The organism is Bifidobacterium sp. UTBIF-68 (assembly GCF_006408855.1).
GTDB classification, from domain to species: Bacteria; Actinomycetota; Actinomycetes; order Actinomycetales; family Bifidobacteriaceae; genus Bifidobacterium; species Bifidobacterium reuteri.
On sequence record NZ_JFAN01000022.1, the window covers coordinates 1 to 92,417 of the forward strand.

Consider the following 92,417-nt stretch of genomic DNA (forward strand, 5'->3'; position numbering starts at 1 on the left):
AGATACCCGAGCCACTGCGTTCGAGATGACGCTGCCGTTGAGATTCCGGTACGTGGCGAGTTTCACGCGCGCGTCATCATCGTTGCCTTCGATGGTGAAGCTGACACCCTTGCCGAGACGCTTCTGCAAGTCCTCGGCCCGGACCATCTTCTCACGCGCGTTGTCGATGCAATCGAGAATCCACTGAATCTCCTTGTCACTGAGATTCAGCCAGCTCAACGACTCCCTGACAGCATCGAACCGTTCCTCGGCGGAACCCTCCCCGTTGAGCAGCCACCTGTAGGTCTTCGGCTCCATGCCCAACGCTTCAAGGTTTCCCTGAACATCTAAGATCTCCCATTTCGCGTTGCCCTCGGCATTGAGCAGAAGCATGATCTGCTTCCTGTCCAAACCGCTGAGCTCCAGCAGGTTCGTGAGGTCTTCGATCTTCCCGGACGCGAGATCGTCCGCATCCAACGTGGATGTGTACGTGCCTTGCGCGTTCTCCTTCGCATACTGCTTCGCCCAGTCGATGGTCACAATGGCCGGGTCGCCGTCCGCATCCAATACGATGGTGTGCTTGCCGTCCGACAGTTGCTGGACCATCGAAGACAACTGGTCTACATCGATTTTCCCGTTGACCACAGCCTGCATCAGCATGGTGCGGATCTGCGAGCGTTGACCGTCCGGGAACAGGACCTGCACCAAGTCGATATACTCCAGCAGGTCGGCTTGGGCCTGCTGTTTCTCCAACTCGATCTTCGTCCTCACCGTGTCCGGGGTCATCAGCAGGCTTCGAGCGTAATCGGCGGCACCGGCTGCATTGTTGGACAACTGGTTGGCCGTGTCACCGAGTTGGCTGCCTAACTCGGATTGCTTGCGGTTCACCTCGTCCACGCTCGCGCCGCTCTCGATCATCGCGTCGAGATACGAGTTCGCGTTCGTCACCAACGTGGTCATCGCGTCGGACGCGGTACGTCCCGCTTCGGTCGACATGTCGAAGCCGGTAGCCATGTCCACCCATACGCGCTGACCTTGGGCGGCGAGCTGGTTCACCTGTTGGATGGTGGACTGCATGCCTTCCAATATGCGAGCGTAACTGGAGGACGCGGACGCTAGACTGATTCTCGCGCTGCGTTCCTTGTCCAGCATGGACGTGAGCTTCTGGGAAGCCTGCGCCTGCAACTGGGTTTTCTCGGATGCGTCGGCCAACGCGAGGGAAACGCTTTGGATGGACTGGCCCTGATTCAACAGGCTGTCCACCCAATCGTCGCCCTTGCCTTGCGCTTGCGCGGTGGTCTTCAACAGGTCGATCTGCTGTTGACGGTATTCCTCGAGCTTCTGCGATGCGACTGAAGCTGCGGAACCGTTCTTGCCCATGACCTGACTGGTGTCAAGCGTGACCGTGTCGGTGCTGGCGATCTTGTCGAGCCGGTTCTTCATCTGCTCGTACTGTTTGTTCGTGCCAGACGCGGCGGTCGCGGCATCCTCGGAGCTGATGCCCAAGGTCTGCAAAGCGTCCGACGCGGACTTGAAATTGTTCACCACGCCGATCGGGAGCGTGAATTTCTCCCACGAATCCCAATCCTCGCCCAACAGGTCTTTCACGGTGGCCGAGAAATTATCCAATCCCTCGGACGCCTTGCCTATCGCGCCCGGCGTGGCCTTCAACGCCTTGTTGAACGACTCCTGCCGTGCTTCCGCTTTCGCGATATGCTCCGAATAGGATGCGACACCGACCGAGATCGCGGACACGGCGGCGGTGATAGCCAAACCTTGAGGCCCGCCGAACGCATCCAATATGAGGGTTCCGGCGTCCTTGGCGAGACCGCCGAGATTTTTCAGCCTGCCGCCCACAGCGGAAACCATGGACCCCGTTTTTTCGGCGGAATCACCCGCGTTCCGCATGGCCTGCCCCCAACCGGACATGCCGGCGGTCACGACCACGGCGGAATCCGCTATCTCACTGGTCGCGTTCGTGAACGTGCGCAGTTTGGCTGCTGCCTGCTGTGCGCCCGCACCCGTCTGGGTGACGCTCGTGGTGACACCGCTCAACACGCCAGCCACCTGACCATTCCGCAATTGGGCCATCGCGGCCACCAGCTCGCGGATGCTCATGCTCGTGCCTTCGGTGGCGACACCCAACTGTTGCATCGTGGAACGGTATTGCAACGTCTGCTGGATGTTCTGCAACATGCCCATTTTCAGACTGTCTATCGCGGACTTGCCCGCACGGCCGAACGTGACCCACAATGCCGCAGCGGCCTTCACGGGTTCCGGCAACCGGTCGAACGCGTCGGCGACCGTACCGGTCACGGTGGCGATGGCCTGAAGCATGGGGGTGGCCGCACGCAAACCGGAAGCCAACGTGCCGCCGAACGTGTTCGACAGTTTGCCGACCATAGCCAGCAGGTCGGAGAACGCGGGTCCACTGTCGCCCACCGCGTCCATGAACTTCTGCCAGCCGGACGCCACATTGTCGGTGAACACGCTCATGCCGTCGCCGCTCGTGGCGAGCAGATGGCTGATGTTCTCCAACGTGGAGCCGACGATGACGCCCGCGTCCATGAACGCGCGGCGCACGTTCTCACGAAGCGAGTTCGCGTCCGCGCCGATATGCGAGAACGAGTCACGGACTATCGTCTGCGCCTCCTGAGCGCCGGTAATCCAAGCGCTGATGGTCGTCTGGAAGCTGACGCTGTTCACCGCCTTGTCGGCTTTGGCGACCGCTTCGGAGAATCCCTGCAACCCGTTCTCATACTGGGAGAACGCGCCGAACACGCCGGTTACGACGCCCTTGAGCGAACCAATGCTGCTACCCAAGTAGCCGGCCTGCTCCTTGACCTTGCCCATCGCCGCTTCGACACGAGTGTTGTCGGATTCGACAGTACGCGCCCACTCCGCGAACAAGGCCATGTTGTTGCTGATCCAGTTCGTCAACTGGGGTACGTACTGTCCGCCGACACGACCCAGCGAGGTGAGCGCATCCACTGCGGATTCGACGCCCGGCGTGAGATTACGCACGCTCATGGCCGCATGGTCGAGCATCGCGTTGATACGACCCGCCTCGTCCGCCTGCGAGACGATGTCCGCCATGCCAGCGGCCATACGACCCTCTTCGGCGGACACCTCACGCATGTTGCGGATGAAATCAGCGCCCAACGCGTTCGACATGCCGGTGATGGAGTCCGCAGCTTCATCCCAGAACGCGTTGCCCACGGACTCCTGCAAGTCCTTCAATTCGGTGTTCGCGAGCTTGAACCGGTCGGACGCGACCTTCGCCGCCGCATAAATGCCGTAGAATCCGGCGGCGACCGTACCCAACGCGGCGGGAGCCGCATACGCGGCCTTCGCTAGGGAAACGAGACTGGAGCCGGCACCGCCGACAGAACCGGCCAGATTCACCGCGCCCGCGCCGATGGCCGTGAACACACTGCCCAGCATGGTGAGCTTCGGCACCGTCGTATCCAACGAGTCCATGAGGTTCACAAGACGTTGGAACTGGTTCTCCACGCCCTTCAAACCGGTAGCGCCGGAGATCATGCCGTTGATGATCTTGCCCGCGTCCGTGCCCTTGAAGTTCGCGAAGATGTCAATGGTGCGGGGACGGGTGAAGTAGGCGAGGTGGGCTCGGGCCAGAGCGGTCTCCAAGTCCAAGTCCATCTTGAGCTCGTCGTTCTTGCGTTGGAACTCCTTCAACCGTTCCTCGGCATGTTTCATGTCGAGTTCGAGGTTCGCTTCGAGTTCGGGCGCAAGCTCCGGGTTCGCCTTGATCTGGGCTGCGACCTCACGCATACGGCTGATGATGTTCCGCTCGTCCAGTTTGAAATCAGCCGGAATATCCACCCGCGCGTGTTCCAAGTCGAACAGGCGTTCCTCAAGCCGGTCGGCATCATCCTGCCAGCGGGTGACACGCACCTCTATCTCATGTTGGCGGTCGAGTTTGCGGGCGAGCTCTTGGGCGTCCGCTAGGATCTCGCCGAACGACTTCTCCCATTCGGTGCGGTCGAGCTTCGCTTCCGCCTTGACCGGGTGTTTGGCCGCGTAATCACGGAAGTTGCGGAGCGTACGCATCGCATTGTTGATGCTTTTGCCCATGTCATCGAACTCGTCATCCAAGCCGATGCCGTATTTCTTGGCGCGGGTGAACTGGGTGACGAGTGCTTTGAGCTGGTCTTCCTGCTCGTTGAACAGGCGGGTAAGGTCGGCCACCTTGGTTTGGTGTTCGGTGATCGCTGAAGATGCAAACGCATGGTCGATACTCTTCTGCGCCTTGTTTACAGCACCGTATTGTTCGAGACTTGCCCCCATGGCTTTAGCGAGCATGTCGTGCGTGCGAGCGGTCTCGGACTCCGCTTCGCGCAGCTTGTCCAGTTCGGCGGCGGCTTGAGCGGAATCCGTTTGGAGGTTGCGTAGGAACGTGAACGGCCCCGACGATTCAAACGTCTGGCGGGATTGTTCGGCGGTCTGCTTCAACCCTTCGACCATCTGCCGTGTCGCGGCGGCGAACATGCTCTGGTTCTTCTCAAGGGTTTTGGCGACGCTATCATTGAGCGGCTTCAACGCCTTCTGCACGCTTTTCGCGGTCTTGTCCGCAGATTTGTCGAGTTGCGACAACTGCCGGTCGATGGACTGCGACAGCTTATCCGACTCGCGTTGGAGCCTCTGCAACGCCTTGACAGCAGCATTCGTGTTCCGCTCGTACTGGCGGATACGCTGGGACTCCACTTTGATGCGTTCGCGCGCAGACTTCGCCGCCTCCTTATCGCCGGAAGACTGCGCGGCGGCAAGGTCGGCTTGTGCCTTGGCGAGACGCTTCTGCGCCTGAACGGATTGCGCCGCACACGCGCCACGCTGCTTGTTCGTCCGGGTCACGGCCTCGGCAAGACGCTGTTCGTTCGCGATCTGCTCGTCGGTGAGCCGCTTCTGCTCGGCTTCGGTCTTCTCCTCTTCCGCACGGAGCTTAGCCCACTGTTCGGCCTGCTTGCCGGTCAGATTGTCAAGAACCTTCTGATAATCCTCATGCTTCTCGACAAGAGCCGCAGTCTTGTAGGCTGCGGCTTCCATCTCCGCCCCAAGCTTGCTCGTGGGAAGCGGCACATCAAGCGCGTCATGGGTTTTCGTCCACTCCTCGCGCACCCGCTTGTTGGCCGTGCCCCAATTGTTGCGCATCGTGTTCAAGCCGGCGAGGAACTTCGTGCGGCTCTCCTGCATGTCGGCCATGGTCTGCCGTTGCATGGCGCGCGACTGGCGTTCGATGGCGTCCATCTGCTGTGAGAGCTGATGCAACCCGGAATAGTCGCCGTCGATCCTGATGCTGTTGGTCAGGGTGCGCCCGTCCGTACGGGACGCCCACGCCTGATACCCCGCATCATTGACCTCCACGCCCACGCCCACCTGCGGGTTGCGCGTGTGCAGTTCGGCGTTGAGGATAGCCCAGAACCGGCTGGTGTCCGGGACGACATCGACACCGACCTTGCCGGCTGAATACAAACCTTCGGCCATGTTGACCTCCTGTGGGATGCCGCCTCCGTGCGGTCACAAATGCTTCATCATGTCAACGAACCCGTTGAAACTCGACGGTTTGAACGTGCGTCTGCCATTCGGATTCCCATCGACATGGCCGGGCGGTTCAATAAGATGCGGCTTCGTTTTGCCGTCGCCCAAGAACCGGGCCAGCAGGAACCGTATGATCTCCAACGTGTTCGACTGGTTCAACAGGAGCATCTGCAATTGCCCGTAACCTACAGGCGACAATCGCATGTTCCCGGCCTGCTCGTCGGAACCGTGGGGGAGTGGGTGATGCACGCTCACCCACGCCCGGTACAGGCTCCCCTCATACCCTTCCAGACCGTCCATCAACGCGCACAGCCATGACGGCTCATACTCGTTGAGGACGGTAGGCAGGTCGGGGAACGGGAGATTGTAGAACCGTTGGAAATCAGCCTGTACTTCTATTCGGCACTCGCGGAGGGTGTTTTCGAGTCGCTTGATTTTCCCAGTGCGTCCGCATAGAAGAACAGGAGCTGCGAGAACGTCACATACAGGTTGAACAGGGTACGGCCCTTCACCCACTCGTCCCACGTGTCCTCCGAGGGTGCGAGCGTACGGAAATACAGGTCCGAATATTCCACGATCTCAGCGAGAAGCAGCGTCGCCTCCCCTTCGTCCCACTCGTCGCCACGTTCGCCGGGCTTCTTGAAGAACCCGATACGTTCGAGTTTCGTGGACCGTTCCGCCACACGCTGACGGGTCACCTCGAACGCCGCCGACTGGGCTACGGTCATGTCCTTCGGCTCCACAAGCTGCGGAATACCCGTGAACCATTCCTGCCGGGCCAGTTCAGCCCACGTCTGAGGGGTCTTCGATTCCGTGGTTTCGGCCATGATAATTCTCCTATCGAAAAAGTCTGAAAAACTCCTATCTGAAAAACCATTGGAAGATCCCGGCCCGCGCGGATAGGAGGACACGCGGGCCGGGAGGAATGACATGGGGTCAGGCTACGGCCACGAACGACTCCGGGAAGAACCGGCGAATATAGTTCGCGGTGCCGTCCGCATTACGGTTCAACGCGGCGGACGTCTTCATGGTCACGTTGATGTCGTACTGGTTGAACGAATTCTGATTCAAAGTCGGCAGCGAGTCGAACGTGACATCCGTGTTCGGCAGCAGCATGCCGGTACGCTGGTTCGTGTCCGTGTCGGAGACGAGCACGAACAGGCTCTTGTTGGTGGGCTTCTTCAGAATCGAGAAGTCCACGCCACCGGAAGCCGCATCATCGACCGCATTGTAGGCGAGCTTGAACAGGTCCTTGTCGCCCTGCACGGAATGCAGCACGACAGTGCCCTTGGTCTCACCGTAACGGGTACGGAACGTGGGGTTAGCCCACGTCGCCATCACCGTCGAGTCACCGCCATCGATGTTGAACTCGGGCAGATTGTCCACGCTCATATGGCCGATGTTGAAGAACTGCGAGTCGCCGGAACCGAACGACTCCGTATCAACGGTGATGGTCGGCAGCAGAGCCTTGTCGATGAGCTTGTCGGGGTTGCCGATGAACACCGCGCCACGCGCAGCGGTCATCACATCATTGTCGTGGAAACCAAGTGCCATGACATTGTCCTTTCACTATGAGAAAACCCCGCCAATCGGCGGGGTTCGGAATATTGAAGTTGAGCCGTCAGCGTGGGCTGGCCGCTTGGATATGCTTCGTGGAACGCCATGCGACCACGCTCTTGGAAGAGGTCATGTCACCGGTGGACACGACCTCGAAACCGGGATTATCGACCAGACGGCCGATCTTCCCCAATATGGTGCCCTCCACATGAGGCCACATGGCGATGCACCGGTTCAGGTACGCGCACGTGCGGAACACCCGAGCCGGGTCACGACCCAACACGGTCAACGACAGCGAATAACGCCATATCCAAGCCTTCACATTCCAGTCCGGCTGTTCGGGCGCACCGCAATGGTAGAGAATCACGTCATGCGCGAGCAGGAGCGAATCGGTGACCGGGGTGACCTCCGGTTGGATGACCGGATTCAAATCACGTATCTTCCAGTCGATGCGGTCAAGCATGATACGGGTCAAGCCGACAGCATCCAACTGGTCGCGCACAGCCAGGTCACGCACATCAGACATATTTCGCCTCCGACATGATGAACAATCCCGGCATCCATGCCATGGGGGAGTGGATGCCGTACTTGTGTTCAAGCCACCTGTTGAAATAGCCGAACTCCAAGTGGGAGGCGATCTCCGGCACGTCACGCCCCTTCACGCTCATGACCACGGCGGTATGCGCGCCCCGGGCATGATGCGTGATGTCGATACGGTCCGCCACACTATTGTGCTTCGCGCGAGCGTCCGCCAGAGCCTTGGCCCTCGCTTCGATCTTCGCGCCCACCGGCATGGTGGCTTCCGCTCCGAACATGCGGGCGATGTCGATGTTCAACCGTTTCGGGTTTTTCAGTCTCACGTACCCCATATGCGGCTCCCCTCCGGGGGTGTGGGCGGCGTCACGACTGCGGGTCCGGCATGGCCGATGCAACGGGCGGTGATGTTCCAATGCTCCGCATCCTTCGAGGAATGCGCCATATGCATGGGCGGGCCATCCACCTCATAGCAGTCGTCGCCATGCCAGAACATCGTGTGGATGTCGCCATGCCATTCGGGGGCCAAGACGATAGCCAGCGAATCCTCACGCAGACCGCCATAACTTTGCGGTGTCGTGTCCTGAGCCCAGTTCTTCGAGAACGTGCTGTTCTTGTTGATACGCGGCTCGAACGAACAGTACGCATAGGATGTTTCCCCTGTCGGGACGGTGCCGGAACCATAAGGCGTGTCATACAGTTCCATCGGCTGCACCACGATCAGGTCACGATGCAACAGGTCGTCCGTGACACGCGGCTCCACATCCGAACCGTCGTACAGGTGGCCGCCGCCCATGTCGTCAACGTCCACATCGTCGTACAGGTGGCCTAAGTCCAGTGTTTCACCGGCCATACGCCACCTCACAATCCGTAGATGCGCTGAACTCCCACGCCTATAGTCCCTATGGGGCCCCGCCCGTCCGCATACCCGTCAAGCAACTGTTTTTCACGTTTGCTCACATACAGGTTCGGACTCGCGTCATAGCCGGGAGGGTTCGGCTGGGGGTCATGCTCCGTGTACGAGTAGTTGCCGTTCGATTCGGTTTTCAACCGGTGCCATCGCATGACGCGAATCACCATCGAACACACCACGTAGGCGAACGTCTCCTCGCTCAAATCACCCGACCGTAAGCGTGGCTCCGTGTTGCTGGACTCCGTGACCGCCATTTCGGCGGCGATACGGCATCGCGACAGAATCCACTCGTTCGGATACGAGCCGGCGAGACCGGGTTCGTCCAGCAGGTTGACACGCATCCATTTCAGCCAGTCGATTCCGGAGATGTCCGCCATGACGGCTCCTTACAGAACGTTGGCCTTGAACGTGCTGACTGCATCCTGAAGGATCGGCAGTGCGGTGCCGTTCACCCAGATGTCGTAGTTCGACGGGGCCTGATGGGAGACGAGAGCGCCGATAAGACCCTCGTTGACGGTCTTGTTGATCTCGTATTCCGCGTCCTGCGCTTCGGCGGTCGGCCCGTCGGCAGTGAAACCGAGTGTCGCGTCATTGTAGGAGGGGAACATGATGAACGTCTTATCCGGGATGAGCGCGGTCGTATCCACGTCCATCTTGAATCCGCCGTCCAGTTCCAGATCCTCATACATGAGGTCGATCATGCGCACGTCCGTGAGCCCGAGCTGCACGGCGAGCACGCTAATCACCTCGTCGCGGGAAAGACGCGTCTTGGAATGCTCGATGTCCATGCCGGAGATTTCGGTACGGAAGCTTTCATTCGTACGCAGCGCGTCGATGACCTTGGAGGTGGTGAGCACGGCATGCGGCACACGGCCCTTGTTCTTGCGCATGGTCTCAATCCATGCCTGAACGTCGGAAACCGGGTCGGATGTCGCATCATTCCACAGTTTGGCCGGAACCTGATTCTGCTGGCCGGCTGGACGTCCGAACGAGTAGGTGACGTTCAGACCGTACTCCTGAACGGTGATCTTCGCGTCCATCATCGCCTTGATACGTTCCAATTCGATGGTCACGCCAGCGGTCTGGCCGAGATGTTCGGTCTTCAGTTCGGCTGTGTCGTGGATGTACTGGGTGTCGTTCGCGTGCTTCGCCATGTCACGTTCGGTGATATGGTCCATGCCGGAGAGTGCGATGAGACCGGTGTGCTGTTCGGCGGTCTGCGACTTCATGGACTGGTGGCCGATCTCCGCGTCAAGCGCACGACGATGCATGGCCTTAGTCGCTAGGGTCGGCAGGTTCGGGGTCCATGATGCCACCCATTCGCCGTCGTTCGACTTCATGGGGAACACCTTGGAGAACGGGAGCATCCCATTCGCGTAGTCGAAGCCGGACTGGGCGATCTCGGTCGCTTCGCTCGGCGGGAAGATGTTCTTGTCTAATGCCATTGGATGTTTCCTTTCACATATGTGAAAGCCCGCCATATAGGCGGGCTTGTTGGATTAGGATGCCGTTACTTGGTGAGCAGTCCGGCGGAACGCAGGATGGCGAGAACCGAGTTCAGCTTCGCGGCGTTCGGGCACACGTTGTCACCAGTGGTCGGCGCGTCCGCCACGGCGGCGGCGGCAGCGGGCTTGCCGGAAATGTTCGCCCAAGTCGGAGCGGCGGGAACGGTCGGAATCACACCGTCCGCGATCTTGTCCTTGGTGACCGCCTTGGCCGCGATTTTCGCGGTCGTGACGGAACCGTCCGCGATGCCCGGTGCCGGAGCTGGCTCGGTGGACGCCTTGGCGGAGAGCGGGGTGACCACGTCTTCATCCACGTCGTAGAAGTCGCCCTGCCACACGGCATCGTCTGCCGGGACGACCGGCAGCTTCGACTTGATGATGTCGCCACGGTAGCGGAGCCCCACATACACGTCATCCACATCCCACCCCTGATAGGTGATGTTCACGGCGACGGTGGACTCGAGCAGGCCGGCGATGGCGGTCTGACGGCCATCGGTCGCATTCGGATCATACGGGCCATATGCGCCCTTGTTGTCACCTGACGTGATGAGGGCGAGCGGGATGCCGGAACGAATGTAAATGGTCGTGGCGTTCGGGCCGAGACCTGTCAGATACTTGTTCTTGAGTGCTTCGTCATCGACGTTGAACAGTTCCGGCACGAGGGTGACGGACACGACTCCGCCATCCTGTTCGCCGAAACGCCACTCGTTGTTCTCTTCAACGGTGGTGATGCCGGTGCCGTGCACCATTTCGTAGGGAATCGCCATGTCGGCTCCTTTCAGTTGGTCTTGTTGCGGTTGCGACGGCGCGCGTTCTGGCGTTCCTGGGAGCGTTTGTACGCGTCGCCGCGCTTTGGCTTAGGATTGAACTCACCCTGAGGGTTCTCAGCGAGGTCGAGCGTCTTGCGGGCGAGTGGGTCGCTTTTAGGCTTCGGAGCCGGCACGCCTGCGTTGATCGGGTTGAGTTTCGCGTATTGTTCCGCCCAAGCCGCGATCTCGTCAGGGTCGGTCTTGTCGCACAGGGTCAGGGCCTCGTCGGAAATCTGCGGGTACTTGTTCTTCGCGGTGAGACGCGCGTTGTCGGCGCGCGCCTGAGCGAGTTCGGCCTGAACCTGCTGCACCTGCTTGAGGTTAGCCTCGGCCTGCTTCTCGTTCTTACGGCTCATCGCCTTCCATTTGGCGAGCTCGTCGTCGGCTGTTCTGCCGGTGTCGGTCTTGTCTTCGGTCTGCGGCGAGTCCTGAGCGGGAAGCTTGTTCTCGCCCGTTTCGGGCTTAGCCTCTTCGGCCTTTGCGGTGTCGGCGGCGTTCTTCGGTTCTTCATTCAGGGTCATGCGCCCTGTCCTTTCGGTCAGGCGGCGAGCCCGAGGCTCGACCGCAGATAGTTGAGCCATGCCGTCTGATACGACATGGCCTGTTTCAGATGGGGGGACGGTCTGAACCTGTAGGCTCGTCCTTCGAAGTGGAATACGTCCTCTTCTCCGGTGTCCATCACGTTCCGGTAGTGGGTCAGGAACACGTTGGCACGCTCGTACATTCGGGTGAAGGCCGTGCGCGTCATGTTCAGGTCGGGGATGTTCCATTTCGGTGCCGGGGTGCCGTCATCGTATTCCCTGCGCCACTGCGATTGGGTGAGTATGGGGCCGATCTCACTGTGGTTGACGACCTCCACTCGCACGCTTTTCAGCCCGCTTGCGTTGGTCGTGCCACCTGCCTTCTTGTATATCCTGTCCAAATCCTCACGGTTCAGCCTGAGTCCGGGGTCATGTGATGCGGTGATCGGCATGACGGTGCATTTGCATAGGTTGTGCATGGGCAGGAGGTCTGCGGTGCCGTACACGTTGTTCGCGGCTACGACGCATAATCCGCATGTGCCAGTCTTGGACAGTTCCGGGTGGATGATTCTCCGGTATTTGCGGATGCCTGAACCTTGGAACCGTTTTGTGGCGGCACTGTTCATGGCGATCTGTCCGTCCGTGTTCGCGTTGTCGGTCAGCCGGTTCAACGCTGTGTCCAGCCAGATGTTCACAGCGTTGCCTGCGGCCTCGTCCAATCTGCCCCACGCTTCAGGCCTGATATCGGGGTTGCGGACTGCGATATGCCGATATTCGTCGGAAGGTCGGACGCTGACCGCCCATGGGTCGGTGTTGGCCCTCGTGACGATGTATTCAGGCACTTGGCCTTCCGCGTTCACTCCGGCCATTCCCAAGGCGATATCGGCGTAGGTGACGCCCAACCGGCGCATGGCCTTCACGAACGCGATCTGGTTCTGCGTTATCCATGCGCCGACCCCTTGGGTGATGGCGTCATTCCACCAGTCGGCGGGGTCCAACGACTTCCACATGTTCCATGCGCGTCGTATGAACTCGTCCACCAGCAGTTGCCGTTGCTGTTCCAGCACGGTCAACGCCTGTGTCGGGTCCGCCGCCATCACAAGCCTCCTGCCGTCAGAGTCTCATCGGGGAGCGTAAGCGAAGATCCCAACGCGTCATCCAAAGCGGGGGACGACTGTTGCGAGGTCTTGCTGCTGACCAGCGTGTTCTCCCGGCTCAACGCGGTGGCGAACGCCGTATCCTGCAAGTCCTGCATAGCCTCGGCTATATCCATCTCGCTCATGTTCAGGAACCGTCGCATGATCGTCTTGACCGGCAACAGGCCCTTCACGTAGCTCGCCGCCTGCGCCTGATCCAAGTCTGATGGTGTCTCGACCGGCTCCCACATCGTCTCGAAACGTTCTGAATATGCGTCGCCGTCCGCGTTGGATGCGGTCAACGCCATCTTCAGCAGAAGCACGAACGCATCGTTCGCGCGCGCGTTCATGTCCTGAACTTTGAGCCGCAACATACGCGTGGTGAGCTTCGCACCTTCCGCGCTACCGGACACGTCAGGGCTGAGAATCGACAGCGGTGTGCCGGAAGCTCCGGCCAACTGTTTGATGTCCGTGTTCGCGGCGGATATTATCGGCGTGATGTCAGTGGCTGAGCTTTCGCCCATCTTCGCATCTTTCGGCATCAGCCAGAGCGCTGCGGGGCCAAGCTCGAACATGGTGGAATAGTCGATCTTGTCGCCTGCTCGCGCACGCCCCGCTTTGACGGCGGGGTCCTGCTTCGTGTAGTACTCGGGCAGGTCGCCGGACACCCAGCGTTGCTTGAACGCCTGCATCTCCTGTATGCAGAACCGTTGGAATCTCTGTTGGTCGATGGCGCTCAACGTGCGTATATGCGGCTCGAATTGGCCTCTGCCGGTGGGTGTCTTCAATTGGACGACCGGCAAGCACTGGCATTTCGCCGCGAAGTCGTATCCGTCCGAGGAAGCCGCTCCAGTCCATTCGAACGTGGGTTCCAGTCTGGGTCGTTTCTGGCTGTCGTTGTTCGCCATCTCGTAGATGGCATCTTCATAGTCGGGGGAGTCTGTCGGCAGCGAGCGTGATTCCGATTCGCGTCGCGCCACACGGGAATACACGTTTGCGACCGTGCCATCGTCATTGCGGGTCAGACGGTAGAGCGTGATGTACTCCATGCCCTCGTCCGCATTGTACGAATAGAAGATGGCAGCGTTCTTGTCGTCGGACACGACCGTATCCCACGGGCTGAGCCGTTTGATGTAAGCCGGGTTCGGCACGTCGGTCACCGCAGCGTAGGCGGCTCCATACAGGGATGCGTCGCGCAGCATGTTCAATGATTTCAGGTTCATGCCGGATGACTGCCACATGTCGTCCGCGTCAGTGGAGCGCATCGTCTTGTCCGCCACCAGTCGGAAACCCGTGGGCTTCTGCGATGTGATGACCGCGTTCGCGATTGTGCTCGCCAAGTTCATCGGGCAGATGTCCACGAACCTGCGGTAAATCTGCGAACTGGTCACGTCCATGTTGCGCGGCACCGCTTTCGTCGGCACCGTCTCCTTGCCGTCGTAGAACGTTTTCAAAGTGCACAGCATGGGGATACGGTTGACGAGCCGGTTGGCGAGGCGTGTCAGTACAACGCCGTCGCCGCCCGGCTCCGTGTCGTCCGGTATCAGCGATTCCAATTGCGCCATGTCTCACCAACCTCTCTGATAGTCAACACGAGTGACGTGCGTGCGTGTGCCGATATCCCTGCGATTGCTTGACAGGTAGCGGGTGCGAGCCATGTAGGCGAGCACGCCCGCTATGCAAGCGTCGATCTTCAGCGGACTGTTCGGGGTCTCCTTGTACACCATGTACTGGGGTGAGCCGTCCGGGTTCGTCCTGCGGAAGTCCCTGCGTCGCGCGTTGCGCCAATGCGCCACGAAACGCGGGTCGGCCAGTAATGCGATATCGCCGATGACGGGTTCGTCATCATCGTCGGACGGCTCCCACTCCTTCGAGAACGCGGTATGCACATCCACGTATGCGGGCATCATCTGGTTCCGCTGATTCGTGTTCACCATCATCGGGTCCATGGGATTGCCCACAAGGTCGAGATGCGCGTAGTCACGTTCCCATCCGATGATCACGTCACGCCAATACGGCGGGTCCGCGAAGAAGCCGACCACGTTATAGTCGTCCAGCATCTCACGGGCGGCACGGTCGAACGCATCCACGTCCACACGCCAGTCGGCGGCTTCCGGGCCTTCGGGCTTCTGCTCCAATCTGATAAGGAACAGGAGGCCGTCACGCACCCGGCATCCGACAAGAGCTGTGGAATCATCGGACAGGGAGCCGTCGAAGCCAAGCGTGATCTCATCGTCCTCGCTGATGACCTCCCGCCATACGGCGGCATCATCCAGATCGGTGCCCTCCGGCAATCCGGCGAACAGGTTCACGGCGGCGAGATGCGAGGCGATCAACGGTTCCGCTATCCACGCATCCGAGACACTGGTCAACGAGTTCAGATAGTAGCGGACCGAATTGCCCACGTCGGATGCGGGGTCGAGGATATCCGCGATAGGACCGCGAATATCGAACCAGCCGTTTCTGGACGGGCCGGGCTCCACGCCGGGGGAGCGGAGCGTATACCCCTCGTCACTGCGCCCATGCTCGTCAACCGGCACGATACGGCCATCGGGCAGGATGATGTGATTCAACCCGTCAGGGCTTTTAGCCGCAGAACCATACGCCTCATACAAGGCATGTTTCAACTTGTCCGGCTTCGCCAGATCCTCGATGGGCAGATTGGAATACCTGTGGTCGAACAATGTTCGGGCGTCATGCTTCAACCGGCCTTCCAGCTCGTCATGCGCCGTCCGATACGTCTCTTCAGCCACCGAGTTCTCACCCGGCCTGTACATGGTCGTCGTCTCAAGAATCCACGGTTCCGCATCAGCCTTGCGTTTGGCGAGATTGCGTTTCACCGTATGATACATGGCCTTGAGCTTCGGCAGGGTCATCAGATGGGATTCGTCCACAGGGGCGAACGTCTGCTTGCCGCCATCCTTGGAGGCGGCACCCGACGTACCCGGTTTGATCGAACCACCCTCCGGCAGGAGGATGCGGGTCTCGCCCACATCCAGCCCATAGCCGCGAAGAGAGGCCAGCGGACCGTTCTCGCAATTGTATTTGATGACCTGATAGATGTTGTCCGTCTGGTCTTCCGCATTCGCAAGGCACAGGATGTTCGGGCCTTGGATGGGACGGCCCATAGGCTCACCCGGACGATACCTGTACGTCTGGCCGAGAAACGTGTACGTCTCCCCACCTTTCGCCCAGCCAAGAAAACGACACGGGCCAAGAGCCTCGAACAAGCTGATCAACGCGGCAAGACCGCTTTTGTTGCATCCCTTCGGACGACTCAAAAACACGTGGTCGAACCGACGCTCCCCATATCTGTCCAACGCATAGCAATATTGGATGAACTCCAAATATTCGGGACTGAAACGGTAGGGCACGTCATACGCGGGCTCGGAGCCTACAAGACAGAAAGATTGTATCCACCAACAGGCGATACGGCCAAGCGAGCGACGCAGATCATCCGACCCGAGACGGGGGATGATGTCGTGCATCAGTCACCGCCCATCACCGAATCGTATTGGTCCCAATATTCGTCCATGTCCATGGCCTGACCGGAATTACCCGAACCGGGGCCCACAGACAGATCATCCGGGGCTGGAGCGTCGAACTTCAACGCGGCACGATCTGCCGGCGAATATCCGATCTTCGCCATCCACTGGCGAACCTCAGACAGCATCTCCCACCGGTGCGTCTCGAAAAAGATGTTCAACGCGACCATCATCATCTCCGCGTAATCCCAATCCAAGTCAGTGCCCATACGCTGCGCCTGCGGGCTACGCCGCAGATTGTCCCACATAAGAAGCACCCTAGGATTCCACTGCTTGCTCACACCGTTACGATCCAAGCCAAGCAGATACGCGGGGTCACCGAGCTCGCGGCCACGAATCTTCCCGTCCGAACGCAATACCGGTATCTGGGATTTACTGGCCTTCCTTCCCTGACCTGCCATGAGCCACGCTCGCCTTCCGCCCGTTTCGGGCATCCTCATCCCCGTACGCCTTCCGGCTCCAACAGGAACGGTGAACGATAATACGATTCTTCAAAGTCAGTTCGCCGCCATCCTCCGGCGACACAATCCAATCGGGTACGCCGGCCATCCGATCCCAAGCAGGCAACGTCCTATCCAACAGTTCACCGCACAGGATGCACGTCTCAGGGCTTTTCGCCCACACATCATCCAGGGTGAACTGCTCCACAGGAACGCTCGGCATCTCCCGAGGCCGCTCCAGATGATAACTGCTGCGCTTCAACGGGGTAGGCTTCCGCTCCATAGGGAACTCGCTCCGCCGGCGCTTCCGGCACCATCTGACACGGCATCGAGCCGAACAGAACAGACGATCTTTGCGATCAGTCTCAAAGAACACGCCACACGCCAGACAAGCACGACTCATACGGTCACGAACCGGCCTGCCCGAATAACGACGGCAATCATAATGAGACCTGCACAAGCCCTTGGCATGTACAGGCTCGCAACAACCGGGAATCAAGCACTCGTCCGATAGGCCGGATGGGAATACCATGACTCCACCTCCCGGCGACGACGCTTCTTGATTCGCGCATCACCGCTCTCACGCGCGGTCTTCTGCTTATGGTGATACGAACACAACGCCTCAAGGTTCTCCGGAGAATCATCGTCAGGCTCACCATTCTCGGCACGATGAATATGATCGACCTCATTGGCGGGTAGCCAACATTTACGCCTGCCTCCTGTACGCCAATCGGTAACCCACCGCTGACAACGATGACTGTCACGCTCCAAGATCATCTTGCGCGTCCGCTCCCAACCGGGATTGAACCGTGCGCCACGACTCGAATTGAACCATCTCGACTCAGGCATGGCGCACACTCCTTATATATAAGGTGCCAGTGGGGATACGCGGCAATCACGCGAGCCAAAGGGATTGAAGCCAAAACAAGGCAGACACCCGCGACCCACCGACACCAAGGGGCAAAGGCCGGACTCGAACCGGCGACCGCACCCCGAAGGGCGACCATGCTCTAGCCAACTGAGCTACAATGCCCACGACCATGCTCACCGGACCAAGAAAACACACCCACATAACCGGTTACTGCTCTAAACCAATAATGCGGACAAAACAACAAGGAGCACGGCCACGGAATCGAACACGAAAAAAGGCCGGCAACCAAGCCAGCCCCTAAATCAATATTCAAAACCACCGGTATCATAACACACTCCGCGTTGCAATGCACGGTGCACGGCGTTGCACCCCTTCCAGGTCACCTCGTCGCACACGATGTAACGTTTCGTCCACTCACCAACCAGAAGAACATTCACAGGCAGAACCATTGGCCCAGCGGCCCCCACGCACACCTGGGGCGGGGCTTCCCCACGGGGGGTGATGTTGGTATTCGTTCTCATTTTTGTTTTGTGTTTTGGCGTGTCGTGTGGTACGCGCGTGTGGGCGTGCGCGGCTGTAGCGTCGTGGGCGCACGTGTTCGTACGTTTGTTCGTTAGTACGTTTGTTCGTGTGTACGTTTGTTCTATCGAATGTTTGTTCGATTGCAATTCTTATTGATAATTTTCTCATTAAGCCTTTTATTTATATATATAGAGTGGTGTGGTTTTTCGTGTGGTTTGCCGTGGGTGCGACACGCCGATAAAACCCAGTGTTTCCAACGATTTTGGAGTGGGGGGTAAATATCTCGATTTGCTATACGAACGTATACCGTGTATAGTCATAGTCAACAACAAAAACGAACACAGGAAACGAGGAAACAAATGAGCACCGAGACTAAGCGGAACACCGAGATACTGACAGTCGGACGCTGGACGCTGAACCTTATGGACGGCGAAAAATACTGGGCGTCATGCCGCGGGTCAGCTTGCGCAATCGCACTAGTCAGAGTCGTCCCAATCAACGGGCAACTCCATGTGCGAGTCATACCGCGCACGATCGATTACATCGATGGCCCGATGATTGATAACTGGGCCCGCGAAGTCGCGGAACTCACGGCATTCGTGCACGCGGCAGAGGGGTACCTCTCCGCACAATAATCCGACACCGACACAGCGCGGCCATAGTGGCCTGATTGGGTGCGAGTCCCATACCGCGTACTTAGTCCCCACTATCCAAACCTCATTGTGAGCGGCGGGTAGAGGCGTGGACATGATGATTGATAATTGAATAGTGCTGCCGAACGTCGGTCTATCCAGCGTAGCGAGTAAACCCAAGACATGAATTTGTCGGGCGGGATGAAAACACGTAAGACATGGATAGTAAAGGTACCGGCATTAGCCGAGCTTGGTGTGAGAGCTTGACTATGAGGATAGGTGAGCGGCTTACCGCCATGGAATTGGTGCCGCTAGTGACGTAAGCCATAGGATAGTGGAGCGATTGACGTGTCTCGCGTGGAAGCATCCTATGGGATAGCCCTGAGAGAAAACAGGGGACTGGGATAAAACCCTACGTTGCGATAGTAGAATTGGGCTCACATCAGCACAAAGCGAGGTGAGCCAAATGGGTTTAAGGGAGTTAAGACAGAAAAGAGGATTGACACAGCGCGAGTTAGCCGAAAAATCTGGCGTTCCCCATACGAGGATAGCCGCGACGGAAACTGGCGCTAGACCCATTGAGAATATGAGTCTCGGCACTGCTATCAAGCTATGTGACGCGCTGCGTGTGTCTAATCCTCGGAAACTGTTGGAGGCTGACATGCCGAAAGAAAACAGCGCCGGATAGGCGCGTGTGTGCCCTTTTACAAGGTTTTCGAATTGAGCCTGACGCGGCAAACTTGGATGATAGTGTAGCTCGTTGTGCACAGTTGGTGAGTTTCGAGCATCGTGACATTCTTGGATACTATGGGCACTTGGATAACGCTGACATTAACTCGCTTGTTAGCGAGTTGTCTAAGCTGAATGAATCAGATTTCATCCATCTACGTATTCACTGGTTAGGTGTGATTGCTGTTGTGACACGCCGATTTGCATACCCACGAATGACACGTTATGCTATCAATTATCAAGTTCAATCGAACGCGATACCCTCGCAAACATGAATCACGGTGGTGTTTCGTACATGCGGGTGATACATTAACGTGTCATAATGGTGTAGCCGAACAACCAAGCGAGGTGAACCATTGGGACTCAAACAACTACGCGAACGCGCCGGCTTGACGCAAGTCAAACTCTCGCAACAAACCGGGATAGCAAGGACGGTAATCAGCAGTTATGAAACCGGACGGCGAGACGAACGGAACATGACACTGGAAAACGCTTTGCGATTATCCCGTGCCCTTGGGTGCCGGCCTGATGAACTGACGGACGGGTATCCCGAATAAAAGAAATGCGGTTAAGAGACTGGACCTCTCTTAACCGCGTGCCAACAAAAGTAATCAGACATTTGAGGCATTGCTATTCTAGCACGTGCCTCACAAACGAAGTGAGGTAATCATGGAAAACTATGAGATCCGCGTATGGGTAGGCAACCTCGGGCGATACACCGAGGGCGATCTAGTTGGCGGCTGGATAACATTGCCGCAACCGGCCGAAGCGATCACAAAGTTCTTGCGAGATGTCGTCCAGGTGGACCCGGCGCATGAAGAGTACGCCATTTTCGACACGGAAAACGACGGCGCTTTAGCCGCTCTCGACTTGGAGATTGGCGACTATACGGACGTGTGGGAGCTGAACGTGCTAGCCGCCGCGCTGAAGTATGCCGGCGACATGCACCCGTATGAGGATGTGTGTGACGCGGTGTCGTTGGCGGCTGAACAGTGCGGAGCGGGGTGGCCGATCGACTACGCGAACTTGGCTATGCAAGTGGACGACATCGACTATACGCCGTTCCCCGACGCGGATGATTATACGCTGGACCAGCGGGGGAAGCTCGCATGGTCGTTGGTTGAATCGGGCGCGCTGCCCGAAATCAAGTCCATCCTCGATTCCCCATTGAGCGCATGCATTGACATGGAGATTCTGGGGCGTGACCTGCAACAGGATTACTATACGTCCGATCACGGGTACATGTCCATCTTCTCAAACATTCCATTGACTGACCGGTATACGATTCGCGAGATTGAGAGCATCATCACGCCCGATGATTGGGCCGGTACTTTGATCCCGACACGCGAACTCGCTGCCGCCTGACCTGACTCTCACAGCGTTGCGCGGCGCTGATAATACCGCGCGCCCATATCGGGCAATTCCCAAATTCATTCAACAGCACTAATGGAGGTGCATCATGTCTTACATTTACAGTATTTCCACGCCCGACGACGACGTGATGGACGACTTGCGCCGCGCCTATGAGGCGTTCGGCAGCGGGTTCGACTACGAACGTCTTGTTTCATGGGCGCGCGACAACAGCGACGGCGACGGTTGGGGCACGTTCTTCAACATCATTTCCCCCAACGTCATCGACGTTTCAAACAGCGCCTACTGTCTCGAGCAGCTCCGCACCATACATGCGCGCGTATCCACACACACGTGGGTGCCTACCGAGACGGGCTTCATGCTGGAGCTGTTCGACGACGACAGCACCGTCACCGAGGGCGCTGCGTTCATGCTCGGCGTGGAAGAGTTCATAGAACTTAGTTACCCGATCTTGGACGACGACGACTATTTTGAGCGCGAGGACAAATACCTACGCGACTATTTCACGGACGAACTGGCCGACAGGGAGCTTCCCGACGACGTGACCGTGGGGGAGCTTTACAACGCTTGGTATGACGCGACATGGCCTAACGACGAAGACTGTTACCTCGATCTGAATAAGGTCCCCGAGTACATCGCGGCGGTGCGAGCCGGAAAGCTTCAGGCGGTGGCGTGATGTATCTCATTGATATTCAGCGTCACATCGAAGATTACATCACGAACTGCGGCTTCCCGGTATCCGATTGGGATATCGATTCGTGGACGGGCGCGGCACGCGACTACATGGACGCGGCTGGCATCGATTCATGCGAGGGTATCCCCGAGGATATCTGGACCGAGATGGCGATTCGTTTCGACGTGAGCGAGGCCAAATGACGCGCGCGCGTACCTGGCTGAGGTCTATCCCGCTGTTGGCGTCTGTCATCCTGTTGGCGGTTTTGCTGATCGTGGACATGACGCCGGATATCCCACCGTGCGCGAATGAGGACGGCAGCGGTCAAACCGGCTGGTGCTACTGGGATTCTAGCGCCCACGGGAACAAGTGGGGGACCGGCATCTACATCTATCGTGACGGCGAGCTTATCGACCAACGGTGAGCCAACCAAACGAATTCACATCACATCAATTCAATTCAATTCACGTTTGGGCGCGCATGGACGCGCGCCCACATCAACCAAAAGTGAGGAAACATCATGAAGAAAAAGATGATTCGAGTCAGTGACCCAACGCGCAAGCTCACAGCCGTCACAGGCTTATGGGTGCGTTTGCGCGGAGACATGCGCACCTACGATATCCGCTTCGTGAACCATTCCACGAAACGTATCTGGCGATTGGGGCAGACTTCCACCCATACATGCTGGTCAGTGACGGCGCGAGGCAAGGATTACGAGCCTATGTTGGCCCATATGCGCGAGACTTCCACGGATCTCGAGCATGGCTGGATGCTGGTCCCGGACAGCGAATGGGAGAACTTCGGCTTCCACGTGCCGATACCGTTCGGCTTGACCGCTAAAAAAGTGGCGGATATCAAGCTTTGCGACTTGGATAGGGGATGGACGCAAGTGGGCGAAAAATTCACGGCAAACACCCTCTACCCGCTGCCGGTTGACACAAGGTATGCCGATTTGCCGGAGCTTGACGAAGATTCTTTCGACGCCGTGGCGGAAGATTACGGGCCTACCGCCGAGGAATGGGCCGAGTATCTCGCGGACGTGTACGCGGACGCTGAACCGGTTGAACCGGTTGAACCGGCCCCGGTGACCACGGAGATACCCGAGATACCCCCAAAGGTCAATTCCAAGGCTGTGTCCTACGCGACATTGCCGGATCTCATGCCGGCCAAGGATTGCCCAGAACTGCAAGGTTTGGGACGTGCGCGAGTGTTCCGCACGGCCAATGGGCGTAAGGCGGCTTACGTGGCCTCAGCGGACGGCAAGTGTGTCGTCGCCTACCGTGCCCGGTATGAGCGTGGCAGCGACAAAAAGCTGGAGAAAGAGCTTGCCGACTACGCGCGCAGGCTCGGTTTCGAGGTCGCAGCCTAACAGCTTGCAAAAGTTTTCGGCCACGGCAGTCTAGCACCTTGCCGTGGCCTGTACCCCTAATCAACCAACAGATAAATCAATCAATCAATCAATCAAGGAGATAATCATCATGCGCATGGACGTCACGAAATCGCAGATCGCCGAAGCCTTGGAACGTACCGGGCACGCGACTACAGAGGACAATATCGACGCCGTATGCGACGCGCTTCGGAACACGTCACCATTGCTGAAAATGGTGATAGCCGGATTGGAACTGCCCAACAAGTTCACGGCTGACCCGCTTTTCTAGCCTATTTCATGCCGCCCACAACACCGTGGGCGGCACATATCAACCATCTAAAAACAAGGAGCCACTGAAATGGAATACACGTATTACCTGTTGAACCGTCCACCAATGCCGGGTGCGTACCCGACTGACAATCTGATCAACGTCGTCGATGAATACAATGACAGATGGGTGATTGATGGACGGCGCACTTTTGGGTATGTCACGTATCGTAAGAGTCTGACGCGCAAACTGATAGACGCCTATGAGCTGATCGAATGGCCGCTGCTGGTTTTTGAGCAGAACATGACCGCCGACTGGCTGAATGTTGATAAGCTGCGCGGCGAGAACGTTCGTTACGAGGTGAACAATTTCCGTGATGTCTTGTGGCAGTACGAATGGTACTGCGATTGGCGTGAAGGCTTCGTGACCATCCTTGACGTGCAAGGCAAGCCCGATGCTCGAAAAGCTGAGGCGCTGCGCCGAGGTCTGGACATGCTGCCGGAGTGGTCCAGATGGATGATTCAATTTGTGCTGCAAGGTTGCCCGGCTGACCGGTTCGACGGCATGACACCATATGAAGTCATCGATGAATGCGTGCGTATCGAGGACAGCGGCGAGTATCGTCTGCTAGTCGATTGACGTTCCCCAAAGGGCGTTGGCGCGCCGCCTACCGTGCGCCGCATCAGTCAACAAACAAACCTATTGAAAGGATATTTCATCATGGAAACTTACACCACCCTCGCCCAGATTGACGTCATTTGCGACGACGGGAAACGCAAGACCGTATTACACTCGCTTCATACCAAGTGGCCGGCTGCCGATATCGCGTGGATGTTCATGCATGCGTTCGTGCTTCAGGCCACGGATTACATTCGAGATCATCCCGACGACTTCCCCGATGGAGCGGACCCCGCCGAACACGTGTATGAGGTGACGGACATGGCCGACGAATGCGAGGAACTCGCGATGCTTTGGTACGACGCCGATATAGACGACTTCCTGGAGGAAATCTGCGGTTTGGAGCATGTCACGTCGGCTCGCATGACGGTGGAAGCCCATAGGACGGACGACACGGCAACCGTAGCCTGACTATGGGTTGAAAACGTTGAAAACGGATGATAGCGGCGGTGCTACTTCGCCGCTATCGTCCCAAACACTCGAAAAAGGACAATTGACATGGAATACATAATCTACCAGCACACTGACATGACCGAGGTACGCAAGCTCGTGGACGTGCCCGACGATTTGCAGCCCGCTGAACTGCCGGAATACGTGGACTCTCACGGAGCCGGTGACCTGTTGGACATCTGCGACGACATAACCGAACTCGTCCATGTTGAAACTAAGGACGGCAAAACCGTGTGGGATAGGCCGCGAGTCCAGCCGGTATCCGCCACGCTAGCCGAGGAACGTCAGCGTATCGCCCGGCATATCGACGACTAACGGGGGAATGTCACGAATGATGTTCTCGCCCAGCATATGCGCGCAGAAGGCCATACCGGCTGGACTGGTGCCACGGTGCGTGACATCCTCGACCTGAAACGTGACGTCACGTTGAGCGAGGCGCAAACCTTGAGCGTCCTGTTGGGCGTGACAATCGACATGCTGTTGAACGGAGGTCAAAGTCTTCACGGCGTCGGCAAACCTGTTCACGGCGTGCTCAACGCGGATGGCACACTCACTATCCGCGTGGCCTAGCGCCACACGTCAACAGATATCCCCGCAAGTGTTGCATAGGCGGGGATGCCCTAACGGCTTATAATCAGAGGCGACTGTAAAAGATAGTCGCCTCTGCTGAGGATTAGCAAACAAACCGGGGGTACGCCAAGTACCCCATCTCACAAGGAGGATTATCATGACATACACACGTAAACAGTACGCCGAACTCGGCGGGCTTCTCAGCGGCACGATGCTATCCGATTACTCTGCCAACACTCGCGCGACAGGCATCGAACGCGATGTTTTCGACCGGCTCACCCGCCTCTACATGCAAGACCCGGCTGGCTTCAAGGCCAACGCGTTGGAAGCTTGCCATCACGCAGGTCTCACTGAACGCGACATGCGAAGCATGACCGACTGGGTGAACACTCGACTGCTTTACACGGACGGTTCTCTGAACACATCGTTTCTATGGACGCTGTGCGTTGACTCGATTGACAACTACGGCAATGACGTGCCGTTGCCGACTGGCCTGTGACTGACTGATTGACATTATGTGAGCCTGATTCTACCGTCCCGCAACACGTAAACCCGTGTGAAACATGTCAAATATCGCGTTCCACACGGGTTTAATACTATGCTTTGAGGTCCAGGACGAACGCGGCGATATCACCATACAAGGGCGGCTTCACATATTCGAGCATACCGCCTACAATCCCGCCTACGGTGATCGGCTTGAATCTCACCCAATGAATCTCACCGTCACCGTACACGCACGGATATGTGATGTCGCGGGGCTCCGAATGCGCGCGCCCGCGTAGAAACTCACTGTAGGGGACTCGCGGCCAATCTTCCATGTCGGGGAACATGCGCCTGATACTCATACGCGCTCCCTGCGCCGGTTGCGTTCCAAGCATTGGGCCATCGCCATTGTAATCTCCGTGTCGGTGAAGTCGAACGCCGTGGCCGTGTTGACTAAAGTCTGCATTACGTCCGCCCACTCGCTGAGCATGCCGTCGCGGGCCATGTCACGGCGGGCTGTCGTGTCGGCTTTCAGGTAGGTTTTGCCGGCTTCCACGAGTTCCGCCGCCTCTTCCAGCGTTTTGAGCAGAAGCCACTTATCTTCCTGCAATCGTCCGAACGATTGGACGGGCGGGAGTATCACGATACGCGAATAATGCTCCGGCTTGGCGGGCGTGTTCGGCGTAGGCTTCCAGTCACTCATGCGAGTATCCTTTCAATGCCGATTCTTGGATGACGATGGTTCCCGCGTTCGGCGCGTCTTCGCACGGGATGAACGTGAAACCGTCCCCGGCGTCTTCCAGACGACATGCCACGTCACGTTTCACGTGCCCGTCCGCGTCGGTGACGATTACACGGTACACGCGCGGCCTGATGGTCGTCTCGACATTGAAGGCCTGCTCGAACGCCGCAGAATCCACTAGAATCGTGTCACCGCCGATGGACGGCGGTTCCGATGCTGATACGCCTAACGGTTTCATGTTTTCCAGACTGGGCGGGTTGAAAGAGCCGATGAAAATGTCACTCATGCTCGCATATTCCTTCCTGTGCCTAATGTTTCCGCGTGCACTCGATAAGGATGATGACGCCCAACATCAGGGCGAACAAGGCTATGGGTATGGCCTCTTCCATCATTAGATTTCCCCTTTGACCTTGCGCGTGTAATACTCTTCGGCGGTCAGCAAGATTGACGGTTTGGCCGCTTTCAGCACGCCACCCCATGTCGTATACCAGTAGCCGGCATAATGGAAGTACTTGCCGCCGCCGAACGTATACATCACAAACAGCTTCCTCCAGTCGCACCTTACGCGCAACCAATATTCCCCGCATGAAGTCGGTTCATGCAGTTTCGGTTTTCTCGGCGCGTGGCGCGTCGCATAATCGAACACGATTCGTGAAACCGCGATATGAGAGATTCCCGGTACGCTCACCACGAAAGTATCATCAGCATGATTGCCTATATCGGGTTTACGTATGAACTCATACACGTTATGCGAGCCGTGCAGATGCACCTTGTCGCCGGGCTTGAGATCATCCCATGCGACGCGAATATTCTTAGTCATGTGTCACTTCCTCGATGATGTACGGGTTGTTCGTATAGTCGGTGAGATGGAGCGTGCTGCCGTGTTTCTGCTGGTAGCCTTTGCAAGAGTCCATGTCCCGATAGTCGGCTTGACCGAGCTCGTACGCGTAGGCGGCTATCTCCAGTTCTTCCACTGTCATATCCTCGATGGGCTTCGGTGTCGGGAGTATGGAATCTTCTCTCTCGATTGGCATCAGTTGGGTCACTTCCTTCTCCGTTTCCTCGTGTTCTTCAACCCGCTGACTTGGATACTCGGATACTTGCGTTTCACCGCGCGCCGCACCTGCGACTTCTCTGCGGAAGTGCCATGCTGTGCGACTCTCGCCAACGCGTTGCGAGCGTGCGTCAGGTCGTTGATAGGGTATTTGCGTTCGCTGGGAATGGCGAAGCTCGTTGACCTCATGCGGCTGCGTTTCTTCGAGGTGAGTTTTGCCATGGCTTATTCCTCCTGCCGGGTCAATTCCGAGTTCAGAACCTGATCGAACGCTTCAGCCGCCTTGTTGAATGCGTCTATGAGCCTGCCCGTGTTCCACATTTCCGTCATGGGCGTGATATCCGTGAATGATTCGCTGATATGCCCGTCTGTCAAGGTGGGGATATCCAAGGTGAGGATACCCGCCTTACTGCCCCACTTGGGGGCCAGCTCCGGGGGAAGGCTGCTCGGACGCGGGTTAACCGGCACGTTGACCGTAGCTTTCAATTCCATGATTATTCCTCCGTTCCGTCGTCGGCTTCCAACGGCACATGGCAGGTGTCCTGCGCCAACGCCAGTAGGCCACACGTGGTTATGGGCGACTGGTATTCGGGCGTGTACACGCCGAGCCGCCATGAATCATCCTTCAGATCATCCAACGTGGTACGGTCCACGATCACCACATACGATTTCGCGGCCAACACAGTGGACAGGGCTTCTCGCACACGCTGCTCAAGTTCGCTGCTCTCCCGCTCGTCGGACGGTTTATCATCAAACGTCGCACTCATTTCATTCCTCCACTTCCAGCACGTGCGGTGTTTTCTCGCGGAAACTTGCGGTCACGACGCCCGACGAAAACGTGATGGTCGCTTCCGACAGGTAGCCGCCGTTTTCAACGGTGATTGTCGAAATCACACCCTCGATGACAGTCTTTTTGTTGCCGTCGATGGTGAGACGCGCTTTTTTGCCGGCGACATGGCCTGGAATGTCCGGCAGCTTATACGCGGTCATATGGTTTTCTCCCATGATCATTGTCCTTTCTTGTCCGTGAGGAACTTCTGGATGAAAAATGTTTGGCCTTTTCCTGTGATTTTCGGGGTTTTGCTGATGCTCGTATGCCCGTCGCTGTGCACCACGGTTGTCTCCTTGATCTTGAACAAGCCGAGTTCCATGGCCTTCTGAGTGGGCATGTTGCGGGAACTGCCCGTTTTCATCAGCCAACCGTTGTCCCTCAGCCATGCGAACAGTCGCGTCTGCCCGATGTCGATGCCGTTGCCGCGCAGGATCTTCGCCAGTTCGCCCACGAGAATCGTGGTATGCGACGTTTCCACCGCGTCAGCGAACAACGCTTTCGGCTGCAATGCCGCCACCTGTTGTTGTGCCTTCTCCTTTTCGGCGCGCTCCTGCTTCAACTGCGTGGCGAGCCGGATAAGGAAATCAGGCGAGGTCAACGCCTTCTCAACGGTCCGTTCGGTCATGTATGCGCCATGCCTGCGAATCGACGGCAGCACTTCGCCTGTCACCCATTTGCGGAACCGCTTGGCATCAGGCTTGTCGCTGCGAAGAATAACCTCATACAATCCCGGTTCGTTGATGATGGTGGTGTTCTGCGCTCAGCCAAGGGTGTCTATTGGATGGACGCCCTTGTAATCATCATCCAATCGCGCTGCCACATTGCGCGCGTTGGCGACTCCTAACGCCTTGCACACGTCCGAAAGCACCCACCATGTCTCACCCTCGGATGTGGTCAGGGTGCGCACCTGCGTACCCTCGAAATCGAACGGTCGGATATCACTGCTCATTGCCTGCTCCTTTGGTGATCGATTGGATGATCTGCCAGATGTCCATTCCCGAGTCCAAACCGGTTGCCAGCCGGTAGAAGTCGCTGAACCGGTACACCGGCTCCGACTGCTGGTTTTCACCCGCTTGGGGGAGTGTGCCGCGTCGTATCCACGACCTCAACGTGCTCTTGTTGACCTTCAAGCCAAGCTGACGCGCCTTCTCCAACAAGAGTGTGCGCGTGCACACGGTGGACGAAGCGAGCAATGATTGGACGAGCCTCGCGCGAATCACCGACACGGGGAGCCGCAAACCGCATTTCCGGCATTCCGCCGCCGCATCACATGTCGTACCGGTCATGGTGCCGTCGCAATCGGGGTTCTCGCACGCGCCCAACAGGATCACGTCGCCACCGGGTTCGAGGAACCGGCGCAGCTTGCGTACGAGCTGGTGTATGAGCTGCGCGTACACGGGCGTGGACGCCTGTTCCGTGAGATTCGGGTGACGGCGGATACGGTCAACCAGCTGGGGGAGCGGCGCATTCGCCGGCAGGTTGATCTTCAGCGTGCGCGCCCACTCGTACAGCGTGCCCTGCAAACCCGGATACCCTTGGTCGTCGTCCGCATACAGGAGGTCCGCCAACGATTCCCGCACCGGTGCGGGGGCGACACCGGAACCATTGTTGCCGCCCGTCTTATGCCCGTACGCACGGTTCAGCCGATAGTTCTCGAGATCATCCAAGTGGGCGTCAAGCCAAGCGAGATCATCCGCGAGCTGGCGTTCATGCCGCGCGCACAACAGGCTCGCGTCCGCCAGCCGTGACGCTTCCACCACCATGGTGGGCGCGTCCGTGACGATCTCACGCCAACACGACGGATACCGGCAGATATCAGCCTGTTTTTGAACGCAGTTAACCAACCTTCGACCTTTCCGGGTCTCGGGCTGGCTTTGCTGACATCAATCAAACCATGATCGCGCCACGGATTCCAGCACGGCGTGTCACCCGACCACATCACCCAATCCAAGCGAGCCGATGAAACCGCCACCCTCACGCCGACGTTTCGGCCTCGCCGGGGGCAACGCCAACGGGTCGCGAGCCCCGGCGGTCAACCGTGCAGCCTCGTCCGGCGCATGGCCCAGCATGCGGTTGCGCCGGTACAGCCAGGCGGCGTCACCCTCCAGACCGCGAGCCTCGCACTCCCGGCCAATCTGCGCCTCACTGGGCCGCATCTTGGCGCGATGGGCCCTCACCAGCGAATTGATGTCACCGGCCCCGCACCAGCGGTCACGCGCCGTCGAATAGTATTCGACTATCGCACGTCTCGCTTCATCCACCGTCAACGACGGCATCAGCTCCGCCGCGAACATGCGCACATCCGTCTCGCTGATCTGGGCATCCCCATGATGTGCGCGTATCGTCGCCAGCAGATTGCTCGCCTCATACAGGCTGATCATGCGCCACCTCCGTTACGCCGTACTTGCGTTTCTCCTCGTCCGTCATCAGACTCACCGCCACCTGCAAGTTATGTTGGCGGTTCAACATCTGCTTCGACGGTGGTGCTTGCTTGGGTTGCGCCGGCTTCCATGCGGTCGCGTAATCCTCAGCGCCAAGGAACCGGCTGAACTTCTTCACGAACCGTTCGTCATCCTGCGCGGCCACGTAGGCTCTGGCACGTTCGACGAACCAAGCCTCCACGTCGGCGGCTCCACCGGACGCTTTGACGATTTTCGGCCACTGGGCCTCAAGGTCGAATCTCACGCTTCCCTTGGCACCGTCGAAACGGTTGCTCGGATAGAAGCCTGCGACCTCCCGCATGACACGCTCCACGTCCGGCTTCGTCGCGACGGCCTGTGAGGGGGTAGGGGGAGAATAAAAATTATCTATATCTTTATCTATATCTATATCTATATCTACGTTGGCTTCCGTTGGGTCAACGTTGGTTGCGTCGTTCAACGTTCGTTCAACGGGTCGTTCAACGGGTCGTTCAACGGGTCGTTCAACGGGTCGTTCAACGGGTCGTTCAACGACCGTTGACGACTCGGATTGCGCCTGACGCGCCGCAGCAGACGCCAAACCGGCCTTACGAGCGGCCTCGCGCCTTTTCTGGGTGGCCTCGTCTATCTCTCTGCTGGACATCTGAGCATCGGAATAGTCGTGAATCATCCAACCGTTCTTGACACGTTCGATGAAACCATGCGCTTCCAACGCCTCAAGATCACCCTTGCATGCGCCGAGGAAATGCCTCGCCGCATAATCCCCGAAGAATCCGTCACTGCGTTTACGCACAGCGAAGGTTATCGCCTTCACCCACACGATCGCCGCACGCGCGTGACGTGCAGCGAACATGCAGAACTTCTCGTTGCACCACAGGTCCGCACTGAACTTCGCGAAGATTTCCATGTCGTTCGCCATGCTTCACCTCTCTGTAGAATCGGCATCATGGATGCATCGGACATCATCAGCATCATCCTCGGGATCATCGGCTTCGCGTTCAGCGTCGTAGCCTTGTTCCAGTCGCGCACGGCCAACCAGCATGCGGAGGATGCTAACCGTCTCTCGAACGCAGGCAATCGTCTCGCCTCGCATGCAAACGATATTGCTCAACGGGCCAACAAGCTCGCATTCGACGCGAACCAGATAGCTGAAGACGCGAACAAGGTCGCACACAGGACGTTCGATACAGGCCGTGACCAGACCGCGTACGGTTGGCGCGTCGAACGGTATGAACAAGGTCGGCTCACCGTTCTGAACGACAGTATCCGTGACGCATTCGATGTTTCCGTCGCTGTCCGCCTGGAAGGCGAAACCATAGCCAGCGGGCATGTCGGTCACCTGCCCGCGTTCCATGAGCTGCCGCTCGAAGGCGAGCTCGCGGGAGAGGAGTACACGAAACGCTCGGTCGGCGTGGGCTCTATCCAGAACTTGTATAGGCAGTCCGCTCGCAGCGTCGAGGTCGAACTGTTCGTCGGGTATACAACCGAACTGGGGGTAGTCCGTGACGACCATGTGACACAAGCGGTCAGCCAATGATAATGAGAATTCGTCAATCGTCATCATGAGCCTCACCCGTCAACTCATATGGTCGGGGAACACGAGCATGAGGAACACCACCAGCACGAGCACGCAGACAAGGAACACCAATACGCCGAGCAGCATGGACATGGCCGCGCAATAGAGACGCCAGTCGGGGTCATCGTCCGGACGGAACGTATGCCGTTCGAACCACTGGTAGACGATACGAGACGAACCGGCTATGACGATGGCACCGCCGATGAACACGGCCAATCCGATGATGCTCATGCAAGTCTCCTTAAATCCTTGAGCAGGTTGTGGCGGCTCCGCCAGTCCGAAGGCGTGCCCGACGTGACCGCCACCAACCGCTCGCCCTTGTAGATCTTCCAATGCTGGGTGCGTGCGGAACGCACCACCGAATACCCCTTGCGCGTAAGCCAGTCCATGAGCTTACGGTCATCCCCGCGTCCGGTCATCCTATTGTCCTCTGCATTCGCGTATGTACTCCTGTAATTCCGGTATGGTGATATCCACATGGAATGGTTCAAGGGCAAGCTCCTGCAACAGGGCCTTGTGTTCCAGGTAGCGTTCGCGGGCTTTCACCCGCTCCCGTTCCGCCGCCTGTGGATGCTGCTCGTACCAGCAGTGTCGGCAGAGTCCCGCTGTCGGCAGACGACGGGGCTTCACAGTGTCGCACGCCTTGCATTTGGTTGGCGTCGGGTCGTTGCCGCTCATGATTCCGCCACTATCCGCCAGTCGGGATGGTTCGTGCACACCATCACGAGCCTGCTCAACCCGTTCAGCATGATGTTCAGACGGCGCATACGGTCATCCCTATCCAACCATTTATGCTCATTGCCGTGCAGTGGCTGATAGTCGCGGAACTCCTTGGCGCGGGCGCGCAGTATCACACTATGCAATGTTTTCGCGACCTCGCCTGCTGTCTTGCCGTCCAGCCAGTCCGCATACAGTTCCGGATATTTCGCCTGTATGTCGTCGTCGTACAGGTAGGTGACATCCAAGCGGACGCCCCTGCTGTATTCGGTCTCGTATCCGATGTCGTCGCATACGTCGTACGCGCAGTCGGCGGGAATGTCCTTGCGTAGCACGTAATAGGCGATGCTCATTGCTTCTCCTTGACTTCCAATTCGGTGAACGGGGCGAGGTTCGCGCAGTCCGCGACGCGCTTGACCGCATCGGGTTTGCACCAGCCCAGTGAAACGTCGGACTGCGGGGCCACGATTCTCATGACCGCCAGACCTCCGCGAAAGTCCGTCTCGTTGCGGATGCACAGCCAGAAACGGCCGTCCTTGTCCTTCCACAAGCCCGGATGGTCAGGCAGCTTCTTCGGTTTCGGCGGGGTGAGATAATGGTCGATCTCACGTTCGCTCACCGTGCACGTGCCATTCTCGGACATCAGCACTTGGAATGCCGTGGGCAAGTTACCTCCGGCGGTCATCGTGACGATGCGGCCCTTGTTGCCGTTCTTCAACACGGCGATTAGTTCGCCGTCCCAAGCGGGGCGCGTCTTGTGGACCTCGTAATCCTCGTACATGTTAGGTTTCCTTTCACTCGTATTGGCAGGTATGGGAGTCGTCTATGATGGCGATTCCACCCGGGTTCACGTACAAGCCGGCCAGCTGCTGCTCACAGTCAGCCGGATAATCCTCGATGCAATGCTCGTGGATCCGATACCAGATGGTCTGCGCCTTCATGTTTCTGGGTAGCGGCCAGCGCATGAATTGCAGCTGGTAGAGTTTCACGTCCTTATCCGTGTTCTTGAACTTTTCCCGGCAGATGGGGCACTTGTCCAACACGCCCGGCTTATGCCCGATCATTCCTTGTCCTCCTTCTTGTCGGGGTCGTTCTCGTGTCCGGGCAGGAACGTCATGGCCTGTTTCACCGTGTCCTCCTCGGGCAGTGGTTTGAGTGTTTCCGGCTCGTACAGGTATTCGTCGCCCTTGTGGCAGGATGCGATGGCCCACAGCATTTCAGCCGCCGTCCGCGTGCGATGCTGGGGACGGTTGTAGTCGGCGTGCGCCCACCTGTGCAGGAGCCGCGTATGGTTCCGGTCGGGCACGAGTATGTGCACGCCTTCGGGAAGCATCCCATACCGGTGCAGGTAATCGGCCAGACCGTATTCGCATACCAGATAGTTCTCGTCGCCGTAGAAGCTCAACCCGTGGCCGGACTTGAAGTCCTCCAGGCAGGATTTCACCTCATAGCATTCGAACGTGCCCAGTTCCACGCTGTAGCACTCATACCGGTATTCCGGCGTGCACGGTTTGAACGCAACGTAGTCGATGCGCCGCTCATGGTCGGTGAACTTGTCGAACGTGACCTCCGCACTCCAATACATGCGGTTCGCGTTCAACCGCTTCTCCACCAAAGAACTGAGCATGCGCGTGGTGGCCGCGCGCGAATAATCCCGGCTCATTCCCAGTTCTCCAAATCGCATGTGTCGCCCACGGTTTTCGTCCATTCCTCGTAATCCTTTCCTCCTGCCTTCTTGTGGTGGAGTATCGGGTGAGTCGCGACGGCGTGGGCCAGCACGTTAATGCCGCGAATGTTGCCGATCCAATCAAGCTCGCCGATGGATTCCTTCAAGGCTATGAAAACCCGGTAGTCGTTCACTTGCACGTCTGCCATGACGTATCACTCCTTATATATAGGTGTGTTTGATAGGGGCCGCACCCCGGTAGTGGGGTGCGGCATGTAGAGGCGGGACGGTTATTCGCCCGCCTCCGTGATGGTCAACGTGACCATATGAGTGCCGTATCGGCTTTTCACGGGGTCACGCCGGTAGGTGACGGCCATGACATGCGCTGAATCGTCGTCAGGCCAGAAGCCCGCGTCCGTCAAACCGTCCAACAAGGGTTTCACCACCGGGGAAACGTTCGCCGGGTCGGCACGACCCTGACGCGGATACATGACAGACACGTCAACCACGCACCGGTCGAACACCGGTCCGGACAATCCACGCGCATTCATCACGGAACGACCCAGCATGAACGCATAACGGCGCAGCTTCGCGGTATGACGAGCCTTCTCGGACCAATGCAGACGACTGTTCGACGTCATCCACATGTCAGCAGTGACAGTGAACGGAAGACTAATCGACAACACCCGTATCCACCCCTTCCAGATCGAACAAAGTCGGCATGGTCACATCCTGTTGAGCCGCCTTGCAATAGGCGACACCATCACTCCAATACTGCGTGTTCAACTCCACGCCATACCCCTTACGGTCCATGCGCACCGCCACGGACGGCACCGTGCCGATGCCGCCGAACGGGTCATACACCAGTTCGCCCGGATTCGAGTAACGGCGGATAAGCCGCTCAACAAGATCTATCTGCAAAGGACAGTTCTTGACGACGCAACCTTCGGCCACATAAGAGTGGTCTTCCGCGACACGAAGGTTCCATGTTTCAGCAGTCCCGGCAGGTTCGACCGAACGAACCTTCTTCCATGCGCCATCGTCAAGAATGAACGGCTTCTTGCGGCGGGAACGAGAATTATCGTCAAACGAGACAACCCACTCCTGATGCGCATGAACCGTCCGGCCTTCGATAACGCAGTCACGTTCAGGCTTACCCGGATGGATGCTGGGAATCGTGCCGTACACGGTTTGAGCGATTACGGCGATCTCCATCACAAGCCTACGGCTGACGCTCGTAGCCATCCACGTGCCACGTTCCGCCACATAGAAGCCATCCCCGGACAGATACCCGGCGAGAAGCGCTTTCATCGACTCAAGGTCGAGGGAGAACGCCTGCGGCGGAAGATGCTTGTTCGACGCGCCATTCCCGCATTGCTCCACGATGTCCCTCAGAACATGGCCCTCGTCATGCAACTGCAATTGCAGGGCGCTACCCTCACTCGGAGTCGCACCGGCGAACCGTCCGAGATGGTTCTCGAAATCAGCCCACTTGTCTCGTCCGACGCTGATTATGGCCTGTCCACGCTTATCCATATGACCATCTGCAATCCAACGGCCAACCATCCACCACAATTCCGTATCGGGATTCTCCGCAACCGGAAGACCCGGCAGGTCTTTCATGTTCACATAGGAGCCTCCGCAGTCTTTGGCTTCCAGCCAATCCGGTTCGACGGAAGCCGCACGGTTGCCGATCTGGGAGACCATCGTCACCTGCTTGGCCCACAGCTTATGATCAGGGGTGAGGGTCAACCCCGGCACGCCCTGAGCCTTTACCTTGACCACTTCACGCACGCCGGTGCACTGCACCTGTTCGACCGGACGCCAACGATTCCTGTGGGTGAGCACCAGTTCGCCCACCTTCACCTGTTCAATGGGCTTGTATCCGGTCGCGGTCAACACAAGAGACCCCTTGGCGAGACAGACGTGGAGTGTTTGCGCACGTTTGGACTGTTCCAGGTTCAGGGTGCGCATGCGTACGATGTCGGTCCACACGTCGGGTGCCCATGAGCCGGGTGCCAATGCCATGAACGTGGCGGGCAAGCGGCCTTCACCGTCGATGGTTTCCGCGATCTTCACGTGGGACTCGTAGTCGTAGATTTTCCGCATGGTCTCTTCGGTGAACGTTTTCGACATGCGTTGCACGTCCATTTTCAGGTATTCGTCGGGGCTGATATGCCGGTTGCCGCTGGAACGCCAGAACGCGTGGGCGTCCACCTGCCAGCGTGCGCGAGAATAATCGTCCTTCGACTTGGCTACCGGAATGTCCGCATACCCTTTGGAACGGTCGGTTTGGGGCTTGTGGAACAGGAGCACGTATTCAGGGCATCCGACGCCCATCTTCGTGCCGTCCTTGCATTGCTCGCTCCAGCCGAGACGATATGTCTGATTGTTCTCCCGCACCACGTCGGTCACGACGGTGATCATGCCGATGAAATCGAAGCCATGCTTCAACCCGTGGGCTATCGCCTGCGCGTGGAACGGGTCCACCGTGGGCAAGCCGGTGCCTGTCGCGTTGCCGAACAGGATACGGTCCTTCACGTGACAGCAGTAGACGCGCCCCGGTTTCAGCACCCGGTACAGTTGCGGGGTGAGATAGTCCATCTGCTCCCAGAACTCACGGTTGCCCGCAGTGCTGCCGAAATCGTTGTAGTTCGGCGTGTACTCGTAATGATTGCTGAATGGGATGCTCGTGACGATCTCGTCAACGGAATCGTCATCCAACCGTTTCGTCTCCTCGACGCAATCATTGTTGACGAACGTCCACAGGCTCGACCCCGCTTCCACGCGTTCCACGCCAAGGTCCTTCTTCAAAGCGTCCGCGATCTCCACGCGGCTGAGCTTGTACTGTTTCATGACATCCTCCATGCCGTCCCTCAAAACCTCGTAATCCTTCCATTTGCGTTTCAACGTGTCCCTGACACCTCGTTCCGACTGCGCGGAAATCGCCCAGATATGACAGGTCCGCGTCTGGCCGAAACGTTGGATACGATGCACCGCCTGAATGAAATCGTTGAACTTGTAGGACAATCCGGCGAATATAGCCTTGTTGCACTGTTGCAGGTTCAATCCGGAGCCGAGCATGATCGGCTTGCCTATGAGAATCTGCCTATCCTTGTTCTTCCAGGCTTCCAGTTCGCGTTCCTGTACATCCTCCGATTGGGAGCCGCGCACCGACGAATACGACCATCCGTGCTGTTTGCACATGTTCTCCAGTTCGTCCTGCTCATAGTTCAAATCGCACCAGACGACGCACTGTGAGATGGGGGAGTGTCGGGTGATGATCTGCGCGACCTTCTCCACTCGTGCGGGCGTGCTGTCACGGCGCACGCGCGCTTCCGCGCTCAGGCTCACGGCGGCGTCCGCGTACAATGCGACGTTGCCCCGGTTGTCCGTGTCCACGGCGCGGGAATCATCCGCATTGACCTCTATCCAGTTCATGTCCAAGGGCGGCAGATCATAACCGGTGTCCTCATACCCGAGGTCGGAAGGCCGGGTGACGAACGCGGCCCACGAGTGCAGCCACAGGCGGAACTCCTGCTGCTTGTGCGGGTAGATGGTCAGATTGTTCGCCTTCGTGGAATCTCGTTTGAAGAAGCGGGTCAACGCTTCGCCCGTGTCCATGACGCCGAGGAACCCGGCGTAATGAATCAGCTCCTTGAACCTGTTCGGCGCCGGTGTCGCCGTAGCCACATACCGGTAGGGCACGGTTTTGAACATGCCAAGAAACGACTGGTAGGTTTTCGACCCGTAGGAGCGCAACACCGAAGCCTCATCCAATGAGACGACGGTGAAGCCGTCCACGTGGAGACGGCCATCACGCACGCTCTCATAGTTCGTGATGTAGATGCCATCCCCATCGAGTTCACTGTCACGGCGTACAGGCGTAACCGTCAAACCGTCCAACAGTGTTTCCGCGTCATGCTGGAACTCCTGACGCACACCCAACGGGCATACGATCAACGCCTTACCGCCCTTGTGCTTCAGAATGAGACGGCAGATCTCCAACGCCTGTATCGTCTTGCCCAGCCCAAAACTTTCGAACAGTGCGCGGCGTCCGCCCTTGACCGCCCACCGCACCAAATCTCGCTGATGCGGCAGCAGGGAGGGTGACAGTTCCGATTCGTCGATGTCGAAGCCGAAGTACTTCTCGTAATCGACCTTGCCTCTGACGAACGCCTCATAGGGGATATCATTGAGGGGACGTTGTTCGAGGATTTCCCCGAAGGTCATGTCCCGCATGGTTTTCTGAGTGTTCTTGTTCAATGTGAGTCCTCGTCTCTGTAGGATTCTGTGGGGTCGTCATGCTGACGCCAATCAATGCACCGGCCCCACACGTTCATGATTCCGCCGCACACCGGGCAATACCGGTATTCAGGCGGCGTCTCCGAATGATCGTCAACAATCGAGCCCACGATCAGCCTCCGTTTCGTAATGGTTCAACCATTCCAGCCGGGTGCGCATGTAGTCGATCTCCTCGTGCAACAGTCCGGTCACCGTCTGTATGGTGTCGGTGCTGACGTGCGGATTGTCCATGAGCATCTGCCATGCTTCGCTTTTCGCCTTGCTCACCTGTGTCTCCTCCTTTCCAACAGTCGCTTGTGGTGGCCGAGTGAGAAGTCCACGCCTCCCCACACGCCTTGCAACGGGTATCCGTCGATACGGTCATGTGTTTCAGCGAAGCTCAGACATTGTTCTTGTACCGGGCACCGTTCGCATATGTTCAATGCGAGGCGTCGTTCCAATGGGGTGGCGGGGAAGAACAGGTCCGTGTCCATGTCCCGGCATTCCGCCTTATGCCGCCAATCGGTCATGGTTCCCCGAACAATGGGGGTTCGATGAACTCCGGCGACTGGGATGCCGTCTTCTGGGTCCGGTTGAAGATGATGTTTATGACCTCTTCCTCCGGCATGTTCAGCAGTCTGCTGATATCAGGACTCCCATAGCCGCGATCATGCCATTTCAACACCATGCGCCGTTTCTCGTCACTGACCATGAGCGTCTCCGGTCATCGGGTCGATCAGATCACAGCTCAAAGCGTCCACGTGGTCGCCGGTCTTGTAGGCGAGGCACAGGCGTTGCACGTCGCCCTGCCGGTCCACCCAGTGGGTGACGGTCTGCTCGGGTTCGGTGGTGCCGGACTGCCAGATGGTGAGGCCTGTCAGCAGGAGAACCGCCATGATGGCGAACATTGCAAGAACCATATATACGAGTCCCGCGAGGCTTTCAAGGCTCCAATCCTGGAACAATCTGCGGATGCTCATTCCGTTTCCTCCGTGTGTCCGGGACAATACATGTGGACTCGTTGCACGCCTTCACTGCCTTCCTGCCAACCGTGCTGCACGGCGATGCGTAGGGCGTCCTGCTCCGACTCGCAGAAATAGCCTCTGAGATCGTCGCCCTCATAGTCGCCGTCAGCGTATTCGACGCAGCCGGTATCCCCGTCAAGGTCGATGTCGTAGTCGTCCGTATACCGTTCGACCGGTACGGCGAGCTCGAGATGCGCATTGCAGCCGACCGCATCGCAGTAGGCCGAGTAATACGTGTATCGTTCATGCACGGTGAAAGACATGTCGCGTGCTTTTCTTCTGGAGGTACTCACGAAACCCATGGCTCACTCCTCCCTCAAGGCTTGACTGCGGGCCGCTTCCAACACCTTCTGCGCAATCTCCCAGTACATGAACCGTTGATGCGGGGTGATGCCACCCCAGTCCGCGTTGTCCAGCTCCTTGGCGAGCGTGTGCGCCGCAGCCTCCACTTCCATTTGAGTGAATTCACGGTCCGCACCGTCCATGTAGCCGGAGCGCAGCGGCGCGGGGTCCATGCCGGGGACGCCGGTGGGGTATTTCAGTTCGGCCTCACGGCTGACGATGCTCATATGTCCTCCTTGATGAACTTGCACTTGTCGAAACACAGTTGTTCCGTGAGAGCGAGAAGGATACGTTGCAAGCCATCCCGCATGTGGACAACCTCGTAATCATCCGGTATGAAATCAGCTCCGATACGCCCGTCATCGTGCAATCGGAACGTGATCTGGTCGTTGTCAGCGAAACGGACGGTGACAACGACCAGATCACGGTCGATGCCATTGCCCATACCTGATACCTCTTTCGTGTTATGGTGTCCGGTTGACGGTGGACGCGACGCCGCCGCCAACAGTTGGAAATACATGGTCTCGTCGCTCTCATAAAGCGAGTGACGGAACGGTGCGGAACATGCGAAACAGTCCGCTAGTCGGTCAAGCGTTCCGCACACGGTTCGTCATCCTGACCATTTGCATGAGCCGGGGGAGTGGACCGCCTGTGTCTCAGCTTCCACCCCTGAACCAACAGTTTGAACGTGTGGGGTGGAAGCTGCTCCCACCAGATCGGATACGGTTCATCGGCTACTGCGCGCATGGCGTCCAACCTCCCTCGTCGTCCAACAGCACGCGACCATGCTGTTTCGTCAACACCGGCACTTTCAACGGGTCGGTCTCGTCTTTCGTCCCATGCACCAGCCAACCGTTCGCATACGCTTCCAAAGGATGCTGATGCACCCACGCATGACATCCGACAGAACCACTGCCACACAGCACGATCAGATTCGAAGGATTGTTCAAACCGGGGAACCTGTGTGAGCGTGGACGCCGATGGTGGATGCTCATGCCGGCCCAATGCCATGAGCCGCCGCATCTGACGCACTGGTGCATGTCACGGGACTCGACCAATAGCCGGGTTTCGGCTGGCGGGTCAGAAACTGTCCGGGCCACTGGCATAATATCCTCCCGCCCACGGGTCAGCCGGCTGTTGAGGCCAACCCGCTTGAGGTTGCTGAACCGTGGGCTGAGTCTGCTGAACCGGCTGCTGGGGTTGCGTATTGTACTGGGATTGCGCCGGCTGGCTGAAACCGTTCGGCAGCTGGCCGTTCGGCGCGGCTGTCTGGTTCTTCGGTTTGGCGCTCAACACCGCCAAGGTGCGTGCCGCCACGTCAAGATTCTCGTACCGTTTCCCGTCCTTCTCGGTGACACGCTTCGACAAGCTCCCGTTCACCAGCACCTTGACGCTCAACCCCTGCTGCCTGTACTGGCGTATCTGGTCGACGCAATCCTTCGCCTGATTCGACAGCGGGCTCACATCGAAATAGAGTGTGGGCTTGTCCTTCCACTGGCCGGACTGCTTGTCCTTGTACGAGGGGGTGACCATGACGGGGATGATGCAGCCGCCGTTGCGGAAATCCCTGATGTCACCGCAGTAGCCGGTGAACTCGATGCTCGGATCGTTCGCCATCAGCGGCGTCCCTTCCTTGTCTTATGGGATTGCTCCGATTTCCTGTTGCACATCAACGTGTGCGACAATGCGCGGGCGCATTCGCTGCTGTGACAGTCGGGGCATTCCCCGATACCACCGGCGCAACGGGCGCACGTGCAGCCCGCTATCCTGTTGAACGTCACTCGAACGTCACCTCCACGCGGGTGAACGGGAAACGATTCATCTTCACACTGGACTGTTTGAACTGCTTCGGTTTCCTTGTGGGAGCCGGATATGCGGGCGCTGGATTCCCCTCATGGTCGAGAATCGGCGTCCACAGTCTGCCGTCAAACTTCCACACGCTGCCCGTCCGAGCCTTGTAGAAGCCCGGCTCCGTAGGCAGTTCCTCCTCATGCTTCGGCCTGTAGCATGAACGCAGCTCATAACCGTTATCGCCGCCCAACAGATACGGGATGCCCAAGTCTTTGACTTTGACGAAATGACCGTCTCCCATATCCTTCACCACTGTTTCCACGACGCCTGTGACCGTGGCCAGATCGGAACCGAAGCTGACGTAATCGCCCGGCTGGATGTCCTCGATGCGAGCGTCCTTGCTGTTCGCAGGCTCCTCCGGTTCAACGGTATCCTCCGGTTTGTTGGGCTCCTGCTGGTAGACGTGCAGGTCGGTGACACGACCGTCCACCTTGATCTGGCCGTCCACATGGTAGAGGAACGGCCACACGTACCCCTCCTTATCCTTGATGCCCAAACTGGGCTCGTCGTAGGCGAGCGCGCTGAGGAAACCAGCCAAACTGTCTATCGCGGAATCATTGAATTCGATGCGCGCCAACCGGCCAACATGCACGCCCGGCTGGAATTGAACCACACCGTCATCATCCTTCACGGGTTCAGTGAGATTGAACTTCACCCACAGGCCGACACGAGCCTCGTCCAACGGGACCTCACGGCATTTCTCCGACGTTTTCATTGCTTGTCCTCCTTATGTTGTTTTTTGCTGGCTTCATATGATTCGATGACCTGTCGCGCGTCCGTCATGCTCAACGTGCCGTAGGCGACGGGACGTTGAAGCACGTTGCTCAACAGGTTGTTCTCCCTGCCGGGAGGCGTATTGGTTTCAGCGAGGATCCGGTCTATGGTGGCCTGCTGGTCGTCGGTCATACGCTCCACGTTGCGTCGCCGGTAGCCACTGGTCTGACCGTCGTCATCGGTGGTGGCGATGCCCAACGCGCCACACAGGCTGTAGCGTCGCGCATACGTCAACGCGGAACCCAACTGCTGCATGACCGTCAAACCATTGCCCGAACCGGTCTCCACAGGAATGGGACACAACGGCTCACTCCACTTGCCGTCCTGCTGGACCTGCGTCGCCTGATGCAACCGGTCACCCAGATACACCGTCGCCCAACGGACACGCACATGAAGCTCGTCGTTCGCATAGGCGACGAGCGAAGCCAGGTCAGCGTAATTGCCTCTCCCGCCTTTCACGGTCTTCTTCACTACCGCCATGATTCAACCTCCACCTCAAGTTCGAGCAGCTTCCAATCAGGGAAGGCAATAGGGCATGGGGTCTTGTCCAACCCGTATGAGCGCATCGCGTCCACCGGGTTGTCCTTGTTGTTCAGGAACCATGCGATGCCCTGCAACGCGTGGTCTATCTGCTGGTATGCCAACCCGATTTCCGGGCTCTGCTCGTCGAACCGCCATGCCATCCAGTCGTAGGGTTCCGTCTTCTCCTGCACGATGAACTCGAAACCCAACGGCCCATGCCAGTCGGTGACAAGCCTGTACAGTCGCATGTAGAACGCGGCCTGAATGTGATACCCGAACTGCCATGCGCTTTTCTCGAATTCGAGGGGAGAATGGCCCGTGGTCTTGTAGTCGCGTATCCGGTACACGCCGTCCTCGTCGGGCATGTCGGGAAGCCAATCGGCCTTGCCTTTCAGTTCGACGCCGGTATCAGGGTCGTCAGCGAACAACGCCATCTCCGGTTTGCCCGGCAAGGTGCTGAAATAATCGCATTCCTCGCGCATACGGCGCAATGCGGTCTTGTCGTCGGCGGACACCCAGCAGATGTCCCTACCCTCATTTTCGGAGAGAAGACTCTCATATTCTTCGCGGCCCTCCTTGGTACGCCGGTTCGGTTTCACCAGCACGATGGGCCCGGAGCCTAGAATCAGACTGTGCGCAGCCTTCCCGAACTCCAACACGGCATTCGGTTCACGCGCACCGGTCAGATACGCGGCGAAGCATTTCGGGCTCACCAAGTATTTCTTCAACGCGGTCTGGTCGATGGCATGACTGTCGAAATACTCACGGTCACTCATGCTCAACAGTTCACCCATTGGACAACTCCTTTCTCAACCGGGCCAACTCCAAACCCAATACGGTCAACGAGGTCTCCACCTCGTCCAAAAACATGTCAACCTCGTCGGCGTCATACGAGTCAGGCCGGAACAGGCCCGTGAACGAGGTGAACGTCTTGCGTCGCACGTCATCAGGCGTCAGCAACATTCGACATCTCCAATCGAAGCTGCTCCCTGCGCGCCAACAGTTCGCTCTGCCGGTACGTCTTGTAATGGCCCTGTTTCACACCGCAGTACGGCTTGTACCATTTGCGGAAGAACGTGTCTCCCACATGCAGGAACCGTGCGGCCTCCTCGTCGTTCGCATACACGGTGTCAAGACAGTCGATAAGCCTGTCCGCGAACTCCCGGAACTCAATCAACATGTCCTTCAACAGGCTCCGCCTCCTTCTCCTGCTCCTGCCACGTCTCCTCCATCAACGGACGGTCCGACTCGTAGTAGACGAACGCCCGCTGATACTTCTCCGGGTATCCGCCATGCAACGTCCTGTAGTTCTCCGCGAGCCTCGTACCGAACGCGAGCGCGTTCCTTTTCATCGGTTCGAAGCCTTTGGAGCGTAGGAAGTTGCTGATGGTCAGCCGGGGTTCCTTGCGTGCGGGGGGTTCGGGTTTGATTAGGCTCGTGTATTCGTCGAGGATGTGTCTTGCCCGCTGCTCCAACTCCGCTGTCGGCAGCAGGTTCTTCGCCTTGTCCAGTAATTCGAGCTGTTCGCCCGGGGGTAATGCGGTCATCGGAACCACTCCTTATATATATGTGTTTTCTTGGTTGTCCCGCCTCTCGGTCGCAAAGCCAGCCCGAAACCCCCTGTAAGGAGTGTTCCGGGAAGCATCCGATGACGGTATTCAGTTATGCAGTTATGGAGGTTCACGCTGGCCGTGTCACAGACCCGTAAATCACGCCGGGTCTCCCCGGCCATCGTTCCCGCGTCGGAAGCCAAGTGAGGAAAGAAACCTCCGCAGGTGGCGTTGACGTGAACCTCAGTGGACTGCGCCGGAATCGAACCGGGTCTCCAGACGTTTGCCACGCCATGACGAGAAGCGTGATCTGCGTACCTGGGGCAAGCCTGCCAGCCCATGCCCTCGCTTCCACCGGGGGTTGCGTTTGACGGCAATGGTGGTGGGGGCGAGGGGAAATCAGTATGGTCAAACACCGGTTTCCAATGGTTTGTTCGGTTATCACGTGGGTTTACGGTTTTCCTTCCGCTTGGCCCGTATGGTTTTCCACGCCATGCGGGAAGAATCAGATGTCCGTTTCGTCGTCCGTGCTGTAATCGTCAAGCATGGTGGCTAGTCGGAGTGGTGCGAGTATGAAGCCTGTGAGAGCCGCCACGCCGTTTTCCACTGGGTGTCGGCATGCTTCGTGTGTGAGCAACCATATGATGCAGAGGATGATGATGGTCAGCCAGAATATGGTTTTACGGGTCATGCGATGCTCCCAGTCGTCCGGCTGTGGGTGGATGTAGCCGGAATAGTGCCGGCCATATTGGTGGACGTTCATAGCGTCTCCTTGAATGCCTTCCGGGTTAGGCTTGTAATCGCCAAACCACACGCCAAACCCGGAAGGAAGAATGGTTCAATGCGACAGAATGATGAATATGCTGAACTGGTGAAGATGATGAAATCGCTGAGCGCTCTTTCCGCCAACTATTCAGCCCAGATCAGGATTCTCGAGAAGAGGATTTCAGCTCTTGAAGCTCTTGTGAGAGTACAGCGACCTGAGCTTGCAGACGCTTTGTATAATCCATCGACTGACCCAACGATTCAGTGAGTGCTGTGAGCAGTTCTGTTTTGGCGTTGCCGAGTGTTTCATGCTGTTCGAGGTCGGGGTTGTCTTCAACTGCGTCGGGCCAGTAGTGGTCGGCGAGCTTAGCTACGTCATCGAGGAATAGTTTGAGTTTTGCTACATTCGGTTTTATTTTGATCGTGTAGGTTGCGATGTTGTGTCCGGTAGGGTTGTTGCACATTATCGGCTCGATTCATAGGAAGGGAGGTGGATTATGAGGAAACTGTTTCTTGGTGACAAGTCGTTTGACTTGGCTGAAACGGTGGATGTGGAAACGTTGGAGTCGGAGCTTTCCGATGCCCTCGTGGGGGAGAAGCATGTCAGGGTTGATGTGGTAGTCGATCATGCTGACGTGTCTCTGACCGTGAACCCGCGTATTGTCCCGTACTGGTATGTGTTGGACAAGCCGCGGCAGGCTCCTGTTAGGGTTTACTGATGTTTGAGTAGTTCCCATGTCTTGTCCGGTTCGGCTTCATCGAGCCGGGCAAGCATTTTCAGGTAGGTGTAGAGTGAGGCTCCGAGTCCCACGGCGATGATGCCGTATCCCAGAAGACGGATACTCGTGGCATACAATGCCGTCAACGTTTTCCCGTTCATCACGCCACTGCTTCCAATCGACGCTCAGTCTCAGCTAGAGGATTAGTGTTATGCATTGTTAGCTCGATTCATAGGAGGGAGGTGATTGTTATGAGTTGGATGATTCACTTCAACGGTGAGGATTACGGTCCATTGACTGACGGTCAGTACAATGATTTCCGCGTCAGGTTGAACAAGGTCTCAGTCAGCGGTGGTGGTGTCGGTTTTCGTTTCCCGGTTGGTGACGGTGTAGATTCCGTTGGGACTGCCGTTGGTGTACGAGAGTTCTTCTGGACTCCGGGCGCTCCCATCAGCTTCACCCGCGTGGGCTGATTCAGGCCAGTACTTGTCAATGAGTGCCGTGAGGGCAAGCATGAAGCTTCTGAACTCGCGAAGGTCAGGTTCGATTTCCACAGTGACCTTTCCTTCTTCAAGCGAGGGAGCTTCTCTGTTTTCACCGCTCATGTCACGCCACCGCTTCCAAACGACGCTCAGTCTCAGCAAGCTCAAGTAGCTCCCATGCGCTAGGCAGCTTCAGTGCATGGGCCACCGTTTCAAGTTCCCCGATGTCCCATGCCTTCTTATCGTTAAGGCGGTAGTAGAGGGAGGACCTACTCATTCCAAGGGCTTCCGCGAGGGAAACCAGCTCTACATTGACGCGGGTTGCTTGAGTTTTGATTGCCGCTGAAATAGCTGGGTTCATCCTGCTCATATCAGCTCCTTTCTTAACTCATTTGCGTTAACTGACTACAAATGTATTAGAGAAATTGAGATACGTCAACTCAATAGAGCTAAGCGTGTCGCCAATGATTCCAAGGCGACCCGCCTTATTTAATACATATGTTGCAAAATAAACGCATTTGAGTTAGCTTTGTGTATATGGTTAGAAATTCTGATCTGCCGCAAACCAGCGGGATAACAAAAGTGATGGCTGATACCATCCGTGGGCTAATCGACAAGCGCGGACTATCCCAGACGCAAGTGGGAGACATCATAGGAAAATCTCAATCCTATGCGTCTCTCAGAATCAAGGGGCTAGCACCTTGGAACGTCGATGAAATAGACGCGCTGGCGAAGTACTTCGGATACTCGAACGGCTTCGCGCTTGTCGATTTGGCTCGCGGAATCTCTTCTAAGGAGGCTGATATAGACTAGTTCATGCTCTTATCCTTTCGTGATATGGGGCAATGCTGAGGGTTCGCCGGTTCTTGACAGGGAGTGGCGGACCCTCTCTCATTGTCTGCGCTCGTACAATTGTTCCATTGCCGTCGTCAACACGACCGGTCGGCGTCGCTCTGACTGGAACAAATGTTCGAGTACATGACTATGATTATGCACCCGATACGGGAAGCACGCAATCGAACAAACGACACAACCCACGCGGTTTGTCTCGCTTCACTGCCTATATTCACGCGAAAGAAAGGAGCCTGTCATGGATGATAAGAACGCCATCCTGCATCCGACCGCGCCGACAGGCCGCAACCTGACGCAGGACGAATACTGGAGATCGCTGGAACGCTCTTTCAACAAAGACTTCCTGAAGGTCGCGCGGGAGAAATATGAGCAGCACAACGGACTGCCGGTGGATTGAAGTCTCGCCGGACTATCGGAAAAGACTCCAGGGATTCAAATGCGCCGCCCCGTTACAGGGCGGCGATTCCATATACGCTGTGAAAAAGCACGGCACCTACTATGCGCCGTGGGAGCTGGAAGTGCAGACCACCATACGGGACTTCCGCAAATGCCGACACCCCGAATCCGAGTGGGCGCACATCTGCGTAAGCCCCGACATTTCAGGCGACGACAGGATATTCTCGTTCGTCTGGTTCGGAATCATCGGCGGAACCAAACACGACGCGAACGGATCGTATGTCATCGGATACATCGCCCGGTCGTTGGACGCCGAAGGATGCGGGTTCGGTGACTTCACTCTCAAACACGCGATGCATGTCCTCAAGGAAGACCATGAGCTGACAGGCCGGGAGGACGCGGTGGGCGCTCGTATCGACCCGATGAACTCCGCAAGCATGGCATTGTTCGAGCGCAACGGTTTCATGGACATGGGGGAGGACCCCGAAGCCACTGAATATCATCGTTGGATGCGATTCGGGTTCTCCGGCATCGACTGAAGGTCACTGCCATTCGATCTGTTTCAGGTCGAGCCTGTCCCCGATGGTCTCCATGCCGTGCATCAAATCTTCTATGGGCACGGTGCGGTAATGCTCGCTCATGGCAAGCGACGAATGTCCGACGATGCGTTGGATGATTCCCGCGTCCACGCCCATGGAGAACAGGAGGCTCACCACGGAATTACGGCATTCATGCACATACCGGTGCCCGTAGTCGGGGATGCCCGCCTTTTTCATCAGGTCACGGAACAGGGCCCTGTCATCCAAGGCGTCTATCGGCCTGCCGTCCGGTTCACGGAACACTAGCCCATACGGGTTCGGCATGTCTTTCACGGCTTCCAGATACCTGTGCAATACGACGCCCAGTTGGGGGATGATGGGCACGACCTTCCCCCTATGCGATTTCGGGGGAGTCAACGCGAACCGCTTGTACAGGTGAACCATGTCATAGCCTTCGGGCACCAGCCACATGGCGTGCGGACACCGGGACGGCATACGCTCCCCGCACGGATACACGCCCTTGTCGGGCTGGCCGCAGCCGTGCATACGGTTCAGCTCCTCCAGCTTCCAGTTGACCGTATACTTGCCCACCCACACTTCAGGACCACCGGCCTGCTCCAACGTCGGGTCGCGCCACAATTCCAGATCATCCAGCGTGGCACCCAGCATCTCACCCTGCCTCATGCCCGTCAACAGCCGCCACCATTGCCGCGCCCCGGTGACGATATCCTCAGAGGACGCTTCGAGCATGGCGCGCATCTGCTCCGGGGTGAACGCGTGACGATGCTGTTCGCCGCTCCGACCGTCCCGTGATTCGACCGCCACGACCGCGCCCATGCGAGTCTTCGGCCTTTTCGGACGGACATCCGACGTGACCGGGCTCGTCGGAATGAGCCGGTCGGCGACAGCCGCCTTGAACACCTGATTCAGCACGCCGTACACGCTCATGCGCCGCTCAAACGAGGCGGGGGTGCCGTCCACGTTCCTCAGGTTCGACAGCATGCGTTTCACCATGCTCGGCGTCACATCCGCCAATGGCATGTCCCCGTGGGGGCTGATATGCCGTCTGATGACGCTCTTGTACAAATCGATGCTGGCGGGTGCCAGCTCCGCCTGCTTCAGCTCGAACCATTGGCGCGCATAGTCGGCCAACGTGATGCGCTTGTCCGCGTTCATGCCCCATTGGCCGCGCTCCTCGAGCTTGGCCTTGATCTTCGCATCGCACTCCTTGTAGGTCTTCGCCGTGACCCACTTGCCGTTGACCTTGGCCTTCCACCGTTCGTATGTCCTGATGGTGCCGTCCTTGAGTCTGTGCTGGTAGGTCTGGCGTATCGGGTAGATGCTTCCGTTTCTTCTCTGTCTAGGCATGTCAGGCTCCTCTAATCCGGGGAAAAGTGTCAACAAGTGTCAACAAACATTTAACTGTTGACACTATATCATCAACATATTGGTAACCGATAATCGTTGGAATTCCGCCATTCCTGCGACGTCGTTCCAACGATTGTACCATATACAAGTGAACGTGGAAGGTATGCTAGCATAGCGTAGAACATCCGTTCTAAGACCCCTTGGAATCCCAATGGTTCCAAGGGGTCTCGCATATGCGGACAAGTGTTCAGAACCTGTTTTTGCGGCGAAGTGTCAACAAGGGGCAACAAACTGACGCCTCCGCACCTCCTGTTCGGCCATGTCGGGGCGTCAAATAACATTGTGTCCGAGCGATATTAGCAATTGTTAGCAACAAACTTGCTAACCGACATCGGAATCGGATACGAGAAAACCGCCAGACCCTCCCTCGAGGAAAGCGGAGGGACTGGGATTAAGCCCCACGTTGCGACTAGTAGAATCGGGCTCACATTGCCGGTTTGGATCGACGTCCATCATGGCGTGGCTGTTATGGCCATGTGCACATGCTACTTGTCACATTACGCTGGTCCGTCATGTGATGTCGTCGTCGCGGATTTGACTGCTGCGGTGCTTGTGCCCTATGGTGGGCATCGTTATGAATCACACTGATATGTTTGCATTCGCGACTGGGCTTGGTCGCATGTGGCGCCGACAGAATGTGCTGGCGACGCCGCTCAGGCATATCGAAAAACAGCTGTATCCGGTTCAGCAGAATCTGCGGCTGCGCCAATCGACTGCCTTGCATACTGCAGCATTGCGATCTTCAAGCGCTTTCGCCTGCTGACCGTAGCCAATCTGCCAAATCGTGGCATGAGCTATGCATCATAGGCTTCCGGCGTAGGTGATTGCAGGCAGCGGCTGGGAATCCAGCGCATCATCGAATGCGCAAAAGGATGACGCAGCATAGTCACACACTGCAGTCGCACTATAGTCACGTAACAGCCGATGAGAATCCGCAGCCCGATGTCTCAGCCTACCCCGCGATACACATAGCGACACCGATCAGGATCAGCGAATCGGCACACAGCGTTACGTGCGTCCGGCATAGGAACCAACGCCATCAAGGAAACATAACAGAGAGCCAACACGACAGAGCACAACACAAGGGAGCACAACATGAAGTATTTCACCACGGACACGCATTTCGGACACCCGCTTGTCACCGTATTGCGCGGATTCACCACGTTCGATCCGGGGCGCGAACAGTACGCGCGAATCCTTCGTGAGCAGGGACGCAAGGCCGCAGAGGGCTGGGCAAAGCAGATCGTCCTGGAGGATTCGCGGCTCAATTTCCGCAAGGCCGCTGATACGGATGCGCATGATGCTGCGGTCATCGCCAACATCAACGCGCTTGTCGGCGAGGATGACGAACTGTGGATCCTCGGCGACATCGGCTACCGCACATCCCTCAATCATCTCAAGGAATGCCTCCGCGAACTGCGATGCCGTCACCTGCATGCAATCATCGGTAATCACGACGACTGGTGGATGGGGGACAAGCCCGCGCTCAACCTGTTCGAAAGCATTGATCCGAACGGTGTGGTGAAGCTGGAGGGATTCGACGAGTCGCATCCGGACAACATGGAGACGGTCAACTTGTCGCATTTCCCGTACAGGGAGGACCTCGCATACGGCTGGCCCGACGATGAGGCGCGATTCCATGATCAGGCTCTGCCGTTCGATGGTCGGAAGCTGTTGTATGGGCACACGCATCAGCTTTCGCCTACGGGAGCCCGCCCGGAATCTGTGAACGTCGGGCTTGACGCATGGGATCTGTTTCCGGTTTCGCAGACGAAGGTCGTCGACTGGTTCCGCGAACCGCTGCGGAACACAGTGCCAGAGGACACTGTGCCGCAGAACACAGTATCAGCGTCAGCATCGGTAGATAGGGAGGGCTTATGACGAAGTTGATTATTCTGCGCGGGCTTCCGGCCTCCGGCAAGTCGACGTGGGCGCGGCAATGGGCGGAAGACCCGGCCAATACGTGGCCGCATTGTGTGGTTTCGCTCGATGCGATTCGACTGATGATCGCCGGGGCGGCCCAGAACCGTGAACGCATGCGCAGCAAGTATGGCAGGCGTTTCGAGGATCTGGTGGTGTCGATGGGCCGGCACATGATCGCCGATGCATTGGATGCCGGCTGGGATGTGGTGGCTGACGCCCAGCATGCGAATCCCGCATACGCGAACGAGCTGGCGCGCCTCGCGGTGCTGCACGGCGCTTTGTGGGAGACCCGGGACTTCGACGTGCCGCTGGAGGAGCTGTTACGGCGCAATGCCGAAAGGGACGAAGAGAACCGCGTGCCGGAGGATTATATTCGCGAGTCATGGAAGCGATTCCATGTGGTTATGTTCCGTCCTCTTACGCCTGGTGACCCGAATGGCAACCTGTTGGAGCGCATGCATGCCGACCCGTATGTTCGGGTCATGCATGTGCGTGGCGAGAGGGACGTGTTCGCCTGCAACTTCACGTCGGAAGCCTTCCGCAAGGGGCGGTGGAACGAGCGCACGATCAATGCGCGCGGCCTGTTCGTCGACGATGAGGGCCGCGTGGTGCAGCGCGGTTTCGAGAAGTTCTTCGCCGTGGACGAGACCGAGCAGACCGCGTTCGACAAGGTGGTCGCCTATGGTGACGAGCATCCCGGCGCTTTCCCGGTTCGGGTGGAGCGTAAGGAGAACGGTTTCCTTGGTCTGGTGGGCGCCGCAGGGGAGCGGGGACGGTTCCGGTTCTGGTCGAAGTCCGGTCAGACCGATTATTCGGCGCTGATCGAACGCCTGTTCCCGTCCGATCCGACTGTGCGCGAACGGCTGTGGCAACTGCTTCATGAGTGGAACGTCACCGCCGCTTTCGAGGTGATCGATGTGGAATCGGATCGTCATATCGTCGGATATGAGCGTTCGGGACTGCGGATGCTGCATCTGATTCGCAATCAGGAAACGTTCTCCATCGATTACGGCCATGAACCGGAGTTCGCCTCTGCTGGCGGCTTTGCGAAGCCTGAAGTGGTGGCGGTATGCAATACTTCGCAGGAGGTGGCGCAGGCGATCGATGATGCGCGACGAACCGACCGTGAGGGAGTCGTACTGTATTTCGCCGATGGTTGGATGGTCAAGGTGAAGTCCGAACGTTACCGGTTGGTCAAGTCGCTGCGTCCGCTGCTGCAGCGCGTCGTGCTGCGGGGCCGGCCGATCAACAAGAGCGGTGAGACCGCTGATCTGGTGCGAGCCGTAATCGACTATGCGCATGACCACGACATGGATCTGACCTATCGGCGCCAGATATTCGGCGAACGTGACGTCGACATGACCAAGGTCGGCGACATCCTGCGCCTGCTCGGACGAGGCTGACGGGGCGGAATCATTGCCCATGGCCCGGCAGGTGCGCGACGGGCCAATAATCATCGGCGCGCGCCCACCGTGATGCTCGCGACGTGGCGTTGACACTGTGGCATTCGCGACGCGGTGTTGCCTCCGGGGTGTTGCCTGTGCGGCCTCGCGCACTGCTGGGTGTACGCTCGTTACGGCCCTAGGCCGATGCGAGCGGTGGGGTATTCGGGCTATTCGCCCGGCTCGAAGCGGATGAGAAGGAGTGAGGCATGCACGTGGCATTGGAATCCAACATGGTGTTCGTCGGCATCGAGTACCTCGCCATCATGTGTTGGGGGCTATCCGGAGGCTTGTCCGCTATCCAGAAGGGCTATGACATCTTCTCCATCATGCTGTGCGGCTGGCTTACCGCGCTCGGCGGCGGTCTGTTCCGTGATGTGATGCTCGGCGCGTTGCCGCCTGTGGGCATCACCGATAAAGGCTATGTGCTGACTACGCTGTTCTCCGGCGTCATAGTGGTGTTCGCCCATCCGGAAGTCAAGAAATTCAAATGGACCATGACCGTCATCGACGCGTTGGGACTTGGGCTTTTCGCGGTCAATGGCACTGCGAAAGCCCTCGCATACGGCATGTCCGGCATGACCGCCGTGTTTCTCGGCATGTTCACCGCGCTTGCCGGCGGCCTTATTCGTGACATTTTCATCGGCGACGTGCCCATGATCATCCGTGACAAGCATCTGTATGCGGTGCCGTCCTTCATCGGCTGCCTCCTCACCGTGCTGGTGTGGAGGGGAGTGCGGTATGGCTGGTTCGACATGCGTTCGGAGATGATTCTCGATGTGCTCATCGTCATCATCGTGGTCACGATACGTCTGCTCTCCGTGGCATTCAATGTCACTATGCCGGGTGCGATGCCTCGGCAGCACGTCTATCTGCCGGGGGAGGACAAGTATCTGAAGCGCCCGGTGATTCACCCGCATGCCAGCGGCGACGATGAGCACGGCGAATCAGTCAAGTAATCACTATCCTTGTGCGGTGCAGTGTAGGTGCCGGCGCAGGTTGTGGCGTACGTTTTCTGAGGGTTGATGGCCCCTTATCTCATCATGCGTGCGCTGACAGCCAGTCAGCGCACGCATGATGAGGTTTTATCAGCAGGCTTGGTTGTGCCTTTCGCTCGGCGAAGCGGGACAGGCAAGGACAGGGCAATGGATATGCAACAGCCCTGCAATCCGATGGACTACAGGGCTGTCGATGAACCTTAATACAGGTTTATGCTCACAGGGCGTTAATCGCGACGGCGAGGCCGGACTTGCGGTTGGCGGCCTGGTTCTTGTGGATCACGCCAGCGCCAGCAGCCTTGTCGAGCTTCTGGGCAGCGACCTTGTAGGCGGCCTCGGCGGCAGCCTTGTCACCGGCGGCGATGGCTTCGCGAGTGGCGCGGATAGCGGTCTTCAGGCCGGACTTCACAGCCACGTTGCGAAGGTGACGCTTCTCATTGGTGAGCACGCGCTTCTTCTGCGACTTAATGTTTGCCACGTTTACTCCAAACGATGTGTTTTACAAGGACATACAAAAGTATGAGGATAGCATAGGCCCCGGAAAAACTTGCACAATGCCACGCCGAATACAGTCCTTCGGCTACACTAGGTGAAGTTTGAGTATATGCCAAGAGGAGGAATGCGTTGGTCGTCCAACACAATCAGCCGGGTTCCACCGATCAGTCCTTAATTCGTAACTTCTGCATCATTGCGCACATCGATCACGGCAAATCCACTGTGGCCGATCGTATCCTGCAGTTGAGCGGCATCGTGCCCGAACGTGAGATGCGCGACCGATTCCTCGACCGCATGGACATCGAGCAGGAGCGTGGCATCACCATCAAGTCCCAGGCTGTGCGTGTCCCTTGGACGTTCGACGGTACTGAATACACGCTCGGCATGATCGACACCCCAGGGCATGTGGACTTCACCTACGAGGTTTCCCGAGCGCTGGCCGCCTGCGAAGGCGCCGTGCTGCTCGTGGATGCCACCCAGGGCATCGAGGCACAGACCCTATCCAACCTGTATATGGCACTCGACCATGACCTGGCCATCATTCCGGTGCTGAACAAGATCGATCTGCCGTCCGCCGAACCGGACAAACACGCAGAGGAGATCGCCGGTCTGATCGGTTGTGAGCCGAGCGATGTGCTTCGCGTCTCCGGCAAGACCGGTGAAGGCGTGGCCGATCTGCTCGACCATATCGTCATGGAGATCCCCGCCCCGCACGGTGACCCGGGTGCGCCCGCCCGTGCGCTGATCTTCGATTCCGTGTACGACTCCTACCGTGGCATCGTCACCTACATCCGCATGGAGGATGGCGAACTGCACGACCGCGAGAAGGTGCACATGATGGGTATCGGCATGACCCACGATCCCATCGAAATCGGTGTGATCAGCCCCGACATGACGCGCACCAAGGCGCTGGGTGCGGGCGAGGTCGGCTACATCATCACCGGAGCGAAGGATGTGAGCCAATCCAAAGTCGGCGATACCCTGACCTCCGCAGTCCGCCCGGCGACAGAACCACTGCCCGGCTACCGCGACCCCAAGCCGATGGTGTATGCCGGTCTGTTCCCTATAGATAATGCCCAGTTCCCGGAGCTGCGCGACGCGCTTGACAAGCTCAAGCTCAACGATGCCGCCTTGGTGTACACCCCGGAAACCTCGGTGGCGCTGGGCTTCGGCTTCCGCTGCGGATTCCTGGGACTGCTGCACATGGAGATCGTCAACGAACGCCTGTCGCGCGAGTTCGGTTTGGATCTGATTCAGACCGCTCCCAACGTCACCTATGATGTGACCGCCGAAGACGGCAGCGAACACCATGTGACCAATCCGAGCGAGTTCCCGGACGGCAAGATCAAGAAGATCGTCGAGCCGATGGTGGCCGCCGACATCATCACGCCCAAGGAGTTCATCGGCTCGGTGATGGACCTGTGTCAGGACCACCGCGGCATCATGGGCACCATGGAATACCTCTCCACCGACCGCGTGGAGATGCACTACCGCATCCCGTTGGCCGAGATCGTGTTCGATTTCTTCGACCAGCTCAAGTCCCGCACCAAGGGATACGCTTCGCTTGACTACCACGAGGACGGCGAGCAGTCCGCCGATCTGGTCAAGGTGGACATCCTTATCCAGGGTGAGAAGGTGGACGCGTTCAGCGCCATCGTGCATCGCGACAAGGCATACAGCTATGGCGTGATGATGACCAAGAAGCTGCGTGGCCTGATTCCCCGCCAGCAGTTCGAGATTCCGATTCAGGCGGCCATCGGTTCGCGCATCATCGCCCGTGAGAACATCCGCGCTCTGCGCAAGGACGTGCTCGCCAAGTGCTACGGCGGCGACATCACCCGTAAGCGCAAGCTGCTCGAGAAGCAGAAGGCCGGCAAGAAGCGTATGAAGATGCTCGGCCATGTGGAGGTGCCACAGGAGGCGTTCATCGCCGCGCTGTCCACCGATGAGGACGCCAACGACCGCGACACCAAAGACAAGATCCGCGCCGCCCAGAAGACGGAAGGCTGATTGTGAGGAGCCCCCTCTGACGAGGGGACTCCCGGCGAAGCCTGAGTGAGGTGGTAGCCGAGCATTATTTCCTGGCTCTCCTCTCTGAGGGGAGCTGTCAGCGGAGCTGACTGAGGGGAGTAACACGTATATGACCTACGAAATATACATCCACGTGCCGTTCTGTCTGCGTCGTTGTGGGTATTGCGATTTCAACACGTACACGGCTGTGGATCTCGGCGCAGGTGCCTCGCGCGGCAACTATGCCAACATGGTCATCCGCGAGATGGAGCTGACGCGCGCATGGCAGCTCGAGCACGGCATTGACGAACCGTCGGCGTCGACCGTGTTCTTCGGAGGCGGCACGCCCACCATCCTCTCCGCAGATGATCTGGTGGCCATGCTCGAGGCGATTCGGCGCATCTGGGGTCTTGAGCCCGATGCCGAAATCACCACCGAAGCCAATCCGGACACCGTCAACGAGTACTACATCGGCAAGCTCGCCGAGGGCGGCTTCACCCGCATCTCCTTCGGCATGCAGTCGGCGGTGCCGCATGTGCTCAAGACTCTTGACCGCACGCACACGCCCGCCAGCGTGGAGGCCGGCGTGCGCGCCGCGAACAGGTTCGGTCTGCGCTCCAGCGTGGACCTCATCTACGGCGCGCCGGGGGAGAGCCTCGACGATTGGCGCACGTCGGTCAACACCGCCATCGACCTTGGCGTGAACCACATCTCCGCATACGCGCTTACTGTAGAACCCACCACCAAGATGGGGCGTCGCATCGCCGCCGGCGCGCTGTCGAAACCGGATGACGACGACGAGGCCGCCAAATACGAGATCGCTGACGACCTGTTCTCCGCAGCCGGTCTCGGATGGTACGAGGTCTCGAACTGGGCACGCCCCGGCTACGAAAGCCGCCATAATCTTGGTTACTGGCGCAACGTCGACTGGGCGGGCCTCGGGCCCGGCGCGCATTCGCACTACAATGCGCGCGCCGATGTGTCCGGTCGGCCTCCTCTGACAAGGGGGCTGTCAGCGAAGCTGACTGGGAGAGAGATGGAGTTCCCGACCGCCCAACCGAGGGAACAGACCGTGGTCATGAACGCCCTGCGGGCCTGGGACATTGCCCATCCACGACTGTGGGGCACCGCGCTCAACGAGGGTCACATACCATGGGGCGGCAGTGAGGCAATCACTCCCGAGGAAAACCTCGAAGAGCTCATCATGTTGGGACTGCGCATCCGTGACGGCCTCGACCTCGGCCGTATCAACCACGAAATCGAGGAATTCAACGCCACGAAACCGGTGGGGAAGACGTCGTCGATACTGCGATCCATAGTCGTGGACCAGTTGCATCCGTTGATTGACGAAGGGCTGATTGTCTGTGAGGGGCATAGGGTGATACCCACACGCAAAGGACGATTGCTCAACGATATGCTCATAGAGCGGTTCTTCGATCTGGCGGGTATGTGATCGATCAGCATGCAAAAAAGAAAAAGCGGACGCCTTTGTCCGATATTTCAATTATTCCGGTTCATAGCCGGATGTTGAATTATCGAGTCTTCTATTCGTATTGTCTTGTGCCCAGCTGAAGAATAGGTTTGTAGCTTATTCGCCAGCATGGGGGTTGACGTTCAGCGGGCGTTCTTCTCGACGTCCTTGAGCACGTCGGCCATGATCTTGCCATTGGCCATGCCGGACTGGGCCATGGAGCTGATGCCGTACAGAGCGAGACCACGCATCACGGAATCCTTGAAAGACATAATCGTTTCCTTTCGTCGGTCAAAGCCACAGGGCTTTGATGATTGTTGGCTTCTTTTGAAACCGGTTTCAGAATAGCGTAATAGCGGGCGCAAGGCAAGTGATGCATGACGCTACGGCGTTTCGCGCAGAATCCCGCTGTTCCTACTGCCGCCTCAATCTAACCGGTTCGATATTGATTTCAATTGTGCTGCTAAGAATGCGAACAAAAGCTGGGCTGTCATTGTGTCGATGACATTGTACTGTTGAACCAGTTGGCCATATGCAACAGTGCTAGAGAGAGGTGCAGTAGGAGATGGCGAGAAGTGCTGGGCGCAAACGGCCGGTGATCAAGGATGTCGCCAAGCTTGCCGGGGTCTCCGCCCCGACGGTGTCTCGTTTCCTCAACGGCACGGCGGGCATCACGGAGGAGAAGCGCAGGCGCATCGCCCGAGCCATCGAAGAGCTTGGCTATGAGCCGAGTGTCGCCGCCAGAGCTTTGTCGAACCGCGAGATGGATATCGTGACGGTGTTCGCGTCAAAGCCTGACGAGGTATCGACTTCGGCCACCAATCATGGTGTGGAGTCTGCCGCCCGCATGCAACGGTTCCTGCTCAACATCGTGTCCCTGGACGAGTCGGACATGGGGTCGGTCGAGGCTCGAGTGCGTATGGGCTTGTCAGTGCGGCCGGCGGGCGTCATCGTCTACGAGTATGGCTGGGCCGGTGTTGAGGCGCTGAAGCGGCTGCCGAAGGACATTCCCGCGGTGGTCGTCGGCGGAGGCTTCGGCGATGGCGACTATCAGGTGATTAACGCCGAGCGTGATGGTGGGCGATGGATGACCATGCATTTGCTCGACTTGGGGCATAAGACCGTATTCCATGTGGCCTGGGATCAGGATGCCGGTGACAATTCACGCTCGAACGGCTGGCGCGACGCGCTCGCCGAACGTGGTGTCGAGGTGCCTGATCCGGTACTGGTGCCATTCGCCGATCTTGACGCCGCCTTTACGGCCGGCAAGACATTGGGTTCCCGGGGAAGCGTGACTGCCGTCTTCGCCGCAACCGATGAAATCGCCATCGCAGTGATGAAGGGACTGCGCGAGGCGGGACGGAAGGTCCCCGATGATGTGAGCGTGGTCGGGTTCGATGATATGCGTTTCGATGCCATGTGGGAACCGGCGCTCACCAGCTACACCCAGAATTTCCATGAGATGGGGGAGCGGGCCTTCCGCATGCTGTATGGGCAGATCGAGGCGCAGCGCAACGGCCAGGAGCCGCCGCCCGCTCAGATCGAGGTGGTGCAGGGCCGTCCGTGCCTGCGTGCCTCCGAGCGCACGCCGTTGAATCCGTCGAAGAATACGAGCCATGGGTCACGGTGAGCGGGGGTCCCACATGGCACCACCATGACAGCGCGATGTGCCAGACCTGGGCGCGAGTGCAGTCACCACAGAATGTCCGCCGGCGCAGTGGTTTTGTTGCGTTCGATGATGAGACATATTTCCTCAGGGGATTCTTTGCATCCTCGTCGAATCCACAGCCAGACGATAGAGGCGACGGCGGAGACGAGAATTTCCATCGCATAGTCGGCCGGAATGCCGTTGTAGATGGTTTGTGGTTCGGAGTCTCGGTGTTTCGCTTGCGTGATGATGAGTCGCTTGAGCACGTCCTTGAAGCGCTCGTAAAGAGACATATCGTTGCCGGATTGTGATATCGCGTCGAAGAATGCATAGTCGTTTTTCACATACTGCAGTGCTTTGGCGATGGATTGAGATTGAAATACGTCAACGACTGATTTGCCGGCTTGACTGATCGTTGGTTCGGTTGGATTGACGCGTTCGACGAGAATGCGCGTCAAATCGTCAATGGTGTCGTTGATGAGTTGTTGGCGCAGGTTGAACTTGTCGACATAATGCATATAGAACGTGCCGCGATTGATGTCTGCGGTTCGAGCGATATCGCTGACGGTCATCGCTTCGAAACCTTTCGACTTAACCAGCGTGGTGAATGCGGACTTGATCTTGGCTTCGGTTTTCGTATTGCGTTTGCCTGTTGCGGATGTCATGGGCTTCTCCTCAAGTATGAGTTGAGTTGTGTGATCGGCTATTGCGGAATCATAGCAATCTACAACAGATTCTATCAACATGTTGTTCATTTAATGCCATAATGAACGGATTTTATGGGACTGTTCAATTTGAACAGAATGGCAGAAATCGTTCGTTGACATGGCTTTTGTGCCGTCTTTATCATCATGGCAGTAAATCAACATGTTGTTTATTCAAAGGAAGGTGGTATCGATGGCCTACATTGAAATGATGCATAGTTTCAAGCGTTACCATATGGGCGACGCCACTATCGTCGCCAACAACGACGTGAGCTTCGGCATCGAGAAGGGTGAACTGGCAATCATCCTCGGTTCGTCCGGCGCCGGCAAATCGACTGTGCTCAACATTTTGGGCGGCATGGACACCAACAGCGAGGGGCAGGTGATTATCGACGGCAAGGACATCTCGAACTACACTGCACGGCAGTTGACCGACTACCGCCGCACCGATATAGGGTTCGTGTTCCAGTTCTACAACCTCGTGGCCAACCTCACCGCCCGGGAGAACGTCGAACTCGCTTCCGAAATCGTGCGCGATGCGCAGGATCCGGTTCAGGCGCTCGTGGATGTGGGGCTGAAGGACCGCATCGACAACTTCCCGGCGCAGCTCTCCGGCGGTGAGCAGCAGCGCGTCGCCATCGCCCGCGCTGTGGCCAAGAACCCCAAGATTCTCCTGTGCGACGAGCCGACCGGTGCGCTCGACTACAACACCGGCAAGCAGGTGCTGCGCATCCTGCAGGACCAGAGCCGCGTCAAGGGCGCCACCGTGGTGATCGTCACCCACAACTCCGCCATCGCGCCCATCGCCGATCGCGTGATCCACATGCATGACGCGCGAGTTAAATCCATCGAGGTCAACGAGCACCCCATGGACATCGAGGACTTGGAATGGTGAGCGCTATGACGTCTCGCAGGCTTCGCAGACCTCGCAAACGCATGCTGTGGCGCGACATCCGTGCCACCCTCGCCAAATCCAAGGGGAGGTTCGCTTCCATCGTGAGCCTCATGGCCCTAGGATCGTTCGCCCTCGTGGGTCTGTTCGCCACCGCGCCCGACATGCGGGCCACAGGCCGCGCGTTCTACGACGAGCACAATCTTGCGGATGTGACCGTGATCAGCGACTACGGCCTAACCGCCGACGACGAGGCGATCATTCGTGGAACAGCCGGAGTGAAGGACGCCGAATTCGGCTACTTCAAGGATGTGACGATCGCGGACAGCGATTACAGCCTTCGTATCCACTCGCTGCCCGAGACCGTCTCCACCTATGAGGTCGTGGAGGGCCGACTACCGCAAGCGGCCGGGGAGATCGCGCTTGACTCGGGGGAGCGTGATCGGTTCGCCGTGGGCAGCTCCATCCGCGTGACCGAACTGCCGGACATCGCCGGCGACACCGTGCTCAGACGGACCGACTTCACCGTAGTCGGCTTCGTGGAAGCCAGCGACACCGTCTCCAACCTCAACATGGGGCAGTCCACCGCTGGATCCGGCGAACTCGACGGATACGCCGTGGTCACCGCGGGCACGTTCGACTCATCCGTGGCGATGATCGGCCGCGTCACCTTCGAGGACACAGTCGGACTGAACTACTGGGATGACGCCTACCGCGACCGCGTGCAAGATCACAAGACCATGCTCTCCCGGCGTCTCGCCAACCAGCCCGCCGCCCGCCGTGACTCCATCCGTTCCGAACGGCGCGAGCAGATCGCCAAGGCGCAGGAGCAGGTGGACGACGCCAAACAGCAGCTCACGGACGCCCAAACTCAGCTCGACGACGCCAAGGCGCAGATTGAATCCGGCAAGGACCAGCTTACCCAAGGCCAGCTCGACGCCGTCGACCAGGCATCCTCCGCGGCCGCCGAACTCGCCGGCGCAACCTCGCAGATCGCTTCCGCCAACTCCACGCTCTCCGCCGCCCAAACCCAGCTCGCCGCCGGCGCACAGCAACTCAATCAGGGCCAGGGCAGTCTCGAACTCGCCTGGCTCCAGCTCAACGAGGCCGGCAAGCAGCTTACCGCGGCCCGCACGGCGCTTGACGCTTCCAAGATTGCGCTCGACGCCACTGGCCGTCTCCTCGCTTCATGGGAGAAAACCGGGATAACCGGCACGGCATACCAAAGTCTCAAGGGGCGGTACGATCAGGCGCTCGCCGACTGGAACACGGCCGCGGACACGTACAACGCCATGCTGGACCAATACAACAGCGGCCTTGAACAGTTCAACGAAGGGGCCGCCAAGCTCGATCAGGGATCCGAGGAGTACCAAAAGAACGCGGCCGCGATCGCGGAAGCCCAAAAACTGCTTGCATCCAAGCAGACCGAACTCGGGCACGCCGTCTCCACGGCCGCATCCGGATCGGCGTCCGACGGCGCCTCACAGATGATCCAAGGCCAGCGCGACCTCGAGAAAGCCGAGGACGAATACGACCAGAAGCTCAAGGAATTCAATGACGCCAAGCCCGAGGCCGAGAAGAAGATCGCCGACGCGGAACGTCAGATCAAACTGGCGAGCGAAAAGGTGGACACTCTCGAAGTGCCCGCGTACTCGATCGACGGCCGGCGCGAGGGACTCACCTCCGAGGGATACCGCGTGTACGAGATCATCGCGGACATCGTCATGAAACTCGCGCGCATCTTCCCGATCTTCCTGTACTTTGTGGCCGCGCTGGTCACGTTCACCACCATGGGCCGCATGGTGGATGAGGAGCGCACCAATTCCGGCACCCTCAAGGCGTTGGGATACGGGAACGCGGACATCATGAAGAAATTCCTCGTCTACGGCTTCTCCGCCTCCACGGCCGGCACGATTCTGGGCGTGGCGGCCGGGCACACCATCCTGCCGCTCATCGTCTACCACGCCTATGATTCCGGATTCACCATGCCACGCATCGAGCTGCACTTCCATCCGGGCGTGACCGCCGCCGCGTTCCTACTCGCATGGGCGAGCGCCGTGGCACCCGCGTGGATCGCCGCGTCCCGCGAGCTCAAGGAGAGGCCCGCCGCGCTGCTCCTGCCCAAGCCTCCCGCCAAGGGCTCGAAGATCTTCCTCGAGCGGATCACGCCCGTGTGGGACCGCCTGAACTTCACCCGTAAGGTCACGGCCCGCAACCTATTCCGTTACAAGTCTCGCGGCTTCATGACCATCTTCGGCGTGGCCGGCGCAGTGTCGCTGCTCACCGCGGGACTGGGCGTACAGGCGTCGATCGGCCAAATCGGCGAGCACCAGTTCGGCGGCATAATTCATTATGACCTGATCGTGGCGGAGAAATCAGACAACAACGCGGACCAGCGCGACGCCGTATCCAAGGCCGTCGCCCCGGCGGACGGGGATGACGGCAACAGGGCGATCGACCAATCCGCGCCAATCCGCTACGAGGAGCTCACCACCACCGCCGGCAAACAGGGCGACAAGCAGACGATCACGCTCATCGTCACCGACGACGCCTACAACTTCGGAGACTACATCACCCTGCGCGACCGTGTCTCGCACGACCCGCAGGTCCTGACCGACCGAGGCGCGATCATCTCTGAACGCATGGCGGACATGCTCGGTGCCAAGGCCGGGGACACCATATCCGTGACGGATCCCGACGGCACGGAGCGCAAGGTGCGCGTGGACGGCGTGACCGAAATGTACATCGGCCACTTCATGTTCATGTCCTCCGGCGGCTACGGTCGCGCGTTCCACGCCGACTACCAGTCCAACGCCTACATGGTCCGTCTCAAGGATTCGTCCGTGGACAACGCCAACAGGCAGGGAGCTGACCTTATGACTGTGGACGGGGTCAAGGGCGTGGTGCAGAACATCACCATGAGGAACCAGGTGGCCACGATCGTCGACTCGCTAGACCAGATCATGGAGGTGCTCATCTTGGTGGCCGCGCTGCTTGCGGTGGTGATTCTCTACAACCTCACCAACCTCAACGTGTCCGAACGCATTCGCGAACTGTCCACCATCAAGGTGCTCGGCTTCCATACCGGGGAAACGACCATGTATATCTATCGTGAAACGATCATCCTGTCCGTGCTCGGCGTGTTGGCGGGATACGGGTTCGGGGCCGTCCTGCACCGTTACATCATCACCGAGGTGCCGCCCGACGAGGTCATGTTCGACCCGGCCCTCGCCTGGTCTGCGTTCGCCGTGCCGCTTGCCGTGGTGGTCGTGGTGCTCGCCATGCTCGGCTGGGTGGTCTGGCGCCGCCTCAAGGACGTGGATATGCTCGGTGCGTTGAAGAGCGTGGAATGAGCCGGAAATAGAGGAAGAAAGGAAAACCTATGAACCATCCGGTCGAATCGAATGATGCCGCTCCGCTGCGCTTCTGCGGCAAGGTCGACTTCCAGTCGCACTACCTGCCGCCTGCGTACCTGGAATTCCTGCGTGCGCATTATCCCGGCAACCCGGACGGCTATCCCACGCCCGACTACTGGACTCCCGACTGGCAGCGCGACAAGATGGACCTGCTCGGTATCGCCTACGCGCATTTGGAGCTTTCCTCGCCGAACGTCTTCCTGCCGCAGGTGGACGACTGTCTGCGGCTGGCCCGGAAGATCAACGACCAGGGAGCGGCGATCGCCGCCGAGGACCCAACCCGGTTCGGTCTGATTGCCACGTTACCACTGCCGTGGGCCGAGGCATCCGCGGCGGAAGCCCGGCGCGCGCTCGACGAGCTCAAGGCTGACGGCGTGGGACTGACGACCAACCATCACGGCGTGTACCTCGGCGACCCCCGGCTCGACCCGGTGATGAGCGAACTGGACGATCGTGGCGCTATGGTGATCGTCCACCCCACCGCGCCGCCCGTGTCCGTGCCTGGCGCATGCGAGGGCCTGTCCCTTCCTGCTTTCGAGTACTTCGTGGAAACCACGCGGGCCTTCACCAACATGGTGCTGGAGGACACGTTCGTCAAGTTCCCGAGCATCCGTTGGGTGATACCGCACGCCGGCGCGTTCGTTTCCATTCTCGCCGACCGGTTCGAAAGCTTTGCGTTCATGCTGCGCTTCGCTGACCCGGACCGCCGTGTCGACTATATGGACGCCATGTCCCACGTGTATTACGACCTCGCCGGATTCAGTGAGCCCAAGCAGCTAGCCGACCTTTTACGCAATGTGCCAGACACCCACCTGCTGTACGGGTCGGACACCCCCTACACGCCCATCGAGGCCGTGCTCGGCCAGGCCCGGGCGCTGGAGGGAACCGACAAGCTCACCGAGGAGCAGAAGCGCATGGCGTTCACCGGCAACGCGCTCGCCATCAACCCGAAGCTCGCGGGGATCCCGGCCTTGGTCAGGGCGGCTTCCGAACCCGCGGGGAATGTCGCGGTGAAGCGGGACGGACGGTGGCATGTGCGGCTCTTGCACGATCTCTTCCCGCGCAGGCATGTGGCCGTGCGCGTGCCTGTTCCGCCGCACGAGGCCGCCCCAAAGATAGCCGGAGCCGTTCGTGATGCCGCCGCCGCGCGTCTTGCGCCCGACCCCGGCGACGACCCGGCACTCACCGCCCGTTACGACGCGCGGCTCAACTCGCCGGTGGGCGTAATCGCGATTCCCGTGATCGTCTCCTACGACGACGCGACCCGAACCTCGTTCCACGGCAAGGCGAAGGTCATGGGAATCGTGGCATCCTACCGGGATGGCGTGCGCGACGGGACGCGGCATTCGTTCGACATTCGCGTGCGCCTGCCATTCGGCCCGCTCACCGTCCACCTCAATGCTGACGTGTCCGAACCCGACGGCTCGGTCACGGGCACGGCCGTCGCGCCCCATCGCAGGCCCATGGCCTTCACCGGCCGGCGGTTGTAGGCTGTAGGCTGTAGGCAGTCGCCGGCCGGATCAGTCCTCGAAGCTGGTGACTTTGACGGCGAGCGCGCTCGGCATGAGTTTCGTGAATATGCGGTAGAGCTTGTAGAACAGCATCGGCGTGTAGGTGGCATGCCCGCGTTCGGCCATCATGAATGTGCGTGCGGTCTCTCGTTTGAGATTCAGATAGGGATGCCGCCCGAGCTTTCCGGTCGAGGTGCCCTGCATGTTCATTTCGGTGTTCATGTTTCCGGGGCTCATCAGCAGCACGTTCACGCCGCGCTTGCGTTCCTCCTCGTGCAACGCCCGTGCGAGGAAGCGCGTATGCGCCTTACTTGCCGCATATACCGCCTGCCAGGGTTCGGCGCGAACGAGGCGACCGGGCCTGTGATCACCTCGAACGAGCCCGCGCGCCAGAGGATATGTCGGCTCGATGAAAGGTGCTGGACGTCTCATCCCGCCGCCTTTGCCGGGTCTTTGCACGCGAGCTGCATTGTTTTTGCGACCTCGGTAGCGGTGAATCAGCGGTGAATCAGCTAACTTTGGATTGCCGGGGTGGGGATATGGCGATGTGATAGATAAGCTGGTGCCATGACCCGAAACACCCGATACGTATGCGCCCCCGACTCGTTCAAGGAAAGCCTCACTGCATCTGAAGCGGCGCAGGCCATGGCGGCAGGCATCCGAAAGGCCGACCCCGATGCCGAAATCCGCCTGCTGCCCATGGCCGATGGCGGCGAGGGCACGACCCGCGCGCTGGTCGATGCCACGGGCGGTTCGATGCGGACGACAGCGGCTCACGATCCGTTGGGTCGGGGCATCACGGCGGAATACGGCCTGCTCGGCGACGGTGCGACCGCAGTCGTGGAGGTCGCCGCGGCGAGCGGTTTGGCATTGCTGGCGCCGTCCGAACGCAATCCGCTGGTCACCTCGTCATATGGCACCGGCGAGCTCATCCGCGCGGCATTGGATGACGGCGCGACCTGAATCATCGTCGGACTCGGCGGCAGCGCGACCAACGACGCAGGCGCCGGCATGCTTCAGGCGCTCGGCGTGCGGCTGCTCGATGATGAAGGCCGCGAGCTGCCGGCCGGGGGAGCGGCGCTCGCCCGACTGGCCGACATCGATGTCTCGGGGCTCGATGCGCGGCTGCATGACGTCGAGGTGATCGCCGCATGCGACGTCACCAATCCTCTGGTCGGCCCGCAGGGTGCCAGTGCCGTGTTCAGTCCGCAGAAGGGCGCAACCGCCGACGATGTCGCGCTGCTGGACCGCGCGCTCGGCCACTTCGCCGAGATCGTCGAACGGCGGCTGTCCGTGGACGTGGCCGGTGTTCCCGGTGCCGGTGCCGCTGGCGGCATCGGTGCGGCGTTGAAAGGTATCCTCGATGCCGGGTTCCGTCATGGCGTGGACGTCGTCATCGAGACCGTGGGATTGCCCGATGCGGTCCGGTGGGCGGATGTGGTGTTCACCGGGGAGGGTTCAATCGACGCCCAGACACGATACGGCAAGACCCCCGCCGGGGTGGCCGAGACCGCCAAGCGCTATGGCAAGCCGGTCGTTGCTATCGCCGGGCATGTGGGCGAGGGCATAGACGAGCTGCATGCCGTCGGCATCGACGCCATCTTCGGCATCGCTCCCGGTGCGGCCACCTTGCAGGATCTTCTTGAGGATGCTCCGGCGAATGTGGAACGTACCGCGGAGCAGGTCACGCGACTGCTCATGCTGGGCGGGAAATAGCTGATGATATCTGTGAGGGATGCCGTCAGTCCTATCTGTCCGCTGTCCTGACTGTTGTTGCCGACGAATGATCTGTCGGCGGCGCCGGTCATCTCGTCCAAATCCACTATGCCCGCATTCAATGTTGCCGCCATCATTCAATAGCGGATAATCATGTTTGCATAAAGATGTCCAGTACCGGCGCGGCTTATCAGGAAAAGTCGCTAAAATCAACTCTTGACTTTTTCTGCAATTCGGTATATGGACAGCGAAATGCAATCGACATACCGCAACGCTACTCTGTCAACAGCAACTTAGGAAGTGGCACGTTTGTGAGCGCGCCCATAAGCAATTGAGGTGATTTCGGTGACATTCAAAGCCCCGCTTGATCTCACGGTCCATGCTCCGGATGGCATGTACGACCCCTCCAACGAGCATGACGCCTGTGGTGTGGGTATGGTCACCACCTTGAACAAGCGTCCGGAACGCAAGATCGTCACCGACGCCATCGAGGTGCTGGTCAATCTGGATCACCGTGGTGCCGTGGGTGCCGAGGAGAACACGGGTGACGGCGCCGGCATCCTGATGAGCATGCCGGATGAGTTCATGCGTGCCGTCATCCCCGCCGACCTGCCCGAGGAGGGCCATTACGCGGCCGGCATCGCGTTCCTTGACCGCGACATCGAGACCTCCGGCCAGCAGGAGCAGGCCATCGCCAGGATCGTGCGCGAGGAGGGCCTCGAAGTGCTCGCCTGGCGCGTGGTGCCCACCAACCCGGACGGACTAGGCCTGCAGGCGCTCGCCGCAATGCCGGGCTTCAAGACCCTTGTGGTCGCCTCCCCGGATGGTTCCCTCGCCGGCATCGACCTTGATCGCAAGACCTTCCGCATTCGCAAGCGTGTGGAGCATGAGGTGGGCGTGTACTTCGCCTCCCTCTCGGCCCGTACCATCACGTACAAGGGCATGCTCACCACCATGCAGCTCACCAGGTTCTTCCCGGACCTGAACGACGAGCGTATGAAGGCCGTTGTCGCCATCGTCCACTCCCGTTTCTCCACCAACACGTTCCCGAGCTGGCCGCTGGCCCAGCCGTTCCGCCTGCTGGCCCACAACGGCGAGATCAACACCATTCAGGGCAACCGCAACTGGCTGTCCGCCCGCGAGGGCCGTCTGAGTTCAGAACTGCTCGGCGAGTTCAAGCCGCTGCTGCCGATCACCACGCCCGGCTACTCCGATTCCGGCACCTTCGACGAATGCCTCGAGCTGTTGCACCTCGCCGGCCGCTCCCTGCCGCACGCCATCTGCATGATGCTGCCGCCGGCGTGGGAGAAGAACCCGGATCTCGACCCGGATGTACGCGCTTTCTACGAGTACAACAACACGCTCATCGAACCGTGGGATGGCCCGGCCGACATTGTCTTCACCGACGGCACTCAGGTGGGTGCCCTGCTCGACCGCAACGGCTTCCGCCCTGGCCGCTGGCAACTCACCGATGACGGCTATCTGGTGCTCGCCTCCGAAGCCGGCGTGATTCCGGAGAACGATCCGAAGCACGTGGTGGCCAACGGACGCCTCGAGCCCGGCAAGATGTTCCTTGTGGACACCGCCGAAGGCCGTATCATCCCGGACGAGGAGATCAAGAAGAGTCTCGCTTCCCAGCACCCGTACCGCAAGTGGGTCGAGGGCAACTCCGTGGAGCTCTCCGACCTGCCCAAGCGCGAGCATGTGAACCACTCCGGCCAGTCCGTCCAGCGCCGTCAGCGCGCCTTCGGCTACACCGAGGAGGACCTGAAACTCCTGCTCACCCCGATGGCCAACACCGGCAAGGAGCCGCTGGGCTCCATGGGCAACGACACCCCGCTGCCGGCCCTGTCGAACCGCAGCCGCATGCTCTTCGACTACTTCCACCAGAAGTTCGCGCAGGTGACCAACCCGCCGCTCGACTGGGAGCGCGAGGAGATCGTCACTTCCCTTGAATCCGCCATCGGCCCCGAGCCGAACCTGCTGGCCGATTCCGAGCTGCACGCCAAGAAGATCCTCATCCCGCTGCCCGTGGTCAACTCCGACGAGATGGCCCAGCTGAAGCGCCTCGACAAGGCCCGCGTGCTCGGCGGCTATTACCGCCCGTACGTGGTCAAGGGCCTGTATCAGGTGGCCGGCGGCGGCAAGGCGCTTGAAGAGCGTCTTGAAGAGATTTTCTCCGAAATCGATGAGGCCATCGAGAACGGCAAGAACTTCATTGTGCTCTCCGACCGTGAATCCAACCATACGTGGGGTCCGATCCCGTCGCTGCTGCTCACCTCCGCCGTGCAGCATCACCTGCTGCGCCGCCACACACGCACGCAGATCTCCATGGCCGTGGAGGCCGGAGACGTGCGCGAGGTGCACCATGTGGCCCTGCTCATCGCCTACGGTGCCGCCTGCGTGAACCCGTATCTGGCGTTTGAATCCGTGGAGAATCTGGCGCGCACTGGCTACCTCAAGGTGGATGCGGAAACCGCCGTGAAGAACCTCACCAAGGCTCTCTCCACCGGCGTACTCAAGATCATGTCCAAGATGGGTGTCTCCACCATCATGAGCTACCGCGGTGCCCAGCTGTTCGAAGCCGTGGGTCTCAACCAGGAGGTCGTGGACGAGTACTTCACCGGCACCACCTCCCGCGTGGGCGGCGTGGGCCTCGACGAGCTCGCCGAGGAGGTGGCCGTCCGCCACCGCGTGGCCTACCCGAACCAGTGGACCGCGGCCCCGCACCGCAACCTGCGCACCGGCGGCCTGTACAAGTGGCGCCGTACCGGCGAGGACCACCTGAACGACCCGGAGGCCATCTTCCTGCTCCAGCAGTCGACCCAGCGCGGCGACTATCAGATGTTCAAGAAGTACTCGCACCACATCAACGACACGTCGAACCGCATCATGACCCTGCGTGGCCTGATGAAGTTCAACGAGACCCGCAAGCCCATCGACATCTCCGAGGTCGAGCCGGCCAGCGAGATCGTCAAGCGCTTCTCCACCGGCGCCATGAGCTACGGCTCCATCAGCCAGGAGGCCCATGAGACGCTCGCCATCGCGATGAACTCGATCGGCGCGCGCTCCAACTCCGGTGAGGGCGGCGAATCCGACGACCGCATCGAGGATCCGCTGCGCTACAGCCGTATCAAGCAGATCGCCTCCGCGCGCTTCGGCGTCACCTCGGACTACCTCGTGCACGCCACCGACCTGCAGATCAAGCTCGCCCAGGGCGCCAAGCCCGGCGAGGGCGGCCACCTGCCGGGCGCCAAGGTTCCGCCGTGGATCGCCACGGTGCGTCACGCCACCCCGGGCGTGGAGCTCATCTCCCCGCCGCCGCACCACGACATCTACTCCATCGAAGATCTGAAGCAGCTGATCTATGATGCGAAGCTCGCCAACCCGAAGGCCCGTATCCACGTCAAGCTCGTCTCCGAGTTCGGTGTGGGCACCATTGCGGCCGGCGTGGCCAAGTGCCATGCCGACGTGGTGCTAATCTCCGGCTACGACGGCGGCACGGGCGCGGCCCCGCTCAACGCCATCCGCCACGCCGGCACGCCATGGGAGATCGGCCTGTCCGAGACCCAGCAGACGCTGATCCTGAACGGTCTGCGCTCCCGCATCGTCGTCCAGTGCGACGGCGAGCTCAAGACCGGCCGCGACGTGGTCATCGCCGCCCTGCTGGGTGCCGAGGAATTCGGCTTCGCCACCGCCGCGCTGATCGTCGAGGGCTGCGTCATGATGCGCGCCTGCCAGAAGAACACCTGCCCGCAGGGCATCGCCACGCAGGACCCGGAGCTTCGCGCCCGCTTCCGCGGCAAGCCTGAAAGCGTGGTCAACTTCTTCATGTTCATCGCCGAGGAAGTCCGCGAGATTCTTGCCCAGCTTGGCTTCAGGACGCTCGAGGAGGCCGTCGGCCACGTCGAATGCCTGGATCAGAACGAGGCCATCAAGCGCTGGAAGTCCAACGGCATCGACCTGTCGAACGTGCTCAAGCAGGCCGGCCCGGTGCCGGGTACGATCCTGCACCAGACCATCGAGCAGAACCACGAGCTCGAGAAGTCGCTCGACAACGAGCTCATCAAGCTCGCCGAGCCGGCGCTGGAGCGCAAGGAGCCGGTGCGTATCGAGATGCCGATCCGCAACGTCAACCGTACGGTTGGCACGATGGTCGGCTACGAGATCACCCGCCGCTACGGCGAGCCGGGCCTGCCTGACGACACCATCGACATGACCCTGCACGGCTCCGGCGGCCAGTCCATCGGCGCGTTCATCCCACGCGGCGAGACCCTGCGCATCTACGGCGAAGTCAACGACTATGCCGGCAAGGGCTTGTCCGGCGGCCGTATGATCGTGCGTCCGGAGACCAACGTCACCTTCGATTGCCATGAGAACGTCATCGCCGGCAACGTGACCGGCTTCGGCGCCACCTCCGGCCAGATGTTCGTGGCCGGCCGCGCAGGCGAGCGATTCGCCGTGCGCAACTCTGGCGCCACGTTCGTCGTCGAAGGCTTGGGCGACCACGGCTGCGAGTACATGACCGGCGGCACCGTGGTGGTGCTCGGCCCCACCGGCCGCAACTTCGGTGCCGGCTTCTCCGGCGGCAACACTTACGTGCTCGACCTCGACATGAAGCAGGTCAACCCGGGCGCCATCAAGTCCGGAGCTCTGCTTTTCGAGCCACTGAACGAGGAGTCCGGCAAGCTGGTGCACGACCTGGTCAAGCAGCATGCTGAAGAGACCGGTTCCCAATTCGCCGCCGCACTTTTGGAAGACTGGGACGAAACCGTCAAGCGGTTCACCCATGTAGTGCCCAAGCAGTATCTGGCCATGACCCGAGCCATGGAAGAGGCCAAGGCCAACAACGTCGATTTCAATTCGCCCGGTGCCTGGGATCAGGTATACGAGCACGTCATGGAAGGAGTGCGCTGACATGGGCGACCCGAGAGGATTCCTGAAGGTCCGTACACGCCGTGAACTGGCCGAACGCCCCATCGAGGAGCGTATCAAGGACTGGTTCGACGTCCACGCCGAATCCGGTTTGCAGCCGTGGACACGCGAGCAGGCCGCACGCTGCATGGACTGCGGCACCCCGTTCTGCATGACCGGCTGCCCGCTGGGCAACATCATCCCGGAGTTCAACGACTTGGTACGTCAGGCCAAGTGGGAGGACGCCTACAACCGCCTGTCCCAGACCAACAACTTCCCCGAGGTCACCGGCCGCATCTGCCCGGCCCTGTGCGAGCAGGCCTGCGTTCTCGGCATCCACCAGCCACCGACGATGATCAAGAACGACGAGTGCACGATCATCGACCAGGCTTGGGATCTGGATTACGTCAAGCCGCTGCCGCCGCAGCGCCTGACCGACCAGACCGTCGCCATCGTCGGCTCCGGCCCCGCAGGACTTGCAGCCGCCCAGCAGCTCACCCGAGCCGGCCACACCGTGGTCGTCTATGAGAAGGACGACGCCATCGGCGGTCTCATGCGATACGGCATCCCGAACTTCAAGCTCGAGAAGGGTCTGCTCGACCGTCGTGTGGAGCAGATGGAGGCCGAAGGCACTCGATTCCGCACCAACGTGGAGATCGGCAAGGACATCTCCTGGGACGACCTGCGCGACCGCTACGACGCCGTCGTGGTGGCCATCGGCTCCCGCGTGCCGCGCGACATGAAGATCCCCGGCCGCGAGCTCGACGGCATCCACTTCGCCCTCGACTTCCTGCCGGACGCCACGCGTCGTGTCTTCGGTGTCAAGCCCGTCAACGACATCACCGCCAAGGACAAGCACGTCATCGTCATCGGCGGCGGCGACACCGGTTCCGACTGCCTCGGCACCTCGATCCGCCAGGGCGCCAAGGACGTGACCGTGCTGCAGATCATGCCGAAGGAACCGGAGACCCGTCCGGCCAACCAGCCGTGGCCGACCTTCGCCCGCACCTACCAGAAGACCACGTCCATGGCCGAGGGCGGCACCTACCTGTACAGCACCGACTCCGTGAACTTCATCGGTTCCGAGGAGGAGCAGGCCAAGGTGAAAATCGAGAACTCCACCACCGCCGAAGGCTTCGTGGCGGACGAGCACGGTCATGTGACCGGCCTCAAAGTGGTCTCCGTGGCACCGGGGGAGAACGGCCCGTTCACTCGCCAGCCCGGCACTGAGCGCGTGCTGCCCGCCGATCTGGTGCTCATCTCCGTGGGCTTCCTGCACCCGGACACCACCACGCTGCTCGACCAGCTGCCTGTGGAGTTGGATAAGCGCGGCAACATCGCCCGCAATGACAAGTTCGCCACCAGCCAGGATGGCGTGTTCGTGTGCGGCGATGCCGGCCGTGGCCAGAGCCTCGTGGTCTGGGCCATTGCGGAGGGCCGCTCCTGCGCCGCCGCCGTGGACGAGTACCTCTCCAGCGAGAAGACCAGTGAGCTGCCAGCACCGATCAAGGCCAGTGACCGCCCGATGATGTTGCCTCGCTGACATTCTGCCCGTATAGCTGGTTCTTGCATAGCTACGTTAAGTAGGTATGCAAGAACCGGCTATTTTTATTTTATTATCAATACTCTTTTATTCTTGATTGCACATTTATGTTATGGTCAAAAGACTGACTAGTATATAATATATATTAATAATAAAGCAAATATTTATATATATATCTTACAATCTTTTTTGTGAATGGAATAAATGCATAAGCAGGCTGATATCATAGATATTAACAAGATTATTAGCCATATAATATTTTCGTGAATACTGGCGATGTTGGCTAGTATAGAAATTAAGTTTCCAGACTTGCTGTTGATACACGTAGAGCAGAGTGCAACAATTGTGAGTATGCATGGGAGAATATGGTAGATTTTTCCTTTGCGTACAACATGATTATTGATGCTTCTGCTCATTGGCGTCTCCCTTGACGGTAGCTATTAATAGCCACATATATTATAATGACCTTTCACCAGTATCCCGCGTCATTAATTCGTTGAATATATTGGAGGCCCCCTTGTCAGGGGAGCTGGCCCGCGAAGCGGGACTGAGGGGTAGTGATTAATCAACGAACTTACGGCGAGGCAGACTAGGTACTTCGTCGCCCGGTCGCCATAACAAACAATTAGTCGTCCTAGACATTGGCGGGCCTAGCGGCATCCCAATACGTTTCTTTATCGTGTATGTTTGTTGAAAGGGAAGTGGACTGTTATAGGCTCGTCGAACAAGCAATGAAGCAGAACAAGCTGGGGTCCGGACTACCCGTCCGTCGGGATTGTGTACGCGCGGCGCGGCCAAGCGAGTAATATAGCCAACAGTGTCATCGCTGAGACAGGAGTATTGATATGCCGAACCGTGCAGAACGTCGAGCCCAGGCCAAAGCCAATCGCAAGGGAATACCGCAGCAATATGATTCCACGCGCGGTCGTGGTCGTTCGGGAATGATCGACGAATACCAGCTGCAGCAGAAGTCCATTCGTCTGCAGGACGGTACCGACGGCAAGGAATGGAAGCCCAGCGGCGGCAAGGTGGAAGAACCTGAAACCGTGCTGAACACCAATCCGAACTATTCCGATCCGAAGATGTTCAAGGCACCGCATTCGGTACGCCAATGGTTCCGCGTCGGCAGCTGGACGCTGATTGCGCTTGCCATCATCGGTTTCTTCGTGGTCATGTGGTTGCCCAGCCATCCGTTCTGGTTGATCGCCACTGTATCCGGCGTGTTCATCGTGGGCGTGGTGAGCCTGTTCTTCACTGCGGGGAATTCCAAGGACAATCCGAACCTCGATCAGAACGGCACCGCAGTCTGAACCGTGTGCTGACGGTCGGATTCGGTCGAAGTCGTTCGGATCCGGTCGAAGTACAGCCAGACGCAGTCGGTTGGTGCTGATTCGTTGCCGGTGACGGCTGTATGTTCGCGTGTGAACGACCATGCCGCGAACATGCAGCCGATTCAGACGCCAGAACGGGCTGTATGTACGCGGTACCTTGGTTGGTACGCGAACATACAGCCCGTTCGCTGGTGTTTACGATGGTTCCGGTGCTGTTCCAGCTGATTCCCTGCCAACCGATTTACTGAATCGCCTCGCATTCGCCCCGATGGATCGCATCGGCGGCCTTATCCGTGAAATCGTCCATCAGGTACTGCCGGTGATTGTTGGCGGCCGCCTGCTGGGCGCTTTGGCTGAGCAGATTGGCATCCGCTCCCAGATACTTGACTGCGTAGCTGTTGGTCACGCCCTCGAAGCGGTTCACGCCGTTCTGTATGACGACTGGAGGCTGGATGGTGCCGCAGTACATGTGGATGGCATGGTGGGCTATCTCGTGACGTATTCCGGCGGAGGGGGCGTATATGGAATCCCAGCCGTTGACCTGCTGATTCGCGTAGATCACGTTCGGCGTCACCGGGCAATAGAAGCCAAATGTCTCATTGTCGTTGAGCGTCTTCATGTCGGGGCTGTTCTCGGCTGATTTGGTGCAGTACTGGTAGGCCGATTCAAGATCCCAGTTGATCTGCAATCCGGCGAGCTCCACGATTTTCTGGGCGCTTTCCGCGTAATTCGATCCCATATCGTTCGAGGCGGCCGCAACCTTCGGCTCCAGATCGGCCCATAGCGGCTTGAGATCCACCGAATTCTGGCCGTCCACGGTGTAGGTCTCCCCGTTGCTTCCCTGCAAGGTCACCTGTACATCAAGGGGCTCGCCTTTGAGGAAATGACCCTCCACGGTATCCGTATTGGTCCGATAGGACGCGATGACGTCGTCCATCTCGCTGGCGTTGACGCCGACGGTGTCTCCCATCTTCTTCAGATCGGTTGCGTACTTGCCCAATACCGCGATGAAATCGGTGACGTATTTGTTGCCGTCATCGGTGACGGGGATGCGGTATTTGTCCATGAACCCCTGAGTGTCGGCCAACGCTTCCTGACTGTATTGCTCGTATTTGCCGTTCACATAATCGTACGTTCCCTTATAGGAGGGACGGTCCTTCATCGTGATGTACTCGATTTCAGGCTGAGACTGGGATTGGGACTGAGAGTCGTCCTGCTGCTGCGTTTCCACCTCGCTTTGCGCCTGCTGCATCGCATCATTGACGGCCTTGTTCGCCATCGCTGCAAAACCAGCCATAATGGCGGCGAATAGCAGGATCGGCACCAGGATCACCGCAATCACAATGGCCGCGACGCCTCCGCCGCTCAGACCGCGCTTCTTCGCCTTCGGCTGCATGGAATAATACGGGATTTGCTGACCTGCACCGGGGGAGGCGTATGGCTTTGCCTGAGCCGGCGAGGCGGGTTGGGCGTATGGATTGGGCCGTTGGGCATAGGGCTGCTGCGGTGCAAAAGGAGCCTGCCCGGGTACTGCAGGTCGGGGTTGTTGTGGATTGTTGCTCCCAAGATATGCCTGATTGTCGAGCTGGCTGGGCTGAGTCGGCTGGCCCGGCTGAGGCTGAGGCTGAGGCTGAGGCTGAGGCTTATATGGTTGATTCGGCAGATATTGGCTGCCTTGCGTGGGTATATGCGCCTGAGGCGCCTGACCGTATGGGATACTGCGCGGCCGATTCGATTGTGGATTGCGGTTGGTTTGGTTGTACGGTTCCTGAGGCTGTTGTCCGGTCATCGATTCTCCCCTCCTCATTGAGCATTGCCATGCACAACTCCAGTCTAGACAGCGTTAGTGTGCAACGTCCAGTATCGCGTTGGTAAACATGCGTGGCGGCCTGCGCATTTTCAGCGTCAAGGTGCCTTAAAGTAGAACTTGCTTCCAGTGTTCTGATGACAAGAAGGAGAGGCATCCAATGAAGGTCGACATTCTTACCCGTGAGTACCCGCCGCACGTCTATGGCGGCGCAGGCGTACACGCTGAGGAGCTTTCGAAGGCGCTGGCCGAGCGCATCGATGTGACCGTACGTGCGTTCGATGGCAAGCGCACTGAGGCTGATGTTCCTGCGATCCCCAACGCCGACGCAGCCAAGGGCAGCCTTAAGGTCGTCGGATACGACGTGCCTGAACAACTGTCCGAAGCCAATCCCGCTCTGAAGACCTTCGGTGTGGATCTGCAGATCGCCAACGATGTGGACGCGGACATCATCCACGCCCACACCTGGTACGCATGCCTCGCCGGATACCTTGCCAAGATGCTGCACGGCACGCCGCTGGTCATCACCGCGCATTCGCTTGAGCCGTTCCGCCCGTGGAAACGCGAGCAGCTCGGTGGCGGCTACAACCTGAGCTCCTGGGCCGAGAAGGACGCTTACGAGCATGCCGACCGCGTGATCGCCGTCTCCGGCGGCATGCGCAAGGACATCCTCGCCGCTTACCCGAACCTCGACCCCGACAAGGTGGTCGTGGTGTACAACGGCATCACGATGTCCGAATTCGCCACTCCGGCCGAGGATGACCCGGCATGGGGCGTGTTCGACCGCTACCACATCGACCGCAGCAAGCCGACGCTCCTGTTCGTGGGCCGCATCACCCGCCAGAAGGGCCTGCCGTACCTGCTGAAGGCGCTGCACTTCGTCAACAAGGATGTACAGGTGGTGCTGTGCGCCGGTGCGCCCGACACCCCGGAGATCATGGAGGAGGTCAAGAACTCCTTCGCCCAGCTCGACAAGGAGCGCGGCAACATCATCTGGATCGAGGAGATGCTGCCGAAGAAGGAGCTGAGCGCCCTGGAGCACGGCTGCGACGCCTTCATCTGCCCGTCCATCTATGAGCCGCTCGGCATCGTGAACCTCGAGGCCATGGCCTGCGGCCTGCCTGTGGTCGCCTCCGCCACCGGCGGCATCCCCGAGGTCGTCGTGGACGGCGAGACCGGCTTCCTGGTGCCGATCGACCAGCTGCACGACGGCACCGGCACCCCCACCGACCCGGACAAGTTCGTGCACGACATGGCCGACGCTATCAACAGAATCATGGCCGACCCCGAACTGCGCGAGAAGATGGGCAAGGCCGGCTACGAGCGCGCCCGTGACGTGTTCAGCTGGGAGTCCGTCGCCGACGAGACCGTCAAGGTCTACCAGTCCGTGCTCGACGAACGCAAGTAGTTTCCCGCACCCCGCGCCAGCCTCCCTCTGATGAGGGAGGTGTCACGCGAAGCGTGACGGAGGGAGAGACCAACAAGACGAATCCTCTCATGGTCTCTCCCTTTCGCATGCGAACCAGGCCATGCGCAGCCAGTCATGCGCTACTATAATCGCCCATCATCAATAGCCACCATCGAACAGCAAAGGCATCACCGTGAGCTCAGCCGAAGTCCTCAGACTGGAGAATGTCGAATTCCGTCGCAACCGCCGTGTCATCATCACCGACGTGAACCTCACCATCCATGCGGGGGAGCGATGGGTGCTGTTCGGCCCGAATGGCATCGGCAAATCCACGGCGGTCGGCATGCTCGCCACCCGCACGTTCCCATCCGAAGGCCGCGTGTTCATCCTTGGCCACCAGCTCGGCAAATACGACGTGTTCAAGTTGCGCACGCGCATCGGCCTCGCATCCGCCGACTTGGGGCGTCAGTTCCCTGATTTCGAGGATCCATTGGACGCCGTGGTTACCGGGCTCACCGCAGTGACCGGACGCTGGCAGGACACATACACGGATTCGGAATACGAACGTGCGCGTCAACTGCTGCGTGATTTCCGCGTGAGCTATCTCGAAGGCAAGCAGATGTGGCGCCTTTCGGAAGGCGAGCGCACCCGCGTGCTTATCGCCCGAGCGCTGATGGGCGACCCGGAACTGCTCATCATGGACGAACCGACCACCGGACTCGATCTGGGTGGCCGTGAGCAGGTGATGCGCACCCTGAGCCGCATCGGCGAGGAGAGTTCCGACCGCGCGGTGGTGCTCGTGACCCATCGGCTCGAGGAGATTCCGGCCGGATTCGACCACATCGCCATCATGGGGCGCAAACCGGTCTCCGCCGAGGACGCCACCGCCGATGGCATCGACGCGATGGGCAACCCCGGTGCCGGCACCATCGTCTACTCCGGCGTGCTCGAGGATGGCCTGACCGACGAGCGCCTTTCGGACCTGTTCGGCATGCCGATCGAGGTCGAGCACAGCCACGGCCGCTGGTCCGCGTATGCAGTGTGAAGGAAGTAACTGATGAAGACAGGCAAACTGGTTTTTCTCGATATCGACGGCACATTGGCGGATGAGAACCATGTGGTGCCCGACTCGGCGCGTGAGGCGTGTGCCGAAGCCCAGCGAAACGGGCATAAGCTGTTCATCTGCACCGGGCGGTCCATGCCGAAAATCGAACGCAGCATCCTCGACCTCGGTTTCGACGGCGTGGTCTCCGTGGCCGGCGCGCAGGCGAACGTGGGGGACCGGCTGCTGTTCCAGCATCTCGTGCCGGCAGCCGCTGTGGACGCCGCCATGGAATACTTCAGACTGCATCACATCGAAAGCTACCAGTGGCAGGGCGCGGACGGCATGTACATCTCCGAAGGCTATCGCCGTCACTTGGAGTCGAAAGGCAAGGCGTTCAACCGGGGCGAGTTCGCCCGGTTCTGGCATCTCATCGACGAAGTGGAGGTGCCGTTCGGCTCGACGCTGGGCGAGACCATCAAAGTCAGCAAAGGCTCCTACTTCACCGGCCCGAATCCGGACGTGACGTTTGAACAGACCAAGCGTGACCTGTCCCCATGGTTCGAGACCGTGCACGGCTCGTACGACAAGATCTCGCCCAACAACGGCGAGTTGCTGATCAACGGCATCGACAAAGGTACCGCTCTGCGCGACGTGGCGGAGGCGCTCGGCTACGCGATCGCAGACACGATTGCCGTTGGCGACTCGGACAACGACACGGCCATGCTCAAGGCCGCCGGCACGTCCGTGGCCATGGGCAACGCCATCCACGGCATCGAGAAATTCTGCACCATCCAGACCACCGACATCCACGACAACGGCATCGCCAACGCGTTTCGGGTGCTTGGATTGGTTTGAGAACGATTGTCGGGAGTGGAGTCGTCGTGAGACTGGCGGGACGCGAGTATGGGCATGATTTACGCATCGTACGATGACCGGTTGAAGGTGGCAGTCGCACAGTTTACTGTTGCGCGGGAGCCGGAACGCAATCTGAAATTGATCGATGCGTTCGCGCGGGATGCGGCGCAGGACGCCGCGAAACTGCTGGTGCTGCCCGAGGGCCTTATCGCGCGTGACGGTGATGATGATGCGTTCGCCGCCGCCCATGCGCAGTCCATCGCCGGCCCGTTCGTCACGGGGTTGCGGCGGATCAGCGCCAATCGCCACATCACGTTGATGGGGACGGTCCACGTCGTGCCGGATGCGCGAAATATGCGAGGAGATGAGGATCGCCCCGACGATCATCGGGATAGTCAGCCGGACAATCGCGTTTCCAACGCCTTTCTGGTGGTTCGCGAAGGCGACATTATCGCGGACTACCGGAAACTCCACTTGTATGATGCGTTTGCCGCGAAGGAATCCGACGTGGTTAGTCCCGGTACACAATTGCCTCCCATCGTGGATATTGATGGGTGGAAGATCGGTGTGATGACCTGCTACGATGTGCGGTTCCCGGAGGTTGCTCGATCATTGGCAGTGCGTGGTGCCGATGCGATAGTGGTGAGCGCGGCGTGGGTACGGGGCGATTCCAAAGAACGGCACTGGCGACTGCTGACGGCGGCCCGAGCCGTGGAAAACACCTGTTATGTGCTGGCGTGCAGTGAGGTCAGCAAGCGCAACATCGGATGCAGTCGCATCATCGATCCCATGGGCGAGACCATGGCTGAAGCGGACGATACACAATCTGGCCTGATCAACGCTGTTTTGGACCGGAATCGACTTGAACGAGTACGCGAGATATTGCCGGTACTGAAGAATCGGCGGTTCGCCGACCCGAAGCTGAGATGAGGATGCTCATGAATGACAATAGAAGACACGCTATGGATGAGCGGTGGCTGAAGGCTCTGCGGGCCAAGAACATTTCGGTCAAAGGCGTGCATAGCGGGGAGAGCCATATTTTGGGCGAGCAGACAACAGTGGGCAAAGCAACTGTGCGTGGCGCTTCGCAACCATCAAAGCGCCACGCACAGCCATTCAAGGCCACGGGGCACAAGGGCGGCATCAGCCGACAGGGGGCTTGACGGCTCCGGCATGGAACATAGCATGTTTCTTAGGTACTGGTACTTCCGACGATGTGACCCATATTCGTCGGACGCCGGCCGGTCAGTGACGGGGCAGTCAGTGACGGGACAGTATCTTGCGCCAGAAGTTCGTTGATTAATTCACTACCCCTCAGTCCCGCTTCGCGGGCCAGCTCCCCTGACAAGGGGAGCCAGAATTATAAACAGCGAATTAATGACGCGGGATACTGGCGTCTGATTCCATTGCGAGCCGACCACACCGAACCGCTGCCTTAGTCCTCCTCGTGCCAGTGAGGGTCCTGGCCGAAGGTGTAGCCCTCCGGGTTATCCATGGCGGCGATGTCCCGCATATCTTGCTCATCGAGCGCGAAACCGGTCAGGTCGAGGTTGGCGCGCTGGCGCTCGCGGTGCATGGACTTCGGAATCGCCACGTCGCCCAGTTGCAGATGCCAGCGCAGGATGGCGGCCACGGGGGAGACGCCGTGCTTCTCGGCGATGCGCACGATGGTCGGGTCCTTGAGCATCTGGTTGGCGCGTCCGAGCGGGCTCCACGCCTCGGTGATGATGCCGTGCGCGTCATCATAGGCACGTTGCTCGTTCTGCTGGAAGAACGGATGCAGCTCCACTTGGTTCACGGCCGGCGTCACTCCGGTGGCGCGGATGAGCAGGTCGATGTGGCCGGGCAGGAAGTTGCTCACGCCGATATGCTTCACGATGCCCTGCTGTTGCGCGTCGACCAGCGCCTGCCACGCCTCCACGAACTGACCTTGCGAGGGGTTCGGCCAATGAATCAGATACAGGTCGATGTAGTCGAGACCCATGCGGGCCACCGACTCTTCGATGGTGGCGCGTGCCTGATCGTATTGGTGATGGCGGCCCGGCAGTTTCGAGGCCACGATGATGTCCTCGCGAGGCACCTCCGACTCGCGGATCGCCTTGCCGACCACGCCTTCGTTCTCGTAGTTGAATGCGGAATCAATGAGCCTGTAGCCCACTTCCAGCGCCGACTTGATGGCCTCGACGCCCGCGAAGCCGTTCACCTTGTATGTGCCGAATCCTATGGACGGCAGCTCCAGCCCGTCATGCGCCTTGCGCGTGGGGATTGCCGGCGGTTCCATCAGCGTCATCATCGCTCCTTTGCTGTTCTGCCCTATGCCATGAGGCCATTGGGCTCTTATTTCTTTCCATGCTTACTGTACCCTCTCGCTATAGGGTTTCGTCTCTCCGAAAGAGGTGACGGGCGTGTGAGTAAAACCACCGAGCCAGAGTTGAGTGCCGGCCGTGATCGAAGTGCTGAAAATGGATTATCTTGGGGGCTATCTCGCTTGAATGAGGTACTTACGGCAAAACCGGAAATGTACCTCACTCAAGCGAGATAGGCGTTCAGAGAACATCAATACGGTCAGAGGACGTTCAAAAACCCGCGGATGTCGCTGATTTCCTCATCGCAGATGGCATGCCCCATGCCGGGATATGTCCGAGAGGTCAGATGACCGGCATTCTCCAGCACGGCACGCGCATTGCGCTGATCGTCCGAGGGAATCGTATGATCGTTGGCCCCGTATGCAAGGAAGAATCGCGTTGACGATTCAAGTGTCGACCCCTCTTCGCCTTTGAACGACGGGCTGAGCAGAATGGCCGTGTTGAACAGTCGCGGATACGCCTTGACCAGTCGGTATGAGAGGTACCCGCCCTGCGAGAATCCCACAAGAATGATGCGCCGGTGCTGGAACAGGGGAGCGCTGAGCAGTTGCGTCACTGCCTCGCCTACGGCCGCGCATTCGCGCTGACGCTCCTCGACGCCGCAACCATCCGGATACCAGTAATTCCCGCCCATATAGGGTCTGGAGTAGGTGCCGCGGAACGAGAGATAACTCGGCTCGGTGCCAAGCGGCATAGAGACCGATTCTGGTGCCACTCCAGCTGTGAGCGGCTGCGACGCAATGGATGCGATTCCATGCGCTTCCGCACAGGAACGCGCGCCTTGCGCACCGTGTGCATCCTGTGCATCTTGTGCATCATGCGCATACACCGCATCGAGGATGCGGACCATTTCACTTTCGTCGTTCCCGTATCCGTGGAACATCACGAACAGCCGGTTGTCCTCCGCCGGGGAAGCCGCGAGATTGCTAGTGAACCGAAGACGCATTGTCTCACCTCATGTCATGGACGTATTACGGCCGCAGGGGTAAAGCTGGCGAGTCGGATGTGCCGGTTCACCAGCTTTGTGCGCCACAATTGCATTTTCAGTCTAGTCTTCCACGTCAGAAGTTCGTTGATTAACTGTCTCTCAGTCCCGCTTCGCGGGCCAGCTCGTTCTGACAAGGGGAGTCAGGATGCAATCAATGACTGTATGCCGCCGTGTACTGACGTCGATAGGCGGAATTGGTCGATGCTGAGATTCTGCGTGGTGCAAGCTCATGATTGGGCCGCGTGTATATCGCGTGTATATCGCTGCCCGGGGGTAGTCTGAAATATTCTTGCAACCGTAGTCCATAGTCCTCAAGGACCACAAGGAGATGCGATGGCGGGTTCATATGGTTCCGAAACTCTGCACAATGGACGCTACCGTCTGTCGTTCACGGTCGGCGGGCTTCTGGCCCCGCAGGGCCGGATCATCGCCTCGTTGTTTGTGAAGAACGGCTGTCCAGCGGAAGACGCGGTGTCAGGGGCGGATTCGTCACCCTTGGCCGGCGAAGTTGTCGGTGAAGGTGAACTGGGGGAGCGTATACTGCGGGTCCGCCGACAGGCCATCGATGACAATGTGCTGTCCATCCGAACGCAGTCGGCGAACGCCCGCGTAGTCAGTGAGGTGCTCAAACGTCTCAGTACGCTCACCGAGGAGGAAACACGTTTCCTGGCGGATGTCGATACCTCGGCCAATGACTGCCAGGCGCTGATGTGGGTGGCGATGTGCCGCTACTATGCGCTTATCGGGGAGTTCGCCACCGAAGTGGTCCGCGATCATTACCTTATGGGCCTGCCGACAGTGACCCGTGAGGACTACGACCGGTTCATCCAAGGCAAGGCCATGTGGCATGAGGAGCTTGAGGAGCTCAGCCCGGCCACGTCGAACAAGTTGCGCTCGAACGTGTTCAAGGCGATGTCGGAGGCTGGTTTGGTGGAAAGACGAAGTGACACGCTGCTGCCCTCACTGCTTGGAGGGTCGGTGGCCGGTATCCTTGAGGACAGGCCGGAATCGTTCCGGTTCTTCCCCATGAGCGAGGGCTGAGGGCAAGTAGGGTTGAAACCGTCAGGTGAATCGGGCGGATATGGCCGCGAGGGGCGCAACTGCCACGAGGGCCGTGCGCGCCGGGACAGTCGTAAAGGTCGTGAGAGGAGGCAGAGGCGTGATGGATTTCAATGATGTGCATGGTACGCGGAATGTGCATGATGTGCACAGCGCGTCTGGCTTGCACAGCACATCTGGCTCGCACAGTGCGGTAGGTTCGGTCCGGCAATCCCGCAGCATCGAACAGGATTTCGACAGACTGTTCCGGTACATGAGCTCCAAGCGGTTCCGCAACGGCGAGGACACCGGCGGTGAGCCGGCGAATTTCATCTACGCCTATCCGCCGGAAAGGGAGCTGGAGGTGAGGCGCCGCATTCCGATGCTGGTCAATCGCCTGCAGGGCATGGACCCCGTGGACGCCGATGATGTCGCGCCCGCCGTGCTGGTCATCGACCTGTACGAGATGGCCATAGGAATCATGAAGGACAATGACGTTTTCGACTCGGCCATCGAACAGGAGCCCGAGATGCACGGCGACGGTGACGGCCACGACACTGATGGCATCGATGCCGACATTAATGGTGCCGATGGAACAATCGACAAGTTGCCGCCGCTGCAGGAGGACGACTTCTATCAGGCGCTCGCAGGTATGCTCGGCCCTGACAACGACGACTTGAAAGAGGCATTGAGGAAGTGCTACCAGCAGGCCGCGGCGAGCAGCGAGGCCGATATGGTGTTCCTCACCGGCATGGGACAGGTATATCCGTACATCCGCACCCATGCGTTGCTCAACTGCATCCAGGACGTTGTTCCCTCCAATACCCCCGTGGTGGTGTTCTTCCCGGGAACCTACGAGAAGACGGCCACGACCGTGTCGGTCATGCGCCTGTTCGATCGGCTTGACGCAGACAATTACTATCGGGCATTCAGCCTCAACACCGCGATTATGGAAGGAGCCGGCGCATGAGCGAGGACATGAGCGAGAGCATGGACGTCATCATGGGTGATGGTGGAGTCGACGGAAGCGACGGCACTGCACACGCATGCGCGGGTGCAGTGCAGCTCAGGGACATCTTCGTCAAGAACATCGACGACAAGATCGACGGTGTGATTAAGGCCAGCGACGACAGCAACCTTGCCGACGAGGTGCGCGAATACGTGCTGACCAACGAGATCCAGACCAATCTCGAACTATTCCTCGACACGTACAACGACCCGTCCGCCGACTATACGAACGGTGTCTGGATCTCGGGCTTCTTCGGCTCCGGTAAATCCCACCTCTTGAAGATTCTCTCCCACATTCTGGGCGACATCCCGGCCGGCGCGCGCGCTGGGGTCACCGAGCCGCTGGACCGCACGCAGGTCATCGACATCATGAAGTCCAAGGCGCGGGATGCCGAGAACCACGAGCTCGAAGGCCTGTTGGACGCCAATCTGCGCATCCCCGCCACGTCCCTGCTGTTCAACATCGACAGCAAGGCGCAGAAGGGCAGCAAGACCGTGCTCATGGACGCCTTCATCCGTGTGTTCGACGAGGCGCGCGGCTACTACGGCGCCAACAAGTACGTGGCGAAGATGGAGCGCGACCTCGACGCCAACGGCTGCCTTGACGAGTTCATACGCCAGTTCGAACTGATCGCCGGCAAGCCATGGTCCAAGGGACGCGCTCAGGCAGCGTTCTCCGGCCCCAAGATCGACAGGGCGTTTTCCGCCGCGACCGGCGACGAGGTGCGCGACATCCTCAAGGACTATCAGAAACAGTACAACCCGACCATCGCCGATTTCGCCGATGATGTGAACGCCTGGCTGCAGCTTCAGCCCGCCAAACAGCGTCTGATCTTCCTCGTGGACGAGGTCGGCCAGTTCATCGGCGACGACGCCAATCTCATGCTCAACCTGCAGACCGTGACCGAAGAGCTGTTCTCCCGCACCAACGGTCGCGTGTGGGTGATCGTCACCTCCCAGGAGGACATCGACGCCGTCATAGGCGACCGCACGGTAAGGCAGGGGCTTGATTTCACGAAGATCAAAGGCCGGTTCGCAGTAAACCTGAAACTCTCCAGCGCCGATGCCATCGAGGTCATCCAGAAACGACTGCTCACCAAGAACGAACGGGGTGAGGCGTCGGTCGACGAACTGTGGCGCATGCATCGTGACGAGCTCGACGCCCTGTTCACCTTCCAAGGCGAAGGCGGCGCGCGCCAGTTCAAGAATCTCCGGTTCGGCACTCAGGAGGATTTCGCCGCCACCTATCCGTTCGTCAACTATGAGTTCGCCCTGTTCCAGGATGCGATGCGCGGCATGAGCGACGCCGGTTTCTTCGAGGGCCAGCATCGATCGGTTGGCGAACGTTCACTGTTGTCCACCATAAGCATCGCGCTGGTGGAGCACAAGAACGACGCTCTTGGCGCTCTGGTGCCGTTCAGCGCCCTGTATGACGGCATCGCCGGTACCATCCAGAGTTCGGTGAACCATCGCATCAACGAGGCCGAACGCGAACTCGACCCGCAGATCCGCGAGCTGGCGCTGCCTTTGCTCAAGGCGCTGCTGCTGGTCAAGCACGTCAAGGGGTTCAAGGCCAACGTGCGCAATCTGCGCATTCTCGTGCTCGCCGGGTTCGGCGAGAATCTGCCCGAGCTGGAACACCGTATCCAGGAGACGCTTGATGTTCTGGAACGACAGAACTATGTGCACCGTACAGGTGACGAGTACGAGTATCTGACCAACGACGAGCAGGCCGTCGAAAGCGAGATCAAGAACCTCGACATCGAGGATGGGCGCATTCGCGATCGGCTCGGCAGGATTCTCGGCGAGATCCTTGGCCAGCCATTGCGTGTGGAGTACGGCCAAGGCAGGCAGAAAGCTTATTTCCGCTATGGTCTGATGATTGACGGCATTGCGCAGGGGCACTCCTATCCGATTACACTGCATGTTGTCACCCCGCTGGACGACGCGTCCTTGGACGCCAAGATACTGCGTTCGTCCGGCGAGCGCGAGCAGGTGCGGGTGATTCTCGGCGACGATGGCAAGACTCTGCTGCGCGATCTGGCCATGGTCGAACGCACCGAGAAGTATCTGCGTCTCCATTCCAATGAGCAGGGGCCGCGCAAGCGCATCATCGACGACAAACGCGGCGACCTCGACATCATGCAGCGCGAGTTGCGCGCGGCGGTCGCCAAATCGGTGTGTTCCGCGGTCATCGCCTATAACGGCTCGCAGCTGGCAACGAAGGCCAGTCAGGATGCGGTCGTCATCATCACGGAGGCGATACAGACGCTGATCGGCCGCCTGTACACCAACTTCAGCATGGTGGAAGGGCTCACGTACACCGAGAAAGACCTGCCCGTGGTTCTCGCTGACGCATCTGATCCCACGCCTTCGCTGGACGGCACCAATGCGACGAGGACGCTTCTGGACCTGCCGGCGCAGGATATCTACGACTATGTGGCCGGCCAGATCAGGCGCAGTCTCATACCGACAGTGCGTGACGTGATCCAGCATTACGAGGATGTACCGTACGGTTGGCCGCTGCCTGATACGCTGGCATGCCTGTGCTACCTGTACGGCACCGAGCGCATCCGGCTCATGATCGACAGCAATCGGGTATCGCACACCGATGTGGTCAAGTATCTGACCAACCAGAAGAAGACCGAAAACGTGCGCGTGGTGATTCCGAAGCGCTACGACGCCTCCAAGCTCCGTGAGCTGCGCGATTTCGCCAACGAGTATCTGGGGCTGACCGCCGACAAGCTGCCCGGCGACTCCGAGGACATGGCCCGGGCCATCAGGGATGGGCTCGCGACCCAGGCGCAAAGCCTCGAGAATCTCAAGGCCGCCAACGGGCGGTTCGTGTTCGTCGGCCAGCTTGACAAGCCGTTGGAGCGGATGAAGGCCGTGGCTGCGATGGGCGAGGAGTGGATTCTGGGATTCTTCCCGAGCGGGGATGAAGGCAACAACACCGATCAGCTGCTCGACGACAAGGAGGAGGTGATCGATCCGATTCGCAAGGTGCTCAACGGCGCGCAGCGCGACGTGCTCGCCGACGGGCTGGAGTGGATCAAGACCAACGACTCCAACTTCTCGCTTGCCGCCCCCGACCTGCAGCGGGAACGCGACGGGGTACGCGCCATCGCGGACGATCCGCTCCTGTTCCGCGGCAACAAGGTCAATCTGTTCAAGACCCGTCTGGCCGAGTTGCAGCGGCATCTTGGCGAACTGGTGGGCGAGGAGCGCGAACGTGCCCGTGGCGTAGTCTCCGACGTGCGTGAATCCATCACAGGCATCGACTCCTACCGCAACGCCAGTGAGGATGCCCAGCGGAGCGCCCTGCGCTCGCTTCAGGATGCGGAGGCCAGAATCAGCGGAGCGAAGTACATCGCCGACATCCGCCAGACCGCCGACACCGTGCGCGGCAGCCTGTATCTGACGCTGGTCAACCAGCTGGATGCCGCGAAGGCCCGACCCGAGCAGCCGGTTCGGCCGGAAGAGACCGAACCGAGCGTGACGATTACGTCGACGCCGGGCGGCTCTCATGGGACGGAGTCGGACGATACGGATGATGCGCCTGCCACGCCGGCCCCCAAACACATGCCGAAGCCCGTTCCGGCAGCCGCTGAGCCTGCCGCTCGCACGATTCGCGTCAGGCCGCCCCATCCCAAGCCGATGCTGCGCACGGAGGACGACGTGGACGAATTCCTCGACGCCTACCGCCGTGAGCTCATCGCCGCCATCCAAGAAGGAAAACGCATTTTACTTTGAGCCGGTTTTCGCGCGGATTTAAAATACATTTTAAATCTGCTGATATACTGGCAATATTGCAAATCTGTTTTATTCTTCTGAAAGGGCGCGCCGATGATCGACAGGCCGCAGTATCTGCGCAAACTTGACGCGTGGAAAGACCGTGACGTGGTCAAGGTGATCACCGGCGTACGTCGATGTGGCAAATCCACGCTGATGACGCTCTGGAAGCAGCGGCTGATCGCACGGTATGGCATTGCCCCCGAAGCCGTCATCCACATCAACCTTGAGCTACTGGAGAACGAGCAATTCCTCGAATATCACAAGCTTCACGAGGAAATTCTTCGCCGATGCGCGCTCGCGGACACGGCAACAGATGGTCGCCGCTATGTGCTGATCGATGAGATCCAGAACGTGCCAGACTTTCAGAAGGCTCTCGATAGTTTGCAGGCCAGGGGCGATCTTGACCTGTATATCACCGGCTCGAATGCCATGTTGCTTTCTGGCACGCTGGCGACCCTGATATCCGGTCGGTATGTGGAGATCTCCATGACGCCGCTCTCCTTCGCGGAGTATTGGAGCGCTCGTTCCAATGAGGGATTGACCTTGCAGCGTGCATGGTCGGAGTATCTGCACGACGGCGCGCTTCCTGCAACGGTGGGATTTCCCGGCGATGAGACCATGTTGCACGATTACCTTGACGGCATTCTCAGCACGGTTCTGTTCAAGGATGTGGCGGCGCGTCTTGGCATATCCAACATCGCCGCGCTGGAGACGGTGACCCGATACCTGTTCGACAACATCGGTAACCTCGTCAACCCCAAGTCCATCGCGGATGCCATGACCTCAATGGGTACGAAGATATCGCCGCCCACAGTATCCAATTATGTGGAAGGTCTTGCGGCTGCGTTCATCTTCTACCCGGTGCAGCGATTCGACATCAAAGGCAAGCGTGCGCTACGTCAGGAGCGCAAGTATTACGCCGTGGACCTCGGCATCCGCCGCATCCTATGCTCCAACAACGTACGCGACACGGGGCGTCTCTTGGAGAACGTGGTGTTTTTGGAGCTTATGCGCCGAGAAGGCGACGTATACGTCGGACAAGGCTCGGGCGGTGAGATCGACTTCATCACCAATGGTGCCAGCGGACGCCGATATTACCAAGTGAGTGAATCTGTTCGCGATCCGAATACGTTGGAACGTGAATTGTCGTCATTGCGTGCGGTCAGGGACAATTATCCGAAGATCTTGATCACGCTTGATGACGAACGCCCGACCTCGCACGAGGGCATCGAACAAGTGTATGCATTGGATTGGCTTCTCAACGAGGAGAATATATGACCGATACAATGACGAGCGATAATTACGACGAGACCGCAGATATCGTATTCGGTGGTGACATTTCGCTGGACATCGGCGCGGCGAACTATGACGCCGCCATGCGCGAGAAGGATCCCGGTGAGAGGGCCCGTTTGTTCCAACAGGCGGCACGATGGTATGAGCGTAGCGCGAACATAGGCAATGCGCAGGCGGCCACGAACCTCGGTTACGTGTATTTGTACGGCCGTATCGGCTCAGTGGATGACGCGCAGGCTTTCCACTGGTTTACTCTCGGTGCTGAGATGGATAATCCGGAAAGCTGCTACAAGCTCGGCGATCTGTATCGGTCCGGACGCGGATGCGCACGCGACCCCAAAAAGGCCGTCGAACTGTATTGCAGGGCGGGGTATTTCGCGGGCAACGAATGCGATCCCGATAATCCACAGGGCGCCGCCGTGCTGGCCAGCATTGAGCTGCGTCTTGCCGAATGCTGCGAGCGGGGCGAAGGAGATCACGAGAACAGGAAACTCGCCCACTGGTATTACCGTCATGCGGTCGCCCATTTCGAAGTCGCGCTGTCGGGCGGGCTTAATTGGTATGGCAAGGCGCTGCAAAGTGCCCGGGCGGGATACGCTCGTACGAATGATTGATTGATTGATGTGGGGCCGAAAAGATCCCCACATCAAAAATCCTCAAGCGAGGGGACGGACAATGCCGATGGCCATGCTATAGCTGTCCTCACCGCTTGGAATTGCTCGTCGTGGGTCCTCATCGCTGCACTTGCTCAAGTTCCGCAGGTGAGGGACGCCATACGATGAGCCGGTAGACCTCAGATCGGTCTTTCAGCATGGACTTGATTGCATCGTCAAGCGTTTCGCCGAGATGAAACTTTTTGCTCTCCTCTGGATGGGCGTAAGAAAGGTTATAAATACAAATATGTTGGCCGTGATTACATCGTTCTAGCTGACATGATTGCTGGGTACTTGCGCATAATTGACCGCCATTCAAGTGAGTTTGTCAAACTTGATGGAACTCCTGGAACAGATCCGGAAACTCATTTCAAGATTCTCAAGCGAAAGGACATGTAGTTATGATGTTCGCTTTGTTCCATAACTTCAACGATGTTGAATTTTGGCATAGAATACCGCAGCGGATGGGAAGACCGGCTTCGCAGGTCGAGATTTTT

At 59.0% G+C, this 92,417-nt stretch carries 105 protein-coding genes, 1 tRNA gene and 2 pseudogenes; 41 read left to right on the plus strand and 67 right to left on the minus strand.

Features of this window, described 5'->3' with window-relative positions:
- The 17 genes from BW14_RS06710 to BW14_RS06790 form a co-directional block, all read right to left on the minus strand.
- On the minus strand, nucleotides 1-5,484 hold a 5,484-nt coding region (locus tag BW14_RS06710; RefSeq protein WP_140489720.1), incomplete at its 3' end, for a hypothetical protein.
- A 33-nt stretch (nucleotides 5,485-5,517) separates the two neighbouring features.
- Nucleotides 5,518-5,838 (minus strand): hypothetical protein, encoded by a 321-nt coding sequence (locus BW14_RS06715; RefSeq protein WP_140489722.1) that lies wholly within the window; start codon nucleotides 5,836-5,838, stop codon nucleotides 5,518-5,520.
- Between the two features lie 95 nt (nucleotides 5,839-5,933).
- On the minus strand, nucleotides 5,934-6,365 hold the full coding sequence (locus BW14_RS06720; protein ID WP_140489724.1) for a hypothetical protein: 432 nt from the start codon (nucleotides 6,363-6,365) through the stop codon (nucleotides 5,934-5,936).
- 109 nt (nucleotides 6,366-6,474) lie between these two features.
- Complete coding sequence (locus tag BW14_RS06725; protein WP_140489726.1) at nucleotides 6,475-7,092, minus strand: hypothetical protein; 618 nt, start codon at nucleotides 7,090-7,092, stop codon at nucleotides 6,475-6,477.
- A 67-nt stretch (nucleotides 7,093-7,159) separates the two neighbouring features.
- Entirely contained in the window at nucleotides 7,160-7,621 is a 462-nt protein-coding gene (locus BW14_RS06730) for a hypothetical protein (RefSeq protein WP_140489728.1), read from the minus strand.
- On the minus strand, nucleotides 7,614-7,964 hold the full coding sequence (locus tag BW14_RS06735) for a hypothetical protein (protein WP_140489730.1): 351 nt from the start codon (nucleotides 7,962-7,964) through the stop codon (nucleotides 7,614-7,616). The genes BW14_RS06730 and BW14_RS06735 overlap by 8 nt, the downstream gene beginning before the upstream one ends.
- Nucleotides 7,952-8,482 (minus strand): hypothetical protein, encoded by a 531-nt coding sequence (locus BW14_RS12275; RefSeq protein WP_258186073.1) that lies wholly within the window; start codon nucleotides 8,480-8,482, stop codon nucleotides 7,952-7,954. Before BW14_RS12275 ends, BW14_RS06735 begins: the two co-directional genes overlap by 13 nt.
- An 8-nt stretch (nucleotides 8,483-8,490) precedes the next feature.
- Nucleotides 8,491-8,919: a hypothetical protein gene (locus tag BW14_RS06745; protein ID WP_140489732.1), complete on the minus strand. Its 429-nt coding sequence runs from the start codon at nucleotides 8,917-8,919 to the stop codon at nucleotides 8,491-8,493.
- Between the two features lie 9 nt (nucleotides 8,920-8,928).
- On the minus strand, nucleotides 8,929-9,987 hold the full coding sequence (locus BW14_RS06750; protein WP_140489734.1) for a major capsid protein: 1,059 nt from the start codon (nucleotides 9,985-9,987) through the stop codon (nucleotides 8,929-8,931).
- Between the two features lie 65 nt (nucleotides 9,988-10,052).
- Nucleotides 10,053-10,814, minus strand: a complete 762-nt coding sequence (locus BW14_RS06755; RefSeq protein WP_140489736.1) for a hypothetical protein — start codon at nucleotides 10,812-10,814, stop codon at nucleotides 10,053-10,055.
- Nucleotides 10,815-10,825: 11 nt separating this feature from the next.
- Nucleotides 10,826-11,377 carry a hypothetical protein gene (locus tag BW14_RS06760; RefSeq protein ID WP_140489738.1) on the minus strand — a complete coding sequence of 184 codons (552 nt, stop codon included), beginning with the start codon at nucleotides 11,375-11,377 and terminating at the stop codon, nucleotides 10,826-10,828.
- 17 nt (nucleotides 11,378-11,394) lie between these two features.
- Nucleotides 11,395-12,474 (minus strand): hypothetical protein, encoded by a 1,080-nt coding sequence (locus tag BW14_RS06765; protein ID WP_140489740.1) that lies wholly within the window; start codon nucleotides 12,472-12,474, stop codon nucleotides 11,395-11,397.
- Entirely contained in the window at nucleotides 12,474-14,078 is a 1,605-nt protein-coding gene (locus BW14_RS06770) for a hypothetical protein (protein WP_140489742.1), read from the minus strand. The genes BW14_RS06765 and BW14_RS06770 overlap by 1 nt, the downstream gene beginning before the upstream one ends.
- Nucleotides 14,079-14,081: 3 nt before the next feature.
- Nucleotides 14,082-15,800, minus strand: coding sequence for a hypothetical protein (locus BW14_RS06775; RefSeq protein ID WP_258186081.1), 1,719 nt, complete (start codon nucleotides 15,798-15,800; stop codon nucleotides 14,082-14,084).
- Nucleotides 15,801-16,000: 200 nt separating this feature from the next.
- Nucleotides 16,001-16,459: a hypothetical protein gene (locus BW14_RS06780; protein WP_140489746.1), complete on the minus strand. Its 459-nt coding sequence runs from the start codon at nucleotides 16,457-16,459 to the stop codon at nucleotides 16,001-16,003.
- A 534-nt stretch (nucleotides 16,460-16,993) separates the two neighbouring features.
- Nucleotides 16,994-17,347, minus strand: a complete 354-nt coding sequence (locus BW14_RS06785) for an HNH endonuclease (RefSeq protein ID WP_140489748.1) — start codon at nucleotides 17,345-17,347, stop codon at nucleotides 16,994-16,996.
- 108 nt (nucleotides 17,348-17,455) lie between these two features.
- Nucleotides 17,456-17,532: transfer RNA gene (locus BW14_RS06790), tRNA-OTHER, on the minus strand.
- Nucleotides 17,533-18,989: 1,457 nt separating this feature from the next.
- Here BW14_RS06790 and BW14_RS06795 point away from each other — a divergent pair.
- The 13 genes from BW14_RS06795 to BW14_RS06855 all read left to right on the plus strand — a co-directional run bounded on the left by BW14_RS06795 (nucleotide 18,990) and on the right by BW14_RS06855 (nucleotide 25,130).
- Complete coding sequence (locus tag BW14_RS06795) at nucleotides 18,990-19,211, plus strand: helix-turn-helix transcriptional regulator (RefSeq protein ID WP_140489750.1); 222 nt, start codon at nucleotides 18,990-18,992, stop codon at nucleotides 19,209-19,211.
- A gap of 397 nt (nucleotides 19,212-19,608) precedes the next feature.
- Complete coding sequence (locus BW14_RS12535) at nucleotides 19,609-19,809, plus strand: helix-turn-helix transcriptional regulator (RefSeq protein ID WP_140489752.1); 201 nt, start codon at nucleotides 19,609-19,611, stop codon at nucleotides 19,807-19,809.
- A 112-nt stretch (nucleotides 19,810-19,921) separates the two neighbouring features.
- The gene (locus tag BW14_RS06805) at nucleotides 19,922-20,617 is read left to right on the plus strand and encodes an antirestriction protein ArdA (protein ID WP_140489755.1); all 696 of its coding nucleotides are present in this window, start codon (nucleotides 19,922-19,924) and stop codon (nucleotides 20,615-20,617) included.
- 94 nt (nucleotides 20,618-20,711) lie between these two features.
- Nucleotides 20,712-21,299 (plus strand): hypothetical protein, encoded by a 588-nt coding sequence (locus BW14_RS06810; protein WP_140489757.1) that lies wholly within the window; start codon nucleotides 20,712-20,714, stop codon nucleotides 21,297-21,299.
- Entirely contained in the window at nucleotides 21,296-21,499 is a 204-nt protein-coding gene (locus tag BW14_RS06815) for a hypothetical protein (protein WP_140489759.1), read from the plus strand. Before BW14_RS06810 ends, BW14_RS06815 begins: the two co-directional genes overlap by 4 nt.
- Nucleotides 21,496-21,720 (plus strand): hypothetical protein, encoded by a 225-nt coding sequence (locus BW14_RS06820; RefSeq protein WP_140489761.1) that lies wholly within the window; start codon nucleotides 21,496-21,498, stop codon nucleotides 21,718-21,720. Before BW14_RS06815 ends, BW14_RS06820 begins: the two co-directional genes overlap by 4 nt.
- A 96-nt stretch (nucleotides 21,721-21,816) precedes the next feature.
- A complete protein-coding gene (locus tag BW14_RS06825; protein WP_140489763.1) occupies nucleotides 21,817-22,665 on the plus strand; it encodes a hypothetical protein in 849 nt (282 codons plus the stop codon).
- A gap of 109 nt (nucleotides 22,666-22,774) precedes the next feature.
- Nucleotides 22,775-22,954, plus strand: coding sequence for a hypothetical protein (locus tag BW14_RS06830; RefSeq protein ID WP_140489765.1), 180 nt, complete (start codon nucleotides 22,775-22,777; stop codon nucleotides 22,952-22,954).
- A 69-nt stretch (nucleotides 22,955-23,023) separates the two neighbouring features.
- Complete coding sequence (locus tag BW14_RS06835; RefSeq protein WP_140489767.1) at nucleotides 23,024-23,572, plus strand: hypothetical protein; 549 nt, start codon at nucleotides 23,024-23,026, stop codon at nucleotides 23,570-23,572.
- Between the two features lie 81 nt (nucleotides 23,573-23,653).
- Nucleotides 23,654-24,022, plus strand: coding sequence for a hypothetical protein (locus tag BW14_RS06840; RefSeq protein ID WP_140489769.1), 369 nt, complete (start codon nucleotides 23,654-23,656; stop codon nucleotides 24,020-24,022).
- Between the two features lie 87 nt (nucleotides 24,023-24,109).
- Entirely contained in the window at nucleotides 24,110-24,376 is a 267-nt protein-coding gene (locus BW14_RS06845; protein WP_140489771.1) for a hypothetical protein, read from the plus strand.
- A 36-nt stretch (nucleotides 24,377-24,412) separates the two neighbouring features.
- Nucleotides 24,413-24,631 carry a hypothetical protein gene (locus BW14_RS06850; protein ID WP_140489773.1) on the plus strand — a complete coding sequence of 73 codons (219 nt, stop codon included), beginning with the start codon at nucleotides 24,413-24,415 and terminating at the stop codon, nucleotides 24,629-24,631.
- A 157-nt stretch (nucleotides 24,632-24,788) separates the two neighbouring features.
- The gene (locus tag BW14_RS06855; protein WP_140489775.1) at nucleotides 24,789-25,130 is read left to right on the plus strand and encodes a hypothetical protein; all 342 of its coding nucleotides are present in this window, start codon (nucleotides 24,789-24,791) and stop codon (nucleotides 25,128-25,130) included.
- A gap of 342 nt (nucleotides 25,131-25,472) precedes the next feature.
- Here the strand turns inward: BW14_RS06855 and BW14_RS06860 are convergent, their stop codons facing one another.
- The 13 genes and pseudogenes from BW14_RS06860 to BW14_RS06915 form a co-directional block, all read right to left on the minus strand.
- Entirely contained in the window at nucleotides 25,473-25,817 is a 345-nt protein-coding gene (locus BW14_RS06860) for a hypothetical protein (protein ID WP_140489777.1), read from the minus strand.
- On the minus strand, nucleotides 25,810-26,142 hold the full coding sequence (locus BW14_RS06865; RefSeq protein WP_140489779.1) for a hypothetical protein: 333 nt from the start codon (nucleotides 26,140-26,142) through the stop codon (nucleotides 25,810-25,812). Before BW14_RS06865 ends, BW14_RS06860 begins: the two co-directional genes overlap by 8 nt.
- A gap of 105 nt (nucleotides 26,143-26,247) precedes the next feature.
- Nucleotides 26,248-26,676, minus strand: a complete 429-nt coding sequence (locus tag BW14_RS06870) for a hypothetical protein (protein WP_140489781.1) — start codon at nucleotides 26,674-26,676, stop codon at nucleotides 26,248-26,250.
- Nucleotides 26,669-26,890, minus strand: coding sequence for a hypothetical protein (locus BW14_RS06875; RefSeq protein WP_140489783.1), 222 nt, complete (start codon nucleotides 26,888-26,890; stop codon nucleotides 26,669-26,671). Before BW14_RS06875 ends, BW14_RS06870 begins: the two co-directional genes overlap by 8 nt.
- Before the next feature lie 8 nt (nucleotides 26,891-26,898).
- Nucleotides 26,899-27,132 carry a DUF6582 domain-containing protein gene (locus BW14_RS06880; RefSeq protein WP_140489785.1) on the minus strand — a complete coding sequence of 78 codons (234 nt, stop codon included), beginning with the start codon at nucleotides 27,130-27,132 and terminating at the stop codon, nucleotides 26,899-26,901.
- Nucleotides 27,133-27,135: 3 nt separating this feature from the next.
- Nucleotides 27,136-27,402 (minus strand): hypothetical protein, encoded by a 267-nt coding sequence (locus BW14_RS06885; protein ID WP_140489787.1) that lies wholly within the window; start codon nucleotides 27,400-27,402, stop codon nucleotides 27,136-27,138.
- 2 nt (nucleotides 27,403-27,404) lie between these two features.
- Nucleotides 27,405-27,677, minus strand: a complete 273-nt coding sequence (locus tag BW14_RS06890; RefSeq protein WP_140489789.1) for a hypothetical protein — start codon at nucleotides 27,675-27,677, stop codon at nucleotides 27,405-27,407.
- 1 nt (nucleotide 27,678) lies between these two features.
- A complete protein-coding gene (locus tag BW14_RS06895) occupies nucleotides 27,679-27,915 on the minus strand; it encodes a hypothetical protein (RefSeq protein ID WP_140489791.1) in 237 nt (78 codons plus the stop codon).
- A 2-nt stretch (nucleotides 27,916-27,917) separates the two neighbouring features.
- Entirely contained in the window at nucleotides 27,918-28,367 is a 450-nt protein-coding gene (locus BW14_RS12280; protein WP_258186083.1) for a phage antirepressor KilAC domain-containing protein, read from the minus strand.
- Between the two features lie 36 nt (nucleotides 28,368-28,403).
- A pseudogene (locus BW14_RS12285) lies at nucleotides 28,404-28,691 on the minus strand (Bro-N domain-containing protein); the annotation flags it as partial.
- Nucleotides 28,681-29,586, minus strand: coding sequence for a hypothetical protein (locus BW14_RS06905; protein WP_258186074.1), 906 nt, complete (start codon nucleotides 29,584-29,586; stop codon nucleotides 28,681-28,683). The pseudogene BW14_RS12285 and the gene BW14_RS06905, both read right to left, overlap by 11 nt.
- Before the next feature lie 81 nt (nucleotides 29,587-29,667).
- Nucleotides 29,668-30,123 (minus strand): hypothetical protein, encoded by a 456-nt coding sequence (locus BW14_RS06910; protein WP_140489793.1) that lies wholly within the window; start codon nucleotides 30,121-30,123, stop codon nucleotides 29,668-29,670.
- A complete protein-coding gene (locus tag BW14_RS06915) occupies nucleotides 30,107-31,081 on the minus strand; it encodes a hypothetical protein (RefSeq protein WP_140489795.1) in 975 nt (324 codons plus the stop codon). Before BW14_RS06915 ends, BW14_RS06910 begins: the two co-directional genes overlap by 17 nt.
- A gap of 27 nt (nucleotides 31,082-31,108) precedes the next feature.
- Here BW14_RS06915 and BW14_RS06920 point away from each other — a divergent pair, with 27 nt between their 5' ends.
- On the plus strand, nucleotides 31,109-31,699 hold the full coding sequence (locus tag BW14_RS06920; RefSeq protein WP_140489797.1) for a hypothetical protein: 591 nt from the start codon (nucleotides 31,109-31,111) through the stop codon (nucleotides 31,697-31,699).
- Nucleotides 31,700-31,738: 39 nt separating this feature from the next.
- Here BW14_RS06920 and BW14_RS06925 read toward each other — a convergent pair whose 3' ends face one another.
- From BW14_RS06925 to BW14_RS06990, 16 genes are all read right to left on the minus strand, one after another.
- Complete coding sequence (locus BW14_RS06925) at nucleotides 31,739-31,969, minus strand: hypothetical protein (protein WP_140489799.1); 231 nt, start codon at nucleotides 31,967-31,969, stop codon at nucleotides 31,739-31,741.
- Nucleotides 31,966-32,157 (minus strand): hypothetical protein, encoded by a 192-nt coding sequence (locus BW14_RS06930; RefSeq protein WP_140489801.1) that lies wholly within the window; start codon nucleotides 32,155-32,157, stop codon nucleotides 31,966-31,968. Before BW14_RS06930 ends, BW14_RS06925 begins: the two co-directional genes overlap by 4 nt.
- A 1-nt stretch (nucleotide 32,158) precedes the next feature.
- A complete protein-coding gene (locus BW14_RS06935) occupies nucleotides 32,159-32,416 on the minus strand; it encodes a hypothetical protein (RefSeq protein WP_140489803.1) in 258 nt (85 codons plus the stop codon).
- Nucleotides 32,413-32,808 (minus strand): hypothetical protein, encoded by a 396-nt coding sequence (locus BW14_RS06940; protein ID WP_140489805.1) that lies wholly within the window; start codon nucleotides 32,806-32,808, stop codon nucleotides 32,413-32,415. Before BW14_RS06940 ends, BW14_RS06935 begins: the two co-directional genes overlap by 4 nt.
- On the minus strand, nucleotides 32,805-33,236 hold the full coding sequence (locus BW14_RS06945; RefSeq protein ID WP_140489807.1) for a hypothetical protein: 432 nt from the start codon (nucleotides 33,234-33,236) through the stop codon (nucleotides 32,805-32,807). The genes BW14_RS06940 and BW14_RS06945 overlap by 4 nt, the downstream gene beginning before the upstream one ends.
- A 13-nt stretch (nucleotides 33,237-33,249) precedes the next feature.
- The gene (locus BW14_RS06950) at nucleotides 33,250-33,519 is read right to left on the minus strand and encodes a hypothetical protein (protein ID WP_140489809.1); all 270 of its coding nucleotides are present in this window, start codon (nucleotides 33,517-33,519) and stop codon (nucleotides 33,250-33,252) included.
- Complete coding sequence (locus tag BW14_RS06955) at nucleotides 33,516-34,118, minus strand: hypothetical protein (protein ID WP_140489811.1); 603 nt, start codon at nucleotides 34,116-34,118, stop codon at nucleotides 33,516-33,518. The genes BW14_RS06950 and BW14_RS06955 overlap by 4 nt, the downstream gene beginning before the upstream one ends.
- Complete coding sequence (locus tag BW14_RS06960) at nucleotides 34,115-34,330, minus strand: hypothetical protein (protein ID WP_140489813.1); 216 nt, start codon at nucleotides 34,328-34,330, stop codon at nucleotides 34,115-34,117. The genes BW14_RS06955 and BW14_RS06960 overlap by 4 nt, the downstream gene beginning before the upstream one ends.
- A gap of 81 nt (nucleotides 34,331-34,411) precedes the next feature.
- A complete protein-coding gene (locus BW14_RS06965) occupies nucleotides 34,412-34,762 on the minus strand; it encodes a hypothetical protein (RefSeq protein ID WP_140489815.1) in 351 nt (116 codons plus the stop codon).
- A gap of 31 nt (nucleotides 34,763-34,793) precedes the next feature.
- Complete coding sequence (locus tag BW14_RS06970) at nucleotides 34,794-38,354, minus strand: DNA methyltransferase (protein WP_140489873.1); 3,561 nt, start codon at nucleotides 38,352-38,354, stop codon at nucleotides 34,794-34,796.
- Nucleotides 38,355-38,519: 165 nt separating this feature from the next.
- Nucleotides 38,520-38,693, minus strand: coding sequence for a hypothetical protein (locus tag BW14_RS11960; protein ID WP_181162323.1), 174 nt, complete (start codon nucleotides 38,691-38,693; stop codon nucleotides 38,520-38,522).
- A complete protein-coding gene (locus BW14_RS06975; protein ID WP_140489817.1) occupies nucleotides 38,690-38,935 on the minus strand; it encodes a WhiB family transcriptional regulator in 246 nt (81 codons plus the stop codon). The genes BW14_RS11960 and BW14_RS06975 overlap by 4 nt, the downstream gene beginning before the upstream one ends.
- Nucleotides 38,932-39,093: a hypothetical protein gene (locus BW14_RS11965; RefSeq protein ID WP_181162324.1), complete on the minus strand. Its 162-nt coding sequence runs from the start codon at nucleotides 39,091-39,093 to the stop codon at nucleotides 38,932-38,934. The genes BW14_RS06975 and BW14_RS11965 overlap by 4 nt, the downstream gene beginning before the upstream one ends.
- Nucleotides 39,094-39,106: 13 nt before the next feature.
- Complete coding sequence (locus BW14_RS06980) at nucleotides 39,107-39,385, minus strand: tight junction protein ZO-3 (RefSeq protein ID WP_140489819.1); 279 nt, start codon at nucleotides 39,383-39,385, stop codon at nucleotides 39,107-39,109.
- Nucleotides 39,382-39,732: a hypothetical protein gene (locus tag BW14_RS06985; RefSeq protein ID WP_140489821.1), complete on the minus strand. Its 351-nt coding sequence runs from the start codon at nucleotides 39,730-39,732 to the stop codon at nucleotides 39,382-39,384. Before BW14_RS06985 ends, BW14_RS06980 begins: the two co-directional genes overlap by 4 nt.
- A gap of 3 nt (nucleotides 39,733-39,735) precedes the next feature.
- Nucleotides 39,736-39,999 carry a hypothetical protein gene (locus BW14_RS06990; protein WP_140489823.1) on the minus strand — a complete coding sequence of 88 codons (264 nt, stop codon included), beginning with the start codon at nucleotides 39,997-39,999 and terminating at the stop codon, nucleotides 39,736-39,738.
- Nucleotides 40,000-40,037: 38 nt separating this feature from the next.
- On the opposite strand from BW14_RS06990, the gene BW14_RS06995 reads away from it, so the two are divergent.
- Nucleotides 40,038-40,223: a hypothetical protein gene (locus tag BW14_RS06995; protein ID WP_140489825.1), complete on the plus strand. Its 186-nt coding sequence runs from the start codon at nucleotides 40,038-40,040 to the stop codon at nucleotides 40,221-40,223.
- A gap of 283 nt (nucleotides 40,224-40,506) precedes the next feature.
- Here the strand turns inward: BW14_RS06995 and BW14_RS12290 are convergent, their stop codons facing one another.
- The 10 genes from BW14_RS12290 to BW14_RS07040 form a co-directional block, all read right to left on the minus strand.
- Complete coding sequence (locus tag BW14_RS12290; protein WP_258186077.1) at nucleotides 40,507-40,659, minus strand: hypothetical protein; 153 nt, start codon at nucleotides 40,657-40,659, stop codon at nucleotides 40,507-40,509.
- 193 nt (nucleotides 40,660-40,852) lie between these two features.
- A complete protein-coding gene (locus BW14_RS07005) occupies nucleotides 40,853-41,389 on the minus strand; it encodes a hypothetical protein (RefSeq protein WP_140489829.1) in 537 nt (178 codons plus the stop codon).
- Between the two features lie 160 nt (nucleotides 41,390-41,549).
- A complete protein-coding gene (locus BW14_RS07010; RefSeq protein ID WP_140489831.1) occupies nucleotides 41,550-42,338 on the minus strand; it encodes a hypothetical protein in 789 nt (262 codons plus the stop codon).
- The gene (locus BW14_RS07015; protein ID WP_140489833.1) at nucleotides 42,335-42,877 is read right to left on the minus strand and encodes an ERF family protein; all 543 of its coding nucleotides are present in this window, start codon (nucleotides 42,875-42,877) and stop codon (nucleotides 42,335-42,337) included. The genes BW14_RS07010 and BW14_RS07015 overlap by 4 nt, the downstream gene beginning before the upstream one ends.
- Nucleotides 42,868-43,713: a PD-(D/E)XK nuclease-like domain-containing protein gene (locus BW14_RS07020; protein WP_258186079.1), complete on the minus strand. Its 846-nt coding sequence runs from the start codon at nucleotides 43,711-43,713 to the stop codon at nucleotides 42,868-42,870. Before BW14_RS07020 ends, BW14_RS07015 begins: the two co-directional genes overlap by 10 nt.
- Nucleotides 43,706-43,882 (minus strand): DivIVA domain-containing protein, encoded by a 177-nt coding sequence (locus tag BW14_RS11970; protein ID WP_181162325.1) that lies wholly within the window; start codon nucleotides 43,880-43,882, stop codon nucleotides 43,706-43,708. Before BW14_RS11970 ends, BW14_RS07020 begins: the two co-directional genes overlap by 8 nt.
- Nucleotides 43,866-44,108, minus strand: coding sequence for a hypothetical protein (locus BW14_RS07025; protein WP_140489835.1), 243 nt, complete (start codon nucleotides 44,106-44,108; stop codon nucleotides 43,866-43,868). Before BW14_RS07025 ends, BW14_RS11970 begins: the two co-directional genes overlap by 17 nt.
- Nucleotides 44,089-44,466 (minus strand): hypothetical protein, encoded by a 378-nt coding sequence (locus BW14_RS07030; protein WP_140489837.1) that lies wholly within the window; start codon nucleotides 44,464-44,466, stop codon nucleotides 44,089-44,091. The genes BW14_RS07025 and BW14_RS07030 overlap by 20 nt, the downstream gene beginning before the upstream one ends.
- Before the next feature lie 508 nt (nucleotides 44,467-44,974).
- Complete coding sequence (locus BW14_RS07035) at nucleotides 44,975-45,232, minus strand: hypothetical protein (protein WP_140489839.1); 258 nt, start codon at nucleotides 45,230-45,232, stop codon at nucleotides 44,975-44,977.
- 160 nt (nucleotides 45,233-45,392) lie between these two features.
- Nucleotides 45,393-45,698, minus strand: a complete 306-nt coding sequence (locus BW14_RS07040) for a hypothetical protein (protein ID WP_140489841.1) — start codon at nucleotides 45,696-45,698, stop codon at nucleotides 45,393-45,395.
- A gap of 33 nt (nucleotides 45,699-45,731) precedes the next feature.
- On the opposite strand from BW14_RS07040, the gene BW14_RS07045 reads away from it, so the two are divergent.
- The gene (locus BW14_RS07045; protein WP_140489843.1) at nucleotides 45,732-45,953 is read left to right on the plus strand and encodes a hypothetical protein; all 222 of its coding nucleotides are present in this window, start codon (nucleotides 45,732-45,734) and stop codon (nucleotides 45,951-45,953) included.
- On the opposite strand, the gene BW14_RS11975 is transcribed toward BW14_RS07045, so the two are convergent.
- The 3 genes from BW14_RS11975 to BW14_RS07055 all read right to left on the minus strand — a co-directional run bounded on the left by BW14_RS11975 (nucleotide 45,947) and on the right by BW14_RS07055 (nucleotide 46,805).
- Nucleotides 45,947-46,114, minus strand: coding sequence for a hypothetical protein (locus BW14_RS11975; protein ID WP_181162326.1), 168 nt, complete (start codon nucleotides 46,112-46,114; stop codon nucleotides 45,947-45,949). The genes BW14_RS07045 and BW14_RS11975 overlap by 7 nt on opposite strands.
- A gap of 180 nt (nucleotides 46,115-46,294) precedes the next feature.
- Nucleotides 46,295-46,558, minus strand: a complete 264-nt coding sequence (locus tag BW14_RS07050; protein WP_140489845.1) for a hypothetical protein — start codon at nucleotides 46,556-46,558, stop codon at nucleotides 46,295-46,297.
- A 1-nt stretch (nucleotide 46,559) separates the two neighbouring features.
- Nucleotides 46,560-46,805 (minus strand): helix-turn-helix domain-containing protein, encoded by a 246-nt coding sequence (locus BW14_RS07055; RefSeq protein WP_140489847.1) that lies wholly within the window; start codon nucleotides 46,803-46,805, stop codon nucleotides 46,560-46,562.
- A 215-nt stretch (nucleotides 46,806-47,020) separates the two neighbouring features.
- Here BW14_RS07055 and BW14_RS07060 point away from each other — a divergent pair, with 215 nt between their 5' ends.
- From BW14_RS07060 to BW14_RS07065, 3 genes are all read left to right on the plus strand, one after another.
- Complete coding sequence (locus BW14_RS07060; protein ID WP_181162327.1) at nucleotides 47,021-47,248, plus strand: helix-turn-helix transcriptional regulator; 228 nt, start codon at nucleotides 47,021-47,023, stop codon at nucleotides 47,246-47,248.
- A gap of 277 nt (nucleotides 47,249-47,525) precedes the next feature.
- A complete protein-coding gene (locus BW14_RS11980; RefSeq protein WP_181162328.1) occupies nucleotides 47,526-47,684 on the plus strand; it encodes a hypothetical protein in 159 nt (52 codons plus the stop codon).
- Complete coding sequence (locus BW14_RS07065; RefSeq protein ID WP_140489851.1) at nucleotides 47,653-48,222, plus strand: GNAT family N-acetyltransferase; 570 nt, start codon at nucleotides 47,653-47,655, stop codon at nucleotides 48,220-48,222. The genes BW14_RS11980 and BW14_RS07065 overlap by 32 nt, the downstream gene beginning before the upstream one ends.
- Nucleotides 48,223-48,225: 3 nt before the next feature.
- Here BW14_RS07065 and BW14_RS07070 read toward each other — a convergent pair whose 3' ends face one another.
- Entirely contained in the window at nucleotides 48,226-49,590 is a 1,365-nt protein-coding gene (locus BW14_RS07070) for a tyrosine-type recombinase/integrase (RefSeq protein WP_140489853.1), read from the minus strand.
- A gap of 1,155 nt (nucleotides 49,591-50,745) precedes the next feature.
- On the opposite strand from BW14_RS07070, the gene BW14_RS07075 reads away from it, so the two are divergent.
- The 3 genes from BW14_RS07075 (at nucleotide 50,746) to BW14_RS07085 (ending at nucleotide 53,974) form a co-directional block, all read left to right on the plus strand.
- Nucleotides 50,746-51,531 (plus strand): phosphoesterase, encoded by a 786-nt coding sequence (locus BW14_RS07075; RefSeq protein ID WP_140463118.1) that lies wholly within the window; start codon nucleotides 50,746-50,748, stop codon nucleotides 51,529-51,531.
- Nucleotides 51,528-52,976, plus strand: coding sequence for an RNA ligase (locus BW14_RS07080; RefSeq protein WP_044088322.1), 1,449 nt, complete (start codon nucleotides 51,528-51,530; stop codon nucleotides 52,974-52,976). Before BW14_RS07075 ends, BW14_RS07080 begins: the two co-directional genes overlap by 4 nt.
- A 248-nt stretch (nucleotides 52,977-53,224) precedes the next feature.
- Nucleotides 53,225-53,974, plus strand: a complete 750-nt coding sequence (locus BW14_RS07085) for a trimeric intracellular cation channel family protein (protein ID WP_044088320.1) — start codon at nucleotides 53,225-53,227, stop codon at nucleotides 53,972-53,974.
- 256 nt (nucleotides 53,975-54,230) lie between these two features.
- On the opposite strand, the gene rpsT is transcribed toward BW14_RS07085, so the two are convergent.
- Nucleotides 54,231-54,491, minus strand: coding sequence for a 30S ribosomal protein S20 (gene rpsT / locus BW14_RS07090; protein ID WP_033890964.1), 261 nt, complete (start codon nucleotides 54,489-54,491; stop codon nucleotides 54,231-54,233).
- A gap of 146 nt (nucleotides 54,492-54,637) precedes the next feature.
- Between rpsT and lepA the strand changes: the two genes are divergently transcribed.
- Entirely contained in the window at nucleotides 54,638-56,518 is a 1,881-nt protein-coding gene (gene lepA / locus BW14_RS07095) for a translation elongation factor 4 (protein ID WP_044088318.1), read from the plus strand.
- Nucleotides 56,519-56,648: 130 nt separating this feature from the next.
- Nucleotides 56,649-57,971, plus strand: a complete 1,323-nt coding sequence (gene hemW, locus BW14_RS07100) for a radical SAM family heme chaperone HemW (protein WP_044088317.1) — start codon at nucleotides 56,649-56,651, stop codon at nucleotides 57,969-57,971.
- 161 nt (nucleotides 57,972-58,132) lie between these two features.
- Here hemW and BW14_RS12295 read toward each other — a convergent pair whose 3' ends face one another.
- Complete coding sequence (locus BW14_RS12295; RefSeq protein ID WP_258185033.1) at nucleotides 58,133-58,261, minus strand: hypothetical protein; 129 nt, start codon at nucleotides 58,259-58,261, stop codon at nucleotides 58,133-58,135.
- Nucleotides 58,262-58,554: 293 nt separating this feature from the next.
- On the opposite strand from BW14_RS12295, the gene BW14_RS07105 reads away from it, so the two are divergent.
- Nucleotides 58,555-59,619 carry a LacI family DNA-binding transcriptional regulator gene (locus BW14_RS07105; protein ID WP_044088315.1) on the plus strand — a complete coding sequence of 355 codons (1,065 nt, stop codon included), beginning with the start codon at nucleotides 58,555-58,557 and terminating at the stop codon, nucleotides 59,617-59,619.
- Nucleotides 59,620-59,681: 62 nt separating this feature from the next.
- On the opposite strand, the gene BW14_RS07110 is transcribed toward BW14_RS07105, so the two are convergent.
- Nucleotides 59,682-60,392, minus strand: a complete 711-nt coding sequence (locus BW14_RS07110; protein ID WP_223847959.1) for a TetR/AcrR family transcriptional regulator — start codon at nucleotides 60,390-60,392, stop codon at nucleotides 59,682-59,684.
- Between the two features lie 142 nt (nucleotides 60,393-60,534).
- Between BW14_RS07110 and BW14_RS07115 the strand changes: the two genes are divergently transcribed.
- From BW14_RS07115 to BW14_RS07125, 3 genes are read left to right on the plus strand one after another with little or no spacing between them, the layout of a single operon-like run.
- Nucleotides 60,535-61,236: an ABC transporter ATP-binding protein gene (locus BW14_RS07115; RefSeq protein ID WP_140489855.1), complete on the plus strand. Its 702-nt coding sequence runs from the start codon at nucleotides 60,535-60,537 to the stop codon at nucleotides 61,234-61,236.
- A 5-nt stretch (nucleotides 61,237-61,241) separates the two neighbouring features.
- Complete coding sequence (locus BW14_RS07120) at nucleotides 61,242-64,586, plus strand: FtsX-like permease family protein (protein ID WP_140489857.1); 3,345 nt, start codon at nucleotides 61,242-61,244, stop codon at nucleotides 64,584-64,586.
- Between the two features lie 29 nt (nucleotides 64,587-64,615).
- Nucleotides 64,616-66,139, plus strand: coding sequence for an amidohydrolase family protein (locus tag BW14_RS07125; protein ID WP_140489859.1), 1,524 nt, complete (start codon nucleotides 64,616-64,618; stop codon nucleotides 66,137-66,139).
- A gap of 30 nt (nucleotides 66,140-66,169) precedes the next feature.
- On the opposite strand, the gene BW14_RS07130 is transcribed toward BW14_RS07125, so the two are convergent.
- Nucleotides 66,170-66,592 carry an SDR family NAD(P)-dependent oxidoreductase gene (locus BW14_RS07130; RefSeq protein WP_219847079.1) on the minus strand — a complete coding sequence of 141 codons (423 nt, stop codon included), beginning with the start codon at nucleotides 66,590-66,592 and terminating at the stop codon, nucleotides 66,170-66,172.
- 135 nt (nucleotides 66,593-66,727) lie between these two features.
- Between BW14_RS07130 and BW14_RS07135 the strand changes: the two are divergent.
- From BW14_RS07135 to BW14_RS07150, 4 genes and pseudogenes are all read left to right on the plus strand, one after another.
- Nucleotides 66,728-67,876: pseudogene (locus BW14_RS07135) on the plus strand (glycerate kinase).
- Nucleotides 67,877-68,221: 345 nt separating this feature from the next.
- Nucleotides 68,222-72,793, plus strand: a complete 4,572-nt coding sequence (gene gltB, locus BW14_RS07140; RefSeq protein ID WP_140489861.1) for a glutamate synthase large subunit — start codon at nucleotides 68,222-68,224, stop codon at nucleotides 72,791-72,793.
- Nucleotide 72,794: 1 nt separating this feature from the next.
- A complete protein-coding gene (locus BW14_RS07145; protein ID WP_140489863.1) occupies nucleotides 72,795-74,333 on the plus strand; it encodes a glutamate synthase subunit beta in 1,539 nt (512 codons plus the stop codon).
- Nucleotides 74,334-75,178: 845 nt separating this feature from the next.
- Complete coding sequence (locus tag BW14_RS07150) at nucleotides 75,179-75,643, plus strand: membrane protein (RefSeq protein WP_044088308.1); 465 nt, start codon at nucleotides 75,179-75,181, stop codon at nucleotides 75,641-75,643.
- 262 nt (nucleotides 75,644-75,905) lie between these two features.
- Here the strand turns inward: BW14_RS07150 and BW14_RS07155 are convergent, their stop codons facing one another.
- Nucleotides 75,906-77,060 (minus strand): hypothetical protein, encoded by a 1,155-nt coding sequence (locus BW14_RS07155; RefSeq protein ID WP_181162329.1) that lies wholly within the window; start codon nucleotides 77,058-77,060, stop codon nucleotides 75,906-75,908.
- 571 nt (nucleotides 77,061-77,631) lie between these two features.
- On the opposite strand from BW14_RS07155, the gene glgA reads away from it, so the two are divergent.
- The 4 genes from glgA to BW14_RS07175 all read left to right on the plus strand — a co-directional run bounded on the left by glgA (nucleotide 77,632) and on the right by BW14_RS07175 (nucleotide 81,709).
- A complete protein-coding gene (gene glgA / locus BW14_RS07160; protein ID WP_044088304.1) occupies nucleotides 77,632-78,879 on the plus strand; it encodes a glycogen synthase in 1,248 nt (415 codons plus the stop codon).
- A gap of 193 nt (nucleotides 78,880-79,072) precedes the next feature.
- Nucleotides 79,073-79,924, plus strand: a complete 852-nt coding sequence (locus BW14_RS07165; protein ID WP_044088303.1) for an ABC transporter ATP-binding protein — start codon at nucleotides 79,073-79,075, stop codon at nucleotides 79,922-79,924.
- Nucleotides 79,925-79,936: 12 nt separating this feature from the next.
- Nucleotides 79,937-80,779 (plus strand): Cof-type HAD-IIB family hydrolase, encoded by an 843-nt coding sequence (locus BW14_RS07170; protein ID WP_044088302.1) that lies wholly within the window; start codon nucleotides 79,937-79,939, stop codon nucleotides 80,777-80,779.
- Nucleotides 80,780-80,827: 48 nt separating this feature from the next.
- Nucleotides 80,828-81,709: a nitrilase-related carbon-nitrogen hydrolase gene (locus tag BW14_RS07175; protein ID WP_223847958.1), complete on the plus strand. Its 882-nt coding sequence runs from the start codon at nucleotides 80,828-80,830 to the stop codon at nucleotides 81,707-81,709.
- A 505-nt stretch (nucleotides 81,710-82,214) separates the two neighbouring features.
- On the opposite strand, the gene BW14_RS07185 is transcribed toward BW14_RS07175, so the two are convergent.
- Together BW14_RS07185 and BW14_RS07190 are read right to left on the minus strand one after the other, a co-directional pair.
- Nucleotides 82,215-83,063 (minus strand): aldo/keto reductase, encoded by an 849-nt coding sequence (locus BW14_RS07185; protein WP_140463130.1) that lies wholly within the window; start codon nucleotides 83,061-83,063, stop codon nucleotides 82,215-82,217.
- A gap of 281 nt (nucleotides 83,064-83,344) precedes the next feature.
- A complete protein-coding gene (locus BW14_RS07190; protein ID WP_044088301.1) occupies nucleotides 83,345-84,091 on the minus strand; it encodes an alpha/beta hydrolase in 747 nt (248 codons plus the stop codon).
- Between the two features lie 375 nt (nucleotides 84,092-84,466).
- On the opposite strand from BW14_RS07190, the gene BW14_RS07195 reads away from it, so the two are divergent.
- The 5 genes from BW14_RS07195 to BW14_RS07215 all read left to right on the plus strand — a co-directional run bounded on the left by BW14_RS07195 (nucleotide 84,467) and on the right by BW14_RS07215 (nucleotide 91,881).
- The gene (locus tag BW14_RS07195; RefSeq protein ID WP_044088300.1) at nucleotides 84,467-85,174 is read left to right on the plus strand and encodes a DUF1819 family protein; all 708 of its coding nucleotides are present in this window, start codon (nucleotides 84,467-84,469) and stop codon (nucleotides 85,172-85,174) included.
- Nucleotides 85,175-85,295: 121 nt separating this feature from the next.
- Nucleotides 85,296-86,141, plus strand: coding sequence for a DUF1788 domain-containing protein (locus tag BW14_RS07200; RefSeq protein ID WP_044088298.1), 846 nt, complete (start codon nucleotides 85,296-85,298; stop codon nucleotides 86,139-86,141).
- Nucleotides 86,138-89,932, plus strand: coding sequence for a BREX system P-loop protein BrxC (brxC, locus tag BW14_RS07205; RefSeq protein WP_140489867.1), 3,795 nt, complete (start codon nucleotides 86,138-86,140; stop codon nucleotides 89,930-89,932). Before BW14_RS07200 ends, brxC begins: the two co-directional genes overlap by 4 nt.
- A 93-nt stretch (nucleotides 89,933-90,025) precedes the next feature.
- A complete protein-coding gene (locus BW14_RS07210; protein ID WP_044088296.1) occupies nucleotides 90,026-91,252 on the plus strand; it encodes an ATP-binding protein in 1,227 nt (408 codons plus the stop codon).
- Nucleotides 91,249-91,881, plus strand: coding sequence for a tetratricopeptide repeat protein (locus tag BW14_RS07215; protein WP_052382005.1), 633 nt, complete (start codon nucleotides 91,249-91,251; stop codon nucleotides 91,879-91,881). Before BW14_RS07210 ends, BW14_RS07215 begins: the two co-directional genes overlap by 4 nt.
- Nucleotides 91,882-92,417 lie beyond the last annotated feature (536 nt).

Coding starts and splice junctions, on each gene's coding strand:
- BW14_RS06715 (WP_140489722.1), bottom strand. CDS start 5,838: ATGGACGGTCTGGAAGGGTATGAGGGGAGCCTGTACCGGGCGTGGGTG.
- BW14_RS06720 (WP_140489724.1), bottom strand. CDS start 6,365: ATGGCCGAAACCACGGAATCGAAGACCCCTCAGACGTGGGCTGAACTG.
- BW14_RS06725 (WP_140489726.1), bottom strand. CDS start 7,092: ATGGCACTTGGTTTCCACGACAATGATGTGATGACCGCTGCGCGTGGC.
- BW14_RS06730 (WP_140489728.1), bottom strand. CDS start 7,621: ATGTCTGATGTGCGTGACCTGGCTGTGCGCGACCAGTTGGATGCTGTC.
- BW14_RS06735 (WP_140489730.1), bottom strand. CDS start 7,964: ATGGGGTACGTGAGACTGAAAAACCCGAAACGGTTGAACATCGACATC.
- BW14_RS12275 (WP_258186073.1), bottom strand. CDS start 8,482: ATGGCCGGTGAAACACTGGACTTAGGCCACCTGTACGACGATGTGGAC.
- BW14_RS06745 (WP_140489732.1), bottom strand. CDS start 8,919: ATGGCGGACATCTCCGGAATCGACTGGCTGAAATGGATGCGTGTCAAC.
- BW14_RS06750 (WP_140489734.1), bottom strand. CDS start 9,987: ATGGCATTAGACAAGAACATCTTCCCGCCGAGCGAAGCGACCGAGATC.
- BW14_RS06755 (WP_140489736.1), bottom strand. CDS start 10,814: ATGGCGATTCCCTACGAAATGGTGCACGGCACCGGCATCACCACCGTT.
- BW14_RS06760 (WP_140489738.1), bottom strand. CDS start 11,377: ATGACCCTGAATGAAGAACCGAAGAACGCCGCCGACACCGCAAAGGCC.
- BW14_RS06765 (WP_140489740.1), bottom strand. CDS start 12,474: ATGGCGGCGGACCCGACACAGGCGTTGACCGTGCTGGAACAGCAACGG.
- BW14_RS06770 (WP_140489742.1), bottom strand. CDS start 14,078: ATGGCGCAATTGGAATCGCTGATACCGGACGACACGGAGCCGGGCGGC.
- BW14_RS06780 (WP_140489746.1), bottom strand. CDS start 16,459: ATGGCAGGTCAGGGAAGGAAGGCCAGTAAATCCCAGATACCGGTATTG.
- BW14_RS06785 (WP_140489748.1), bottom strand. CDS start 17,347: ATGCCTGAGTCGAGATGGTTCAATTCGAGTCGTGGCGCACGGTTCAAT.
- BW14_RS06795 (WP_140489750.1), top strand. CDS start 18,990: ATGGGTTTAAGGGAGTTAAGACAGAAAAGAGGATTGACACAGCGCGAG.
- BW14_RS06805 (WP_140489755.1), top strand. CDS start 19,922: ATGGAAAACTATGAGATCCGCGTATGGGTAGGCAACCTCGGGCGATAC.
- BW14_RS06810 (WP_140489757.1), top strand. CDS start 20,712: ATGTCTTACATTTACAGTATTTCCACGCCCGACGACGACGTGATGGAC.
- BW14_RS06820 (WP_140489761.1), top strand. CDS start 21,496: ATGACGCGCGCGCGTACCTGGCTGAGGTCTATCCCGCTGTTGGCGTCT.
- BW14_RS06825 (WP_140489763.1), top strand. CDS start 21,817: ATGAAGAAAAAGATGATTCGAGTCAGTGACCCAACGCGCAAGCTCACA.
- BW14_RS06830 (WP_140489765.1), top strand. CDS start 22,775: ATGCGCATGGACGTCACGAAATCGCAGATCGCCGAAGCCTTGGAACGT.
- BW14_RS06835 (WP_140489767.1), top strand. CDS start 23,024: ATGGAATACACGTATTACCTGTTGAACCGTCCACCAATGCCGGGTGCG.
- BW14_RS06840 (WP_140489769.1), top strand. CDS start 23,654: ATGGAAACTTACACCACCCTCGCCCAGATTGACGTCATTTGCGACGAC.
- BW14_RS06845 (WP_140489771.1), top strand. CDS start 24,110: ATGGAATACATAATCTACCAGCACACTGACATGACCGAGGTACGCAAG.
- BW14_RS06850 (WP_140489773.1), top strand. CDS start 24,413: ATGCGCGCAGAAGGCCATACCGGCTGGACTGGTGCCACGGTGCGTGAC.
- BW14_RS06855 (WP_140489775.1), top strand. CDS start 24,789: ATGACATACACACGTAAACAGTACGCCGAACTCGGCGGGCTTCTCAGC.
- BW14_RS06860 (WP_140489777.1), bottom strand. CDS start 25,817: ATGAGTGACTGGAAGCCTACGCCGAACACGCCCGCCAAGCCGGAGCAT.
- BW14_RS06865 (WP_140489779.1), bottom strand. CDS start 26,142: ATGAGTGACATTTTCATCGGCTCTTTCAACCCGCCCAGTCTGGAAAAC.
- BW14_RS06870 (WP_140489781.1), bottom strand. CDS start 26,676: ATGACTAAGAATATTCGCGTCGCATGGGATGATCTCAAGCCCGGCGAC.
- BW14_RS06875 (WP_140489783.1), bottom strand. CDS start 26,890: ATGCCAATCGAGAGAGAAGATTCCATACTCCCGACACCGAAGCCCATC.
- BW14_RS06880 (WP_140489785.1), bottom strand. CDS start 27,132: ATGGCAAAACTCACCTCGAAGAAACGCAGCCGCATGAGGTCAACGAGC.
- BW14_RS06885 (WP_140489787.1), bottom strand. CDS start 27,402: ATGGAATTGAAAGCTACGGTCAACGTGCCGGTTAACCCGCGTCCGAGC.
- BW14_RS06890 (WP_140489789.1), bottom strand. CDS start 27,677: ATGAGTGCGACGTTTGATGATAAACCGTCCGACGAGCGGGAGAGCAGC.
- BW14_RS06895 (WP_140489791.1), bottom strand. CDS start 27,915: ATGGGAGAAAACCATATGACCGCGTATAAGCTGCCGGACATTCCAGGC.
- BW14_RS12280 (WP_258186083.1), bottom strand. CDS start 28,367: ATGACCGAACGGACCGTTGAGAAGGCGTTGACCTCGCCTGATTTCCTT.
- BW14_RS06910 (WP_140489793.1), bottom strand. CDS start 30,123: ATGATCAGCCTGTATGAGGCGAGCAATCTGCTGGCGACGATACGCGCA.
- BW14_RS06915 (WP_140489795.1), bottom strand. CDS start 31,081: ATGGCGAACGACATGGAAATCTTCGCGAAGTTCAGTGCGGACCTGTGG.
- BW14_RS06920 (WP_140489797.1), top strand. CDS start 31,109: ATGGATGCATCGGACATCATCAGCATCATCCTCGGGATCATCGGCTTC.
- BW14_RS06925 (WP_140489799.1), bottom strand. CDS start 31,969: ATGAGCATCATCGGATTGGCCGTGTTCATCGGCGGTGCCATCGTCATA.
- BW14_RS06930 (WP_140489801.1), bottom strand. CDS start 32,157: ATGACCGGACGCGGGGATGACCGTAAGCTCATGGACTGGCTTACGCGC.
- BW14_RS06935 (WP_140489803.1), bottom strand. CDS start 32,416: ATGAGCGGCAACGACCCGACGCCAACCAAATGCAAGGCGTGCGACACT.
- BW14_RS06940 (WP_140489805.1), bottom strand. CDS start 32,808: ATGAGCATCGCCTATTACGTGCTACGCAAGGACATTCCCGCCGACTGC.
- BW14_RS06945 (WP_140489807.1), bottom strand. CDS start 33,236: ATGTACGAGGATTACGAGGTCCACAAGACGCGCCCCGCTTGGGACGGC.
- BW14_RS06950 (WP_140489809.1), bottom strand. CDS start 33,519: ATGATCGGGCATAAGCCGGGCGTGTTGGACAAGTGCCCCATCTGCCGG.
- BW14_RS06955 (WP_140489811.1), bottom strand. CDS start 34,118: ATGAGCCGGGATTATTCGCGCGCGGCCACCACGCGCATGCTCAGTTCT.
- BW14_RS06960 (WP_140489813.1), bottom strand. CDS start 34,330: ATGGCAGACGTGCAAGTGAACGACTACCGGGTTTTCATAGCCTTGAAG.
- BW14_RS06965 (WP_140489815.1), bottom strand. CDS start 34,762: ATGACGTCGAACAGTCGTCTGCATTGGTCCGAGAAGGCTCGTCATACC.
- BW14_RS06970 (WP_140489873.1), bottom strand. CDS start 38,354: ATGACCTTCGGGGAAATCCTCGAACAACGTCCCCTCAATGATATCCCC.
- BW14_RS06975 (WP_140489817.1), bottom strand. CDS start 38,935: ATGACCGATTGGCGGCATAAGGCGGAATGCCGGGACATGGACACGGAC.
- BW14_RS11965 (WP_181162324.1), bottom strand. CDS start 39,093: ATGGTGTTGAAATGGCATGATCGCGGCTATGGGAGTCCTGATATCAGC.
- BW14_RS06980 (WP_140489819.1), bottom strand. CDS start 39,385: ATGAGCATCCGCAGATTGTTCCAGGATTGGAGCCTTGAAAGCCTCGCG.
- BW14_RS06985 (WP_140489821.1), bottom strand. CDS start 39,732: ATGGGTTTCGTGAGTACCTCCAGAAGAAAAGCACGCGACATGTCTTTC.
- BW14_RS06990 (WP_140489823.1), bottom strand. CDS start 39,999: ATGAGCATCGTCAGCCGTGAGGCCGAACTGAAATACCCCACCGGCGTC.
- BW14_RS07005 (WP_140489829.1), bottom strand. CDS start 41,389: ATGGCGAACGATCCGAGCATCGAGTTCACCGGCTACTGCGGTGACATC.
- BW14_RS07010 (WP_140489831.1), bottom strand. CDS start 42,338: ATGAAAACGTCGGAGAAATGCCGTGAGGTCCCGTTGGACGAGGCTCGT.
- BW14_RS07015 (WP_140489833.1), bottom strand. CDS start 42,877: ATGGCGGTAGTGAAGAAGACCGTGAAAGGCGGGAGAGGCAATTACGCT.
- BW14_RS07020 (WP_258186079.1), bottom strand. CDS start 43,713: ATGGGTGAACTGTTGAGCATGAGTGACCGTGAGTATTTCGACAGTCAT.
- BW14_RS11970 (WP_181162325.1), bottom strand. CDS start 43,882: ATGTTGCTGACGCCTGATGACGTGCGACGCAAGACGTTCACCTCGTTC.
- BW14_RS07030 (WP_140489837.1), bottom strand. CDS start 44,466: ATGACCGCATTACCCCCGGGCGAACAGCTCGAATTACTGGACAAGGCG.
- BW14_RS07035 (WP_140489839.1), bottom strand. CDS start 45,232: ATGAACGTCCACCAATATGGCCGGCACTATTCCGGCTACATCCACCCA.
- BW14_RS07040 (WP_140489841.1), bottom strand. CDS start 45,698: ATGTGCAACAACCCTACCGGACACAACATCGCAACCTACACGATCAAA.
- BW14_RS07045 (WP_140489843.1), top strand. CDS start 45,732: ATGAGGAAACTGTTTCTTGGTGACAAGTCGTTTGACTTGGCTGAAACG.
- BW14_RS11975 (WP_181162326.1), bottom strand. CDS start 46,114: ATGAACGGGAAAACGTTGACGGCATTGTATGCCACGAGTATCCGTCTT.
- BW14_RS07050 (WP_140489845.1), bottom strand. CDS start 46,558: ATGAGCGGTGAAAACAGAGAAGCTCCCTCGCTTGAAGAAGGAAAGGTC.
- BW14_RS07055 (WP_140489847.1), bottom strand. CDS start 46,805: ATGAGCAGGATGAACCCAGCTATTTCAGCGGCAATCAAAACTCAAGCA.
- BW14_RS07060 (WP_181162327.1), top strand. CDS start 47,021: ATGGCTGATACCATCCGTGGGCTAATCGACAAGCGCGGACTATCCCAG.
- BW14_RS11980 (WP_181162328.1), top strand. CDS start 47,526: ATGGATGATAAGAACGCCATCCTGCATCCGACCGCGCCGACAGGCCGC.
- BW14_RS07065 (WP_140489851.1), top strand. CDS start 47,653: ATGAGCAGCACAACGGACTGCCGGTGGATTGAAGTCTCGCCGGACTAT.
- BW14_RS07070 (WP_140489853.1), bottom strand. CDS start 49,590: ATGCCTAGACAGAGAAGAAACGGAAGCATCTACCCGATACGCCAGACC.
- BW14_RS07075 (WP_140463118.1), top strand. CDS start 50,746: ATGAAGTATTTCACCACGGACACGCATTTCGGACACCCGCTTGTCACC.
- BW14_RS07080 (WP_044088322.1), top strand. CDS start 51,528: ATGACGAAGTTGATTATTCTGCGCGGGCTTCCGGCCTCCGGCAAGTCG.
- BW14_RS07085 (WP_044088320.1), top strand. CDS start 53,225: ATGCACGTGGCATTGGAATCCAACATGGTGTTCGTCGGCATCGAGTAC.
- hemW (WP_044088317.1), top strand. CDS start 56,649: ATGACCTACGAAATATACATCCACGTGCCGTTCTGTCTGCGTCGTTGT.
- BW14_RS12295 (WP_258185033.1), bottom strand. CDS start 58,261: ATGTCTTTCAAGGATTCCGTGATGCGTGGTCTCGCTCTGTACGGCATC.
- BW14_RS07105 (WP_044088315.1), top strand. CDS start 58,555: ATGGCGAGAAGTGCTGGGCGCAAACGGCCGGTGATCAAGGATGTCGCC.
- BW14_RS07110 (WP_223847959.1), bottom strand. CDS start 60,392: ATGAACAACATGTTGATAGAATCTGTTGTAGATTGCTATGATTCCGCA.
- BW14_RS07115 (WP_140489855.1), top strand. CDS start 60,535: ATGGCCTACATTGAAATGATGCATAGTTTCAAGCGTTACCATATGGGC.
- BW14_RS07120 (WP_140489857.1), top strand. CDS start 61,242: ATGACGTCTCGCAGGCTTCGCAGACCTCGCAAACGCATGCTGTGGCGC.
- BW14_RS07125 (WP_140489859.1), top strand. CDS start 64,616: ATGAACCATCCGGTCGAATCGAATGATGCCGCTCCGCTGCGCTTCTGC.
- BW14_RS07130 (WP_219847079.1), bottom strand. CDS start 66,592: ATGAGACGTCCAGCACCTTTCATCGAGCCGACATATCCTCTGGCGCGC.
- BW14_RS07145 (WP_140489863.1), top strand. CDS start 72,795: ATGGGCGACCCGAGAGGATTCCTGAAGGTCCGTACACGCCGTGAACTG.
- BW14_RS07150 (WP_044088308.1), top strand. CDS start 75,179: ATGCCGAACCGTGCAGAACGTCGAGCCCAGGCCAAAGCCAATCGCAAG.
- BW14_RS07155 (WP_181162329.1), bottom strand. CDS start 77,060: ATGCAGCCGAAGGCGAAGAAGCGCGGTCTGAGCGGCGGAGGCGTCGCG.
- glgA (WP_044088304.1), top strand. CDS start 77,632: ATGAAGGTCGACATTCTTACCCGTGAGTACCCGCCGCACGTCTATGGC.
- BW14_RS07170 (WP_044088302.1), top strand. CDS start 79,937: ATGAAGACAGGCAAACTGGTTTTTCTCGATATCGACGGCACATTGGCG.
- BW14_RS07175 (WP_223847958.1), top strand. CDS start 80,828: ATGGGCATGATTTACGCATCGTACGATGACCGGTTGAAGGTGGCAGTC.
- BW14_RS07190 (WP_044088301.1), bottom strand. CDS start 84,091: ATGCGTCTTCGGTTCACTAGCAATCTCGCGGCTTCCCCGGCGGAGGAC.
- BW14_RS07195 (WP_044088300.1), top strand. CDS start 84,467: ATGGCGGGTTCATATGGTTCCGAAACTCTGCACAATGGACGCTACCGT.
- BW14_RS07200 (WP_044088298.1), top strand. CDS start 85,296: ATGGATTTCAATGATGTGCATGGTACGCGGAATGTGCATGATGTGCAC.
- brxC (WP_140489867.1), top strand. CDS start 86,138: ATGAGCGAGGACATGAGCGAGAGCATGGACGTCATCATGGGTGATGGT.
- BW14_RS07210 (WP_044088296.1), top strand. CDS start 90,026: ATGATCGACAGGCCGCAGTATCTGCGCAAACTTGACGCGTGGAAAGAC.
- BW14_RS07215 (WP_052382005.1), top strand. CDS start 91,249: ATGACCGATACAATGACGAGCGATAATTACGACGAGACCGCAGATATC.